At 71.4% G+C, this 115,343-nt stretch carries 95 protein-coding genes and 1 tRNA gene (1 of these 96 running past the window's edge); 42 read left to right on the top strand and 54 right to left on the bottom strand.

Translation table 11 applies throughout. The features are described 5' to 3' along the window. On the bottom strand, positions 1-952 hold the 5' portion of the coding sequence (locus AB0K08_RS10605; RefSeq protein WP_363354173.1) for a hypothetical protein. It extends 62 nt beyond the left edge of the window; the window shows 952 of its 1,014 coding nt (coding positions 1-952); it begins with the start codon at positions 950-952; the stop codon falls past the left edge of the window. Positions 953-1,092: 140 nt separating this feature from the next. Between AB0K08_RS10605 and folP the strand changes: the two genes are divergently transcribed. The 5 genes from folP (at position 1,093) to AB0K08_RS10580 (ending at position 6,185) form a co-directional block, all read left to right on the top strand. Next, entirely contained in the window at positions 1,093-2,088 is a 996-nt protein-coding gene (folP, locus tag AB0K08_RS10600; protein ID WP_363354171.1) for a dihydropteroate synthase, read from the top strand. Between the two features lie 8 nt (positions 2,089-2,096). Beyond that, entirely contained in the window at positions 2,097-2,903 is an 807-nt protein-coding gene (locus tag AB0K08_RS10595; RefSeq protein WP_363354169.1) for a pyrimidine reductase family protein, read from the top strand. Next, entirely contained in the window at positions 2,900-3,895 is a 996-nt protein-coding gene (locus tag AB0K08_RS10590; protein WP_363354167.1) for a DnaJ domain-containing protein, read from the top strand. The genes AB0K08_RS10595 and AB0K08_RS10590 overlap by 4 nt, the downstream gene beginning before the upstream one ends. Before the next feature lie 145 nt (positions 3,896-4,040). Further along, a complete protein-coding gene (locus AB0K08_RS10585) occupies positions 4,041-4,493 on the top strand; it encodes a tRNA (cytidine(34)-2'-O)-methyltransferase (RefSeq protein WP_363354303.1) in 453 nt (150 codons plus the stop codon). A gap of 105 nt (positions 4,494-4,598) precedes the next feature. Continuing rightward, a complete protein-coding gene (locus AB0K08_RS10580; RefSeq protein ID WP_363354165.1) occupies positions 4,599-6,185 on the top strand; it encodes an anti-sigma factor in 1,587 nt (528 codons plus the stop codon). Positions 6,186-6,195: 10 nt separating this feature from the next. Here the strand turns inward: AB0K08_RS10580 and AB0K08_RS10575 are convergent, their stop codons facing one another. Together AB0K08_RS10575 and AB0K08_RS10570 are read right to left on the bottom strand one after the other, a co-directional pair. Next, the gene (locus AB0K08_RS10575) at positions 6,196-7,011 is read right to left on the bottom strand and encodes a PIG-L deacetylase family protein (protein WP_363354163.1); all 816 of its coding nucleotides are present in this window, start codon (positions 7,009-7,011) and stop codon (positions 6,196-6,198) included. A gap of 23 nt (positions 7,012-7,034) precedes the next feature. Beyond that, entirely contained in the window at positions 7,035-8,564 is a 1,530-nt protein-coding gene (locus tag AB0K08_RS10570; protein WP_363354161.1) for a trypsin-like peptidase domain-containing protein, read from the bottom strand. Between the two features lie 237 nt (positions 8,565-8,801). Here AB0K08_RS10570 and AB0K08_RS10565 point away from each other — a divergent pair, with 237 nt between their 5' ends. Together AB0K08_RS10565 and AB0K08_RS10560 are read left to right on the top strand one after the other, a co-directional pair. Beyond that, positions 8,802-10,916 (top strand): TPM domain-containing protein, encoded by a 2,115-nt coding sequence (locus tag AB0K08_RS10565; RefSeq protein WP_363354159.1) that lies wholly within the window; start codon positions 8,802-8,804, stop codon positions 10,914-10,916. A 118-nt stretch (positions 10,917-11,034) separates the two neighbouring features. Next, positions 11,035-11,829 (top strand): PspA/IM30 family protein, encoded by a 795-nt coding sequence (locus AB0K08_RS10560; protein WP_363354157.1) that lies wholly within the window; start codon positions 11,035-11,037, stop codon positions 11,827-11,829. Between the two features lie 122 nt (positions 11,830-11,951). On the opposite strand, the gene AB0K08_RS10555 is transcribed toward AB0K08_RS10560, so the two are convergent. From AB0K08_RS10555 to AB0K08_RS10545, 3 genes are all read right to left on the bottom strand, one after another. After that, positions 11,952-12,025, bottom strand: a tRNA-Met gene (locus AB0K08_RS10555). Between the two features lie 133 nt (positions 12,026-12,158). After that, positions 12,159-15,332 carry a UPF0182 family protein gene (locus AB0K08_RS10550; RefSeq protein WP_363354155.1) on the bottom strand — a complete coding sequence of 1,058 codons (3,174 nt, stop codon included), beginning with the start codon at positions 15,330-15,332 and terminating at the stop codon, positions 12,159-12,161. A 181-nt stretch (positions 15,333-15,513) separates the two neighbouring features. After that, entirely contained in the window at positions 15,514-16,713 is a 1,200-nt protein-coding gene (locus AB0K08_RS10545) for a PDZ domain-containing protein (protein ID WP_363354153.1), read from the bottom strand. A 206-nt stretch (positions 16,714-16,919) separates the two neighbouring features. Between AB0K08_RS10545 and AB0K08_RS10540 the strand changes: the two genes are divergently transcribed. Beyond that, positions 16,920-18,341 (top strand): zinc-dependent metalloprotease, encoded by a 1,422-nt coding sequence (locus tag AB0K08_RS10540; RefSeq protein ID WP_363354151.1) that lies wholly within the window; start codon positions 16,920-16,922, stop codon positions 18,339-18,341. A gap of 30 nt (positions 18,342-18,371) precedes the next feature. Here the strand turns inward: AB0K08_RS10540 and AB0K08_RS10535 are convergent, their stop codons facing one another. Next, complete coding sequence (locus tag AB0K08_RS10535; RefSeq protein WP_363354149.1) at positions 18,372-19,064, bottom strand: M48 family metallopeptidase; 693 nt, start codon at positions 19,062-19,064, stop codon at positions 18,372-18,374. A 207-nt stretch (positions 19,065-19,271) separates the two neighbouring features. Here AB0K08_RS10535 and AB0K08_RS10530 point away from each other — a divergent pair, with 207 nt between their 5' ends. After that, entirely contained in the window at positions 19,272-20,345 is a 1,074-nt protein-coding gene (locus AB0K08_RS10530) for a ThiF family adenylyltransferase (RefSeq protein ID WP_363354147.1), read from the top strand. Between the two features lie 12 nt (positions 20,346-20,357). Here the strand turns inward: AB0K08_RS10530 and AB0K08_RS10525 are convergent, their stop codons facing one another. Both AB0K08_RS10525 and nudC read right to left on the bottom strand, forming a co-directional pair. Further along, a complete protein-coding gene (locus tag AB0K08_RS10525) occupies positions 20,358-22,550 on the bottom strand; it encodes an ATP-dependent DNA helicase UvrD2 (protein ID WP_363354145.1) in 2,193 nt (730 codons plus the stop codon). A 19-nt stretch (positions 22,551-22,569) separates the two neighbouring features. Continuing rightward, positions 22,570-23,559 carry an NAD(+) diphosphatase gene (gene nudC, locus AB0K08_RS10520; RefSeq protein ID WP_363354143.1) on the bottom strand — a complete coding sequence of 330 codons (990 nt, stop codon included), beginning with the start codon at positions 23,557-23,559 and terminating at the stop codon, positions 22,570-22,572. A 245-nt stretch (positions 23,560-23,804) separates the two neighbouring features. Here nudC and AB0K08_RS10515 point away from each other — a divergent pair, with 245 nt between their 5' ends. Next, positions 23,805-25,325: a phosphotransferase gene (locus tag AB0K08_RS10515; RefSeq protein ID WP_363354141.1), complete on the top strand. Its 1,521-nt coding sequence runs from the start codon at positions 23,805-23,807 to the stop codon at positions 25,323-25,325. Positions 25,326-25,365: 40 nt separating this feature from the next. Here the strand turns inward: AB0K08_RS10515 and AB0K08_RS10510 are convergent, their stop codons facing one another. The 3 genes from AB0K08_RS10510 to AB0K08_RS10500 form a co-directional block, all read right to left on the bottom strand. Beyond that, complete coding sequence (locus AB0K08_RS10510) at positions 25,366-28,881, bottom strand: ATP-dependent DNA helicase (RefSeq protein WP_363354139.1); 3,516 nt, start codon at positions 28,879-28,881, stop codon at positions 25,366-25,368. Beyond that, a complete protein-coding gene (locus AB0K08_RS10505; protein WP_363354137.1) occupies positions 28,869-32,312 on the bottom strand; it encodes an ATP-dependent DNA helicase in 3,444 nt (1,147 codons plus the stop codon). The genes AB0K08_RS10510 and AB0K08_RS10505 overlap by 13 nt, the downstream gene beginning before the upstream one ends. Positions 32,313-32,446: 134 nt before the next feature. After that, positions 32,447-32,851 (bottom strand): MGMT family protein, encoded by a 405-nt coding sequence (locus AB0K08_RS10500; RefSeq protein ID WP_363354135.1) that lies wholly within the window; start codon positions 32,849-32,851, stop codon positions 32,447-32,449. Positions 32,852-33,001: 150 nt separating this feature from the next. Here AB0K08_RS10500 and AB0K08_RS10495 point away from each other — a divergent pair, with 150 nt between their 5' ends. Then, the gene (locus tag AB0K08_RS10495; RefSeq protein ID WP_363354301.1) at positions 33,002-33,685 is read left to right on the top strand and encodes a 3'-5' exonuclease; all 684 of its coding nucleotides are present in this window, start codon (positions 33,002-33,004) and stop codon (positions 33,683-33,685) included. A gap of 55 nt (positions 33,686-33,740) precedes the next feature. Here AB0K08_RS10495 and hemL read toward each other — a convergent pair whose 3' ends face one another. The 5 genes from hemL to AB0K08_RS10470 all read right to left on the bottom strand — a co-directional run bounded on the left by hemL (position 33,741) and on the right by AB0K08_RS10470 (position 39,943). Continuing rightward, on the bottom strand, positions 33,741-35,084 hold the full coding sequence (hemL, locus tag AB0K08_RS10490; RefSeq protein ID WP_363354133.1) for a glutamate-1-semialdehyde 2,1-aminomutase: 1,344 nt from the start codon (positions 35,082-35,084) through the stop codon (positions 33,741-33,743). Next, entirely contained in the window at positions 35,084-36,070 is a 987-nt protein-coding gene (gene hemB, locus AB0K08_RS10485; RefSeq protein WP_363354131.1) for a porphobilinogen synthase, read from the bottom strand. The genes hemL and hemB overlap by 1 nt, the downstream gene beginning before the upstream one ends. A gap of 117 nt (positions 36,071-36,187) precedes the next feature. Further along, positions 36,188-38,575, bottom strand: a complete 2,388-nt coding sequence (locus AB0K08_RS10480) for a DUF1989 domain-containing protein (RefSeq protein WP_363354129.1) — start codon at positions 38,573-38,575, stop codon at positions 36,188-36,190. 272 nt (positions 38,576-38,847) lie between these two features. Further along, a complete protein-coding gene (locus AB0K08_RS10475; protein WP_363354127.1) occupies positions 38,848-39,231 on the bottom strand; it encodes a DoxX family protein in 384 nt (127 codons plus the stop codon). Between the two features lie 106 nt (positions 39,232-39,337). After that, positions 39,338-39,943: a VTT domain-containing protein gene (locus tag AB0K08_RS10470; protein ID WP_363354125.1), complete on the bottom strand. Its 606-nt coding sequence runs from the start codon at positions 39,941-39,943 to the stop codon at positions 39,338-39,340. 62 nt (positions 39,944-40,005) lie between these two features. Between AB0K08_RS10470 and AB0K08_RS10465 the strand changes: the two genes are divergently transcribed. The 4 genes from AB0K08_RS10465 (at position 40,006) to AB0K08_RS10450 (ending at position 44,578) form a co-directional block, all read left to right on the top strand. Further along, on the top strand, positions 40,006-40,932 hold the full coding sequence (locus tag AB0K08_RS10465) for an NYN domain-containing protein (RefSeq protein ID WP_363354123.1): 927 nt from the start codon (positions 40,006-40,008) through the stop codon (positions 40,930-40,932). Positions 40,933-41,005: 73 nt separating this feature from the next. After that, on the top strand, positions 41,006-42,406 hold the full coding sequence (locus tag AB0K08_RS10460) for a M20/M25/M40 family metallo-hydrolase (protein ID WP_363354121.1): 1,401 nt from the start codon (positions 41,006-41,008) through the stop codon (positions 42,404-42,406). Further along, the gene (locus AB0K08_RS10455) at positions 42,403-43,968 is read left to right on the top strand and encodes an MFS transporter (RefSeq protein WP_363354119.1); all 1,566 of its coding nucleotides are present in this window, start codon (positions 42,403-42,405) and stop codon (positions 43,966-43,968) included. The genes AB0K08_RS10460 and AB0K08_RS10455 overlap by 4 nt, the downstream gene beginning before the upstream one ends. Next, the gene (locus AB0K08_RS10450; protein WP_363354117.1) at positions 43,961-44,578 is read left to right on the top strand and encodes an AAA family ATPase; all 618 of its coding nucleotides are present in this window, start codon (positions 43,961-43,963) and stop codon (positions 44,576-44,578) included. Before AB0K08_RS10455 ends, AB0K08_RS10450 begins: the two co-directional genes overlap by 8 nt. A gap of 10 nt (positions 44,579-44,588) precedes the next feature. Here AB0K08_RS10450 and AB0K08_RS10445 read toward each other — a convergent pair whose 3' ends face one another. The 6 genes from AB0K08_RS10445 to hemE form a co-directional block, all read right to left on the bottom strand. After that, positions 44,589-45,521, bottom strand: coding sequence for a uroporphyrinogen-III synthase (locus AB0K08_RS10445; RefSeq protein WP_363354115.1), 933 nt, complete (start codon positions 45,519-45,521; stop codon positions 44,589-44,591). Between the two features lie 124 nt (positions 45,522-45,645). Further along, positions 45,646-46,701, bottom strand: a complete 1,056-nt coding sequence (gene hemC, locus AB0K08_RS10440; RefSeq protein WP_363354113.1) for a hydroxymethylbilane synthase — start codon at positions 46,699-46,701, stop codon at positions 45,646-45,648. Then, positions 46,698-47,924 carry a ferrochelatase gene (locus tag AB0K08_RS10435; RefSeq protein ID WP_363354299.1) on the bottom strand — a complete coding sequence of 409 codons (1,227 nt, stop codon included), beginning with the start codon at positions 47,922-47,924 and terminating at the stop codon, positions 46,698-46,700. The genes hemC and AB0K08_RS10435 overlap by 4 nt, the downstream gene beginning before the upstream one ends. Before the next feature lie 77 nt (positions 47,925-48,001). Next, positions 48,002-48,742 carry a hydrogen peroxide-dependent heme synthase gene (gene hemQ, locus AB0K08_RS10430; protein WP_363354111.1) on the bottom strand — a complete coding sequence of 247 codons (741 nt, stop codon included), beginning with the start codon at positions 48,740-48,742 and terminating at the stop codon, positions 48,002-48,004. An 87-nt stretch (positions 48,743-48,829) separates the two neighbouring features. Further along, positions 48,830-50,401, bottom strand: a complete 1,572-nt coding sequence (locus AB0K08_RS10425; protein WP_363354109.1) for an FAD-dependent oxidoreductase — start codon at positions 50,399-50,401, stop codon at positions 48,830-48,832. After that, positions 50,398-51,570 carry a uroporphyrinogen decarboxylase gene (hemE, locus tag AB0K08_RS10420; protein ID WP_363354107.1) on the bottom strand — a complete coding sequence of 391 codons (1,173 nt, stop codon included), beginning with the start codon at positions 51,568-51,570 and terminating at the stop codon, positions 50,398-50,400. The genes AB0K08_RS10425 and hemE overlap by 4 nt, the downstream gene beginning before the upstream one ends. A 107-nt stretch (positions 51,571-51,677) precedes the next feature. Here hemE and AB0K08_RS10415 point away from each other — a divergent pair, with 107 nt between their 5' ends. The 6 genes from AB0K08_RS10415 (at position 51,678) to AB0K08_RS10390 (ending at position 58,691) form a co-directional block, all read left to right on the top strand. Continuing rightward, complete coding sequence (locus AB0K08_RS10415; protein WP_363354105.1) at positions 51,678-53,033, top strand: glutamyl-tRNA reductase; 1,356 nt, start codon at positions 51,678-51,680, stop codon at positions 53,031-53,033. Positions 53,034-53,100: 67 nt separating this feature from the next. Then, positions 53,101-53,721: a TetR/AcrR family transcriptional regulator gene (locus tag AB0K08_RS10410; RefSeq protein WP_363354103.1), complete on the top strand. Its 621-nt coding sequence runs from the start codon at positions 53,101-53,103 to the stop codon at positions 53,719-53,721. A gap of 162 nt (positions 53,722-53,883) precedes the next feature. Further along, positions 53,884-54,117 (top strand): DUF3107 domain-containing protein, encoded by a 234-nt coding sequence (locus tag AB0K08_RS10405; protein WP_363354101.1) that lies wholly within the window; start codon positions 53,884-53,886, stop codon positions 54,115-54,117. 136 nt (positions 54,118-54,253) lie between these two features. Further along, positions 54,254-55,786, top strand: a complete 1,533-nt coding sequence (locus AB0K08_RS10400) for an RNB domain-containing ribonuclease (RefSeq protein WP_363354099.1) — start codon at positions 54,254-54,256, stop codon at positions 55,784-55,786. A 284-nt stretch (positions 55,787-56,070) separates the two neighbouring features. Next, positions 56,071-57,825 carry a DEAD/DEAH box helicase gene (locus AB0K08_RS10395; RefSeq protein WP_363354097.1) on the top strand — a complete coding sequence of 585 codons (1,755 nt, stop codon included), beginning with the start codon at positions 56,071-56,073 and terminating at the stop codon, positions 57,823-57,825. 23 nt (positions 57,826-57,848) lie between these two features. Further along, entirely contained in the window at positions 57,849-58,691 is an 843-nt protein-coding gene (locus tag AB0K08_RS10390) for a site-specific DNA-methyltransferase (RefSeq protein WP_363354095.1), read from the top strand. Positions 58,692-58,716: 25 nt separating this feature from the next. Here the strand turns inward: AB0K08_RS10390 and AB0K08_RS10385 are convergent, their stop codons facing one another. Beyond that, positions 58,717-59,565 carry a PHP domain-containing protein gene (locus AB0K08_RS10385; protein ID WP_363354093.1) on the bottom strand — a complete coding sequence of 283 codons (849 nt, stop codon included), beginning with the start codon at positions 59,563-59,565 and terminating at the stop codon, positions 58,717-58,719. A gap of 58 nt (positions 59,566-59,623) precedes the next feature. Between AB0K08_RS10385 and AB0K08_RS10380 the strand changes: the two genes are divergently transcribed. After that, entirely contained in the window at positions 59,624-61,183 is a 1,560-nt protein-coding gene (locus AB0K08_RS10380; protein ID WP_363354091.1) for an aminopeptidase P family protein, read from the top strand. 3 nt (positions 61,184-61,186) lie between these two features. Here AB0K08_RS10380 and AB0K08_RS10375 read toward each other — a convergent pair whose 3' ends face one another. Beyond that, a complete protein-coding gene (locus AB0K08_RS10375; RefSeq protein WP_363354089.1) occupies positions 61,187-62,266 on the bottom strand; it encodes a general stress protein in 1,080 nt (359 codons plus the stop codon). A 115-nt stretch (positions 62,267-62,381) separates the two neighbouring features. Here AB0K08_RS10375 and AB0K08_RS10370 point away from each other — a divergent pair, with 115 nt between their 5' ends. Genes AB0K08_RS10370 through AB0K08_RS10360 form a run of 3 tightly spaced genes read left to right on the top strand, consistent with a single transcriptional unit; the run spans position 62,382 to position 65,673 of the window. Continuing rightward, positions 62,382-63,722 (top strand): CBS domain-containing protein, encoded by a 1,341-nt coding sequence (locus tag AB0K08_RS10370; protein ID WP_363354087.1) that lies wholly within the window; start codon positions 62,382-62,384, stop codon positions 63,720-63,722. Then, positions 63,722-64,507 (top strand): DUF1003 domain-containing protein, encoded by a 786-nt coding sequence (locus AB0K08_RS10365; protein WP_363354085.1) that lies wholly within the window; start codon positions 63,722-63,724, stop codon positions 64,505-64,507. The genes AB0K08_RS10370 and AB0K08_RS10365 overlap by 1 nt, the downstream gene beginning before the upstream one ends. Further along, the gene (locus AB0K08_RS10360) at positions 64,504-65,673 is read left to right on the top strand and encodes an Mrp/NBP35 family ATP-binding protein (RefSeq protein ID WP_363354083.1); all 1,170 of its coding nucleotides are present in this window, start codon (positions 64,504-64,506) and stop codon (positions 65,671-65,673) included. The genes AB0K08_RS10365 and AB0K08_RS10360 overlap by 4 nt, the downstream gene beginning before the upstream one ends. 40 nt (positions 65,674-65,713) lie before the next feature. Here AB0K08_RS10360 and AB0K08_RS10355 read toward each other — a convergent pair whose 3' ends face one another. Continuing rightward, positions 65,714-66,388, bottom strand: coding sequence for a twin-arginine translocase TatA/TatE family subunit (locus AB0K08_RS10355; RefSeq protein ID WP_363354081.1), 675 nt, complete (start codon positions 66,386-66,388; stop codon positions 65,714-65,716). A 29-nt stretch (positions 66,389-66,417) separates the two neighbouring features. Further along, positions 66,418-67,668, bottom strand: a complete 1,251-nt coding sequence (locus AB0K08_RS10350; protein ID WP_363354079.1) for a zf-HC2 domain-containing protein — start codon at positions 67,666-67,668, stop codon at positions 66,418-66,420. A gap of 215 nt (positions 67,669-67,883) precedes the next feature. Here AB0K08_RS10350 and AB0K08_RS10345 point away from each other — a divergent pair, with 215 nt between their 5' ends. Further along, entirely contained in the window at positions 67,884-68,534 is a 651-nt protein-coding gene (locus tag AB0K08_RS10345; protein WP_363354077.1) for a class I SAM-dependent methyltransferase, read from the top strand. Between the two features lie 158 nt (positions 68,535-68,692). Here AB0K08_RS10345 and AB0K08_RS10340 read toward each other — a convergent pair whose 3' ends face one another. The 3 genes from AB0K08_RS10340 to AB0K08_RS10330 all read right to left on the bottom strand — a co-directional run bounded on the left by AB0K08_RS10340 (position 68,693) and on the right by AB0K08_RS10330 (position 70,208). Continuing rightward, complete coding sequence (locus AB0K08_RS10340) at positions 68,693-68,863, bottom strand: DUF3117 domain-containing protein (RefSeq protein ID WP_363354075.1); 171 nt, start codon at positions 68,861-68,863, stop codon at positions 68,693-68,695. A 116-nt stretch (positions 68,864-68,979) separates the two neighbouring features. Beyond that, a complete protein-coding gene (locus AB0K08_RS10335; RefSeq protein ID WP_363354073.1) occupies positions 68,980-69,357 on the bottom strand; it encodes a DivIVA domain-containing protein in 378 nt (125 codons plus the stop codon). Beyond that, positions 69,354-70,208, bottom strand: coding sequence for a TIGR00730 family Rossman fold protein (locus AB0K08_RS10330; RefSeq protein WP_363354071.1), 855 nt, complete (start codon positions 70,206-70,208; stop codon positions 69,354-69,356). Before AB0K08_RS10330 ends, AB0K08_RS10335 begins: the two co-directional genes overlap by 4 nt. Positions 70,209-70,333: 125 nt before the next feature. Here AB0K08_RS10330 and AB0K08_RS10325 point away from each other — a divergent pair, with 125 nt between their 5' ends. The 4 genes from AB0K08_RS10325 (at position 70,334) to AB0K08_RS10310 (ending at position 73,771) form a co-directional block, all read left to right on the top strand. Further along, entirely contained in the window at positions 70,334-71,128 is a 795-nt protein-coding gene (locus AB0K08_RS10325) for an amino acid ABC transporter ATP-binding protein (RefSeq protein ID WP_363354069.1), read from the top strand. Between the two features lie 87 nt (positions 71,129-71,215). Further along, positions 71,216-72,091, top strand: a complete 876-nt coding sequence (locus AB0K08_RS10320) for a glutamate ABC transporter substrate-binding protein (RefSeq protein ID WP_363354067.1) — start codon at positions 71,216-71,218, stop codon at positions 72,089-72,091. A gap of 115 nt (positions 72,092-72,206) precedes the next feature. Beyond that, on the top strand, positions 72,207-72,881 hold the full coding sequence (locus tag AB0K08_RS10315) for an ABC transporter permease subunit (protein ID WP_363354065.1): 675 nt from the start codon (positions 72,207-72,209) through the stop codon (positions 72,879-72,881). Beyond that, on the top strand, positions 72,878-73,771 hold the full coding sequence (locus AB0K08_RS10310) for an amino acid ABC transporter permease (protein WP_363354063.1): 894 nt from the start codon (positions 72,878-72,880) through the stop codon (positions 73,769-73,771). The genes AB0K08_RS10315 and AB0K08_RS10310 overlap by 4 nt, the downstream gene beginning before the upstream one ends. Before the next feature lie 6 nt (positions 73,772-73,777). Here AB0K08_RS10310 and dapE read toward each other — a convergent pair whose 3' ends face one another. Next, entirely contained in the window at positions 73,778-74,971 is a 1,194-nt protein-coding gene (gene dapE / locus AB0K08_RS10305) for a succinyl-diaminopimelate desuccinylase (protein ID WP_363354061.1), read from the bottom strand. Positions 74,972-75,072: 101 nt separating this feature from the next. Between dapE and dapD the strand changes: the two genes are divergently transcribed. After that, complete coding sequence (gene dapD, locus AB0K08_RS10300; protein ID WP_363354297.1) at positions 75,073-76,047, top strand: 2,3,4,5-tetrahydropyridine-2,6-dicarboxylate N-succinyltransferase; 975 nt, start codon at positions 75,073-75,075, stop codon at positions 76,045-76,047. A 25-nt stretch (positions 76,048-76,072) separates the two neighbouring features. Next, a complete protein-coding gene (locus AB0K08_RS10295) occupies positions 76,073-76,927 on the top strand; it encodes a hypothetical protein (protein WP_363354059.1) in 855 nt (284 codons plus the stop codon). A 102-nt stretch (positions 76,928-77,029) separates the two neighbouring features. Here AB0K08_RS10295 and AB0K08_RS10290 read toward each other — a convergent pair whose 3' ends face one another. The 13 genes from AB0K08_RS10290 to AB0K08_RS10230 form a co-directional block, all read right to left on the bottom strand. Continuing rightward, positions 77,030-78,313, bottom strand: a complete 1,284-nt coding sequence (locus tag AB0K08_RS10290) for a citrate synthase (RefSeq protein WP_363354057.1) — start codon at positions 78,311-78,313, stop codon at positions 77,030-77,032. 143 nt (positions 78,314-78,456) lie between these two features. After that, entirely contained in the window at positions 78,457-79,647 is a 1,191-nt protein-coding gene (gene dapC, locus AB0K08_RS10285; protein WP_363354055.1) for a succinyldiaminopimelate transaminase, read from the bottom strand. Between the two features lie 15 nt (positions 79,648-79,662). Then, positions 79,663-79,995 carry a ferredoxin gene (gene fdxA / locus AB0K08_RS10280; protein ID WP_363354053.1) on the bottom strand — a complete coding sequence of 111 codons (333 nt, stop codon included), beginning with the start codon at positions 79,993-79,995 and terminating at the stop codon, positions 79,663-79,665. Positions 79,996-80,097: 102 nt separating this feature from the next. Next, positions 80,098-80,490, bottom strand: coding sequence for a hypothetical protein (locus AB0K08_RS10275; RefSeq protein WP_363354051.1), 393 nt, complete (start codon positions 80,488-80,490; stop codon positions 80,098-80,100). Between the two features lie 73 nt (positions 80,491-80,563). After that, positions 80,564-82,480: a translational GTPase TypA gene (gene typA / locus AB0K08_RS10270; protein ID WP_363354049.1), complete on the bottom strand. Its 1,917-nt coding sequence runs from the start codon at positions 82,478-82,480 to the stop codon at positions 80,564-80,566. Between the two features lie 202 nt (positions 82,481-82,682). Beyond that, a complete protein-coding gene (locus AB0K08_RS10265) occupies positions 82,683-84,539 on the bottom strand; it encodes an ABC transporter ATP-binding protein (RefSeq protein WP_363354047.1) in 1,857 nt (618 codons plus the stop codon). Beyond that, complete coding sequence (locus AB0K08_RS10260; RefSeq protein WP_363354295.1) at positions 84,536-85,711, bottom strand: ABC transporter permease; 1,176 nt, start codon at positions 85,709-85,711, stop codon at positions 84,536-84,538. Before AB0K08_RS10260 ends, AB0K08_RS10265 begins: the two co-directional genes overlap by 4 nt. Before the next feature lie 53 nt (positions 85,712-85,764). Continuing rightward, entirely contained in the window at positions 85,765-87,288 is a 1,524-nt protein-coding gene (locus AB0K08_RS10255) for an ABC transporter permease (RefSeq protein ID WP_363354045.1), read from the bottom strand. A 188-nt stretch (positions 87,289-87,476) separates the two neighbouring features. Then, positions 87,477-89,318, bottom strand: a complete 1,842-nt coding sequence (locus tag AB0K08_RS10250) for an ABC transporter family substrate-binding protein (RefSeq protein WP_363354043.1) — start codon at positions 89,316-89,318, stop codon at positions 87,477-87,479. Positions 89,319-89,775: 457 nt separating this feature from the next. After that, positions 89,776-90,723, bottom strand: coding sequence for a hypothetical protein (locus AB0K08_RS10245; protein ID WP_363354041.1), 948 nt, complete (start codon positions 90,721-90,723; stop codon positions 89,776-89,778). After that, complete coding sequence (locus tag AB0K08_RS10240; RefSeq protein ID WP_363354040.1) at positions 90,720-91,475, bottom strand: hypothetical protein; 756 nt, start codon at positions 91,473-91,475, stop codon at positions 90,720-90,722. Before AB0K08_RS10240 ends, AB0K08_RS10245 begins: the two co-directional genes overlap by 4 nt. Continuing rightward, a complete protein-coding gene (locus AB0K08_RS10235; RefSeq protein ID WP_363354038.1) occupies positions 91,472-92,962 on the bottom strand; it encodes an NAD(P)/FAD-dependent oxidoreductase in 1,491 nt (496 codons plus the stop codon). The genes AB0K08_RS10240 and AB0K08_RS10235 overlap by 4 nt, the downstream gene beginning before the upstream one ends. A 94-nt stretch (positions 92,963-93,056) precedes the next feature. Further along, positions 93,057-94,178 (bottom strand): serine hydrolase domain-containing protein, encoded by a 1,122-nt coding sequence (locus AB0K08_RS10230; protein WP_363354036.1) that lies wholly within the window; start codon positions 94,176-94,178, stop codon positions 93,057-93,059. Between the two features lie 66 nt (positions 94,179-94,244). Between AB0K08_RS10230 and zupT the strand changes: the two genes are divergently transcribed. Next, positions 94,245-95,048 (top strand): zinc transporter ZupT, encoded by an 804-nt coding sequence (gene zupT, locus AB0K08_RS10225; protein ID WP_363354034.1) that lies wholly within the window; start codon positions 94,245-94,247, stop codon positions 95,046-95,048. A 59-nt stretch (positions 95,049-95,107) separates the two neighbouring features. After that, positions 95,108-96,427, top strand: coding sequence for an MFS transporter (locus AB0K08_RS10220; RefSeq protein WP_363354032.1), 1,320 nt, complete (start codon positions 95,108-95,110; stop codon positions 96,425-96,427). A 7-nt stretch (positions 96,428-96,434) separates the two neighbouring features. On the opposite strand, the gene AB0K08_RS10215 is transcribed toward AB0K08_RS10220, so the two are convergent. Then, positions 96,435-97,772 carry a S1C family serine protease gene (locus AB0K08_RS10215; RefSeq protein WP_363354030.1) on the bottom strand — a complete coding sequence of 446 codons (1,338 nt, stop codon included), beginning with the start codon at positions 97,770-97,772 and terminating at the stop codon, positions 96,435-96,437. Positions 97,773-97,806: 34 nt separating this feature from the next. Continuing rightward, the gene (gene tpx, locus AB0K08_RS10210) at positions 97,807-98,307 is read right to left on the bottom strand and encodes a thiol peroxidase (RefSeq protein ID WP_363354028.1); all 501 of its coding nucleotides are present in this window, start codon (positions 98,305-98,307) and stop codon (positions 97,807-97,809) included. A 31-nt stretch (positions 98,308-98,338) separates the two neighbouring features. Here tpx and AB0K08_RS10205 point away from each other — a divergent pair, with 31 nt between their 5' ends. Next, entirely contained in the window at positions 98,339-99,232 is an 894-nt protein-coding gene (locus AB0K08_RS10205; protein WP_363354026.1) for a patatin family protein, read from the top strand. Between the two features lie 26 nt (positions 99,233-99,258). On the opposite strand, the gene AB0K08_RS10200 is transcribed toward AB0K08_RS10205, so the two are convergent. Next, complete coding sequence (locus AB0K08_RS10200; protein ID WP_363354024.1) at positions 99,259-99,852, bottom strand: PACE efflux transporter; 594 nt, start codon at positions 99,850-99,852, stop codon at positions 99,259-99,261. A 283-nt stretch (positions 99,853-100,135) separates the two neighbouring features. Here AB0K08_RS10200 and AB0K08_RS10195 point away from each other — a divergent pair, with 283 nt between their 5' ends. Next, positions 100,136-101,122, top strand: coding sequence for a diaminopimelate dehydrogenase (locus tag AB0K08_RS10195; protein ID WP_363354022.1), 987 nt, complete (start codon positions 100,136-100,138; stop codon positions 101,120-101,122). A gap of 154 nt (positions 101,123-101,276) precedes the next feature. Beyond that, positions 101,277-102,299 carry a DUF808 domain-containing protein gene (locus AB0K08_RS10190; RefSeq protein WP_363354020.1) on the top strand — a complete coding sequence of 341 codons (1,023 nt, stop codon included), beginning with the start codon at positions 101,277-101,279 and terminating at the stop codon, positions 102,297-102,299. 22 nt (positions 102,300-102,321) lie between these two features. On the opposite strand, the gene AB0K08_RS10185 is transcribed toward AB0K08_RS10190, so the two are convergent. Then, positions 102,322-102,753 (bottom strand): VOC family protein, encoded by a 432-nt coding sequence (locus AB0K08_RS10185; RefSeq protein WP_363354018.1) that lies wholly within the window; start codon positions 102,751-102,753, stop codon positions 102,322-102,324. 158 nt (positions 102,754-102,911) lie between these two features. Between AB0K08_RS10185 and AB0K08_RS10180 the strand changes: the two genes are divergently transcribed. Together AB0K08_RS10180 and AB0K08_RS10175 are read left to right on the top strand one after the other, a co-directional pair. Continuing rightward, positions 102,912-103,766, top strand: a complete 855-nt coding sequence (locus AB0K08_RS10180; RefSeq protein ID WP_363354016.1) for a patatin-like phospholipase family protein — start codon at positions 102,912-102,914, stop codon at positions 103,764-103,766. 49 nt (positions 103,767-103,815) lie between these two features. Further along, positions 103,816-104,778 (top strand): macrolide 2'-phosphotransferase, encoded by a 963-nt coding sequence (locus AB0K08_RS10175; protein WP_363354014.1) that lies wholly within the window; start codon positions 103,816-103,818, stop codon positions 104,776-104,778. 23 nt (positions 104,779-104,801) lie between these two features. Here AB0K08_RS10175 and AB0K08_RS10170 read toward each other — a convergent pair whose 3' ends face one another. Next, positions 104,802-105,599: an alpha/beta fold hydrolase gene (locus AB0K08_RS10170; RefSeq protein WP_363354293.1), complete on the bottom strand. Its 798-nt coding sequence runs from the start codon at positions 105,597-105,599 to the stop codon at positions 104,802-104,804. 126 nt (positions 105,600-105,725) lie between these two features. Between AB0K08_RS10170 and AB0K08_RS10165 the strand changes: the two genes are divergently transcribed. Continuing rightward, positions 105,726-107,525 carry a BCCT family transporter gene (locus AB0K08_RS10165; protein ID WP_363354012.1) on the top strand — a complete coding sequence of 600 codons (1,800 nt, stop codon included), beginning with the start codon at positions 105,726-105,728 and terminating at the stop codon, positions 107,523-107,525. Here the strand turns inward: AB0K08_RS10165 and AB0K08_RS10160 are convergent. Further along, the gene (locus tag AB0K08_RS10160; protein ID WP_363354010.1) at positions 107,489-108,469 is read right to left on the bottom strand and encodes an SRPBCC family protein; all 981 of its coding nucleotides are present in this window, start codon (positions 108,467-108,469) and stop codon (positions 107,489-107,491) included. The genes AB0K08_RS10165 and AB0K08_RS10160 overlap by 37 nt on opposite strands. Before the next feature lie 17 nt (positions 108,470-108,486). Continuing rightward, on the bottom strand, positions 108,487-108,885 hold the full coding sequence (locus tag AB0K08_RS10155) for a metalloregulator ArsR/SmtB family transcription factor (RefSeq protein WP_363354009.1): 399 nt from the start codon (positions 108,883-108,885) through the stop codon (positions 108,487-108,489). A gap of 173 nt (positions 108,886-109,058) precedes the next feature. On the opposite strand from AB0K08_RS10155, the gene AB0K08_RS10150 reads away from it, so the two are divergent. Then, the gene (locus tag AB0K08_RS10150) at positions 109,059-109,949 is read left to right on the top strand and encodes a SurA N-terminal domain-containing protein (RefSeq protein WP_363354007.1); all 891 of its coding nucleotides are present in this window, start codon (positions 109,059-109,061) and stop codon (positions 109,947-109,949) included. A gap of 53 nt (positions 109,950-110,002) precedes the next feature. On the opposite strand, the gene AB0K08_RS10145 is transcribed toward AB0K08_RS10150, so the two are convergent. Continuing rightward, positions 110,003-110,758 (bottom strand): SCO1664 family protein, encoded by a 756-nt coding sequence (locus AB0K08_RS10145; protein ID WP_363354005.1) that lies wholly within the window; start codon positions 110,756-110,758, stop codon positions 110,003-110,005. A gap of 27 nt (positions 110,759-110,785) precedes the next feature. Then, complete coding sequence (locus AB0K08_RS10140) at positions 110,786-111,439, bottom strand: histidine phosphatase family protein (RefSeq protein WP_363354003.1); 654 nt, start codon at positions 111,437-111,439, stop codon at positions 110,786-110,788. Between the two features lie 169 nt (positions 111,440-111,608). Between AB0K08_RS10140 and AB0K08_RS10135 the strand changes: the two genes are divergently transcribed. Continuing rightward, positions 111,609-113,048 (top strand): sigma 54-interacting transcriptional regulator, encoded by a 1,440-nt coding sequence (locus tag AB0K08_RS10135; protein ID WP_363354001.1) that lies wholly within the window; start codon positions 111,609-111,611, stop codon positions 113,046-113,048. Positions 113,049-113,180: 132 nt separating this feature from the next. Here the strand turns inward: AB0K08_RS10135 and AB0K08_RS10130 are convergent, their stop codons facing one another. Beyond that, entirely contained in the window at positions 113,181-115,142 is a 1,962-nt protein-coding gene (locus AB0K08_RS10130; protein WP_363353999.1) for a DUF222 domain-containing protein, read from the bottom strand. Positions 115,143-115,343: the final 201 nt, after the last annotated feature.

Here is a 115,343-nt window from a genome sequence, read left to right as displayed (position 1 = left end):
GGACCGCGACGGCCTCGAGCCCCGGGTGGGTGCAGATCGCCCGGATGAGGTCCGCGGATCCGGCCACCAGGGTGGAGTCGACGTCGATCTCGCTGGCGAGCGCCCAGGCACGGTCCCGCGGCCAGGCGAGGTTCGGGGACTGGTACTCGGTGCGGTCCCCCGCGTCGAAGGCCGGGTGCACCGCGCGAGGCCACTCGGGCCGCCGGAGCCGCGTGCCGTCGTCGGCCACCAGCAGGTACTCCCGGAGGCCGCCGCCCTCGTCCAGCAGGCCGGTGCCGCGGCGCAACGTCCGGGTGGTCGCCGGGCCGAAGGCCGGCGGCATGGGCAGTGAGGAGTGCCTGCCGCCGGTGGCCTCCCTCACGCCCGGGCCGAACAGGGCGCTGCCGCCGTCCATCCAGCCGAGTCCCGGCCACAGCCCCAGGACCACCTCCCGCGGCGTCCGGGTGTGGTGCAGGAGCACCTCGGCGAGGTCGGACATCGCCGGCAGGACCAACGCACCGATCGCCGGCGGGCCGTACTCCAGGGCCGGGTCCCGGGGGGAGAGCGATCTCTCCTCCACGCCCACCCGGGCCAGGTCCGCCCACTGCGCGGCCGCGTGGAGCTCGGTCCCGTGGTCCGCGGCCACGTGCCGCCAGGTCGTGGTGCCGTAGGCGTGGAGCGTCCCGGTCGCGGCGGACGGCTCGTTCCGGAAGTCCGCGTGGTCCTCCGGCACGAGGGCCTCGTCGCGCCGCCCCTTGGCGTCGGCCCCCTCCCAGTCGCGGTGGTGCCAGGGCACGGGGTGGAAGATCCGGGCGATGGCCTCGTAGGGCGCCGGGTCTCCCACGGGCACGGTCGAGGCCACGTGCCCGATCCGGGCCCCGGCCTCCAGCATCCCGGCCACCCACGCGCCCTCGGACGGGTCGATGAGCTGGAGTTCCGGGGCGTCCGGCTGGGGTCGGGGTCTGCGTCGCATGTCACTCATGGTGCCATCACGGACCCCGCACTCCGCGGGAGCGTGGACGGCCGTTCCACCCCGCCCGGCGGTTCCTGCCAGAATGTCTGGAGGCGGACACGTGGTCCGCCGGCCGCATCCACCCGAGGAGTCCGCCACCGATGCCCCTGGTCGAGCCGGAGTTCAAGCACCCGGTCCAGCGCTTCGCGCACCGCACGGTGGACTTCCGCTCGCGCATCCTGGTGATGGCCGTGGTCAACCGCACGCCGGATTCCTTCTACGACGACGGCGCCACGTTCGCCCTGCACGCCGCCGTGGGTGCCGCCCGGCAGGCCGCCGAGGACGGCGCGGACTGGGTCGACGTCGGCGGGGTCCCCTTCTCCCCCGGCCCCGAGCTGCCGGCCCCCGAGGAGGCCGAGCGGGTGGTCCCGGTCATCGCCGCGCTGCGCGCCGGCGGCGGCCCGGCCGCCACCGCCATCCTCTCGGCGGACACGTTCCAGCCGCTGGTGGCCGAACGAGCCATCGCCGCCGGCGCCGACGTCATCAACGACACCTCCGGACTGCACCACCCGGATCTGGGCCGCGTGGTGGCCGCCGGCGGGGCCCACCTGGTCATCACCCACTCCCTGGCCACCCCACGCACCCCGGTGCCGTCCCCCCACTACGCGGATGTGGTCACCGAGGTCCGCGAGCACCTGATGCGGCGGATCGAGCTCGCGCTGTCCCTCGGGGTCCCGGAGGAGCGGATCATCGTGGATCCCGGCCACGACCTGAACAAGAACACCCTGCACTCCCTGGAGATCACCCGCCGCTTCGAGGCCTTCGCCACCCTCGGCTTCCCGGCGCTGGCGGCGGTGTCCAACAAGGACTTCATCGGCGAGACCCTGGACCAGCACAAGTCCGCCCGCCTGGCCGGTTCCCTGGCGGCGGCGCAGGTCTGCGTGCTGAACGGGGCCCGGATCCTGCGCATGCACCAGGTGGGTCCGGCCGTCTCGGCCGTCCGGATGACGGAGGCCGTCTTCGGCTGGCGCCAGCCCGCGAGGCTGGAGCACAACATGCAGGCCGGCAACCGCCCGGCCGACCGCACCGCCGGTCCCGGCGACGGCGCCCGCTGGGGCGCCGGGCCCACCCCGACCACCGAAAGGGCCGCCCGATGAGAGCACTGATGCATCCCTACCCCTCCGGGCTTCCGAGCCCGGGCTCGGCGGCGGAGCTCACGGATGATGAGCTGGTCGCGTTCTACGCCCCGCCGGTGGACGCCGCTGAGCGGCCCTGGGTGCGGTTCAACTTCGTCAGCTCCGCCGACGGGGCCGCCACCCTGGACGGGCTCTCCGGGGGGCTCGGCACCGCGGCGGACCGGCGCCTGTTCGCCCTGCTCCGCCGGCCGGCCGACGTCCTCCTCGTCGGCGCCGGGACCATCCGCACCGAGGGGTACGCGGGCGAGCTCGTCTCCGCCGAGGACCGTGCCTGGCGCGAGGCCCGCGGCCTGCCGGGGCACCCGGCACTGGCCGTCGTCAGCGGCTCGCTCGACCTGGACCCGGACGGCGGGTTCCTCAGGACCGCCCCGGTCCGTCCCCTGATCCTCACCACCACCGGGGCCGACGCCGGCCGGCGGCGCGCGCTCGAGGAGGTCGCCGACGTGGTGGACTGCGGCGGGCACCGGGCCGAACCGGCCCGGATGCGCGCCGAGCTGGCCGCGCGGGGCCACCGGCTGGTGCACTCCGAGGGAGGCCCGTCCCTGTTCGGCTCGTTCGCGGCGGCGGGGCAGGCCGACGAGCTGTGCCTGTCCCTGTCCCCGCTGGCGGCCGGCCCCACGGGACGCCGCATCATCGGGGGGCCGGAGCCGGCGGAGGCCTCCCGGCTGGAGCTCGTGGGCCTGCTCGAGGAGGCCGGCGCGCTCTTCCTGCGGTACCGGTTCCCGCATGTCAGCCCCCGGGGCGTCTCCGCCGCGGACGGAGGCCCCACCCCGTGAGCCCCGCAGATTTCGGCGGACGCTCCGCCTACGAGGTCCTCGGCGTGTCCTTCGACGCGGACACCACCCAGCTCAAGGCCGCCTGGCGCCGGGCCGCCCGCCGCACCCACCCGGACTACGGTGGGGATGTCGCCGAGTTCCGGCTGGTCAGCTACGCGTGGGAGCTCGTGGGCGATCCCGGCTCGCGCCGCGAGTATGACCGCGGTTTCAGCGCCGCCGGTGCCCGGCGTTCCGGGACGGGCCGGCCGACGGGCGGGCCGGCGTCGGGCCCTTCCGCCCCGCGCCCCTCCGCGCGCACCCGCCGCACCGGCAGCCGCACCACCGGTGGTGCCGGCGGCCGGACGCCGAGCGGCCCCGGGACCATCACCTACGTGCCGTCGTTGGATGACGAGATGGTCTTGGACCTGGCCCGCAGCTCGCAGCAGATCCACGGCGCACCGCGCAAGCGCGGCATCCTGCCGGCCGGACACCGCCTGGTCCGGGAGGCCCGCACCATCCGGACGATCCAGACGCAGGTGCTGGCCTCCCTGCCGGCCACCCGCCTCGTCAACGGCCTGCACCTGACCTTCGGACGGCTGAACTCCGGGGCCATCGACCACGTGCTGCTGTGCGGTGACCGGCTGGCGATCATCGGGTCCATCCAGGTCCCGGACGGGGTCTACCGCTGGGACGGAGCTGACCTGTGGAAGGGTGACCGCCGGGTCTCCCCTCCCTCCCTGGCCCCCGCCATGGTGGCCCTGCAACGCGCCTTCCCCGATTGCACGATCGGCGGGTTCGTCCTGGTCCTGGGCCCGGACGACAACCCGCACGCCCCCGTGATCCAGCTCGACCGCACCCGCTCGGTGCTGGACTCCGAGGCAGGATTCCTGACCGACCCGCCCGCCCATCCCCTGCAGTTCGGCCGCGACGTCAAGATGTTCCTCGGCACCGGATCCCGCTCGGCCACGGTGGACCGGCGCCTGCTGGCCCGGCTGCTCGGCGCCATGTACTGAGCCGCGGAACTACCATGGTCGGGTGTCTTCCGCCCTCCCTGCCCCCGGTGCCCCCCGCCACGACGCCGGCTCGCCCGCCTTCCCGGACAACCCGCACCGCGGTGCCCCGCGGTCTCCCGCGCCCGGGTCCCCCGGCTTCCGCCTCCTGCTGCACTCCCCGGAGATCCCCGGCAACACGGGCAACATCATCCGGCTGGCCGCCATCACCGGCGCCGAGCTGCACCTCGTGGAACCGATCGGGTTCGACTTCTCGGACGCCAAGCTGCGCCGTGCGGGCCTGGACTACCACGACCTCGCCGTCATGACGGTGCACGCCGACCTGGAGGCGGCCTTGGCGGCCCTGCTACCGGCCCGGGTGTTCGCCTTCACCTCGGGCGGCGAGACCGTGTTCACGGAGGTGGACTACGCCCCCGGCGACGTGCTGATGTTCGGCCGCGAATCCACCGGCCTGCCCCAGGAGGTCCTGACCGACCCCCGCATCACCGGGCGCGTCCGGCTGCCCATGCAGCCCTCGCGCCGGTCCCTGAACCTGGCGAACTCCGCCTCGATCGCCCTCTATGAGGCCTGGCGCCAGCACGGATTCGCCGGCGGGGGCTGAGGACCCCGCCACACGTCCACGCCTCACCGCCCGCGGGTTGCAGTGCGGTCACGCTCCGCGTGGCGGCAGGGTGCCGGGGTGTGGCGTTCCTATGCTGGGACCACCATGGAAAAGAATGTCCCCGGTCTCTCCGATCGCACTCCGGCCCCGGACGACGGGTCTGAACCGTCCACGGGCGCGCCCGCTGCGTCGGCCCCGACGGCATCACCGTCGGCAACCTCCCCGTCGGCTGCGGCCCTCGGACTGCCCGGCCTCGACGACCTGCTGCGGCTGGCCGGGGAGGGCGACCAGGCCTCCTTCTCCGCGTTCTATGACGCCACGGCGCCGTGGGTCTACGGCATGGCCTCCGCACTCTTCGCCTCCGAGGCGGACGCCGCGGAGGCCACCGTCCTGACCTTCGTCCGGGCCTGGGACGAGGCCCCGTTCGAGCGGTTCGACGAGGACTCCGCCACGGTACGGCACCGTTCCGTGCTGTGCTGGCTCGAGATCCTGGCCCACGACACGATGACGCGACTGGTGCGGGAGGATGCGCTGCCGGGGTTCGGCCAGGGGCTGCTGCCGGAGAACGCCGGAGCCTCCGAGGGCGGCCACCGCGAGCCCACCACCGTGCTCGCGATCCTGACGCCGGCCCAGTTCGAGGCCCTGGACCTGGCCTGGGCCGGCGGACGCACCTACCGCCAGGTGGCCGAGGAGCTCGGCGTGGCCGTCCCCACCGTGAAGTCGCGCCTGCGGGACGCGGTCCAGCGGATCTCCGCGCGCTACCAGGAGAAGTTCCTCGGGCGCTCCGGCAGTGCGGACCCGGTCATGCAGCGCGCCGTCACCCCGGAGATCGCCGCCCGGACGGGCACCACCCGGAACTTCACCCTGAACCTGAGCCAGGACCTGGAGAACGGACTGGGCAAGGAGTGGGCGGACCTCGTGGCCCTGGACGCCGTCACCGGCACCGAGCGCGAGGAGCTCGACCGGTTCCTGGCCCGTCAGGGGCCCGAGTTCACCACCCTGTGGCGCGCCCGGATCGAGGCCGCCCGCCGCACCGTGACGTGGGCCTTCCGCGGCCTGGCGACGGAGCCGCCGTCGGAGCTGCTGGACGAGGTGCTGCACCGCCTGCCGGCCCAGGACGTGGGCATGGGACTCGTGGACGGGCTGGGACCCTCCGTCGAAGACGAGGACGAGGCACCGCGGCGACCCGTGAAGAAGTGGATGCTCGTGGTGGCCGGCCTGGCGGTGCTCGCCCTGGGTTTGTGGACCGTGGTGCGGCTGATCATGGGACCGAACATCGTGGCCGAGGTCAACAAGGCCGAGGACTCCTTCACCACCCAACAGGTCTCGCTCACCGAGGGCGGTTCGATGCAGGGCCACGTGTCCAAGGAGTCCGGCATGGCCTACGTGACCTTTGCCGGCCTGCCGGACCCCGGCGAGGGCAACGTCTTCCAGGTCTGGTTGTTCCCCACCGACGGCTCGGCGCCTCACAGCCTGGGCACCTACACCCTGGAGGACCTCCAGGACCCGGTCACCTTCCGCGGCGTCGACCGTTTCCGGGACCTCATCCTCACCATCGAGCCCGAGGGCGGCTCCGAGACCCCGACGACGGCCCCGCTCGGCAGCGTGGACCTGGTCCACCAGGTGACGCAGGGTCCGATCTACGGCGGCCACCCCAACAACACCCCGACGCCGTCCCCGGACGAGGACTAGAAGCCAGAAGCTAAAAGCCGCTGATGGTGGTGGCGTCGTTGACGCCGACCAGGTGGAAGGTCTCCACGAACCTCCGCGGTGCGTCCGGCCCGCCCGCTGCGACCACGGACTCCTCGGGTCCGTGTGCGGTGGCCCAGTCCCGGTGGAGCTGCTCCATGCCGTCCAGGACGAACGTCTCCATCCGCTGCACATCGGGATGCTGCGAGGCGTGGAACCGCAGGGCCGCCAGCTTGTCCTGCTCATACCCGGTCACGTCCACGGCCAGGTTGGACCGCTCCGCGGGGTGGCAGTACACCACGAGCCACTTCAGGTGGAACGCCTCCAGCCCGCGGGCTGCGAGCTCCGGATAGGCGAAGGGGTTCTCGACCGCCGGGTAGCTGGCCCGGACGACGGCCTCCCCGGCGGCCAGGTGATCGGGATGGGAGCGCTGCAGACGGCTCCAGTCCCGCTCCGGGGACATGGTGAAGACCGCGTCCGGACGGTGCCGGCGCATCGCCTCCACCACCTTGGCCTGCACCGCGTGGGACGGCTCGAGGTAGCCGTCCCGCTCCCCCAGGTATTCCACGTCCCGCACCCCCAGGTGCGCAGCGGCCTCGCGCTGCTCGCGGTGCCGGCGCTCGGTCATGGTGTGCTGGTTCTCGGCCTCGAAGCCGCCGGCGTCACCATCCGTCATGACCACGTAGGTGACCTCGACGCCGGCCCGGGTCAGCCCCGCCACCGTGGCGGCCGCGCCGAAGTCCAGGTCGTCCGGGTGGGCGCCGAAGGCCAGGACCTTCGTCCATCCGTAGTCGGTGGCCAGCTCCGCGGGGGTCTTCAAGGGCATCATGTCCTCCATGGTGCCCTGTGCCGCTACCCCCGGTCGGCATCCGAGACGAAGGTGACGTCCGCGGACTGCTCCTGGCCGTCCCGGGTGAAGTGCACGGTGGCCGTGTCGCCCTCCGGGTACTCGCGCACCACGGCGGTCAGGGACTGGCTGTCGGCGACCGGGCGGTCACCGACCCCGGTGATGATGTCCCCCTCCTGCAGGCCCGCCTCGGCCGCCGGGGTGTCGGGGACCACCTCGACCACCCGGGCCCCGGCGCTGAATCCGCCGGAGGACATCGCCGCCGGATCGCCGGTGCCGCTGGCCTCGGCCCGGGGCTCGGCGCCGGCCGGCGTGGCGGGCTGCGGGGTGACGGAGACCCCGAGGAAGCCGTGGGTGGCCTCACCGTCCTCGATGAGGTCCTGGGCCACCCGCTGGGCGTGGTCGATCGGGATGGAGAAGCCCACGCCGATGTTGCCGGACGTGTCCGAGGAGGAGCCGGCCGCGGAGGCGATGGCCACGTTGATGCCGATCAACCGGCCCTGGGAGTCCACCAGGGCGCCACCGGAGTTGCCCGGGTTGATGGCCGCATCGGTCTGGATGACGTTGATGTAGATCGACCCCTGGGACTGCGTCTGCTGCTCCGGTGCCGGGAAGCCGGGGATCTCGAACTCGGGCGCGCCGCCGCCACCGCCCTCGCCGCTGTCCTCCGGCACGGCCGAGGAAGCCACGGAGATGGTGCGGTTCAGCTTGGAGACGATCCCGTCCGTCACGGTGCCGGACAGGCCCAGGGGGGCGCCGATCGCGATGGCCGAGTCGCCGACGTTGAGCTCGGAGGAGTCCCCGGTCTCGATCGGGGTGAGCCCCTCGGCCTCGACCTTGATGACGGCGAGGTCCGATTCCGGGTCCGTGCCCACCACGGTGGCGGTGTGCACCGTGCCGTCGGCCGTCTGGACCGTGACGTCCGCCGAGCCGCTCTGCCCACCCAGGGTCACCACGTGGGTGTTCGTCAGGATGTGGCCCTCGTCGTCCAGGATCACCCCGGAGCCCGAGCCGGCGGCCTGACCGTCCGTGACGGAGATCGTCACCACGGAGGGGGCCGCCTTGGCCGCCGCGGCCGTGACGGCGGTGGCGTCCTCGGAACGGTTGATCTCCAGTCCGTGCCCCTGCTCCTGGACGGACCCGGTGCCGGTCTGGCCGGTGTCGTCTTCGGTGACTGCGTTGACCCCGGCCGCCACCCCGCCGCCGGCGAGGCCGGCGAGGAGCATGCCGGCGATGAGGGTGCCGACGCCCACGGTGCGACGTTTCGTGCCGGTGGTCCCGGTTCCGGCCGGACCGGGCCGGGCCGCCGTCGCGTGGCCGGCGGGGGCCGGGTCTGTGGCGGGGTCGGTGCGCGGCAGGGACTGGGTCTGGTCCCACTGCGGGTAGGGCTCCCGGCTGGCGGAGACCTGCGCGGACGACGGCGGTGCCTCTGGACGTGGCGGCACGGGCCTCGCCCCGCCGTCCGGGCCACCGGTTCCCCCGGCGCCTTCGCTGCTGTCGGTTCCCCTGCTGCCGGGGTAGTCCGCGTCATTCATGATGGTCGTCCTTTCCTGCCATTCACCGCAGTGGTGGTGGCCCGTGCTGCGCAGACCATCCTCCCGCGCCTAGCTGGCCGATTGGAGCGCATTGGCTGACAGAAACCTGACAGTACGCTGAAGTGGTTCACTCATGGCGCACCCCGGTCCGCGTCCGTTCATGGCGAACGTCTCCGAACGCCCCATAGACTTCTCACCAGAGCCACCGTCCCACGTGTACCCCCAGAAGGGTGATCCATGAAGTCCCAGGCCCTCGCGGTCCCATCCCGCCGTCTCTCCCCCGCCGTCCTGGCCACGAGTGCCCTGACGGTCTCCGGGCTGGTCACGGTCTGCGGCGTGGTGCTCGCGGACACGGCCCGGGCCGAGGCGCCCGTGGACATCCCGCCGGGCACCTTCGTGGTGGACGAGGCCCAGGTGCTGACCTCAGCCGAGGAGCAGGAGATCACCCAGGCCATCAACGAGCTGCGCGCCGAGGAGGGGCAGAACCTCTTCGTGGTGTACGTGGACGAGTTCACGGACGAGTCCGGCCAGTCGATGGACCGGAACGCCTGGCTCACGGAGGTCGCGGCCGCCAAGGACCTGGGCTCCACCGACTCCATCCTCGCCGTCGCGGTGGAAACCCGCAGCTACGCGTACTCCGCCACCCAGGCCAACGCCATCGAGCCGTTGACCGGGGACATCACCAACGAGTACATCGTCCCCGAGCTGCCCGCGGCCGGCGAGGATGACTGGGAACGCGCGGCCCTGGCCACGGTGGCCGGCGTGGCGGACGCCGCAGACGGCCGGGTCGACGGCCCGGACTCCGGCGGTGGCGCCGGCGGGTGGATCGCCGGCGGCGTCGCGGTGGCCGCCCTGGCCGGTGGCGGCTACGCCCTGATGCGGCGCAACAAGACCAAGGCCGCGCAGCAGGGTGACTCCGCCCGCGGGGCACAGGGGCCGAAGGACCCCTTGGACGGGATGTCGGTCGAGGACCTGCGCACCAAGGCCGGCTCGATGCTGGTGGGCGCGGATGACGCCATCCGGTCCTCGGAGCAGGAGGTCGGCTTCGCCCTGGCCTCCTATGGCGAGCAGTCCGTGGGGACCTTCACCCAGGACATCGAGACCGCCAAGGAGCACCTGCGGGAGTCCTTCAAGCTGCAGAACCAGCTGGATGACCACATCCCGGACACCGAGGAGCAGCAGCGCACCTGGCTCAAGGACATCATCGCCCGGTGCACGGCGGTCAACGAGACGCTCTCCGCGCATGCGGCGGAGTTCGACAAGCTCCGCGACCTGGAGAAGGACGCCGGCCCGGCCCTGCAGTCGTTGAACGACCGCGCCGAGGAGGTGGCGCTCACGGTGGCGCAGGCCGAGCAGACCCTGGTGGACCTGCACTCCCGGTACGCGGACGTCGCGCTGGCGGAGGTCAAGGACAACGCCACACAGGCGCGGGAACGCCTCGAGTTCGTCCGGTCTGCCGTGCAGAAGGCCGAGGAGTCCCTCGCTGCCTCGGACCCGTCCACCGCGGTGCTCGCGATCCGGGCCGGCGAGGAGGGCGTGGCCCAGACGTCCACCCTGGTGGAGGCCGTGGCCAAGGCCCATCGGCACCTGGAGAGCGCCATGGAGAACCTGCAGACCGGCGTGAACCAGTCCCAGCAGGATCTGGCCCAGGCCCAGGCCCTCGTGGCCGCCGGCCAGCACCCCGAGCTCGCGGGGCCCGCGGCCGGCATGGACCAGACCCTCACCCGGGTGAGGTCTGAGATCGCCTCGGGCCGGCCGGCGCCCTTCCGGCTGCTGCAGTCGCTGGAGCAGGCGCACCGCCAGCTCGACGCACCGCTCTCGGGTATCCGAGACCGGCAGGAGCAGGAGCGCCGCGCCGCCGCCGCCCTGCAGTCCGCCATCCTGCAGGCGCAGGCCCAGATCGACGGCACCCAGGACTTCATCGCCGCCCGCCGCGGCGCCGTCGGCAGCCAGGCCCGCACCAAGCTGGCCGAGGCCGAGCGCACCCTCCAGGAAGCGGCCCGGCTCTCCGGCCAGGACCCCGTGACCGCCCTGAACATGGCCCATCAGTCCAGTTCACTGGCGGACCGGGCCAGCCAGCTGGCGCAACAGGACCTCCAGCAGTGGGGTGGCGGCTATGCCGGGGCCGGATACGGGGGCCGCGGCGGCTACGGCGGCCGGGGTGGCGGCTTCGGCGCCGGCCTCGGCGGGGCCATCCTCGGCGGCATCCTGATGGGGGGCATCCTCGGAGACGGTGACCACGGCGACTGGGGCGGTGGCGGCTTCGGCGGCTTCGGCGGCGGCGGGGGTCTCGGCGGCGGAGACTTCGGCGGCGGCGGTGGCCTCGGAGACATCGGCGGCGGTAGTTTCTAGGGGACAAGAGAAGTTTCCGGCGCCGCGAGGCGCCGGGGCCCAACGCCCGTCAGACGGGGCAGGGAGACGGAGCTCCGGAAAACCCGGGGCCTTCACGGAATGAGCGGAAGGCGACAACGTGGTAAAGCAGTCCATTTTCGGCCGAATTGCAACCCTGGCCAAGGCCAACATCAACTCGATGCTGGACAAGGCAGAAGACCCGCAGAAGATGCTGGACCAGATGGTCCGCGACTACACCAACAGCATCTCCGAGGCGGAGGCCGCGGTGGCCCAGACCATCGGCAACCTGCGGATGATCCAGGACGACTACAACGAGGACCTGGATGCCTCCAAGAGCTGGGGCCAGAAGGCCCTGGCCGCCTCCACCAAGGCGGACCAGTTCCGCACCTCCGGTGACACCGCCTCCGCGGACAAGTTCGACAACCTCGCCAAGGTCGCCATCGAGCGCCAGATGGATGCCGAGAAGTCCGCCAAGGCCGCCGAGCCGACCATCGCCTCGCAGACCGAGATCGTGGACAAGCTCAAGGACGGCTTGGACAAGATGAACGACAAGCGCCGCCAGCTGGTCTCCAAGCGTGATGAGCTGACCGCCCGCGCCAAGTCCGCCCAGGCCCAGTCCGCGGTCCATGACGCCGTGAAGTCCATCGACATCATGGACCCCTCCTCCGAGGTCAACCGCTTCGAGGAGAAGGTCCGCCGCGAGGAGGCCCGGGTGCGCGGCCAGAACGAGCTGGCTGCGTCCTCCCTGGACGCCCAGTTCGAGTCCCTCGAGGACCTGGGCGAGCAGACCGAGGTCGAGGCCCGGCTGGCAGCCCTCAAGGCCGGCGGCACCCCCTCCCTCACGGCGGGCTCCGCAGCCGCCGCCGGCGAGACCGAGCTGGACTACAGCGAGGGTGCCACCACCAACAGCTGATCCGGCGCCCTCCAGGGCCTGCGCCCCGGCCCACGACGGCGGCCCCTCACCACGTTCGGTGAGGGGCCGCCCAAGACAGCAGAAAACCCCCGAACCAATGGTTCGGGGGTTTTCCCTTCTCGTTGCGGGGGCAAGATTTGAACTTGCGACCTCCGGGTTATGAGCCCGGCGAGCTACCGAACTGCTCCACCCCGCGGCGACTCATATGACTATACGCAGGTCTCGGCGGAACACCAAATCGAAGACCGTGTGGCGTTCCCCACGTGGCCATCCGGGGGCTACCGGACGGCCACGTGGGGTTCACCGGGGTCCCATGGGACCCCTCGGCCTCAGCCCTCGGTGCCCTCGGACGGCTGTTCGCCGTCACCCTCACCCTCGGCCGGGGCCTCGGCCCCTGCGTCCGCGCCGGCCTCGCCACGGATGGCGTCGTCCGCCGCGGTGGCGCGGGACAGGGCCTCGTTGAGCTGGCCCTGCGCCTCACCGTAGGCGGCCCAGTCGCCGGCGGCCATGGCCTCCTCCGAGGCCTGGATGGCCGCGCTGGCGTCCTCCAGGGCCTGGCCCAGCTTCTCCTGCTCGCTCTGGACCTCGGGGACGTTCGGCTGCGAGCCGGGCTCATCCCCGCCGTCGCCCTCCGTCGGGTCCTGACCGTCTGCCGTGGAGGCACCCGAGTCACCCTCGAACACCTGGTCCAGCGCTTCCTGGAGGGTGTTGGCGAAGCCGATCTGGTCACCGAAGGAGACCAGCACCTTCCGCAGCGTCGGGTAGGACGTGGTGCCGGTCGACTGGATGTACACCGGCTGCACGTAGAGGATGCCCTCGGCCACCGGCAGGGTGATCAGGTTGCCGTTGATGACCTCCGAGGCACCCTGGCGCAGCAGGTTCAGCTCCTGCGAGACCTGCGCGTTGGAGTCGAACTGCGCCTGGGCCTGGCCCGGGCCCGGTGTGGAGGTCTGGCGCGGCAGCTCAAGCAGCTGCAGGTCCCCGTAGTTCTCGGACTTGACCCCGTCCTCCCCCGTGCCGGCGTCGCCGCTGGCCGAGAGGAACCCGTAGAGCACGTTGCGCTGCTCGGCGCCCTGCGTCAGCTGCGGGATGAAGTTGCTGGTCAGCGAGAACTCGGGTTCGTCCTTGCCCGGCATGCGCAGGGACATGTAGTAGGGCGGCTGCTTGATCGTCTCGTCGTCCTGCGTCGGATCGGCCGGCACGGACCAGGCGTCGTTGTTCTGGTAGAAGTTGACCGAGTCGGTCACGTGGTACCGGGTCAGCAGCTCGCGCTGCACCTTGAACATGTCCTCCGGGTAGCGGACGTGGTCCATCAGCTCCGCACTCATCTCCGAGTACGGCTCCAGCGAGCTCGGGTAGACCTTCTGCCAGGCCTTCAGCAGCGGATCCTCCTCGTCCCAGGCATAGAGGCTCACGGAGCCGTCGTAGGCGTCCACGGTGGCCTTGACCGAGTTGCGCATGTAGTTCACCTGGCCGGAGAGGTTGGCGCCGGCGTCCTGGTTGAGCGCGTCCCGGGTGGCCGAGTCCAGCTGCTGGGACGTGGAGTACGGGAAGTCGTTCGAGGTCGTGTAGCCCTCGATGATCCACTGCACGCGCCCATCCACAATGGCCGGGTAGGCATTGGAGTCGATGGTCAGGTACGGGGCCACCTTCTGCACCCGCTCGACCGGGTTGCGGTCGTAGAGGACCTGCGACTCCTCGTTGACGTCCGAGGAGAGCAGGATCTCCGTGGAGCCGAACTTGATGGCGTAGACCAGCTGGTTGAAGAAGCTGCCCACGGCCGGCCCACCGTCACCGGTGAAGGTGTAGGTGGTGTCCTGGTCACTCGAGGCGTCCTGGGGACGGTCGCGCTCGCGCGGCGGGGTGCCCTCGGGGGCCCCCACGATCGAGTACTCCGGCGAGTTCATGCCGAAGTAGATGCGCGGCTCATAGGTCTCGTCACTGCCCAGCGCGCCGGAGGTGGGGATACCGGACAGCAGGAACGAGGGACGGCCGCCGGCCCCCACCTCGGAGGCGTCTGCGGCCACCACGCCGTAGCCGTGGGTGTAGGTGACATGCTGGTTGACCCAGGAGGACGTGGGATCCACGTTGATGTCACGCACGGAGATGATGGTGTCCTGCTTCTCGCCGTCCACCTCGTAGCGGTCCACGTGCAGGGTCTCCGGGAAGGAGTAGTACGGCCGGAACTGCTGCAGCTGGCCGAAGGTCCGGGAGAGCAGGTTCGGGTCCATCAGGCGGATGTTCTCGGTGTTCGCCGACTCCGCGGCGAGGCTGCCTGCCTCTGCCGTCGTCTCGCCCGCGTAGGAGGTGGACTCCACGTCGGACAAGCCGTAGGCCTCACGGGTGTTCTCGATGTTCCGTGCGATGTACTCCTGCTCCAGGGTCTCCTCGGACGGTTTGACCTGGTACTCCTGGATCAGGAACGGGTAGGCGGCACCGGCCGCGATCGCGGCGATCACCAGGCCGGCCACGCCGACCAGGGAGATCCGCCACTTGCCGGTGATGGCCGTGACGACGAAGAGGAGGGCCACCAGGGCGGCCGCCACGGCGAGGATGGTGGACGTCGGGATCACGGCGTTGATGTCCGTGTACATGGCACCGGCCCAGTTGCCGTCCTGGGACTGCAGGGTCCGGTAGCGGTTCAGCCAGTAGTTGCCGGCCTGCAGCACCAGGAACAGCGCCACGAACACGCCGATGTGCACGCGGGCGGAGTTCTCGATGACCAGCCCGCCCTGCTCCTTCACGCGGACGCTGCCGTACAGGTAGTGGACCAGCAGTCCGGCGATGCCGGCGATCAACACCACGGAGATGAGGAAGCCGACGACCAGGCCGAAGAACGGGAGGCTGGCCATGTAGAACATGTAGTCGAGCCCGAACTCGGGGTCGGTCTGGCCGTAGGGTTCCTGGTTGAAGAACAGCAGCACGTCCTGCCACGCGTTCATGGCCGCCGAACCGGCGAAGAAGCCGATGACCGCCGGGATGCCGATGAACACCAGCCGGCGCATCGGCTCGAGCTGCTTCTGGTACTGCGCCAGGGAGTCCCGGGTCTGGCTCTGCAGGTTCTTCGGACGGGCCCGCCAGGCGAGCCACATGGACAGCCAGACGGCCACACCCATCAGGACGCCGGCGGTGCCGAACAGCGCGGCACGGGTCCAGATCTCCGTCCAGAAGACCTCGGAGTACTCGATCTGGTTGTACCAGAGCACGTCCGCGTACACCCCGGCGAAGAACATGAACACCACCACGAGCACCGCCAGCGCCACGATGGTGAGCACGAGTGCCGACGGCCGGCGGGAGCCGGTGCCTCCGCCCGAGGACCCGCCACCGGGCCGGGCCGGCTGGCCCGGCTGCCCCGGCCCGCCGGGACGGCCGGGTCCACCCGTACCGCCCTGGCCACCGGGCCCACCGCCGAACAGGCCGCCGGAGCCCCCCGCCCCGCGGTCATTGCCGCGGCCCTCGTCTGATCCCCCGAAGAGACCACCAAATCCTTGTCCGAAACTCACGTGTCCTTGCCCCTCTGCGCCCTTGCGCCGATCGTGTCCTGCACTGTGTTGGCGGCACTGCCTGCCCGCCGAAGTCTGTTGGGATGTCTGTTGGGATGTCTGTTGAGCTGCCCCGGGAACCGTTCCCACAGGGCCGTGCCCCGGCCGGCCCGGTGCGGGGTGATCCTCCGGGAGGTCCGGATCAGCCACATGCCGGCACCTGCGGCATCCCGCCGCTGCCCACGGCCTCGACCACTGACCGCGCCTGGTCGAGGGTGGCCACGGAGTACACCGCGATTCCGTCCGGGATGCGGCCGGCCAGCTCGGCGCAGTTGCCCTCCGGGGCCAAGAACACCTCGGCCCCGCTGTCCGCCGCCCCGGAGACCTTCTGCACGATGCCGCCGATCTCGCCGACCGTCCCGTCAGGGTCGATGGTGCCCGTCCCGGCGATGTGACGTCCCCCGGCCATGGGGCCCGGGGTCAGTTCGTCGATGATCCCGAGGGCGAACATCATGCCGGCGCTCGGCCCGCCCACGTTCTCCAGGGTGACGGTGACGTCCAGGGGGAACTCGAAGTCCGAATCCAGGTAGACGCCCATGAGCCACTCCCCCTCGGCGCCCGGGTAGACGGGGACCTCGACCTCGAGCTCCTCCCCGTCCCGGACGATGCCGAGCTCCACGGTCTCGCCGCCGGAGGCGTTGAGCCGGCCCTTCAGCCCCTCCAGGCCGGTCACCTCCACGCCGTCCGCGCTCACCAGCTGGTCCTTCGGCTCCAGCAGCCCGGTGGCCTGCGACTCCCCGGTGAATCCCGCCACGAACAGGGTCTGCCGGTAGTCGATCCCCAGGTTCTCCAGGGCGGCTGCCACGGCCCAGCTCTGCGAGGTGGCCATGGCCTCCGTGTTCTGGGCGGTGACCTCGTCGGAGGTGGTGCCGGAGGGGTAGACGAGCTCCTGCGGGATCACGGCCTCGGCAGGCTGGGCCCAGCTGCGGACCACGTCCAGGAACGTGGTCCAGCCGGTCGGCGCCCCGGACACGTACACGGTGGTCAGATCCAGGTTTCCGTCGGTCGGGTAGGTCTCGGCACCGTTGATGGAGATGACGGGTTCACCGTCCATCTCACCGATGGTGTTGAACGTGGGTCCCGGGGATTCGATGATGTAGGGACTGGGCAGCGCCACCGCGGTCAGTGTCAGCAGGCCGGCCACGGCACCGGTCACGGCGGTGATACGCCGCCGGCGGCGGCTCCCGCGCACCCGGCGGGTCCAGGAGGCCAGGTCGGTGGGTGCTTGGGTGCCGGGCGTCCCACTCGGGGCATTCGGGGCGGTCAGGGCATTCGGGGCGTCCGGGGTCGCGGAACCGGGCTCGGCCGACGCCGTCGTCGGCTGGTGTCCGCTCTCTGACACGTCAGGGCACCCGTCTTCACAAGAACTGCCCCGGCTCGGTCCACCGTCCAGCGGGCAGAAGCGTACGACCCGACTGACCGGGCCGTTCTGGTCTCGGTCCATTCTACGGTCTCCCGGGCACGCGCCGGGACCGCCGCCTGTGCGCCCAGAGTGAACCGGTAGACCCGCTGCGGACACAGCCACGGTGCGCCGATACGCTGGAGTACATGACGAATCCCCCGAACGGCCCCGGTTCCACCGACGGCGACGACGCGCTGTCCGAGATGCTCCGCCGCATGTTCGGCGCGAACGCCCCCGACCCCGAGGAGCTGCGCCGCGCCCTCGGGGGGATGGGCGGCGCGGCCGGCGGCACCGGCGGCCTGCCGTTCGACCCCTCCCAGCTGGACCCGGCCATGATGTCCCAGATGATGCAGCAGTTCCAGGCCATGATGCAGTCCTCCCCCGAGGACGGCCCCGTGAACTGGAAACTGGCCCGGCAGTCGGCCCGGCAGGCGGCGGCCGGCCAGGATCCCACCGTCGGCACCTTCGCCCGGCGGGAGATCGACGAGGCCCTCCGGCTGGCGGAACTCTGGCTGGACGGAGCCACCGAGATCGAGGCCACCGGCCTGCTCGGCAAGGCCTGGTCCCGCGCCGAATGGGTGGAGTCCTCCATGGACACCTGGCAGCGCTTCACCGAGCCCGTGGCCGTGTCGATGTCCGAGGCCATGTCCCGGGCGATGAAGGACCAGCTGCCGGGCCAGCTCCCGGAGGAGATGCAGGGCATGCAGGGCATGTTGGAGGGGCTGCAGCCGATGCTGCAGAACATGGGGGGCACCATGTTCGGCCTCCAACTGGGACAGGCCGTGGGGGCCCTCGCCCAGGAGGTGCTCTCCGGTACGGACTCCGGCTTCCCGGTGGCCGGCCACCAGTTGGCGATGGTGCCGGTGAACATCGAGGAGTTCGGCGACGGCCTCGAGGTTCCGGACGAACAGATCCGCATCTACCTGGCCCTGCGCGAGGTGGCCCGCATGCGGCTGTTCGTGCACTCGCCCTGGCTGGAGCGGGACCTGTACGCCGCGATCGAGCAGTACGCCGCCGGAGTGCACATCGACATGTCCAAGATCGAGGAAGCGGCCCGGGAGATCGACCCCTCCGATCCCGAGTCCATGCAGGCGGCCTTCGCCGGGGCCTCCTTCATCCCCGAGCCCACGGGCACACAGCGCGCGGCCCTGGACCGGCTGGAACTGACTCTGGCCCTGATCGAGGGCTGGGTCGATGTGGTGGTCACCCAGGCAGCCCAGCCCCTGGACGCCGCGAACGCCCTGAGGGAGACCATCAACCGGCGCCGTGCCACCGGCGGGCCGGCCGAACACGCCTTCGGCGCCCTGGTGGGCCTGGAGCTCCGGCCACGCCGGTTGCGTGAGGCGGCCACCCTGTGGGAGAAGATCGGTGAGTCGCAGGGCCACGAGTACCGGGACGCCATCTGGCGGCATCCGGACCTGCAGCCGACCGCCGAGGACCTCGACGACCCGGACGGCTACGTGAGCCGCCGCCAGGCCCGCGAGCAGGAATCCGCCGGGCTGGACGACGAGCTGCGCAAGCTGCTGGACGGCGGTTTCGACGGCGGCGGCACCCCGGACGACCGGTGAGCCACGAGGCGTAGGCCCCCTTGAGGTGGCCTACGCCTGAGGGCCGGGCCCCGGTCCGCCCTCCAGATCACCCTCGTCGGCGCCGGACATCCCGCGGCCCGTCGCGTGGCTCACCCCGTTGAGGAAGGCCATCGCCTCCTGCTGCCGCGGATACCGGTTGGCCATGGCGTAGAACTCCGCAGAGTGGTCCCCGTGCTTGAGGTGCACCAGTTCGTGCACCAGCACGCCGTCCAGCACCCAGCCGGGCATGGCCGCCACCTCGGAGGAGATCCTGATGCGCCCCGTGCTCGGGGTGCAGGAGCCCCAGCGGCGCTGCTGTCGGGTGGACCACACGACCTCTCGCGGGTCCACCTCACCGCCCAGCCAGGTCCTGGCCAGCATGCGGGCCCGGGCCAACAGCTCGGTGTCCGCACCCGGCCCGCTCGGCTGGCGTGAGGAGACCTTGGTCAGCATCTTGCGCGCCCAGTCCCGTTCGGCGTCCGGACCCAGTCCCATCGGCACGGACACCTGGATCATCCCGTCCCGCCAGGCGGCCGAGACCGTCCGGGTGCGCCGTGAGGATCGCATGATCAGCACCGTGGTGCCGTCGACCCGGAGCTCCTCGGTCTCCCGCACGGTCCGGGCCGGGGCGCGACGCCGGCCGGTCCCGGTGGTGCGGTGGCCGGCGGCCTGGGGGGCCGGCCGGCCGATGCTCGGCGGACCGTCCGTCCATGAAGAGGTCATGCTCCCATTCTGCCGCCGACGCAGCCGGGGTCGGCAACCGCCTCCGTGACCCCTGTGGATATCCTCGCCGGCGCGGGCCTTTGCCGACCGATGCTGACCGATACTGACCGATGCTGTGGATAACCCCCGCGCCCCGTGGCCTCGCGGTGCCACGATGGGCACGGCGGCCCGCACCGGCCGCGGTCATCCTGCCCAGAGAGGATCCCGATGCGTCTCGACCCCGGGCTCACCGTGCTCCAGATCGCCGAGGACACCGTCCAGATCGGCTCCGGCACCCGTTCGATCCAGCTCTCCGGTTGCACGCCGGAGGCCCTGGGCTACCTCGACCACCTGGTGCGCGGCATCCCGGACGGTCAGGAGGCGGAGGCGGCCCGGCGCTGCGGGATGGACCCCGCCCAGGCGCGCGGACTGGAGGCGTCGCTGGCCGATGTCCTGCGCCGGCATGAGCCGCCCGGGTCCGCCGGGGCGGGGCACGCCTCCGACGTGCTGGCGGATGACCTGGCGCTGGCCCTGGCCCTCGATACCGGGCCGGCAACCGCGGCAGGGGCTGTCGAGGCCCGGGCCACCGACGCCGGTGAGCGGACGGCCCACGTCATCGCGTCCCGGCAGGGCCTCCACGTGCAGGTGCTCGGGCTCGGCCGCACCGGCGCGGCCCTCGCGCGGGTGCTGGCCGCGTCCGGCGTCGGCCGGCTGGCCCTGTGGGACCACCGAGAGGTGACGGTCGCGGATCTGGGGACCGGGTACCTGGCCGCGGACCTGGGCCGACACCGCGCCATCGCCCTGTCCCACCGGCTGGACGACGCCGGGCTGGACACGGTGATCCTGCCACTCACCTCCCCCGACCGTCCGCGCCCCGGTGGCACCCTGACGGTGTCGGTGACGCGCGGCGCCGCCGATGACGACTACATCGCCCTGGCCCGTGCCGCAGACCATCCCGTCCTGCCGGTCGTGATGCGGGATGACGACGCGGTCATCGGGCCGTGGTTGATGCCCGGCCTGGGCGGGTGCCCGCTGTGCTGGGATCTCGCGGCGCGCCAGTCCGACCCCCTGCGGGCCCGCCGTGCCGCGGCGCTGGGCGGGCAACGGGCAGGCCGCGAGGACGTGGGCCTGGCGACGGCGGCCGGGGCCTTGGCGGCCCGGCAGGCCGTGCGCTGGGCCGAGACGGGGACCGTGGGCGCAGGGACCGCCCTGCATGTGCACGGAGACGGCAGCCGGGTGGACACGCTCGTGGTGGCCGCGCATCCGGACTGCGGCTGCGGGCCGGCCGGAGCGGCAGCCTGACGGGGCGGGCCGTCAGGCGGTCGGCGTCCCGTTGATGAGCTCCAGCACGTCCGGACCGTATTTCTCCAGCTTGGACGTCCCCACCCCGGGGATGCGCAACAGCTCCGCCGGGGTCTTCGGCTCGGCCTCCGCGATGGCCACGAGCGTCGCGTCCGTGAAGATCACGAACGCCGGCATGGACGCCGCCTGCGAGGTGCTCAGCCGCCAGGCCCTGAGGTTCTCGAACAGTGCCTCGTCATAGGTCGGCGGGCAGTCCAGGCAACGGCCGGTCTTGCGTTCCGCACCGGTCTCCAGGGTCTTCCCACACGTCCGGCACAGCACCGGGTGGGAGCGTTTCCTCCCGGCGCCGCGCCCACCGGAACCCCCCGCGCCGGAGGTGCCGGGCCGGCGTCGGGCCGTGCCGTTTCGCGCGGCGGTCTGGGCCCCGTGCCGGGAGTCCGCCTCCGGGTCCAAGGAGTCCAGGAAGCGGGAGGGCTTGCGGGTGGACCGGCCGCCGGTGCCGCGGGCCAGCGTCCAGGAGAGGAACAGTCGCACCCGGGCGCGGGTGATGCCCACGTAGAGCAGCCGGCGCTCCTCGTCGATGTCCTCCTGGGTGTCCGCGAAGCCGATCGGCATGAGCCCCTCAGACAGCCCCACGAGGAACACGGCGTCCCATTCCAGGCCTTTCGCCGAGTGCAGCGAGGCCAGGGTGATGCCCTGCACCGTGGGGGCGTGCTGACTGGCGGCCCGCTCGTCCAGCTCGGCCACGAGTTCCGTCAGCGTGAACTGGTCCCCGCGGGTGGCCGCGAGCTCCTCGGAGAGCGCGACCAGCGCGTTCAGGGACTCCCACTTCTCCCGGGTGGCTCCGGAGACCTTCGGCGCCTCCTCGGTGTAGCCGAGGGAGGCGAGCACGTCCTTCACCCGGCCCGGGACCTGGTCTCCCGCCACATCCTGGGCGGATCGTGCGGCGGCGCGGAGCTGGAGGATCCCGTCACGGACCTCGCGCCGGGAGAAGAACCGCTCGCCCCCGCGCAGCTGGTAGCTGATGCCGGCGGCCGTGCACGCCGATTCCAGCGCCTGCGACTGCCCGTTGGTGCGGAACAGCACCGCGATCTCGGCGGCCTGGATGCCGTCGGCCAGCAGCTGCTGCACCTGGGCGGCCACCCAGCCGGCCTCCGCCTCGTCATCCGTGCATTCGGCGAAGACCGGGGCCGGGCCGTGGTCCCGCTGGGAGAGCAGTTCCAGCGGCTCGGCCCAGCGAGGCATCGGCCCCCGGGTCCCGTCCGGGCCCGGGATCGGGACCCGCTGCCGGGTGCGCTCGGCGAGCAGCCGGTTGGCCAGGTCCACGATCTCCGGCGTGGAGCGGTAGTCCCGGACCAGTTTGACCAGCGTGGCCTCGGGGTGCTGTTGGCGGAAATCGAGCAGGAAGCGGGAGGTCGCGCCGGTGAAGGAGTAGATGGTCTGGGAGGCATCCCCCACCACGCACAGCTCGTTGCGGCCGCCGAGCCAGAGGTCGAGCAGCCGGTGCTGCAGCGGGGAGACGTCCTGGTACTCGTCCACGATGAAGACGCGGTACTGGTCCCGGATCTGCGCCGCGATCTTCGGTTCGGTCTCCAGGATGCCGACCATGATCAGCAGGACGTCCTCGAAGTCGATGAGGTTCCGGTCCGTCTTGACGTCCTCGTACCCCTGGAACAGCCGGGCCACGCCGTTGACGTCCCACCCGACGGGCATCTGCCGGCCGGCCGCCGCCGCGGCATACGAATCCGGGGTGCGCATGGAGACCTTGGCCCATTCGACCTCCCCGGCGAGGTCCCGCAGGGCGGCCCGGTCCGTGGTGGTGCGCAGCCGGCGGGCGGCCTCGGCCAGGAGGTTCACCTTGTGGTCCACCAGCTCGGGCACGGCCCCGCCGACGGCCTGCGGCCAGAAGAACTGCAGCTGCCGCAGGGCGGCGGAGTGGAACGTGCGGGCCTGCACACCGTGGGCGCCCAGGTCCCGCAGCCGGGTGCGCATCTCGGCGGCCGCCCGGGCGGTGAAGGTCAGCGCCAGCGTCCGGTGCGGGTCATACACCCCGGTCTGCACCCCGTAGGCGATGCGGTGGGTGATGGCCCGGGTCTTGCCCGTGCCGGCACCGGCGAGGATGCACACCGGTCCGTTCAGGGCGGTGGCGGCCTGGCGTTGTTCCGCGTCCAGGCCGGCCAGGATGTCAGTAGTCGTCTCGGTCACAGTGCTCCGGTGGATGGTGTCAGTTCTGCAGGGTGCGTGGCTCGGGCAGTGACCCGCCGAACCAGTGTTCGATCAGGGCCCTGGAGATCGAGGCGGACCCTGGGAGGGTGATCTCCCCGCCGTCCACGGCGTCCGCGAGCTCCTGGCGGGTGAACCAGCGCACGTGGGCGACCTCCTCCCGGTCCGCCGCAGCGTCCTCGGGGTGATCCGTGACGGCGGTGTAACCCAGCATGAGGGACTGCGGGAACGGCCACGGCTGGGATCCGAGGTAGACGGGCGAGTGGACCGTGAGGTTGGACTCCTCATGGATCTCGCGGACCACGGCGGCCTCCAGCGACTCTCCGGGTTCCACGAAGCCGGCGAGCGTGGAGTACATCCGCGGCCCCCAGGCGACGTTGTTGCCCAGCAGCACCCGGTCCTGGTGGTCCGTGACCGTGACGATGATGGCGGGGTCCGTGCGGGGGAAGTGTTCGGAGCGGTCCCGGGGGCAGACCCGGACCCACCCGGACTGGGTGATGTCCGTCGGCGTGCCGCACTGAGGGCAGTGCGTGTGCACGGCGTGCCAGTTGGCGATCGCCACGGCCTCGACGAAGACGCCGGCGTCCCGGTCCGTCAGGCCCGCTGCCACGTCCCGCAGCCCCACCCAGGCGACGTCCTCCGGGGCGGGCACGGGCTCCCCGCCGGCCTCGCCCCCCTCGAGCGAGGGGTGGTCCGGGGAGACCAGCAGGATCAGTTCGGCCCGGGGCCCGGCGCCGGAGGCGACCTCAGCCGTGGACCGTCCCAGATAGACCGCGCCGTCCGGCAGCTCGCCCTTCGGCCGGGTCAGGACGAGACGCCCGCCCAGGACCGGTGCGCGTCCGCCGCTGACCCACAGCACCCGGGCCTCGTCCCGGGACCAGACCTGCTCCAGCCAGCCCTCGCGGGCCCGGACCTCACAGCCGCGGTCCACCGCCTCGCGGGCCAGAGGCAGTCGCCCGAGGGCGGGAAGGATCTCTTCAGGGGTGCGCATGCCTCCACGGTACCGCCCGTCCCGGACACCGTTCCCTCCGCCCGGCTCGTCCTGTGGACGGCAGGTCGCACCACCGGCGCCCGCCGCCGCACCCACTGCCGCACCAACTGCCGCACCCGCCGCTGCACCCGCCGCCGCACCTGCCCCCGGGCCGTCCTGGTCCGGATCATTCGGCGACTCGCCGCGCCCGAGCCCGTCCGCTGCCGGGCCGGGAACGTACCGTGGTGGGTGTGAACCGTACGCCCATGGAACTTGCTGCCTTGGCCAGCGCCGCCATCCCGGACCTGTCCCCGACCGGGGTGGTCGGATCCCCGGACGATCCCCGGGACTTCTCGGCCGCCGTCGTGTTCGACGGCCAGGGAAGCCAGTGGCGCGTGCGCTCGCCCCTCCACGAGGAGGCCGCCATGCGGCTGGAGACGGAATTGCAGGTGCTCTCCGGGTTCACCGCCGGGATCCGCGCCGGCCTGCCCTTCCGGGTGCCCTCGGTGGCCGGAGCCGTCCGCCTCGACGGCATGCGCACCTTCGTCTACCACGACATGCCCGGGGTGGAGATGGAGCTCGAGGACCTCGCGGAGCTCGGCAGCAAGACCTCGGAGGACATCGGTCGGGTCATCGCCGCGGTGCACGCCCTGCCCTCGGACGTGGTGGAGAACGCCGACCTGCCGGTGTACACGGCCGATCAGTACCGCCAGCGCCGACTGAACGAACTGGACCAGGCCGCGACCACCGGCCGCATCCCCTCCGTGCTGTTGCGCCGCTGGGAGAACGCCCTCGAGGAGATGGAGCTATGGGACTTCACCCCGGTGGTGACCCACGGTGACCTGCACGAGGACAACCTGCTCGTGGACCACGATCGGCTCGTGTCCGTGACCGGGTGGACGGACCTGCACATCGGTGATCCCGCGGAGGACTTCGCCTGGCTGGCCTCCTCCGGGAACCAGGGGTTCACCGAGGAGGTCGTGACCGCCTACTGGCAGCACCGCTCCGGCGGCACCGTACAGGATGAGCACCTGCTGCGGCGGGCCGTGCTGGCCGCCGAGTTCGCGCTGGCGCAGTGGCTCGTCCGAGGCCTCTCCGCCGGGGACGAGGAGATGTCCTCCGAGGCCGAGGCCATGCTGGGTGAGCTCCGGGCCGACGTGGAGGAACACGGGGGCCAGGAGATCAGCGCCGCCACCGCCGGCCCGCGCGCCGTGCCAGCACCGGGGACGCCCCCCCGGCAGGATCCGGCCGAGAGGACCCCGCCGAAGCCCGCCGTCGAGCCGGCTCGAGACTCGACACCGCCGCTGGTCGATGCGGCGCCCGTTGAACCAACCGTCGAGCGGGCTGCCGACTCCACCGAGTCAGCGGCCTCCGCGGACGCTGAGGACCTCGAAGTCGGCCGAACCGCGGGAGAGGACCTGGACGACGCCGTCATCGTCGATCATGACCCGGATGACGAGCCGGGGGCAGCGAACCACGACGGGTCGGAAGACTCCGTCGAGCGGGACAAGACGGACGAACCGGACGCCGCGGACGAACCGGACGAGGCGGACGCCGCGGACGAACCGAACATGGCGAACGAGCCGGACGAGGCGAACGAGCCGGACGAGGCGAACGAGACAATCGAGCCGGACACGACAGGCGAACCGGACGAGTCCCAGGACGCCGAGGACGGTGCGGAGCGCGCGGGCCGACCGGAACCCGTCGATCCTCCGACGACGGCCCTGGACCTGGACTTGGACGAGGTCCGTCGCCTCGACATCCGCCGCACCACGGATCCCTCCTGACACCACCCCGCCGCGGCGGCGCCCCCGAGGGTGCGGTGGCTCAGCCGTCCTGCGGGGCGACCGCCGCCGCCAGGATGGTCTCCAGCTCGTCCTCCCCGGCCAGGTCGTGCACCGACTTCTCCACCCCGTGCGCCACGTAGACGAAGCTGGCGCTGATGTTCTCCAGGGGGATGCGGTGCAACCGTGACCAGGCCAAGCGGTAGACGGCCAGCTGCAGCGACTTGATCTTCAGGTCACGCCCCGTGGGTACGGCGCCCGTCTTCCAGTCCACGAGCTCCCAGCGGGCCTCCGGGTCGTTCGGCACCTCGGGTGCGCCGCCCTCGCGGAACACTGCGTCGATGCGGCCGCGCAGCGCCACTCCCCCGACGGTGGTCTCGACCGGCGGCTCGATGTAGGCGGGGAGCCGGTCCGCCCAACGGCTCGCCAGGAAGCTCCGCTTCATGGGTTCCAGATCCAGTGCGTCCTCCACCCAGTGGTCCGCCGAGTCCTCGGGGTCGTCGAAGTCGAGCATCCCGGTGGCGCCGAAGTGGTCCTCCACCCAGGCGTGGAAGGCGGTTCCCCGGCGGGCCGCGTGGGCCGGCGGCCGGGGCATGGGCCGGCGGAGCTGACGGGCCACGGCCTCGGGGTCGTCCGCCAGCGCCACGAAGGTGGAGGCGCTGACGTGACCGGGCAGCTCCACGAGGCGTCCGCGGTGGTTGACGGGGGCCGAGCGTTCGAGCACCCACTCGACCTGCCGGGCCAGATCGTGGGTGGCCCCACCATCCGCCGGCCCATCAGCCTTCGGCTCCTCCGCATCCAGGCCGGTCCTCAGCGGGGCGGAGGAACGCACCCACCGCGCCGCCTCCTGCACGGCCTCACGGCGTGGCCTGGACCGAGGCGGCAGGGCCGTCGCCTGCTCCAGGTCATCCGGGGCCTCCGGGTCCATCACCAGCACCTCCGGACCGTCGAGGGGGTCGAAGGGCCACCACGCCACGAGCTTGCGCTGGGCGAAGGGGTTCTCTTCCCCCATGTCCTCCGGCGGGGCCCACGGACCGGTCACCACGTCGACCCCATCCGTGGACTCCATCAACTCATCGAGGAACGGCGACGGCGTGGACGGCGTCTTGGTCACGCCGCGCCAATGGCTGCCGCTGAGCAGCAGCAGCGACCTCGCCCGGGTGAACGCCACGTAGGCCAGGCGCCGCTCCTCCTCCAGGTGGTGTGCGGCGGCGCGGTCCTTGTACGAGTCGGGATACTCGTCCTTCTGCCGCTTCAGGCTCCACCCCACCGCGTGGCCGGCCCAGTCGCGCTGGTTGGACCAGTCCGTGTTCCAGTGCGGCAGGCTGTTGGCGTCCCCGCGCAGTGTCCAGGGCAGGTGCCCGGCCTTCTCCGAGGTCCAGGTGTCCACGGTCTTGCCCGGGAACTGGCCGTCCACCAGGCCGGGGACGGCCACGATGTCCCATTCCAGGCCTTTGGACGCGTGCGCCGTCAGCAGCTGGACCGCCTCGTGGCTCGGTTCGGAGCCGGCCATCCCCAGGCCCTTCTCCCGTTCCTCCGCCGCCTGGAGCCAGGCCAGGAACGCCGTGAGATCGGCACCCGAGCCCTCGACGGCCCCCTGGGTGAAGTCCCGCGCGGCGTCGAGGAAGCCGTCCAGGTGCCTTCGGGCCGTGATCCCGGACTGGCCGGGCCGCGCGGCGACCTCGATGTCCAGGCCCAGGGTCGTCTCGACGAGCCGGATCAGGGCGGTCAGTTCGAGCCCGGTCTGCCCGGACAGGTACCTCAGCTCTCGGGACAGCCGCTCGAGCCGTTCCCGGCCCGCCGCGCTGAAGCCGCGCCCGGCCGCATCGGTCCACCCGGGGTCGGGCAGCCAGTCCAGCGCCTCGATGAGGGACGCGGACTCGGCGTCCTCCTCCGGGGAGGTGTCCTGGTCCAGGTCGGGGCCACCGTCCGATGCCTGCGGGTCCTGGGCGGCTCCGGTGTGCCGCCGGTTCCGTTCCAGGGTGGCGGCACGGCCCTGCAGCACCACCAGGTCCGCCGTGCCGATGCGCCAGCGGGCCCCGGTCATCAGGCGCATCAGGTGGTCCGACCGGCTCGGGTCGGAGATGACCTGGAGCACGGCGATGACGTCGGCCACCTCCGGCACGGACAGCAGCCCGGACAGCCCCAGCACCTCGTACGGCACCCCCGCGAGGTCCATGGCCTCCATGAGCGGTTCGAACTGGCTGCGCGTGCGGCACAGGATGGCCCGCGTCGGCCGCTGTGCCGGTGTCCGGCCCTCGCCGCCGGCACCTCCGGCTTCCTTCAAGGCAGCGACGACGGCGGCCGCCTCCTGCTCGGAGTCCGGCAGCCACGCGGCGCGCACCTCCCCGTCCACGGCGATCGGCGAGGCCGTGAGCGGCTTGACCTGGATCCCGCCCACCGGCTCGCTGCGCAGGGGTCCGGCCACGGTGTTCGCCGCCGCCAGGATGGTGTGGGAGTTGCGCCAGGCCGTGGTCAGGTAGCTGACGGGGGCCGGGTCCGCGCCGCCGCCGGCCCGGGGGACGCTGAACAGCCCGGGGAAGGCGAACAGCTGGCCGGCGGAGGCTCCGCGGAACCCGTAGATGGACTGGTGGGGGTCTCCCACGGCGGTCACCGGGTGGCCCGCCGTCCCGTACAGGCCACGGAACAGCTCGAGCTGGGCGTGGGAGGTGTCCTGGAACTCGTCCAGCAACACCACCCGGTAGCGGGACCGTTCGATCTCTCCCACGGCCGGGACCTCCTGCGCGATCCGGGCCGCGAAGCGCACGAGGTCGCCGAAGTCCATGACCCCGGCGTCCAGGGTGGCCCGCCGGTAGGAGACCACCAGCTCGGCCATGACCCGGCGGAGCCGGAGCATGGAGAAGATCTTGGCGACGTCGGCATGGCTGCCCTCGGCCTGGGCGACGTCATAGGGCAGGGACTCACCGAACCGGGACTGCTCGGCGAGGTACGCCTGAACCTGGTCCGGCTCCACGAGGTGTTCGGCGCAGTCACCCGCCAGCTTGATGGCGCCGCTGACCAGGCTGGACGCCGCGATGTTCGCGAAGCTGAGATCTCCTGCGTAGGCCCGGACGATCCGGGACATGATCTGGTAGGACTGGGCCTCGCCGATCATCCCGGTGTCCGGCTCCAGTCCGATCCGCATCCCGTGGTCCCGCACCAGGGTGTTGGCATAGGAGTGGTAGGTGGAGACGCTGGCCCGGGCCGCCCCCTCCGTCAGCATCCCCTCCTCGGCGTCGGCCCCCTCCGCACCGGCCGGCAGATCGAGTCCGGCCTCCGTGAGGAGGTCGAGCTTCCGGTTGATGCGCTGGGCCAGTTCGCCGGCCGCCTTCCGGGTGAACGTCACGCCGAGGACCTGGTCCGGGGCCACGAAGCCGTTGGCCACGAGCCACACCACGCGGTCGGACATGGTGGCCGTCTTCCCGGAACCGGCCCCGGCCACCACGAGCCGCGGCTGCAGCGGCGCGCTGATCACGGCTGACTGCTCCTCGGTGGGAGCGTGCTGGTCCAGCAGTCCGGCCAGGTCCTCCGGGCTGTACCGCGCGTTCATCGGTGCCATTCGGTGGACTGCCTTCCCTCGCTGTGTATGGGACAGAGTGCCGGCAGGGCGCACTGCGGATTGCCGGCGCCCCCGTGGACGGCCAGGAACCGGGGGCCGATCATGGCGGCCGCGGCGGTGAAGATCTGCTCGAGCGCCCAGGGCTGGTCCGCCCCCAGCGCCGGCTGGTCCTGGATCTTGACGTTCTTGTTGGCGGTGCGCAACTGGACGAGCGCGGCGCCCCCCGGTTCGGTGGGCCGGCCGAAGTCCTCGGCGTCCAGCGCCCCGGCGGCGATGGCGGCCTGGTACACGCCGAGCTGAGGCAGCTCCTGAAGGTCCTTGGCGGTCGGAGTCCGCTTGCCGGTCTTGAGGTCGATCACGTAGGGCCGGCCCTCTCCGTCCCGCTCGAGTCGGTCGATGCTGCCCCGGATCTGGACCCGCAGACCGCCGCGTTCCAGTTCTTGGTGGAACCGGTGTTCCACCTCCACCACGGATCGGCCCGCCTTCTCCATCTGCCGCAGGTAACTCACGAAGAACTCGATCATGCGCCGTGCCTCGTGGGCCACGCGCTCGGATTCCCACCCCGGTTCCAACCCGAGGTCCGGCAGCCGCCGTTCGAGCTCGGCAAGCAGGTCTTCGGCCGGTCCCTCGGGGTAGGCCTCCGCGATGGCGTGGATGAACGTGCCGATCGATTGGGCCTGGGTACTCCCGGCCTGCCCCCCGGCCTGGTAGACGAACCAGTTCAGCGGTGACTGCAGCGCCGTCTCCACGCGAGACGGGGACACCGGGACCGGGGTGGTCTCCGTGTCCACGAGTGGCTCCTGAGTGGACAGCGGCAGCAGGCCCCACCAGTGCTCCGGATCCGCACCGCGGATCCCCTCGGCCGCCAGCCGGGCCAGGGCGGAGGCGGCCGGCCGCACCCGGGGCGGGGGGCCGGCGTCGGGCTCGGGTTCCCCGACCTCCGCCGGGGCCGGACCGTCCCGCAGGACTGTCCGCGCGGTCTCCTCCAGCTCACGCCGCAGGCCGGCCACAAGCGCGCCGGCGGTGATGGGCCGCGGCACGTCGGTCAGCGGACGCGGCCTCGCCACCTGGCGCCACGGCTCGATCAGGTCCAGGAAGTCGGAGGGCTGGTGGTCCTCGGAGGCGACCGCGATGCCGATCACCCGCTGCCGGGCCCGGGACACCGCGGTGGCGAAGCTGCGCAGCTCGTCCTGACGCACCTCGGCCAGCCGGGACCGGTGGTCGGCGCGAGTGGTCCGGCCCTGGGCCACATCGGCCAGGTCGGTGGCGCCCAACAGCTGGCCGCGCAGCCGCGTGTTGGGCCAGGTCCCGTCCTGCAGGCCCGCGATGATCACCACGTCCCATTCCCGGCCCGCGGCGGTCGCCGGGGTCACCACGGACACGGATCCCTCCTGCGAGGAGGTCGAGGCGAGGGAGTCCATGGGCAGGTCCTGGGCCTCCATGTACTCGGCGAAGGCCAGGGGCGAGGACCCCGGGAACTGGTCCACGTACCGCTCGGCGGCCTGGAAGAGCCCGACGACGGCGTCCAGATCCCGGTCGGCCCGCCGGGCCGCGGCTCCGGTTCCCGTCACGGCCTCCCGCTCCCAGCGCGCGGGCCGCTCGGAGGCCTCCCAGAGGGCCCACAACACGGACTCGGCGGTGGCCGCGGGGTCCTGGGCGGCGGAACGTCCGGCCCGTACCATCCGGGCGATGCGCTGCACGCCCGCGCCGGGGACCGGATGACCGGCGAGGGCCTCGGGGTCCTCGAAGGCGGCCAGGAGCAGCTCGGTGCTGGGACGGCTGCCGCCGGCCGCCCGTTCGTCCTGCAGGAGCCGCTGGCGCAGCTGGCGCAGGTGCAGGGCCGTGGCCCCGCCGTAGCGTCCGCCGGCCAGCCAGAGGGCGGTGTCCGGGTCCAGCTGCGCGTCCGGCCCCTCCGCGGGCGTGGCGACCGTGCGCAACAGCGCCAGCAGCGGTGTCACGGCCGGTTCGGTCTTCAGGACCGTGTCCGCCACGGAGCGGTTGACCGGGACGCCCTCGGCCTCCAGGTACCGCGCGAGTTCGGCCACGAGAGGGCCGGAGCGGGCGATGACCGCCATCTCCCCGAGGGGGATCCCGCCCCGGTGATGCAGGTGCAGCAGCTGCTGGAGCACCAGCAGCTGCTCGTGCGGGGGTGAGGCCACCAGGTGGGCGGTGGCCCCCTGGACCCGGCCCGTGGCGGGACCCTCGGTGGTCGGTTCCTCGCCAGCCGGCTCCTCAACAGCCGGTTCCTCACCAGCCGGGGTCTCAACAGCCGAGGCCTCGTCCGCCGCGGCGGACACCGGGTCGGCGGACGTCATCCCCTGCCGCAGTTCCAGGGTCCCCGGCAGCGCGGGGATCCGGCGGGCGACCCGCTGCCAGGACTGCAGCACGTCCCGGTGCATCCGGTACCCGGTGGTCAGCACGTGGGTCCTGCCACCGGCCGGCGCCGGGTCCACCGGTGCCCCGCCGCGCGGCGGGGGTGCCGGGGACAGGAGGCACCTGGGGTAGTCCCGCACCAGGTCCGGGCGGGCACCGCGGAACCCCTGGACCACGGTGTCCGGGCTGGCCAGGGCGACAACGTCCTGGTCCGTGCCGAGGATCCGGAGGAGGCGGTGCACGGCCGGGGTGGCCTCCTGAAGGTCGTCGACGACGAGCACGGGCAGGTTCCTCCGCTCGCCGTCCAGCAGCTCCGGGTTCTCCTGCAGCAGGAGGCAGGCCGTGGTGATCAGCCCGGCGGGGTCGAACGCCTCGCTCATCCCCAGGTCCAGCCGGTCCCGGTAGTCCTGGAGCAGCACGGCGGCGGCCACCCACTCGGCCCGGCCGTAGCGTTCCCCCAGGTCCTCGAGCTGGCCGGGTTCGATCCCGTACTCGCTGGTGCGGTCGATCAGCTCGCGGACCTCCTGGCGGAAGCCCCGGGTCGGCACGGCCTCGGCCAGGTCGACGGGCCAGTCCGGTCCTCCGCGCTCCCCCGAGGCGTAGGACTCCAGCAGTTCCGCGATCACCGTGTCCTGCTCCGCCCCGGACAGCAGGCGCGGGGTCCGCTGCACCGCCGGGAGGAAACCGGCCGTCCGCGCCCGCCGGATCAGGTCGAACGCGTAGGCCGCCCAGGTCCGCACGGGGGTGGAGGTGCGGGTGCCCCGGCCGCCGTGGTCCAACCGGATGGAGAGGTCGTCCCGCAGCCGGGCCGAGGCCTGCCGCGTGGGTGCGAGCACCAGCAGCCGTTGGGGGTCCAGGCCGCCCTCGATGCGCCGGGCGGCATACTCCACCGCGAGCGCGCTGCGTCCCGTCCCGGGCCCGCCCACCACGAGCACCGGCCCGTGGCCCGGGGCCAGGTCGAGGACCCGTTGCTGCCCGGCGTCCGGGGTCAGCGGCTCCGCACGGACGGCTCGGGGCGCGGTCAGTCGCAGGGCTTCCGGGTGGTGTTCGGCGGGCATGTCCTCATTCAACCAGCCGCTCTGGACAGGTTAAGCCTCCGTGCCGACTGGTCCCCCGACCGTGGGTGGTCGGTTCCGGTGGAGAATCCCCGGATGAACGCGCCGTCATCTGACCACTCATGGGATCGGACCACTCACGGGCCGAGCTGTTCCCTCAGCCGGCTCAACCGCAGCCGGGCGGCGTCGTCGGGCTCCCACCGGGCCCGGGTGAGGTCCACGCGCCGGTGCGGGCCGGCGTCGGGCCCTGCCGTGGTGCCCTCCGGTCCCTTCAGCGGGGTGCGTTCCCGGCGGTAGTGGGGCGCGGCGCGGGCGGCCAACGACGGCGGCAGGGAACCATCCGCTCTCACGACCCGCCACCAGGGGGTCCCGTCCGGCGCCCCGGACATGGCGCTCCCAGCCTGACGCGGACCCCCGGCGCCGAGCAGCCCGGCCAGTCCCCCGTAACTGACGGCCCGGCCCTGCGGGACGAGCCGGGCGGCGAGCACCAGCGCCTCGGACAGCTCGTAGGGTCCGGGCGGCAGCTGGGTGAGGTCCTCCACAGCAGACCATTCTGCCGGAGCCGTGCACAGGAGGCGCGGCTGCCGCTGTCCCGTGTCCGGGCCTCGCGGTACCGTGAGAGCGTGAGCGACGTATCAGCCTTCCCACCTGCAGCCACCACCGCCGACGCCGCCTCAGCGGCAGCAGCGGTCCTGCCCTGGCACCAACAGATCCGCGTCGGGTTCGACCTGGAGACCACGGGCCGTGACCCGGAGCAGGCACTCGTGGTGACGGCCTCGCTGGTGGTGGTGGACCCGCACGGGCAGCTCGCCGCCGCCTACGAGTGGCTGGTGGATCCGGGCGTGCCGATCCCGGCCGAATCGTCGGCCGTCCACGGGGTGACCACGGAGAAGGCCCAGGCCGAGGGCATGCCCCCGGACCAGGCCATCGTGGAGATCGCCGACACCCTCCGCGACTTCTTCGACGCCGGCATTCCGGTCATCGCGTTCAACGCCAGCTATGACTTCACCGTCATGGACCGCGAGCTGGCCCGCCGTGGCCTGGAGCCGTTGGCGAACCCCTGCGTCATCGACCCGTTCGTGATCGACAAGCAGGTGGACCGTTACCGCAAGGGCAAACGGACCCTCACGGACGTGTGTTCCTTCTACGGCGTCGAACTCCTGGACGCCCACACCTCCGCGGCGGACTCCCTGGCCGCCGTGGGCGTCGCCGACTGCCTGGCCGTGAAGTACGCGCAACTGCAGGTGGCGGCGGCCGAGCTGCACGCCCACCAGGTGCGGTGGAAGGCCGAACAGTCGGCCAGCTTCCAGGAGTACCTGCGCCGCAAGGACCCCGCCGCCGTGGTCAACGGCGATTGGCCGGTGCAGGGACGCTAGAGCCTCCCAGCCGGCGGTGCCCCCAGCCGGCGGTGCCCCCAGCCGCCTGCGCCCCTCAGGCCGTGGCGGCGGCCGCCGCCCGGGCCGCGTGCGGCAGGGCCTTGGCGATCCGGTCCATGGCGGCGTCGTCATGGGCGGAGGAGACGAACCACGCCTCGAAGACGCTCGGGGGCAGGTACACCCCGTGCTTCAGCATGGCGTGGAAGAACGGGGCGTACCGGAAGGCCTCCTGGCCCTGCGCGTCCGCGTAGTTCCGCACGCCGCCGTCCGAGGTGCCGAACGCCACCGAGAACAGGGTGCCGGCGCGCTGGATGGAGTGGTCCACGCCGGCCTCCGTCAGGGCCCCGACCAACAGCTCCTCGAGCTGCTGCGAGCGCCGGGTGATGGTGCCGTAGACCTCGGCCGTGGCGTTCTGCAGGGTCGCCAGGCCCGCGGCCATGGCCACCGGGTTCCCGGAGAGGGTCCCCGCCTGGTAGACGGGCCCGAGCGGGGCCAGCAGGTCCATGACCTCGGCCCGGCCGGCCACCGCGGCGGTCGGCATGCCACCGCCGATCACCTTGCCGAAGGTCCACAGGTCAGGAGCCCACCCCTCGGGCTGGCCGGACAGCCCCCAGTAGCCGGTGTCCGAGGCCCGGAACCCGGTGAGGACCTCGTCCCAGATCAGCAGGGCGCCGTGACGGGCGGTGAGCTGGCGCAGGAAGGCGTTGAAGCCCTCGGCCGGGGTGACCACGCCCATGTTGCAGGGGGCGGCCTCGGTGATGACGGCGGCGATCTCGGACCCGCGGGCGGCGAAGACCTCCTCGAGGGCCGCCCGGTCGTTGTAGTCCACCACGAGGGTCTCGGCGGCCTGGGCCTCGGTGACCCCGGCGGAGCCCGGCAGGGACTGGGTGGCCACCCCGGAGCCGGCTGCGGCCAGCAGTCCGTCCGAGTGGCCGTGGTAGCAGCCGGCGAACTTCACGATGAGGTTGCGCCCGGTGGCGCCGCGGGCCAGGCGGATGGCGGTCATGGTGGCCTCGGTGCCGGTGGAGACCATGCGCACCCGCTCCACGGGGACCGTGCCGGCGATCAGCTCGGCCAGTCGGTACTCATCCGGGGTGGAGGCGCCGAAGGACAGCCCGGCGTCCACGGCCCGGTGCACGGCGTCCACGACGGCGGGGTGGTTGTGTCCCAGCAGCATGGGGCCCCAGGAGCAGACCAGGTCCACGTACTCGCGGCCCTCGGCGTCGGTCAGGTAGGGCCCGGAGGCCCGGACCATGGAGACGGGGTCCCCGCCGACGGACCCGAAGGCGCGGACCGGGGAGTTCACCCCGCCCGGGATGACCGAGCGGGCGGCCTCATACAGGGCCGCGTTCGTGGTGGGGGCCGGGTTCGCGGCCTGCGGAGTGGATGCAGCGGTCATCAGAGCCGTCCTTCCTTGATCCAGCGGGCCAGCTCGGTGGCCCAGTACGTCAGCACGGTGTCCGCCCCGGCCCGGCGGATGGAGAGCACGGACTCGGCCACGGCCGCGTCCCGGTCGATCCAGCCGTTCGCGGCGGCGGCCTCGATCATCGCGTACTCCCCGGAGATCTGGTAGGCGGAGACGGGCACGTCCGCCACCTCGGCCACGTCCCGCAGGATGTCCAGGTAGCTCATGGCGGGCTTGACCATCACCAGGTCCGCACCCTCGTCCAGGTCCAGGGAGACCTCGAGCAGGGCCTCGCGGCGGTTGGCCGGATCCATCTGGTAGGTCTTGCGATCGCCCGTGAGCTGGGAGTCCACCGCCTCGCGGAAGGGGCCGTAGAACGCGGAGGAGTACTTGGCCGCATAGGCGAGGATCGCTGTGTCCTGCCGGCCGGCGTCGTCCAGGGCCTGCCGGATCACGGCCACCTGGCCGTCCATCATGCCGGAGGGGCCCACCATGTCCGCTCCGGCCTCGGCCTGGGCCACGCCCATCTGACCGTAGATCTCCAGGGTGGCGTCGTTGTCCACCGTGCCGTCCGCGGTGAGCACCCCGCAGTGGCCGTGGTCGGTGAACTCATCCAGGCAGAGGTCGGACATGACCACGAGGGCGTCCCCCACCTCGGACTTGACGGCGCGGAGTCCGTCATTGAGCACGCCGTCCGGGTCCAGGGACGCCGATCCCGTGGCGTCCCTGGTCTGCGGGATGCCGAAGAGCATGATCCCGCCCACGCCCAGCTCCGCCGCCTCGGCGGCCGCACGCCGCAGGGTGTCGCGCGTGTGCTGCACGACGCCCGGCATCGAGGTGATGGGCGCCGGCTCGCTGATGCCCTCCCGCACGAAGACGGGCAGGATCAGGTCGGCCGGGTGGAGCCTGGTCTCGGCCACCAGCCGGCGCATGGCGGCGGACTGGCGGAGGCGGCGCGGACGGTGGGAGGGGAAGGCCATGGAATCCTCTGCGGGCTCGGGGGCAGACTCGGACGTCGGCCGCGGGCAGCGGCGGACAACGCCACCCAGTCTAGGCCCGCGCCCTGTCCGCTCCCCGCCCCTGGCCCGGACGGCAGCTCAGGAGCGTGGCTTCAGCTTCTCCGGATCGTAGAACGGGGTCTTCACCACCGTGGCCGGGATCCGTTTCTGCTGTCCGTCCAGCTTGCCGACCTGGACCTCTGCCCCGATCTCGGCGTGCTCCACCATCATCCGGCACAGGGCGATGTTCTTGCGCAGGACCGGCGAGCGCGTGGCGGACGTGACCACGCCGACCTGGAAGCGGCCCACGTGCACCGGGTCGCCGTGACCGGCCGTCTCGTTGCCCTGAAGCTCCAGTCCCACCATCCTGCGCTGCGGGTTCTCCTTCCGCTTGAGCAGGGCCTCACGTCCGGAGAAGTCGTCCTCCTTGGTCTTCAGCGGCACGGTGAAGCCGATCCCGGCCTCGAAGGGGTCGATCTGGTCGTCGAAGTCGTAGCCGGCGAAGACCAGGCCGGACTCGATGCGGACCATGTCCAGGGCGTCCAGGCCCAGCGGTGCCAGGCCGTACGGCTTCCCCGCCTCCCAGACCGCGTCCCACACGGCCGGGGCGTGGCTCGGATGGCAGAACAGCTCGTAGCCGAGCTCGCCGGAGTAGCCGGTCCGGGAGAGGATCACCGGGGTGCCCTGATGGTCCCCGATCCGGCCGATGGTGAAGCGGAACCACGTGACGGAGTCGAAGTCGGCCTGCTGCGGCGGCGTCCAGATGAGGTCCCTCAGGATGTCCCGGCTGGCCGGCCCCTGCACGGCGATGTTGTGCAGCTGGTCCGTGGAGTCCTTGACCCAGACCCGGTCCAGGCCCTGCTCGGTGGCCATCTGCCGCATCCACTGACCCGTGTAGTCGTCCCCGGGGATGACGCGGAAGTTGGTGTCGGACAGGCGGAAGACGGTGGCGTCGTCGATCATCCCGCCGGTGTCGTTGCAGATGGCCGTGTAGACCACCTGGCCCTCGGAGAGCTTGCGGATGTTGCGGGTCATGCAGTACTGCAACAGGGCCTCGGCGTCCGGCCCGAGGACCTCGAACTTGCGCAACGGCGACAGGTCCATCACCACGGCCTTCTCGCGGCAGGCCCAGTACTCGGCCTTCGGCCCGTAGCCGTCATAGTGCGTGGGCAGCCAGAAGTTGCGGTACTCGGTGAACTGCTTGGTCAGGGCGCTCGTGCGTTCGTGGAAGCCGGTCTCGCGGGTGAGCTTCGGCGCGGCGTCGGGGGTGGTGCGGTGGGAGATGGCCATCGAGAATTTCCGCTCCGATGAGTAGACGCGCAGGTGGATGTCGGTGGGGACCCAGCCGTTGGAGGGGTCGATGTCGTCCGGGCAGGCCGAGGACGCGCAGACCAGGTCCCGCTGGGCCTGCATCATCACGTAGTCCCCCGGCCGGGACCAGGGCTCGTCGAACACCAGCATGTTGTGCTCGTCGAACATGGTGTTGTAGAAGAGGTTCAGCGCCGGCCAGGACCGTCGGGAGGCCACCTCGTAGGAGTCCAGCTGCCCGTTGAAGTTGTCCGTGCAGTTCACGTGCCCCGGATAGCCGAAGTCCTCGTAGTACTTGGCGTTGCAGGCCGGGGTGAAGGTGTCGTGGCGGCCCACCGTGTCCCGGACGACCTCCACCAGGGGATCCATGTCCTGGTTGTAGAACTTCCCGTACAGCCCGGGCTGGGAGAAGGCCTGTCCCACGATGTGGCGGGTGGTGCTGGCGTCCAGGCCCAGCTCGCGGCCCTCCTGCAGGGCCCGGGCGTCGAAGGCCAGGAAGTCCGAGCACTGCCGCCCCGCCACGTCCAGGATCTGGATGTAGTCGCCCTTCTTCACCTCGTAGGCGATGGCGGTGCTGTTGTCGATCCGGACGTCGAGGATCGGGTCCGCCAGGGGCGGGGGCAGCTCGATCTCGCGGCGGGTGTGCGGGTTCGCGCGCTGCACCTCGATCATCAGCTCGGAGGGCGGGTTCAGCTCCTCGAAGGTCATCTGCCAGGTCGGATTCCCGACGACGGCCGTCACCGGCCGCTGGGCCGTGAACGTCTCGCGGGACCCGGCGGGCGACCACCCGCCGAACAGGCGCACGGCGCGGGCGGCATCGGGCCGCAACCCGCGCAGCGCCAGGGCGGTGACCACCCGGGCCACCTGTTCGTTGTCGAAGGAGGAGGCCTCGGTCAGGGCCCCCAGCACGGTGGCCGGGGCGTCCGCCCGCAGCCCCACGGCGGCGAAGTCCTCGCCCCCGTTGCCCAGGACGGTGAACTCGGCGGCCTGGGCTCCGAAGCGGTCCACGATGGTGATCTCGTCGCCGCCCTCCAGCTCCAGGGCGGTCACGCCCCCGGGGCGGACCCAGTACCGTTCGTGGCCGGGCACCACGGGCAGCAGCCCCGGTTGCACGAGCCTCGGCCTGGCCAGATCGAGGGGAAGGGAGGTCAGATCAGAGAGGTCGAGCGGTGCAGTCACCGGTATCCCTCCTCAGGGATGGAAGTCATTGGGTCCGTGGCGTCCGGTTCCGGCGTTCCCCGTAACGTAGCCCACATTCCCTGCCCATGTAAGGGGCCTTTTGGACCGGTGCTGGGCGTTCATCCTGACCACGGCGGTGGTCGCCTTCGCAACAGCACCCACGATCGCAGGGCTCCTGTGTGGGGGCCACAGAACTGGGCCCGGCCCGAGCCCGACGCCGCAGTCCGGCAGACCCTGCGGTAGCCGGTCTTGCCGCCTCGGCGGGACATCGATCAGCTGGTGGCGCGTCGGTGTTCAAGCCAGGCGGTCAGTGCGCAGCTGGAGATCATCATCCCGGTCGCGTTGACGAACAGATTCCGTCCGAAGTCGCGAGCCCGCAGATGGGATCCCATCGCCAACCCGAAGTACACGACCAATGACCATGCCGTGGCCCGTGCCAGGGGCTCGTACTCTGTTCCGGCCACCAGGCCTGCTGCCGCCGCCGTCTTGACCACCGGCAACACGGGCCATACCGCCCTGGGCAGTCCGACGTCCAGCAGGCAATCGCGGACGAAGCCGGCGGGCTTCACGCACAGCAAGGCGTCGCCAACGCTGATGCCGGCCAGGGTCAGCAGCGGCCATCGAGGGCGGACACGTCTACGGAGCGTTCGCATCATCTGATGGTCCTCGCCTCCTCGGTGGGTCCGCAAGTGCTGAACGCATTGTCGACCTGATGCACGGCGCCGGAAGGGGAGGTGGCACGGCGCCGGACGGGGAGATGGCTCATGGGGCCCTCTCAGACACCAGGTACCAGGTCGAGACCGCGGAGATGCCGCGGCCCAGGGCCAGCGAGAAGGCGATCGCCAGGACCACGGCGAGTTCCGTGGACAGTCCCGGCAGCAGCCCGGACAGGGCCCCCACGCCCACCGAGTAGAGGGACCACAGGATCCCCGCGGCCAGGGAGAACAGCGTGAAGGTGCGCAGGGGGACCGGGGCGATGGCGCAGGCCACGTTCATCGTCAGGCGGCCCAGCGGGACGAACCTCGAGGTCAGGACCCAGGAGACGGCCGAGTGGCCGGCCATGCGTGCACTCGAGGCGTTCAGCGCCCTCTGCGCTCGCGGGCCCTGCAGTACACGCCACTGGGCCACGTCGCGACGCCGGACCAACAGATAGGTGACCAGGTCACCGGACACGGCGCCGGCCAGCATCGCGACCACCAGGAGAAAGCCGTTCGGCAGGCCGTCCTGGCTCCAGAGGGCCCCCAGGGCCACGAAGAGCGAGGTACTGGGAACCGGGGGGATGAGCGCGGACAGCGCCACGAGGCCAGCGGCCGCTGGATAGACCCAGGCCGAACTCAGTGCGGCCAGCCCCGCTGTCATCCACTCCATCGGACTCCACCTCTCCGACCCCACGCCCCTCCGAGCCCAGCGTATCCCGGTACGGTGACTCCATGACCGAAATCTCCAGCGCCACCACCCGGATCGCCGTACTGATCGACTGTGACAACGTCTCCCCCACCCATGCCGGGGCGGTGCTGGAGGAGCTGGCCACCTACGGCACCCCGACCATCAAGCGCGCCTACGGGGACTGGACCACCAACCAGCTCAGCGGCTGGAAGAACGAGCTGAACCGGCTGGCCATCCAGCCCACCCAGCAGTTCTCCTACACGGTCGGGAAGAACTCCACGGACTCGGCCCTGATCATCGACGCCATGGACCTGCTGTGGATGGGCAACGTGGAGTCCTTCGCGATCGTGTCCTCGGACTCGGACTTCACCCGGCTCGCCACCCGGTTGCGCGAGTCCGGCAAACGCGTCATCGGCCTCGGCGAGCGCAAGACCCCGGAGTCCTTGCGCAACGCCGTGGACCAGTTCATCTACCTCGAACTGCTCGGGGGCGCCCCGGAGGAGGACCGCGCCCCGTCCCGGCGGGCCACCCGACGCAGCCGCCGGGGCGGCGCGGCGAACGACAACGACACCGATACGACCGACGCCACAGATGCCACCGATTCCATCGACGAGGCGGCCTACGCGCCGGGCGCCCCTGAGGCGGCGGATGCGGTCGATGCCGCAGATCCGCTGGACGACACCGTGCGGATCAACCTCGAGAGCGCCCTGGCCAAGGCCGTCAACGCCACCAGCGGGGATGACGGCTGGGCCTCCCTGAGCCGGGTCGGGCAGCACCTGAGCCGCGCCCACGTGGACTTCGATCCCCGTGACTTCGGCCACCAGAAGTTGAGCACCCTGGTCTCCGAACAGCCCTACCTGGAACACCGCACCGCCGATTCCCGCATGCAGGTGCGCCTCAAGCAGGGCGAGCGGCAGGGCACCAAGCAGACCGTCGCCTCCCGTGGGTCGAGCCGCCGCGCCACCGGCTGAGGCGCTGGCCCCCACACGGACTGTCAGGTTACTCCCCGGTACTTTCCGGGACTTTCCGGCTACCCTCGGGTGCATGCCTGCATCCCCCGACACACCCCGCCCTGGCGCCGCCGCGCGCCTGGCCGAGCTGATCCGGCTCCGCACCGTCTCCGCCTGGTACCCCGCACCGGACCGGGCCGACGTGGCCGAGGCCTTCGCGGCGCTCCCTGCGGTGCTCGAGCGGCTCTATCCGCTGCTCCACCGCCACCTGGAACGCGAGGTCGTCGACGGCACCGGGCTGCTGTTCCGCTGGCGGGGCGCCAGCCCGCTCGAACCGCTGGTCCTGATGGCCCACTGGGACGTGGTCCCCGCCCCCGAGAGCGAGGACGGGTGGGTGGCCGCGGGCTGGGACTCCGACCCCTTCGCGGGCACCGAGGGGACGGTCAACGAAGAACCGGCCGTGCTCGGACGCGGCGCCCTGGATGACAAGGGCGCCATGGTCACCGTGTTGGAGGCGGTGGAGGACCTCCTGGCGGAGGGCTTCATCCCGTCCGAGGACGTCTGGCTCGTCTTCGGCGGGGACGAGGAGGTGGGTGGGCGCAATGCCGCGGCCATCTCGGAGCTGCTCCGGGAACGCCTGCAGTCCCAGGGCACGGAGCCCTGGCTCGTGCTGGACGAGGGCGGCGCCGTGGTGCCCTCCCCGTTGTCCTTCGTGGACGCCACCTGCGCCATGATCGGGCTGGCGGAGAAGGGCCAGGCCCAACTGCGGCTCTCCGCCTCGGGCGCGGGCGGGCACGCGTCCTCTCCCCCGGCAGGCTCCCCCATCCCGCGGCTGGCACGTGCCCTGCGCCGCGTGGAGCGGCGGCCCTTCCCGGCCCGGATGAACCGCACGACGGCGGCCATGCTCGCCGCCCTGATCCCCCTCGCCTCGGGCGCGGCGGGACGTGCACTGCCGTGGGTCACCCGGTCCAGGTCCGTGGCGGCCCGCGCGCTGGGGGCCATGGGCGGCGAGCCCGCGGCCATGGTACGCACCACCGTGGCCCAGACCCGGTTGGCGGCGGGCACCGCAGACAACGTGCTGCCGTCCTCGGCCAGCGCCGTCCTGGACTGCCGGATAGCGCCCGGTCAGGGCGTTCAGGACGTCCTGGCGGACATCACGCGCCGCGTGGCCGACCCGCGGGTGCACGTCGAGCTGATCCACGGGCAGGACCCCTCCCCCGAATCCCCCGCGGCCGGCGACCGGTTCGAGGCCCTGGGCGCCGCCGTCGGGACCTCCTGGCCGGGCACCGTCCCGGTGCCGTACCTGCTGATGGCCGCCACGGATTCCCGGCACTTCCACGCCTGGTGCCGGCACGTCTACCGGTTCGCCCCGCTGCGGATGGACCACGCCCAGCGGGCCTCGATCCACGGGGAGAACGAGTGGGTCTCGGTTCAGTCCCTGTCCCGCGGTGCGAGCTTCCACCGGGCGCTGATCACGGGCCGGGGCCGGTCATGACGACCGCCTCCAGCCGGCTGCGCCGACGCGGCGCGCTGCTCTTCGGCGGCCTCGGCTCGATCGTCGGCTTCCTCGCCTTCGTCGAGTTCACCTCCGGCGTGCTGCAGGGCTACTACACGCCGCTGCTCACGGACCTCGCCCGACACCTCGGCGTGAACGACGCGGACGTGAACTGGTTGGAGGGCTCGCAGCTGATGCTCTCAGCCCTCGTGGTCCCCGCCCTGTCCAAGCTCGGCGACCAGGTGGGCCACCGGATGGTGCTGATCTGGTCCACCATGGTGACCCTGGCCGCCTCGATCGCACTGGTGATCGCCCCCGAGTTCTGGATCTTCCTGGTGGCCTGGGCCCTGCAGGGGTTCTACGTGGTGTGGCTGCCGCTGGAGATCGCGCTGATCTACGTCCGGGCCTCAGCCCGCACGGAGGACCAGCAGGACCAGGAAGACCCAGATGACCGAGAGGACCGGGATCCTGCCCATGGGGCACCGGGGCCGGCGGCGGTGACCCGGAGGGCCGCCGCCCTGCTGGTCGGCGCCCTGGAGGTCGGGGCCATCGCCGGCGCGCTGGCCGCCGGGGCCCTGGTGGACACCATGGATGTGCAGGCGGTCCTGGCCGTCCCCGCCATCGTGGTGGGGCTGTGCCTGGTGGCCATCATCCTCGGCGTCGAGGAGACCCCCGGCGCCTCGCCGGCGAACTTCCGGATGCGGGACTTCGACCTCTCCGGACTGGGGTGGGTGACCCTGGCCCTGCTGCTCATCATGGGGGCGCTCTTCGTGGTGCGCGGGACCGGGCTCGCCCCGGACCGGCCGGGGCTCTGGCTCTCGGTGCTGATGCTCGGGGCCGGGGCCGCGGCCCTGTGGCGGTTCGTGGCGGTGGAACGGGCCCACCCGGACCCGCTGATCGATGTGCGCATGTTCACCGACCCCGCCCTGTGGCCGGTCTTCGCCACGGCGGGCCTGTTCGGGGTGTCCGTGCTCGGCGCGCAGGCGCCGCTGTCCACCTTCGCCCGGACCGATCCGGCGGTCTACGGCTACGGGCTGGGCACCACGGGATTCCAGACGTCGCTGATCATCGGGATCTACCTCATCGCGATGGTCGCCGGTGCCCTGCTGCTGCCCACGGTCTCCCGGTGGGCGAGCCCGCGGCTGGCCCTGCTGTTCGCCACCCTCGCCGTGGCCGCCGGGTTCGCGCTGTTCCTGCCGTTCCACGAGACGATCGGTCAGGTCATCACCAACATGGTGGTGGTCGGCCTCGGGTCCGGGGCCCTGGTGGCCTCGCTGCCGGCCGCCGCCGCGGCCGCCGCCCCGCGGGAGCAGACGGGGGTGGCCACCGGTCTGACGAACTCCGTCAAGACCCTGGGCGGCGCGGTGGCCTCCTGCGTCTTCGGGCTCGCCCTGGCCACCACGGCCTTCGCCGGTGCCCCGGAGGCCGCGTCCGCCGAGCTGATCGAGGGCGGCACGGCCGGCTCGTTCTCCGGCTACCTCACGGTGTGGATCGTGTGCTCGCTGACCGCCCTGGCCTCCGCCGTGCTGCTGCTGTTCGTCCCCAAGCGGGCCTTTGCCTAGGCGGGGTGGCACCAAGTCCACACCCCCCACCCTGGGACCCGACGATCAGCTGCCCGGTCACCCGGCGCGGGTGCTGGTGGCCGGGGTGTCCGGCTCCGGCAAGACCACGCTGGCCGGCCGGATCTCCGCGCTGGCTCAGCTGCCCCACACCGAGATCGATTCCCTGCACCACGGTCCGGGCTGGATGCCCCGGGCGGACTTCGAGGCCGATGTCCGGGCCCTGGCCTCCAGCGACCGCTGGGTCGCCGAATGGCAATACAGGCAGGTCCGTCAGCTGCTGGCCGGGCGCGCCGACCTGCTGGTCTGGCTCGATCTGCCCTTCGTGCGGATCACCCTGCCCCGGTTGCTGTGGCGAACCGTCCGCCGCCGCTGGCGGCGGGAGGTGCTGTGGAACGGGAATGTCGAGCCGCCCCTGTGGACCGTGCTGCGGGACCGCGAGCACGTGGTCCGCTACGCGATCACGGGCCGGCGCACGCACCACCTGAAGATCCCCGCCCTCGCCGTGGAGCGCCCGGACCTGCCCATCGTCCGCCTCCGCTCCCCGGCGGAGGTCGAACGCTGGCTGGCTGGCCCGCTGCTGCGGGCCCTGCAGGCGCCCCGGGGCCAGTGACGGGTCCTGGCTAGGAGCCGGTGAGCACGGCTAGCAGTCCCGCCGTGTCCGGGCTGGTGGCGGTCCCGGCCAGGTCCAGGCCGAGCCCCTCGGCCGCGGCCTGGGTGGGCCGCCCGATCGCGATGAACCGGGTGCCCGCCGGGACTCCGCTGCCGCGGCGGCGGACCAGTTCGGCGACCGCGCTGGGGCTGGTCAGCACGACGTCGGCCCCCACCAGATCCTGCAGGGTCACCAGGGCGGGGGCCGGCCCCGAGGCCATCGCTGCTGCGGACTGAGGCACCCTGTCAGGGGAGAGCAGACGTCGCCCGGACGCCGCCGGGTAGGGCACCGTGCGGTACGCCTCGACCCGCTCGACGTCCCAGCCGCGCCGTACGATCCCGTCCGCCACCTCGGAGGTGGCCAGGGACGACTGTGGGAGCAGGACGCGTCGGCCGGCAGTTCCGCGGCCTGCGGCTCCGGGGCCGGGGGCCGGGGTGGGAACCGGGGCGGGGAACTGGGCCACGATCCCCGCGGCGGAGGCGTCGTCCACGGGCATCCACGGAACCTCGGGGCAGCCGGCCTCCTCGGCCAGCACCCGGGCGGTCCCCGGGCCCGTCACCGCGATGCGGGTCCCGGGGGCCACCCGGCCGTCCCACCCACACAGGGCGAGGGCGCGCACCGTGTTGGGGCTGGTCAGCACCAGCCACACCGGGGCATCGGCTCCGGCCGGCCCACCGACCAGGGGGGACGAGGCACCCGCCGGGGGGCCGGCGTCGTGCGTGGGATTCGGGGCGGGGTCCGGAGCCAGGCACGCCACCGCCGCCCGCAGCGGGCCGAGGTCCGCCGGCAGTTCGAAGTCCGTCAGGGGCAGGAACGCCACGCGGTAGCCGGCCGCGGCCAGGCCGTTCTCCACGGCGCCCGACTGCTCGGGCTGCCGGGTCATCACCACGGTGCGCGGCGTCATGGAGTCCACCGGCGGCCTGCCCTCTGTGTGACGGCGCGTGTGACACCACATCGAGGTCGCACGAATTGGCCCCGTCCCGGTCCGGGCGGGGCCAATTCGTGCGACTCAGTTGCCATGATCTGGCTCAGGTGGCGGGGAACAGGTCCGCGCCGCCGGCGAGCAGCGCCTCGGCCACGCGGATCCCCAGCTGCCGGGCCAGGTCCAGGGCCTGGGCGTCGGCGGTCCCGTCCTCGAGCCGCACCCGCACGGTCGGCAGGTCCACGCCGGCGTGCTCACGCAGCAGCCGGCTGCCGTCCAGAGCGGCCACCACGGCATCCATCACCAGTCGGCCACCGCCGGACCCGGGCTGGGATCCGGACTCGGGCTCACGCTCGACCCGCGCCAGCGCGCCGATCGGGGCCGAGCAACCGGCCTCGAGGCGCTCGAGCAGGGCCCGCTCCGCGGTGACCTGCAGCCGGGTGACCGCATCGTCGTAGCCGGCCAGGGCGAGCGCCAGGTCGTCTCCGGCGGCAGCGGTCTCGGGGCGGCATTCCACCGCGAGTGCCCCCTGCCCCGGGGCGGGCATCATCACGGTGGGAGCCAGACGTTCGGTGATGGCCCACTCGTAGCCGATCCGGTCCAGGCCGGCACACGCCAGGACCACGGCGTCCAGGTCGCCGCGCGGGGAGCCGGCGGCGGCTGGGGCGTGGTCGTCATGCTGCTCCAGCCCCGGGACGCGGGCCAGCCGGGTCTGCACGTTGCCGCGGATGTCCACGATGTCCAGGTCCGGCCGGACGGCCTTGAGCTGGGCCACGCGGCGCGGTGAGCCGGTGCCGACCCGCGACCCGGTCGGCAGCTCGGACAGGCGCAGCCCGTCGCGGGCGCACAGGGCGTCCCGCACGTCCACGCGTTTCGGCACGGCGGCGATCTCCAGGCCCTCGGGCTGCACGGAGGGCAGGTCCTTGAGCGAGTGCACGGCCAGGTCCACCCGGGACTCCAGCACGGCCGCGCGCAGGGCGGAGGCGAAGACCCCGGTGCCGCCGAGTGAGGCCAGCGACCCGGTGGTCACGTCCCCCTCGGTCTTGATGATCTCCAGGTGCGGCACCAGGCCGGAGGCCGCGGCGAGGGCCTCCGCCGCGCCGGTGGTCTGGGTGCGGGCCAGATGGGAGCCGCGGGTGCCCACGGTGAAGGTGCTTCTCATCGGGTGGGGGCACCCACTTCCGCGTCGAAGGCCGCCACCGTCGGACGGACGGAGCCGTCCCGCATCACCTTGACGCAGCAGTTCGGGGCGCAGACATCGTTCCAGGCGCCGAAGCAGCCCACGGCGGCCCGCCCCGGACGGCGGCCCAGGCGCTCCTCGATGATGTCCACCAGTCCGGAGACGAAGGCCGGGTGGGTCCCCGGCGTCGGGGTGCGGCGGAAGGCCAGGCCCAGCTGCTCCGCCGTCTCCCTCGCCTCGGTGTCCAGGTCCCACACCACCTCCATGTGGTCCGAGACGAAGCCCAGGGGGACCACGATCACGCCGGCGAGCGGGCCGGTGCCCTGCTCGGCCGGGCCCTGCGACCCCGCCGGCCCCTCCCCGGGCGCGGCCGCAAGCTGCTCGATGGCGTCGTTGATGTCCGGCTCGAGCCAGGGCACGTGCGGGGCCCCGGAGCGTGACTGGTACACCAGGGACCAGTCGATGTCGGCGGCCTCGGGGACGGCCAGGAGGATCTGCTCCGCCACGTCCAGATGCTGGGCGGAATAGACGTCCGCCCCGTTGCCCTCGCCCGGTGCCAGCCCGGTCTGCTCCTGCAGCTCGGCGGCCAGTGGCCGGGGCCCGGCCGCCTCGGCATCCGAGGTGGGGATGGAGTGCGTGGCGAAGAGGATCTGCAGCCGTCCCTCGGGGTTGCCGGCCGCGGCCAGCTCGGCGCGGATCTCGGCCAGGCCGGTGCGCAATCCCTCGGCGAAGGGCTGCACGAAGCCCGGGTGGTTGAAGTACTGCCGGATCTTGTCCGTCTCGAGACGGCCCTCCAGCCCGGTGGAGCGCAGGGCCATGCCCAGGTCCTCCCGGTACTGGCGGCACGAGGAGTAGCAGGAGTAGGCCGAGGTCGCCACGGTCAGCAGCTTCCGGTGGCCGTCGGCATGGATCTGCTGCAGCGTCTCGGGGATGTACGGACCCCAGTTGCGGTTGCCCCAGTAGACCGGGATCTCGAGGCTGCGGGCCGCCAGTTCGGCCTCCAGCGCGGCGAGGAGGTCGCGGTTCTGGGCGTTGATGGGGCTGATGCCGCCGTTGGCGCGGTAGTGGGTGGCCACCTCTTCGAGGCGCTCATCCGGGATGCCGCGGCCGGCGGTGACGTTGCGCAGGAACGGGAGCACGTCGTCCTGGCCCTCGGGGCCGCCGAAGGAGGCCAGCAGGATGGCGTCGTAGTCCTTCGGGGCCATGGTCCCGTGCTCGTCGACGCCGGCCAGCGGGTCGAAGGACTGCTCCGGGCCGGAGGCGGCCGGGGTGGACTCGTTCATCAGGCCAGCACCTCGGCGATCTCAGCCGTGGTGATGAACCGGCCGGTGTAGAAGGGGACCTCTTCCCGCACGTAGTGGCGGGTCTCGTTGTTGCGCAGGTGACGCATCATGTCCACCAGGTTGTTCAGTTCCGGGGCCTCGAGCCCGAGCAGCCACTCCCAGTCGTTCAGGGCGAAGGCGCTCGTGGTGTTGGCCCAGACCATGGGGAAGTCGCGTCCGAGCATGCCGTGCTCCTTGAGCATGCGGCCGCGCTCGGCGGGCTCCAGCACATACCAGTCGTAGGAGCGGACGAAGGGGTAGAAGCACAGCCACTTCAGCGGCTGGCGGCCCATGGCGAAGGCGGGGACGTGGTCCTTGGCGAACTCGGCCATCCGATCCGAGCCCATGGCCGACAGGACGATCGTGGTGCCGGCCAGCAGCTCGGTGCGGCGCAGGCGGCGGATGGCTGCCTGCAGGTCCTCGGCCACGTGACCGTACATCCACACCATGATGTCCGCGTCCGCGCGCATGCCGGAGACGTCATAGGTGCCGCGGACCGTCACACCCTGTTCCGCCAGGGAGGCCACGACGGCATCGAACTGCTCCACCGCGCGCTGACGTTCGGTCTCCGTGTGCGCCCCGGACCCCTGGCCGCCGTTCCGCGCGAAGACGGTATAGGTGGTGAACCACTCGAGCGCTCGGGTCTCCTCCGTGCTGTCGGTTCCGGTGGTGGCGGCGTCTGCGGCCTGGTTCTCGGTCATCGTCACAACTCCTGTGGTGTCACGTCTATCGGTGCCCACCGCCGGTTTCTACAAGCGGTAGAACGAGCGGTCCCAGCCTACCCCTCCTCAGGGTCCGGTGTCCCCGCCGATCCGGCGCCTCACGTCCGCCACGATGGCGGCCAGGCCGGTCCCGGCCACCCAGGCCCCGACGGCCTCCAGGCCGGGCTCGGACGCCAGCCAGGTCCGCGCCGCCCCCACCCTGGCCCGGTGTTCCGGGGTGGCAGCGGGCAGGGCCGACCTCCAGCGGACCACGAACGATTCGAGCAGCCCGGCTGCCACGTCCACGCCCGTCAGTGCGGTGGAGTCCGCCACGGCCAGGCGCTTCAGCTCGGCGTCCGGCGTCCGGTAGCCCGGAGCCGCGGAGTCCGGGGCATCACTCACGCGCCCGTAGGAGAGCCGGACCGCGTGGCGATGGCCGCCCGGCGCTGAGCGACCCCCCTGCGCCGGGTTGAGCGCGCGGTGCGCCCACTCCCACTTGGCGCTGATGTGGGTCATGGCCTTGGCCCCGACCACCTCGCCCGAGACGGCCGGAGAGACCAGCAGCCCGGTGCCCCGCGGGTGGTCGTCCAGCCCCGGGGCCTCGGTCACGAGCGTCACGAGGGCGACGCCGGCCCCCTCCGGCGGACGGTCCGCGGCGGCCAGTTCCCCGCCGGAGACGGGGGCCAGCAGATCCCAGGCCCGCGGCCCGTCGGTCGCCACCACCACGCGGTCCGAGGTCACGGCCCCGGCCCGGCCGGCGGTGACGCCACCCCCGGGCGCCCCGGAGGCCTCCAGCGACACGGTCCACCGGCGCCCCTCGGCCCCCCGGTCCAGGGCCATCGCCCGGGTACCGGTGAGCACGCGCACGCCCAGGCCCTCCAGTTCCTCGGCCAGTGCGGCCGTCAGGGTGTTCATCCCACCCCGCAGGGAGGCGACGACGGCCCCCGGCGGCGCGGCCGCCCGGCGGTCGGCGACGGCGCGGGAGAGGGATCCCGACTCGACCAGGGCCTCGAGCAGCCCCGGGGCGACGGTCCGCAGGTCGACCGAGTCCGGATCGGCCGAATGCACGCCGGCGACCACCGGGGCCACGAGCGTTTCGAGCACCCCGTCTCCCATCCGGTCCCGCACGAGACCGCCCACGGTGGCCGGGCCGCCGTCGTCCAGGATCTGCCGCCACCGCTCCACGCCGCGCGTCGGGTCCAGGTCCTGCAGGGCCCGGGCCAGGGCCTCGGGGCCGAGCGCCTCGGCGACCTCGGGTGCCTGCAGGTCCCCGGGGATCCCCACGATCCCCAGCCGGGGCGCGGGCACGGCGCGGTGCTGACCGGAGGGGTCCACCGGCGGGAGGTACAGCCAGGATCCGGCGGGGTCCGGCTCCACGACGGCGCTGCCCAGCCCCAGCTCCTCCACGAGTTCGCGGACCGCCGGGGTGCGCACGGCGAAGGACTCGGCGCCGGCGTCCAGGGTGAGTGGCTCCCCCGCCGGCAGCCCCACGCGCCGGGAGGACACGCACCCGCCGAGGCCGCCGCCGGCCTCGACGAGGGTGGTGCGGTGACCGGCCCGGGCCAGTTCCCGGGCGGCCAGCAGACCGGCGATCCCCCCGCCGACGACCACCGCGGAGGGGCCGCCCGGCGTCGCAGCCGGGGTCGCAGCCGAGGTCACGGGCGGATGGAGTGGATCAGTTCGACCACGCGGGTGAGGACCTCGGGGTCGGTGCTCGGCGGCACGCCGTGGCCGAGGTTGACCACATGCCCCGGGGCCACGCGGCCGGCCTCGACCACCTCGCGGACATGGGCCTCGAGGACCTCCCACGGGGCGCTGAGCAAGGCCGGGTCGATGTTGCCCTGAAGCGGCACCGCGCCGCGCCCGTCGGGGCCGGGCGCGGCACCCAGCCGGCGGTGCGCCTCACCGAGCGGCAGGCGGTAGTCCACCCCCATGACGGTGGCGCCGGCGTCGCGCATCTCCGGGAGGATCTCCGAGGTGCCGGTGCCGAAGTGGACCAGGGGCACGGACTGACCGTCCCGGCCCACGAGGTCGCTGACGTAGGACAGGGCCCGGGCCGAGTGCGGCTTCACGAACCGCTGGTAGTCGGCCAGGGAGAGCGAGCCGGCCCAGGAGTCGAAGAGCTGTCCGGCCGAGGCGCCGGCCTCCAGCTGGGCGCGCAGGAACTTCCCGGCGGCGTCCGCGGCCCAGGTGGCCAGCGCATCCCACGTCTCGGGATCCGCATGCATCATGGTGCGCGGGCCCAGGTGGTCCCGGGACGGCCCGCCCTCCACCATGTAGGCGGCGACCGTGAAGGGTGCCCCCGCGAAACCGATGAGCGGGGTGCTGCCCAGCTCGGCCACCGTCAGCCGCACGGCCTGGCGGATCGGCTCGAGGGACTCATCGGTCAGTTCGGGCAGGGCCGCCACATCGGCCGCCGTCCGCACGGCAGATCCCAGCACCGGCCCGGTGCCCGGCACGATGTCCACGTCCACGCCGGCCAGGCGCAACGGGACCACGATGTCCGAGAAGAAGATGGCCGCGTCGACATCATGGCGCCGCACCGGCTGCAGGGTGATCTCCGAGGCCAGCTCAGGCTTCAGGCAGGACTCCAGCATACCGATGCCCTGGCGGAGCTCGCGGTACTCCGGCAGCGAGCGGCCGGCCTGGCGCATGAACCACACCGGGGTGCGGGACGGGGTGCCGCCGCGGTAGGCCGTGACGAGCGGGGATCCGGACGTCGAGCGGCTCGGATCGGCGGTGGCCAGGGGATGGTCGGCGGGCAGCGTGGTGCCGGACGGGGTGCCGGCCTGGGCGCCGTTCCGGGCGCCGGTCTGAGGTGTGGACATGAGGCCCATTCTCCCATCGACCGCAGGGTGTGGGGCCCGGTGTGTCCGATCACTCAGGGTCACCTTCTTAGACGGACGCGTCCGCGAGGTCTAGAATCGAGCGCATTGTGGCTCTATTTTCCCTGGTTGCCTCGCACACCGACCTTGACCTCGACACGGTGGCGCAGCTGAGCAACGGAACCGGTGAGGTCGCCTCCACCATCCCCGAATCGACGGTGAACGGGGCCGTGGTGCTGGCCACCTGCAACCGCGTGGAGATCTACGCGGAGGCCCCGGATGATCGGTCGGTGGAGCAGGCCCGCGCCGAGCTGCTGCAAGCCGTGTCCCGGGGTTCCGGCCTGGCCGCATCCACCGTGGAGTCCTCCTTCCACCTGCTCTCCGCCGAATCCACCGTCCGGCACCTCTTCGAGGTCGGCTCCGGCCTGAAGTCGGCGGTCGTGGGCGAACGGGAGATCGCGGGCCAGGTGCGCCGCGCCCTGGGCTCCGCCCAGGAGACCGGCACCGCCACCGGCTCGCTCGTCAAGCTCTTCGAATCAGCCACCCGCACCGCCAAGGACGTCGGCGCGCACACCGCCCTCGGCACCGCCGGCCGGTCCATCGTCTCCGTGGCCCTGGACCTGGCGACCGACCTGCACGCGGGCACCTCCACCCGGGAATCCCGGGAGTTCTGGGAACAGGCCAACGTCCTGATCATCGGCACCGGCTCCTATGCCGGCACCACCCTGGCCCAGTTGGCGGACCGCGGCGCCGCCCACGTCGGCGTGCACTCCGCCTCCGGCCGGGCCGAGGCCTTCGTGGCGGACCGCGGCGGCTGGGCCCTGGCCCTGGGCGGGGAGAAGATCCACGGCGCCATCGCGGAGGCCGACGTCCTCATCGGCTGCTCCGGAGGGGACCGCCGCCTGGAGGCGGAGACCCTGCGGCGGCTGCGTGCGGGTGCGACGGGCCGGTTGACCGTGCTGGACCTGGCCCTGAGCCATGACTTCGATCCAGCGATCGCCGACCTGGACGGCGTGGACCTCATCACCCTGGAATCCGTCAAGATGGCCGCCCCCGAGGGCCAGCAGGACGCCCTGGTGGAGGCCTCCCGCCTCGTGGACGGTGCCGTGACCGGCTACCTCTCCGAGCGCAGGTCCCGCAGTGCCAACGAGGCCATCGTGGCCCTGCGCAAACACACCCAGCAGGTCCTCGAATCCGAGATGGAACGCGTCCGGGGCAAGCACGGCTGCACTGCGGCCGCGGAGGAGGTGGAGTTCGCCCTGCGCCGCATGGTCCGCCAGATGCTGCACGAGCCCACCGTCCGCGCCAAGGAGATGGCCGCCCAGGGCCGGCTCGCGGACTACGAGGACGCCCTGAACATCATCTTCGGTCTCGAGCTCTCCGCCCCTGCCCCGGCGGCCTCCCCTGAGACCTGCCCGGCCGACGTGGAAACGGGCGCCGCGGGCAGCACCGCGCGCATCGCCTGAACTACTACTGGTCGGTAGAGTGGCTGGACCGTCCGCACCTGACGGGTCACTCGAGAAAGGCATCACCGTGAGCACCTCCCCCGTGCGTCAGTCCCGGCTGCCCCGCGACGAGCGCCGCAAGCAATTGCTGGATGCCGCCCGTCGAGTCTTCGTGGACCATGGGTTCCACGCCACCTCCATGGATGACATCGCCGTCGCCGCCGCCGTGTCCAAGCCGGTGCTCTACCAGCACTTCCCCGGCAAGCACGAGCTCTTCCTGGACCTGATGGACACGCAGGTCGACCTGCTGGAGTCCGCCGTCAGCGGGGCCCTGGGGTCCACCTCGGACAACAAGGAACGCGTCCTGGCCACCATCCGCGCCTACTTCCAGTTCGTGGACAGCCCCGACCGCGCCTACCGCCTCATCTTCGATTCGGGGTTGAACAACGACCCGGACGTCTCGGCGCGGCTGGAAGGCCTGGACCACCGGTTCGCCGCGGGCATCGCCGAGATCATCACGGCCGACACCACGCTCTCCGCCGAGGAGGCGCTGCTGCTGGGCCACGGGCTGGCGGGTCTGATGAAGTCCTCGGCCCGGCACTGGGCGGGCCAGTCGGGTGAGCCCTCCCGGCCCGACCTGTCGACCGCGGCCGACCTGACCTTCCGCCTGGCCTGGCGCGGCATCAGCCGCTTCCCGAAGGAACGCTGAGCCGCCCCGGTCCGTTACGCCCATGGCCGAAGTGCCGATGCGATTCCGCCAGGGGCCCCTTCGATCCCATAGTCTGCTGGAGGACGAAGATCCGGTTCCGGCGCCGTGGGCCCACCCGCGCCACCGGATCCCCGATCAGCCCGTGAACCTGAAGGAGTCAGCATGGAAATCCGCATTGGTGTGCAGAACGTAGCCCGCGAAGTCGTCATCGAATCGGATGCCAGCAACGAGGACGTGGCCCGACTGGTCTCCGACGCCCTGGCCGACGGCAGCCCGCTGCGCCTGAAGGACTCCAAGGGCCGTCTGGTCCTGGTCCCCTCCACGATCATCGGCTACGTGGAGATCGGCACCGAGACCCCGCGTCCGGTCGGCTTCGTCCCGACCCCGGGTTCCTGAGCCCCACCCTCCACCCACGCCCCCGGCACGGCAGCCCGGGGACAGCCCAGCACTGTGCGGGCAGAACGAACCGGTTCGTTCTGCCCGCAGAGGTGTTTAAGGGCCGTTCACGACGACCGCCCGGTAAGGTGTGGCCGTGGCCCACCTGCACCTGGATCTTGCCCACTCCGCCCACCAGACCGGACTGACCCGGCAGTTGGCAGCACTCCGCCGGGAACTCTCCCTGCCCTCCGGCTTCCCACCCGAGGTGCTGGCGGAGGCAGAACGGGCCGCGGCCGCCACGGTGGACCGCCTGCCACCGAACGACCGCACGGACCTCCCGCTGCTCACCATCGACCCACCGGGGTCCACCGACCTGGACCAGGCGGTCCACATCCGGCGCGGCGGCGAGGACGGCGGAGACGGCGGAGACGGCACGGCCGCGGGCTACACCGTCCACTACGCCATCGCGGATGTCCCCGCATTCATCACGCCGGGCGGCGCCCTGGACGCCGAGACCCTGCGCCGCGGTCAGACCATCTACCTGCCGGACGGCCGGGTCCCGTTGCACCCGGAGGTGATCAGCGAGGACACCGGCTCCCTGGTGCCCGGAGCGGTCCGTGGCGCCTACCTGTGGACCTTCCACCTGGATGCGGACGGTGCCGTGGTCTCGACCGGCCTGGAGCGGGCCCGGGTGCGCAGCCGCGAGCAGCTCACCTATGAGCAGGCGCAGCAACGGATCGACCGCGGCCGCCACGCCCAGCACGACGCCGAGGGGTCCTCCACCCTGACACTGCTCCGGGAGGTCGGCCTCCTGCGGGCCGCCCAGGAGATCCACCGCGGCGGCGCGAGCCTGCGACTGCCCGAGCAGGAGGTCACGGCCACCGAGCACGGCTACGAGGTCCTCTCCACTCCCCCGCTGGACGTGGAGGACTGGAACGCACAGATCTCGCTGATGACGGGGATCGCCGCGGCCCAGATCATGCTCACGGGGCAGATCGGGATCCTGCGCACCATGCCGCCCGCAGACGCGGACTCCGAGGCCACGTTCCGGGCGCGCACCCGGGCGTTGGGGCACCCGTGGCCCGAGGACCAGCCCTACGGCGAGTACCTGCGTCAGCTGGACACCACCGATCCCCGCCAACTGGCCATCATGCACGCCGCCACGTCCCTGTTCCGCGGGGCCGGCTACACCGCCTTCGACGGCGACACGCCCGAGGTGACGGTCCAGGCCGCGATCGCCGCCCCCTATGCGCACACCACGGCGCCCTTGCGCCGCCTGGTGGACCGCTTCGTGCTGGTGACGTGTCTGGCCCTGGTCCAGGGACAGGAGGTCCCCCGGCCCATCCGAGACCTGCTGCCGGGGCTGCCCGCGGCCATGCAGGAGTCCGGCCTGATGGCCTCCCGTGCGACCAACGCCGCCCTGGACCTGGTCGAGGCGGCCTCCCTGTCCGGACTGGAGGGCCGCGTGTTCCCGGCCGTCGTCATCTCCGCGCCCAGCCCCGCACAGGCCGAGAGGGCCCGCGCCGAGGGGCGCCTGCCCTGGGGTGAGGTCCAGGTGGCACAACCGCCCGTGTTGGCCCGGTACGAGGGCTTCGCCGAGGCGGGCAGCGCGGTCCGGGTGGAGCTCGTCACGGCGGACCTGTCCACCCGCACCGTGCTGTTCCGGATCGCCGGGCAGGTAGAGTAGGGGCATCAAGGATGACCGATCGCACTGTTCAACTGCGTTCACCCTCGTGATGTGACTCCCCGGATCCGGCACAGCCCCACGGGCCAGACCGAATCCACAGGCCCATCGCCTTCGCGATGACGGCCTTGCACCTCCCGCGATCGGCTCCACCATGGACGCACGGCGTCCGGCCGATCCGCGCCGCCCCGCCCGCTGGCACCGCCAACGGGGGCGAGACGCAGGAGCGCACTGGGAACAGTGCCATCGTGCCGGAGCCCTGCCTGAATGACGGGACCGAAAACCCCATGACCCCAGAACAGAAGATCGCCGCGGACAACGACGTCGACACCGAGGACCTGGCCACCTCCCAGATCGAGACGATCGACGTGGAGGACTCCATCGACATCGTGGAGGCCAACGAGCCGGTCGCCGAGAAGACCTTCGCGGATTTCAACGTCCGCGCGGACATGGTCGAGGCCCTGGCCGAGAAGGGCATCACGCACCCCTTCCCCATCCAGGCCATGACCCTGCCGGTGGCCCTGGGCGGCCATGACATCATCGGCCAGGCCAAGACCGGCACGGGCAAGACCTTGGGCTTCGGCCTGCCGGCGCTGCAGCGCGTCATCGGCCCCGGCGAGCCGGGCTTCGACGCGCTGGAGACCCCCGGCGCCCCGCAGGCCCTGATCGTGGCCCCGACCCGCGAGCTGGCGAACCAGGTGGCCCAGGACATCGTGACGGCCGCCTCCAAGCGCCCCGTGCGCATCGCCACCATCTACGGCGGCCGCGCCTACGAGCCCCAGATCGAGGAGCTGCAGCGCGGCGTCGAGGTCGTGGTCGGTACCCCCGGCCGCCTGATCGACCTGATGCGCCAGCGCCACCTCAACCTCAAGGCCGTCAGGATCGTGGTGCTGGACGAGGCCGACGAGATGCTGGACCTCGGCTTCCTGCCGGACGTCGAGACGCTCCTGGCCGCCGTGCCCGAGATCCGCCAGACCATGCTGTTCTCCGCCACCATGCCCGGCCCCGTGGTCGCCATGGCCCGGCGCTACATGACCCAGCCCACCCACATCCGCGCCGCGGACCCGGAGGACGAGGGCATCACCAAGAAGGACATCCGCCAGCTCGTCTACCGCGCCCACCACATGGACAAGGACGAGCTCGTGGCCCGCATCCTGCGCGCCGAGGGCCGCGGCCGGTCCATCATCTTCACCCGCACCAAGCGCACCGCGGCCCGCGTGTCCGACGAGCTCGTCAAGCGTGGCTTCGCCGCCGGCGCCATCCACGGCGACCTCGGCCAGGGCGCACGCGAGCAGGCCCTGCGGGCGTTCCGCGGGGACAAGATCGACGTCCTGGTCGCCACGGACGTGGCCGCCCGCGGCATCGACGTGGATGACGTGACCCACGTGATCAACTTCCAGTGCCCCGAGGACGAGAAGACCTACCTGCACCGCGTGGGCCGCACCGGCCGCGCCGGCAACAAGGGAACCGCCGTGACCCTGGTGGACTGGGAGGACATGCCGCGCTGGGGCCTCATCAACAAGGCCCTCGGCCTGGACATCCCGGAGCCGCCGGAGACCTACTCCTCATCGAAGCACTTCTTCGCGGACCTGAACATCCCGAAGGGCACCAAGGGCCGCCTGCCCCGTGAGCAGCGGACCCGGGAGGGCCTGTCCGGCGAGACGCTCGAGGACCTCGGCGGCCCCGGTGCCAAGCCGGAGCGCGGCGGTTCCGGCGGACGCGGCCGGTCGGGCCGGGAGTCCGGGCGCGACGGCGGCCGGTCGGGTCGTTCGGGACGCGGCGGTCGCGAGGGCGGCCGCGGCGGTGGTCGCGAGGGCGGCCGTGACGAGCGGCGCAGCGGTGAGGCCGGCGCCCAGGGCGGGGGCCGGCGTCGTGATGCCGCCTCCGAGCCGGCCGGCACCTCCGAGGACCGCGCGACGCGCAGCCGGTCCCGGACCCGTTCCCGCACCCGCCGCCGCAACGGCGCCGTGGTGCAGGGCGGCGAGGGCCGCAGCGCCGAGGGGCAGGGCTCCGGTGACCGCCGGGGACCGGCCGGCGAGTGAGCTGAGCCGCACTGACCAGCCCCGTGCCTGAGTTCACCCCTGACGGAACCAATCTGGTGGTGGGGGCGGAGAACCTCGAGTTCCTGCCCTCACTGCCGGCGGGCGCCTTCACCGTGGTCTACCTGGACCCGCCGTTCAACACCGGCCGCACCCAGCGCCGCCAGCAGCTGTCCATGGTCCGGGCCGCCGGCGAGGAGGCGGACCGGGTGGGCTTCGGCGGGCAGAGCTACAAGACGATCAAGGGCGCCCTGTCCTCCTATGACGACGCCTTCGCCGACTACTGGGAGTTCCTGGAGCCCCGCCTGCGCGAGGCCTGGCGGCTGCTGGCGGACGACGGCACGCTGTACCTGCACCTGGACTACCGGGAGGTGCACTACGCCAAGGTCATGCTGGATTCGATCTTCGGCCGGGAGTGCTTCCTCAACGAGATCATCTGGGCCTACGACTTCGGCGGGCGGTCGAAACGCCGCTGGCCGGCGAAGCACGACACGATCCTGGTCTACGTCAAGGACCCGGCCGGCTACTGGTTCGACTCGGCCGAGGTGGACCGGGAACCCTACATGGCCCCCGGGCTCGTGACCCCGGAGAAGGTCGCCCGCGGCAAGCTGCCCACGGATGTCTGGTGGCACACGATCGTCTCCCCCACCGGCAAGGAGAAGACCGGCTATCCCACGCAGAAGCCGCTGGGGCTGCTGCGGCGCATGGTGGCCGCCTCGTCCCGCCCCGGGGACTGGGTGCTGGACTTCTTCGCCGGCTCCGGGACCACGGGTGCCGCCGCGGCCGAGCTGGGTCGGCGCTTCGTGCTGGTGGACCAGAATCCGGCCGCGCTCGAGGTCATGCGGACCCGGCTGGCCGAGCACCTCTGATTCCCAGCCTCTACCCGCCCGGCCCTCAGGGGCGGATGACGGCCGTGCCCGAGGCCTGCTCCTCGATCCGGGCCACCACCTCGGCGCCGGTGGTGTACTCGCCGATCCGGTTGGGCTTGCCGGCCCCGTGGTAGTCGGAGGAGCCCGTGATGAACAGTCCGTGCTCCGCGGCGATCAGGCGCAGGGTGCGCCGGGCCTCGTCGGGGTTGTCACGGTGGAAGACCTCGATCCCGGCCAGCCCGGCGTCGATCATCTCCCGGAACAGCTCCATGCCGATGATCCGGCCGCGCATGGAGGCCATCGGGTGGGCGAACACCGGGACGCCGCCGGCCTCGAGCACCAGCCGGACGGCTTCCACCGGGTCCGGGGCGTAGTGGCCCACGTAGTAGGGCGAGCGCGGGGTCAGGATCGAGGTGAAGGCGGCCGAGCGGTCGCGGATGACGCCCGCGGCCACGAGGGCGTCGGCGATGTGGGGCCGCCCGAGGGTGGCGTCCGGGGTCGAGTGGGCCAGGACCATCTCCCACGTGATGGGGTAGTCCTCCGCGAGCCGCTCCACCATGCGCTGGGCACGGGTGAGCCGTGAGGTCCTGGACCGGGCGATCTCCCCGGTGAGCCCCGGGGCCAGGGGATCATGCAGATAGGACAGCAGGTGCACGCTGATGCCGGTGTCCGAGACGCAGGAGACCTCCATCCCGGGCACGAGGACGAGCCCGGTCTCCCCGGCCGCCACGGCGGCCTCGGCCCACCCCGCGGTGGTGTCATGGTCCGTCAGGGCCAGGCCCGTCAGTCCGGCTCGGGCGGCGGCCCGCACCACCTCCGCGGGCGGCTCGGTGCCGTCCGAGATGTTGGAGTGCGTGTGCAGGTCGAACGGCATGGGCCCCAGCCTAGCCAACGCCGCGGACAATACGATGATGGATGCGATGATGGACGCCATGAGTGATGCACAGCCCCAGACCCCGGAAACCCCTGACCACGACGCCCAGCCCGTGGAGGACCGGGTGAACAACCGGTCCCAGAAGCCGACCTCGGACGCGTTCAAGCAGTTCATGGGGTCGAACTGGGCCCCGGCCGAGGCACCGCTGGTCATGCCGGATGCCTCCTCTCCGTTCGCCGCCCGGCGCCGCAAGGCCCTGTCCGCCGAGTTCGAGGGAGAGCGCCTCGTCATCCCGGCCGGCTCGCTCAAGGTGCGGTCCAATGACACCGACTACCGGTTCCGCGCCCACTCGGCCTTCGCCCACCTCACGGGCCTGGGCGTGGACCATGAGCCGGAGGCCGTCCTGGTGCTGGAACCGGTGGATCAGGGTGCCGGTGACCACGGCGGCCATCACGAGGCCACCCTGTACTTCCATCCCCTGGCCGGCCGCGACTCCGAGGAGTTCTACTCCAACGCCCGCACGGGCGAGTTCTGGATCGGGTCCCGCCCCACCCTGGGCGAGATGCAGGCCCGCACCGGACTGCGCACCGCCGACCTGTCCGAACTGGAGGTCGCCGTCACCAAGAACGCCGGCGCCGTGGAGATCGGGGGCGTCCGCATCCGGCTGCTGCGCGGTTCCGACCTGGACGTGGAGGCCCTCGTGGACACCTCCCGCATCAACACCGGCGTGGACCTGGAGGCCTCGGACGCCCTGGACGGGGTGCTGACCGAGTTCCTCTCCGAGCTGCGCCTGGTCAAGGACGGCTGGGAGATCGAGGAGCTGCGTGGCTCCGTGGCCGCCACCATCGCCGGCTTCGAGGACATCGTGAAGGTGCTGCCCGCCGCACGCGGCCACGCCCGCGGCGAGCGGATCGTGGAGGGGGCCTTCTTCTCCCGCGCCCGCCTCGAGGGCAACGACCTGGGCTATGACACCATCGCGGCCTCCGGCAACAACGCCACGGTGCTGCACTGGATCCGCAACAACGGCCGCGTGCAGGACGGGGACCTCATCCTCGTGGACGCCGGCGTGGAGGCGGACTCGCTGTACACCGCGGACATCACCCGGACGCTGCCGGTCAACGGCACCTTCACGGAGGTCCAGCGCCGGATCTACCAGGCCGTCCTCGACGCGGCCGATGCCGCCTTCGCCGCCGTGAAGCCCGGCCTGCGGTTCCGGGACGTCCACGCCACGGCCATGCAGGTGCTGGCCGAGCGCCTGCACACCTGGGGCCTGCTGCCGGTGTCCGTGGACGAGGCGCTCTCGCCCGAGGGCCAGCAGCACCGCCGCTGGATGCCGCACGGCACCAGCCACCACCTGGGCCTCGACGTGCACGACTGCGCCCAGGCCCGGCGCGAGCTCTACCTGGATGCCGAGATCGTCCCGGGCATGGTCTTCACGATCGAGCCGGGACTGTACTTCAAGGCCGAGGACCTGGCCGTGCCCGAGGAGTACCGCGGGATCGGCGTGCGCATCGAGGATGACATCTACGTCACCGACGAGGGCGCCGAGAACCTCTCCGCCGCCCTGCCGCGCACCCCCGAGGCCGTGGAGGCCTGGATGGCGCGGCTGCTCGGCTGATCCTCAGGGGCGGTCCCCGGTATCGGAACCGTCCGTGACGTCCCCGGTCGCTGGAGATCGGGGCGCTGGTGATGCGGGATCCGCAGGACCCCCGGTGTCCGACGCCGGCCGGTCGCCTTCCGCGTCCGGGGCGGCGCCGCCGTCCACGGGCCGGTTCCGATCGGCGCGGCGCCCCGACCCCGTGGAGCCGCCGGAGCCGCCCTTGCCGTAGGACGGGGTCTCGAAGGACCCCGGGCCCTTCCCGCCCTCACCGGCCGAACCGGTCCGGGCGGCGTTCTCCGACAGGATGCGCTCCCGCACCTGGACGGCCTCGTCCTCGGGCAGCCGCACGCCGTACTGGGGTCGGCCGTCCGGCAGGTCCGGGAAGACCCCGGTGCGCGCAGGCGCCGGGGAGCCCGGTGCCGATGCCGGGTCGGGGGCCGCCGCCGGTGCCGTCGCCGGCGCGGCGGGTGAGCCGTCCGCGGGGCCGGGGGACGGCGTCGGGCCCTGCTGGCCTTGCGGGCGGCCCTCTGAACGGTCCTCGGGGCGGTCTTCCGGCGCGGGCGAGGGCGTGCCCGGTGGCGCGGGGGCCACGGGTGCGGTGGGTGCCGGGGACGGCGCCGCCCCGGGGCGGCCCAGGGCCTGCTTGGCCTGGGCGGCCGTCTCAAACTCACAGACCACGTCGAAGTTGGACGGGACGAGCTGCTGGACCGAGTTCACGCCCCGGCCCTTGCGCATCGCGTGGCCGATCACCCCGAAGATCACCCAGACGGCCACGCCGAGGCCCACCGTGTAGAGGATCTGGACCCCGCTCCCGGCGGGGTCGATCAGGGTCATCAGGATGCCGAGCATCATCCCGAAGAAGGCGCCCTGGATGGCGGAGCGCAAGGCCACGGAGGGATAGGTCAGCCGGTTGCGGATCCGCTCGACCGTTCGCAGGTCCGTGCCGACGATCGAGACCGTGCGGACGTCGAACTCCTGGGCGGCGAGCTCGTCCACGACCTTCCGGGCCTCGAGGTAGGTCGGGAAGGACCCCAACACCTCGCCGCGCGGCAGGCCGCTGACCGAGGGATCGGAGGACGTGGGGCCGAAGAGCATGGACATGGCTCCATTGTGCCGCCCGGGCCCCGGCAGGACACCACCGCACGGCGGGTTCTCCGCCACCGGCGTAAGGGACGGGCTCCCGGCGGGGCCCGTCCATGCCGACTAGGCTGGCTGGGTGAACGCCCCCAAGATCTTCGTCGCCCGCCTGCTGGGCCTGGACGTGTTCGACCCCCTCGGAGATCGTCTGGGCCGCCTGCGGGACGCCGTGGTCACCGACCGCGGCCCGGGCCTGCCGCCGGTCGCGGTCGGCCTCGTCATCGAGGTCCCGGGCAAGAAACGCGTCTTCGTGCCCATGACCCGGGTGACGTCCATGGGCGCCGGGCAGGTCATCACCACCGGGCTGATCAACCTGCGCCGCTTCGAGCGCCGGGGGGCCGAGCTGATGGTGGCCGCCGACCTCTTCGACCGCCGGGTCACCCTCGTGGACGGCTCGGGCCGGGCGGTGCTGGAGGACCTGGGACTGGAGCAGCAGCGCAACGGCGACTGGCTGGTCAGCGACCTGTATGTCCGCCGGGACGCCGGGCGCAACGCCTTCGGGCGGGTCCGGGGCGAGCACCTGCTGGTGGGCTGGCACGAGGCCCGCTGGGCGGCCCGGGAGGAACCACAGGGTGCCTCCAGCTTCGTGGCCGCCCACGAGGACCTCAAGGCCGCCGACCTCGCCGACGTGTTGCACGAGATGACGGCGAAGCGACGCGTGGAGGTGGCCGCCGAGTTGCAGGACGGGCGGCTGGCGGACGTCCTGCAGGAGCTGCCGGACGACGACCAGGTGGAGATCATCTCCAACCTGGACATCGAGCGCGCCGCGGACGTGCTCGAGGAGATGGACCCGGACGATGCCGCCGACCTCCTGCACGAGCTCTCCGACTCCCAGCAGGAACTGCTGCTGGAGCTGATGGAGCCGGAGGATGCGGATGATGTCCGCCGGCTCATGGAGTATGAGGAGAACACCGCCGGTTCCGTGATGACGCCGGTGCCGGTCATCATGCCGCCCGAGGCCACGGTGGCCGAGGCCCTGGCGAACATCCGCCAGCAGGAGTTCACCCCCGCGATGGCGTCCCTGGTGATCGTGGCCCGGCCGCCGCTGGAGACCCCCACCGGCCGCTACCTCGGCGTGGTGCACTTCCAGCGCCTGCTGCGCTATCCCCCGCCGGAGCCCCTGGGCAACATCCTGGACAAGGATCTCGAGCCCGTCTCCGACCTGATGCCCCTGCCCGCGGTGACGCGTGAGCTGGCCACGTACAACCTGACCTGCATCCCCGTGGTGAACCTGCACCACCGCGTGGTCGGCGCCGTCACGGTGGACGACGTCCTGGACCACCTGCTGCCCGATGACTGGCGCAGCATGGAGCATCCGGACGAGGCGGAGCACCCGGCCACCGATCCCTCGAAGGCCCCCTCGACGAATCCCCCGAAGGCTCCCCCGACGACCCCCTCGACGACCCAGGAGGCGACCTGATGGCGGAGAAGAACACCGAGACCGCAGGGCTCCCGTCCCCGCGCCGCTCCGGCCTGGACACCCCGCTGGGGGCCCGGGGCCGCCGCTGGCCCCGGCTCAGCCCCAACCCGGACGCCTTCGGCGAGGCCACCGAGGGCTTCGCACGGTTCATGGGCACGCCGCAGTTCATCCTGTGGATGACGGTCTTCTGTGCCCTGTGGCTGTCCTGGAACTCCTTCGCCCCGGCGCAGCTCCGGTTCGACTCGGCCGCCATCGGCTTCACCGCCCTGACCCTGGTGCTGTCCCTGCAGGCCTCCTACGCCGCTCCCCTGCTGCTGCTCGCGCAGAACCGGCAGGACGACCGGGACAAGGTGTCCCTGCGGGAGGACCGGAACCGCGCCGAGCGCAACCTGGCGGACACCGAGTACCTCACCCGGGAGCTCGCCGGCCTGCGCATCGCCCTGCAGGACGTGGCCACCCGTGACTTCGTCCGCTCCGAGATGAGGGATGCCGTCGCCGAGATCACCGAGGACCTCAAGGACGAGTGGCGTGAGCAGGTGCGGGCCGAGCTGCTCGAGGAGATGGCCCGGAATCCCGACGCCGGCCCCGCACCCGCCCCGCACGGGTCCGGGTCTGCGTCCGGGCATCGCAAGGGCAAGAAGAAGAAGAACCGGCCGAGCCGGGAGGCCCGCGAACGCATCGAGGGCGACGAGGACGGCAGCCACACGACCACGCTGGCCATCATCGCCGCCGAGGAGGCCGGCGACGCCCAGGCGAACCGAGAGACTGGAGAGAACACCGAATGACCGACACCGCCGGGCCCGCCGACGCCCCGGAGCTCACCACCGATCTGGAGCGGGCCGCCTGGACCCGCCTCGGCTCCGTCCTGGATCCGGAGATCCGGCGTCCGGTGACCGAGCTGGGCATGATCGCCTCCATCACCGAGGGGCCGGCCGTGACCGGCCCCCACCATCTGACCGTCGGGGTCCGGTTGACCATCGCCGGGTGCCCGCTGCGGGACACCATCACCGGCGATGTGGAACAGGCCCTGGCCGATCTGCACGGCGGCACCTCGGTCACGGTCCAGATGACGGTCATGACCGCCGAGCAGCGCGCGGGGCTCAAGGAGTTCCTGACGGGCGGGCGACCCCCGAACCCCTTCGGACCGGGCACCCTGACCCGGGTGTACGCCGTGGCCTCCGGCAAGGGCGGCGTGGGCAAGTCGACCGTGACGGCCAACCTCGCCACGGCGCTGGCGGACCGCGGACTGTCCGTGGGCCTGGTGGACGCCGACATCCACGGTTTCTCCATCCCCGGGTTGCTCGGCACCACGGCGCGGCCCACGCGGGTGGACGAGATGATCCTGCCCCCGGTGGCCCACGGGGTGAAGGTCATCTCGATCGGCATGTTCCTGGACAGCGACCGCCCGGTCGCCTGGCGTGGGCCGATGCTCCACCGGGCACTCGAGCAGTTCGTGACGGACGTGTACTGGGGCGACCTGGACATCCTGCTGGTCGACCTCCCGCCGGGCACCGGGGACATCGCCATCTCCGCCGCGCAGCTGCTGAGCACCTCCGAGCTGCTCATCGTCACGACCCCGCAGCAGGCCGCGGCCCAGGTGGCCGCCCGGGCCGGGGAACTCTCCGAGCAGACGGGCCAGCAGGTGGCCGGGGTGGTGGAGAACATGGCCGCCATGACCCTGCCGGACGGGTCCGTGCTGGACCTCTTCGGCTCCGGCGGCGGGCAGACCGTCTCGGACCGGCTCACCGCCACGCTGGGCCGGGAGGTGCCGCTGCTGGGTTCCGTGCCGCTGGACCCCCAGCTGCGTCAGGACGGCGACGGCGGCACCCCCGTGGTGCTGGAGCATCCGCAGTCTCCGGCCGGGGCCGAGCTGCGGCGCGTGGCGCGGTCCCTGGCCGTGCGGCCCCGCGGGCTCTCCGGGCTCAAGCTGCCCGTGACCCCGCGCGACTGAGGCCGGCCCGCCCGGGTCCACCCGGGGACGTCAGGTGCGGTCAGGTGGCGTCGGCGTCGAAGGGCGCCGGGGTGCCGTCCGTGGACGGGGCGGCGGCGAGGTCGGCCTCGGTGGTCTCCGCCGTCTCGGGCGCCGTGGTCTCGGCGGCTGCAACCTCGGGCGCCGTGGTGGTCTCCGCGCCGTGCGCCGCCGTGGCAGCGGCCCCGGCGGCCGCGACGCCGGTCCCGGCCGCCGCAGCGCCCGCACCCGGGGCCGGGCACCGGGAGGAGGGACCGAACAACAGGGCCCGGGGATCCAGGTCCTTCAGGTCCTCCCGCAGGGCGTCGCGCTGGCCGCGGGCCGCCCGGAGGTCACCCCGCAGGCCATCCCGGCCCGAGGTCGGCGTGGGTGAGGATCCCGCGGGTGCGGCGGAGGAACCGGAGACGCTGGCGGCGGCAGCCCCCTGGGTGTCGCCGTCGACCGGCTCGGACAGGGCGTCCCGGATGATCCGCCGCGGATCGTACTGCCGGGGGTCGTACCGCTTCCAGTCGATCTCGTCGAAGTCCGTGCCCGTCTCTTCCTTGAACTGGGTCTTGGCTCCTTCAGCCATCCGGCGCAGATTGCGGATCCACTCCGTGAGCTGGCGCGCGTAGTGGGGAAGCTTCTCCGGCCCGAGCACGAGGACGGCCAGCAGGATCAGGATGATCAGCTCTGCGCCGTTGATACCGAAGGTCACGGAACCTTAGCCTACCGGAGTGCCCTGCGTCATCGGCGTTCCTGGTCCGGCTCCGCCATCCACGGCAGGAGTCGTTCGAAGCCCCGCGCCAGGCGGTCCGCGGGGCGTTCGGGTGCCAGGCCCGACTGCACGCGCGACCGTTCCGAGATCACCACGAGGGACATCAGCCGGTCGGCACGCTCCACCGCCAGGTCGGACTCCACCGTGTAGGCGGCCTGGGCGGTGCGGGCGGTGGCCGTCCACGAGCCGTCCCCATGCTCCAGCACGGACATATCCACCCCCACGGGCAGTTCGCGGGTCTCCGCCGCGGTCGCCACGCCCCCCACGAGCTCCGCCGGTGTACCGGCACCGGCGAGGGCCGCGTCGACCGGGCAGCCGGGGACCTCGGCGTCCTCGGCCAACGAACGGCACTCGTGCAGCACCATGGACGCCCCGTGCCCCTGCAGGGACATGATCACCTCGGCGGTGTCCCCCACCAGGGCCCACCCCGTGGAGTCGTGCTGCAGGCCGAAGCCGTTCAGGCTCGGGACGTTCCAGCCATGCTGCCGGAGGTCGGTGACCATGTCCGGGGTCAGGGCCACGGCCCCGGCCAGCGCCACGCCGGGATGACCCGTGGCCCCCGCCCCGGCGTCGGCCTCCACCGTCGCTGAGGAGTCGGCGCCGTCCACGCCCGCCGGGGACAGCACGGCCGCATCGGCTCCCCCGCCGTCGGGCCCTCCCGCTGCGTCCTCGGTCCCGCCCCCGTCGGCCGGGGACGCTCCCGCTGTGGTCTCCGCGCCCGGCGCGGCCGGTGAGCCGCCCCGCTCGGCCGCGGGGCCGGCGTCGTGCCCGGTCCCCGGGGAGAGAGGGCTGGCGGCCGACGCGCTGGCGGCGGCCGGCAACAGCGGCCGACTCTCTCCGGCCCCGGCCGGGGACTCCGGGTCGCCGGCGATCCAGGCGGCGGACAGCACCACCACGGCGGTCAGCCCGAGCGCCCCCATGCCTGCCACCACCTTCCACCCTGCCACGCCGTCCCGCGCCTCGAGCACCGGCTGCGTGGTGGAGTCCTGGCCAGGCGCCGCACGGTCCGGCCGGGCTGCGTCAGGGGCCGGGGAGTCCGTGCGGGTGGGGTGTGCGTTCTCCACGGAGGAGGCGACCTGCAGGATGCGTTCGCGCTGGGAGACCTCCCGGCTGCACTCGGCGCACTGCGCCAGATGGGCAGCGATCCGCGCCCGGGAGATCGGAGGAAGGGCGTGCTCCACGTAGGAGTCGAAGCGGGCCCGGGGGTGGAACACCGCCATCAGCGTGGACCTTTCCCTCCGCAGGCTCGTGCGGGGGCCGGTACGAGGGGTGGGGTGCAGTCGGGGATCATCACCGCAGTCGACTCCTTTCCGTCTGCTTCCAGTCTGGCCCCAGAATCTGTGAGGAGCCTGAGCATGAAGGCGTGTCGCCGGACTCGCCGTAGTATGGACTGCCGATCGGCATCACCCCCGGACCAGAGAATCGAGCACGCCGCATGAAGGCCCTGAGCCCCCATCAGACGGACAAGCACGCCAGCTGGGCGTTTGCCGAGTCCCGTCCGGCAGAGGACGAGGTCCTGCTGCGCGCCCGCGAGCGCTCCGCCGACCTGGGGATCGTGCCCGTCACCGAGGGCGCCGCCGCCCTGCTGACCGTGCTGGCGGCCACCCGCTCCCCCGCCAATGTGGTGGAGATCGGCACCGGGGCCGGGGTCTCCGGCATCGCCCTGATGCGGGGCCTGGCCCGGGACGCGATGCTGACGACCATCGATCCGGACGCCGAGGCGCTGCGTGCCGCCCGGGAGGGCTTCGCCGAGGGCGGTTTCCCCGCCAACCGCACCCGGATGATCACCGGCCGGGCCCGCACCGTGGTCCCCCGCCTGAACAGCACGGCCTATGACCTGGTGTTCCTCGACGCGGACAAGGCCTCCCTGGTCTTCCATGTGGAGCAGGCCGCGCGGCTGCTGCGTGCCGGGGGGCTGCTGATCGTCAACGACGCCCTCGACGAGGACCGGGTGCCCAAGCCCGCCGTCCGGGAGGCCTCCACGGTGGCCTGCCGCGAGGCCGGCAAGATGCTGCGGGACGAGGAGATGTGGCAGTCGGCGCTGGTCCCCACCGGGTCCGGCGTCCTCCTGGCCGTGCGGCGCTGACCGGCCCCTTCTCCCAGGCCGGACCCGGGGCAGACCGGACCCGGAACAGGCCAGACCCCCGGCCGCGCAGCCTTCAGGCTGCGGGACCGGGGGTCTGGTCATTCCGGACGGTGCCGTCTGCACCGTGTGACGCCGTCGGAGCCGGCGCCCGGGGGCGGTCAGCCGTCGGTGACGCCGACCAGGCACTCCTTGAGCGAGGCGGCCTCGTCCTTGTTGAGTTCAAGAACCAGGCGGCCTCCGCCGTCGATCGGCACGCGCATGATGAGGCTCCGGCCCTCCTTGGTCACTTCCATGGGACCGTCCCCGGTGCGAGGCTTCATGGCTGCCATCTGTGTTCCCTTCTCGAAGCGGTCCCCCCTCGTCACAGCGGGACCGCAAGACTTTTCGTGTGGCCGGCGCGGGTTGAGGCAATCCGGCACGGCCGCGGAGCGCTTGACAACCCCTATTATTCCGGATTCCGCGCGGTGCCGCTAATCACACCGTCTTGACGCGTCGCGGCGTCGGCCTCGGACCACCCCGCCGACCGGGATTCCACGGACCGTTCCCGCAGCCGGGCGATCTCCTCGTCCCGATCCGCGAGGGCCGCCGAGAGCATCTCCAGCGTCTCATCCACCTGGTCCATGCGGTATCCACGCAGCCCCGGGGAGAACCTCAGTCGGTCCACGTCCTCCGGCGACGGTTCCGGCGGCAACAGCACGGGCGGCAGCAGGCGCACCGGATCCGCCAGGGGCGCCGCGAAGCCGCCCCGCCCGGTGACGGTGAGGGCCAACAACCCCACCACCACGACGGCGGCCACCAGGACCAGCACCACGAAGACGCTCACTGGGGGTCGCCTGCCGCCATGCCGTGGTCCGCGGCGAGGCGGTGGTGCTCGGGATCCCACGCCTCCCGGTCCGGCCAGCGGCCGCCGGCCACGGTGTTCACCACCAGGGCCACGGCCTCCTCCGGCGTGTCCGCCAGCTGCAGCAGATGGACATCCGCCGCGTTGATCATGCCGCGGGTCACCAGGGTGTCCCGGATCCAGTCCACGAGCGGGCCCCAGAAGTCCCGGCCGAGCAGCACCACGGGGAAGGCGGTGACCTTGCCGGTCTGGACCAGGGTGAGCGCCTCGAAGAGCTCGTCGAGGGTCCCCAGGCCGCCGGGGGCCACCACGAAGCCCTGGGAGTACTTCAGGAACATCACCTTGCGGACGAAGAAGTAGCGGAAGTCCACCCCGACATCGATCCAGGCGTTCAACCCCTGCTCGTGGGGCAGCTCGATCCCCAGGCCCACGGAGATCCCGCCGGCCTCCTTGGCACCCCGGTTGGCGGCCTCCATGGCCCCGGGCCCGCCCCCGGTGACCACGGTGAACCCCGCCTCGGACAGCCTCCGGCCGGTCTCCCGGGCCTGCTCGTACTCCGGGGCGCCCGGGTGCGTCCGTGCCGAGCCGAACACCGAGATGGCCGGGCCGAGGTCCGCCAGCGCGCCGAAGCCCTCGATGAACTCACCCTGGATGCGCATCACCCGCCAGGCGTCCGTGGTGGTGGAGCCCCGGGGCTGCTCCCGGTCGTTGCGCAGCAGCAACTGGTCGAAGGTGGGGCCTGCGGCCGCGGCGCCGCGGAGGGTCTGGGGACCGCGGCGGACACCGGGGCCCGGTGTGGCCCCGGTGCCGCTGGAGGACGCATCGGAGGACATGCCCCCAGCCTAGGCCTTCCCGGACGCTCAAGAGATGTTTCAGAAAGGCAACGATTGGATTAAAACCGGGGGGTGACGACCGCTGATACCTCATCAGAACCGGCCATGTCCTATAGTCTCCCTCTATGACGCAGAGCACACCGGCCCCAGCGGATCCCCCCGCGGCCGAACCCACCCGCAAGCGGGCCCTCGTCGAGCTGGAGAACGTGAACAAGCACTTCGGCTCGTTCCAGGCCCTCACGGACATCAACCTGACCATCCCCGAGGGGCAGGTGGCGATCGTCCTGGGGCCCTCCGGGTCCGGCAAGTCGACGCTCTGCCGCACCATCAACCGTCTGGAGACCATCGATGAGGGCGGCACGATCCGCATCGACGGCAAGCCCCTTCCCGCGGAGGGCAAGGGACTGGCCAAGCTCCGCGCCGACGTCGGCATGGTGTTCCAGTCCTTCAACCTCTTCGCCCACAAGTCGATCCTCGAGAACGTGACCCTGGGGCCGATCAAGGTCAAGGGCCTGAAGAAGTCCCAGGCCAACGAGGAGGCCATGGCACTGCTGGAACGCGTCGGCGTGGCCCAGCAGGCCAAGAAGATGCCGGCCCAGCTCTCCGGCGGCCAGCAGCAGCGCGTGGCCATCGCCCGGGCCCTGGCCATGAAGCCCAAGGTCATGCTCTTCGACGAACCCACCTCGGCGCTCGACCCGGAGATGGTCCAGGAGGTCCTGGACGCCATGGTCCAGCTCGCGCAGGAGGGCATGACCATGGTCGTGGTCACCCACGAGATGGGCTTCGCCCACAAGGCCGGCGACCGCGTGATCTTCATGGACCAGGGGGCCGTCCTCGAGGACGCGGACCCCGAGTCGTTCTTCTCGACCCCGCAGCATCCCCGGGCCAAGGACTTCCTCGGGAAGATCCTCACCCACTGACGCACCGCGTCCACCCGCGCCACCGAACCTGTCACCACCGCACCCAACCGCTCTCATCACGAGCACCGTCACCGGAGGAACCCCACCATGCGCAAGAAACTCCTGTCCGCAGCCGCCATCGCAGCCTCGGCCGCCCTCGTCCTGTCCGCCTGCTCCCCGTCCGCCGATGACGGCGGCGGCGAGGGCGGCGGCGGCGAGGGCGGCGGCGGGGGTGGCGATTCCGTCCGCATCGGCATCAAGTTCGACCAGCCGGGCCTCGGCTTCCGCGAGGGCAGCGGCGACCCGACCGGGTTCGATGTCGATGTGGCCACGTACGTGGCCGGCGAGCTCGGCTATTCCGAGGACCAGATCGAATGGGTCCAGACCCCCTCGGCCAATCGCGAGAACGCCCTGGAGGGCGGCGAGGTCGACATGATCTTCGCCACCTACTCGATCACCGATGAGCGGGCCCAGCGCGTCGGCTTCGCCGGCCCGTACTTCGTGGCCGGCCAGGACCTGCTGGTGCGTGCCGACGACTCCGAGATCACCGGCCCGGAGGACCTGGAGGGCAAGAACCTGTGCTCCGTCACCGGTTCCACCTCCGCCCAGAAGATCAAGGACGAGTTCGCCTCCGGCGTGAACCTGGTGGAGCAGGGCGGCTACGCCGAGTGCGTGACGTACCTGGAGTCCGGTCAGGTCGACGCCGTCACCACCGACGACATCATCCTCGCCGGCCTCGCCGCGACCCCGGAGAACTCCGGCAAGTTCAAGGTCGTCGGGAACGCCTTCACCGTGGAACGCTACGGCGTCGGCCTGCCCAAGGGCTCGGAAGACTGCCAGGCCGTCAACGACGCCATCACGAAGATGAAGGACGAGAGCGCCTGGGAGGAGGCTCTGACCTCCAACACCGAGGGCACCGGCTACACCCCGGACGAGGAGCTCAACAACGGCCCCGAGGCCGAGATGGAGTCCTGCGACGCCTGATCGGACAGCATCGTGAGACGGCGGCGGGCCGGGCGCCCGCCCGGCCCGCCGCCGTCGTCCTCCGGCCACCCACCGCGGCACACCCCCGGCCGTCGGTCACCGAAACAGGAAGCTCATGAACGGATTCCTTGAACTCTTCGCCGAGTACGACATCCTCGGCGCCTTCTGGATGAACATCCGGCTGACCCTCTTGGCGGCCATCGGTTCCTTCATCCTGGGCACGGTCTTGGCGCTCTTCCGGATCTCCCCGGTCGGATCGCTCCGGAGCATCGGCACCTCGTACGTGAACATCGTCCGGAACACCCCGCTCACGATCATCATGGTGCTCGGCGTCCTGGCCGTCTGGGGCCAGTTGAAGATCGAGTTCTCCAGCGACTTCAACGTCAACTTCTTCACCTACGCCGTGATCGCCCTGACCCTCTACCATGCGGCCTTCGTGTGCGAGGCGATCCGCTCCGGCGTCAACACCGTGCCGCTCGGCCAGGCCGAGGCCGCCCGGGCGATCGGGCTCAGCTTCCTGCCGGCCGCCCGCATGGTGGTGCTACCGCAGGCGATGCGCGGTGCGGTGACACCGCTGGGCAACACCCTGATCGCGCTGACCAAGAACACGACGGTGGCCGCGGCGGCCTCCGTGGCCGAGGCCTCGGGGCTGATGAAGACCATGATCGAGTTCAACCCGGACCTGATGATCTACATCTTCCTCACCATCGCGATCGGATTCTGCATCATCGTCATTCCCATGGGCATCCTGACCACCTGGCTCTCCGACAAGCTGGCGGTGGCACGATGACCGCCACGACGTCCGTCCTCTTCGACGCCCCGGGCCCCAAGGCCCGGCGCAACATCCTGATCTCCAACCTGGTGGCGCTGGCCGCCGTGCTGGTGGTCGTGGTCCTGGTGCTGATGCAGCTGGACCGGCAGGGACAGTTGGCGCCACAGCAGTGGGTCAACGCCCTGAACGCCAACGCCTGGACCAACTACTACCTGCCGGGCCTGCAGTTCACCCTGCAGGCCTCCGGGATCGCCGTGGTCACGGCCCTGGTCTTCGGTCTCGTCTTCGGCTTCCTGCGGCTGGCCCCGTTCGCCATCGTCCGGGCGGTCTCCGGCGTCATCGTCGAGTTCTTCCGCGCCGTCCCGGTGCTGGTGATGATGTTCTTCCTGTACTTCTTCTTCGCCCGGGTGGCGGCCCCCGCCGGCCTCATGGCCGGCACGGACGCCGCGTACTACGGCGTGATCGTGGGCCTGACGCTCTACAACGGGGCGGTGATCGCCGAGCTGGTCCGCTCCGGCGTGAAGTCCCTGCCCAAGGGTCAGCGCGAGGCCGCGGCGGCGGTCGGCATGACGAACAACCAGTCGCTGCGCCTCGTGGAGGTCCCGCAGGCCCTGACGGCCATGCTGCCGTCCCTGCTCAGCCAGTTCGTGGTGATCCTCAAGGACTCCGCGCTCGGCTACCTGATCGGCTTCTACGAGCTGCTGCAGTACTCCCGCCAGCTCGGCTCGGGCTACTCGAACATCCTCCAGACCCTCGTGGTCGCCGCGCTGATCTTCATCGTCATCAACTTCATCCTGACGTGGCTGGCCACCAAGCTGGCCGGCAACCTGTCCTCGCGGACCAGTGGTGAGGCGGCCCCGACCACCTCCACCACCGTGGCTCCGACCGTGGGCGTCGAACCGAAGTAGCCGGGTCTACGCACCCGGCAGCAGCCACCGGGTGAGGGCCGCCAGACAGTCCCGGATGGCCCCGGCACTGACGTGTTCCTCATCGGTGTGGGCCAGCAGGGCGTCGCCGGGGCCGAAGTTCACGGCGGGCACCCCCAGGGCGGAGAAGCGGGCCACGTCCGTCCAGCCGTACTTGGGCTGCGGGGTCCCCCCGACGGCCGCCACGAAGGCCGCGGCGGCCGGATGGTCCAGCCCCGGGCGGGCCGCGGCGGACTCATCGGTGATCGCCACCTGGTCCCGGCCCACTCCGGCGGTGGCCAGGACGGAGAACACGTGCTCGTGCGCCTGCTCCAGGTCCTTGTCCGGGGCGAAGCGGAAGTTGACCTCCACCGTGCAGGCGTCCGGGATGACGTTGCCTGCCGTGCCACCGTGGATCCGCACGGCGTTCAGGCCCTCTCGGTAGTCCAGGCCCTCCACGCGCACGGTGGCGGGTTCGTAGGCGGCCAGCGCCGCCAGCAGGGGCGCCGCGGCGTGGACGGCGTTCACCCCGCGCCAGGCCCGGCCCGAATGCGCCGCCACCCCGGGCACGGTCACCACGTACCGGCAGGTCCCGTTGCAGCCGCCCTCGACCACGCCGTCGGTGGGTTCCAGCAGCACCGCGAAGTCGGCCTCCAGCAGCTCCGGGGCCTCGCGGACCACCCGTCCCAGCCCCGAGAGCTCGGAGCCGACCTCCTCGTGGTCGTAGAAGACCCAGGTGACGTCGCGCGCGGGGACCGGGCCGGCGTCGTGCCCCATCAGCCCGGCCAGCGCCAGCTGGACGGCCACCCCGGACTTCATGTCCGTGGCCCCGCGGCCGTAGAGCAGGTCGGTGTCTGCCGGAAGGTCGGAGTCGGAGGGCCCGACGGCGGCCGGCGGCTCCCAGCGCGAGGGCACCGTCCCCCGCGCGCCGGGGGCGGTGGGCAGCGGCACGGTGTCCAGGTGGCCGGCCAGCACCACGCGGGAGGCCAGGCCGAAGTCCGTGCGGGCCACCAGCGTGTCCCCGAGCCGCTCCACCCGCAGCCGGGGCAGGGCGCGCAGGGTGGCCTCCACCACATCCGCGAGCGGGCCCTCGTGGTCGGAGACGGAGTGGATGTCCAGCAGGGACGCCGTCAGCAGGGCCACGTCCGAATCCAGGGGTGGCAGCACGGGGGCGGGGCTTCCGGCGGGGTGGGGTGATTCCATGAGCGTCAGTCTAGGTCCGGGCCAGTAGGATACTTCCCATGACCTCCCACCCCATCCAGCCCGGTCCCACTGTGCCTCCCCACCACTCGGACCAGGCCGGGATGCGGCGCGCCGGGCCGGCCCGGCTGGCCTCCGGCACCGGGCTGGCCACGGTGGCCGCGGACGGGACGGTGCTCGATGCCTGGTACCCGGCCCCGGCCCTGGGTGGGCCCTCCGGCGAGGACCTCACGGACGCGCTGACCGCCCTGGCCGTCACGGACGCGGACCGCGGGACGAGCCAGCAGGTCCATGCGGTGCAGATCGACCTCGATGCCGCCCCCGCCGATGCCTGGGACGCCTGGCTGCGTCTGCATCTGCTGTCCCACCGGCTGGTCCGGCCGAGCACCCTGAACCTGGACGGGATCTTCGGCGTGCTGGCCAACGTGGTGTGGACCAGTGCCGGGCCGTGCCTGCCGGCCGGGTTCGAGGCCACCCGGATGCGGCTGCGGGCCCGGGGGCCGGTGCAGGTGTACGGCGTGGACAAGTTCCCCCGGATGACCGACTACGTGGTGCCGCCCGGCGTGCGGATCGGCGACGCCGACCGCGTCCGTCTCGGTGCGCACCTGGCCGAGGGCACCACCGTGATGCATGAGGGTTTCGTGAACTTCAACGCCGGCACCCTGGGCGCGTCCATGGTGGAGGGCCGGATCTCGGCCGGCGTGGTGGTCGGGGACGGCTCGGACGTGGGCGGCGGCGCCTCCATCATGGGCACCCTGTCCGGCGGCGGCTCCCAGCGCATCACCATCGGCAGCCGGGTCCTGTTGGGCGCGAACTCCGGCGTCGGCATCTCCGTGGGGGATGATTCGGTGGTCGAGGCGGGGCTCTACATCACCGCGGGCACCCGGGTCACGGTCCGCACGGGCTCGGGCGGCGCCGTAGGAGATGGCGGAGGGGCGCCGGAGACCACCGTGAAGGCCCTGGACCTCTCCGGCGTGAAGAACCTGCTGTTCCGCCGTGACTCGTCCACCGGCCAGGTCCAGGCCCTGCCGCGGGCAGGCCGCACCGTGGACCTCAACGACGCGCTGCACGCCAACTGATGCCGAACCGCGCCGTGGTGCAGCAGTGAACCGCAGGTCCCGCCGACGTCGGCGCGCCCTGGGGGTCCTCGTGCTGTGCCTGGCCGTGGTGGCCGGCGGCGCCTGGGCCGCCACCCGGTTCATCGACTCCTCGGAGATCATGGTGCGGGAACACTGCACCGCGATCGTGGGCTCGGACTCCTTCCGGCTGGCCCCGGACCAGGCCGCCCACGCCGCCCTGATCTCGGCGGTGTCCATGGACCGTGGCCTGCCGGCCCGTGCGGCCTCGATCGGGATCGCCACGGCCGTGCAGGAGTCCAAGCTGCGCAACATCGACTACGGCGACCGCGCCGGCCCCGACTCCCGCGGGTTGTTCCAACAGCGCCCCTCGCAGGGCTGGGGCTCCGAGGCGCAGATCATGGATCCGGTCTATGCGGCGAACCGCTTCTACCAGGAGCTCGAGCTGCTGGTCCCGGACTTCGAGGACCTCGACATCACCGTGGCCGCCCAGACGGTCCAGCGCTCCGCGTTCCCGGACGCCTACGCCGACCACGAGCCGGAGGGCCGGGCCTACGCCTCCGCCCTCACCGGCCACTCCCCCGCAGCCCTGAACTGCGTGCTGAAGTCACCCGACGGCCCCGGGGACGCCCAGGCGATGACGGCGGCCCTGCAGCGGCAGTTGTCCTCGGCCGAGGCGCAGGTCTCCGACGACGGCCGGACCGTGCTGATCCCGGCCTCCGGCTCGCGGGGCTGGGCCCTGGTGCAATGGGCGGTGGCGAACGCCCAGCAGTTCGGCGTCACCTCCGCCTCCTTCGGCGGACAGGGCTGGGTACGGGCCGACCACGGCTGGGCCCCGGCCACCGGCACCGAGGGAGCCGTCACGGTGACCCTCGCCGGCTGAAGACTCTGAGGGCGATCCCACTTTCAGGGCGATCCTCAGCCGTGGGATCGCCCTGAAAGCGGGGTCGCCCTGAAAGTGGGATCGCCCTGAAAGCGTTGGGGGTCAGCGGGTCGGGTAGTCCCGCAGGTCGTGGCCCGTGTAGACCTGCCGCGGGCGGCCGATCTTGGTGGCCGGGTCCTCGATGAGTTCGCGCCACTGGGCGATCCAGCCCGGCAGCCGGCCGAGGGCGAACAGCGGGGTGAACATCTTCTCCGGGAAGCCCATGGCCTTGTAGATCAGGCCGGTGTAGAAGTCGACGTTCGGGTAGAGCTTGCGCTCGATGAAGTAGTCGTCCGCCAGGGCCTTCTCCTCGAGGCGCATGGCGATGTCCAGCAGCTCGTCGTTGCCGCCGATCTTGCCCAGGATGTCATGGGCGGTCTGCTTGACGATCTTCGCGCGCGGGTCGTAGTTCTTGTAGACGCGGTGGCCGAAGCCCATGAGCTTCACCCCGTCCTCCTTGTTCTTGACCTTGTCCATGAAGTCCTCGGGCTTGACCCCGTCCGACCTGATGGAGCGCAGCATGTTCAGCACGGCCTCGTTGGCCCCGCCGTGCAGCGGGCCGTAGAGGGCGTTGATGCCGGCCGAGATGGAGGCGAACATGTTCGCGTGGGAGGACCCCACGAGCCGCACCGTGGAGGTGGAGCAGTTCTGCTCGTGGTCCGCGTGCAGGATGAGCAGCAGGTCCAGGGCCTTGACCATGTCCGGGTCGAGCTCGTACGGCTCGGCGGGGACCCCGAAGCACTGGCGCAGGAAGTTCTCCACCAGGTTCAGGGAGTTGTCCGGGTAGAGCATCGGCTGGCCGATGGACTTCTTGAACGCGTAGGAGGCGATCACCGGCAGCTTGGCCATCAGCCGGATGGTGGAGATGTGGACCTGTTCCTCGTCGAACGGGTCCAGCGAGTCCGGGTAGAACGTGGAGAGGGCGGACACCGCCGAGGACAGCACCGGCATGGGGTGCGCGTCCCGCGGGAAGCCCGAGAAGAAGCCCTTGAGGTCCTCGTGCAGCATGGTGTGGCGGCGGATCTCCTGGTCCCAGGAACCCAGCTGGTCGCCGGTCGGCAGCTCGCCGTAGATCAGCAGGTAGGCGACCTCGAGGAACGATGAGTTCTCGGCCAGCTGCTCGATCGGGTAGCCGCGGTAGCGCAGCACCCCCTCATCGCCGTCGATGTAGGTGATCGCGGACTTGGCGTTGGCCGTGTTCATGAAGCCCGGGTCATAGGTGACCTGACCGGTGGACTTCAGCAACGGCCCGATGTTCAGACCGTCGTTGCCGATGGTGGCCTTCTCGCGGCCCAGCTCGACGGTCGTGCCGTCCACGGACAGCTGAGCTGAAGTGTCTTCGGTCATGGGTACTCCCTCATGAATAGTGCAGTGTGCGAACCGCCGCCGGGATCCCGGCGGCGCGTCACGGGGACCGTGGGTGGTCGATCCGGTGGTTCGATCCACGTCAACGCTACCAAGCCGGGGGCCCGGACATGGAATCGGTGACGCTAGCGCCAGGTGCGAAGCCGCTCCGCAGCCTGGGCCACGGCCTCGTCCGAGGCGGTGAGGGCGACCCGCACGTACCCGTTGCCGGCCGCCCCGTAGAAGGTCCCTGGGCCCACGAGGATGCCCAGCCGGGCGAAGGCGCCGACCAGATCCCAGCTGTCCTGCTCGCTGGGAGCCGCCCGGCCGGCGTCGTGCCCGGTGGCGTCTCCGGCCGAACCGCCCGCCCGGCCGTCCCGCGTCCACAGATACAGCCCGGCCTCGGAGTGGTCCACCACGAGCCCGGCGGCCTCGAGGGCGTCCCGGAGCAGGGCGCGGCGGGCGCGGTAGCGGTCCTTCTGCTCCCGCACGTGCGCGTCATCCGCCAGGGCCGCGGTCATGGCGGCCTGGACGGGCATCGGGACGATCATGCCGGCGTGCTTACGGCTGTTGACCAGGGTGGCCACCAGGGCGCGGTCCCCCGCGGCGAAGGCGGCCCGGTAGCCGGCCAGGTTCGACTGCTTGGACAGCGAGTACACGCTGAGCAGGTCCGTGTGGTCCCCGCCGCTGACCTCCTCGGCCAGCAGGCACGGGGTCCCGGGCCCCACCCCCGAGGGGTCGTCCCACTCGTCCCAGCCGAGCTCGGCATAGCATTCGTCCGCGGCCACCACGGCTCCCACCTGACGCCCCTGGGCGACGACGGCGCGCAGCTGCTCGGCCGAGGCCACCTTCCCCGTGGGGTTGGCCGGGGAGTTGGTCCAGATGAGCTTCACCCGGGCCCGGGTGTCAGCGTCCAGTTCCTCGAGGGAGTCGGCGGCGACGGCGGTGGCGCCCACGAGCAGCGCACCGATGTCATAGGTCGGGTAGGCCACGGTGGGGCGCACGACCACATCGCCGGGGCCCAGCCCCAGCAGCAGCGGCAGCCAGGCGATGAACTCCTTGGAGCCCACGGTCGGGATGACCGCGTCCGGGTCCAGCCCGGGGACGCCGCGGCGCCGGGCGAACCACGCGGCGACGGCCTGGCGCAGCTCGGCGGTCCCCTGGGTGGTCGGGTAACCGTGGGCGTTCGCCGCGGCCGCCAGGGCGTCCTGGATCAGGGCCGGGGTGTCGTCCACCGGGGTGCCGATGGACAGGTCGGCGAGGCCTCCGGGGTGGGCCTGGGCCGTGGCACGGTAGGGGGCCAGGGACTCCCAGGGGTATTCGGGCAGCGTCAGCATGAGATGGGCCCGGCTCTACAGGCCTTCGGGGATCGGCTGCGGCGGCAACGCCGTGATCACCTCGTGGTCCTTCGGGATGAGGCCCAGCTTGGCGGCACCGCCGGGGGACCCGAGGTCGTCGAAGAACTCGACGTTCGCCTTGTAGTAGTCGGCCCATTCCTCGGGGGTGTCGTCCTCGTAGAAGATGGCCTCGACGGGGCAGACGGGCTCGCAGGCGCCGCAGTCGACGCACTCGTCCGGGTGGATGTAGAGCATCCGCTCGCCCTCGTAGATGCAGTCAACGGGGCATTCATCGATGCAGGCCTTGTCCTTGAGGTCCACACACGGCAGGGCAATGACGTACGTCACGTGAGACCGTCCACCTTTCAGCGGGTCTGATGGGCCCGGACTCGTGCCGGGCTGGGCGGGGATTCGGTTCCAGTCTAGTCCTGTGCGTCCAGTCCTGTACGTCTAGTCCTCTGAGGCGGGGACGCGCAGGAGGGGCTGTGCCACGAGCATGGCCACCACGGCCACGACCGGGATGCCCCAGATCCACACGGTCCCGGCGATCGCCGGCCCGGGGACCACCGTGAGCGTGTACTCGTTGGCCGCGACGGCAAGGGTGTCCAGCCCCGGCCAGTTCCCCAGGACCATCGCCGTGGTGAACGCCGAGATCGCCAGGACTCCCCCGGCCCACGGGACCGAGGACCTCAGGGTCCACCACAGTTGCGCGGAACCGGTGAGCAGCAGCGCCAGCACCGCGCCCCACGGCAGGATCCACGCGCCCTCGGCGGTGCTGGTCCCGCCGATCCAGGCGAAGTTCAGGTGCAGGACCGTGCCGAGGAGCCCGACGCCGGCCCCCAACAGGACCGCGACGACCGCCGGGACCCAGCCCGGCCGCCGTCGGGCCCTGTGGGGTACTCCAGGACCGGGTGTGTCAGGACTTGGCACGTGCGCGGGCGGCCTTGTTGCGCTCGTTGGAGTCCAGGATGAGTTTGCGGATGCGGATGTCCTCGGGGGTGATCTCCACGCACTCGTCCTCGCGGGCGAACTCGAGCGACTCCTCCAGGGTCAGCCGCTTCGGCGGGGTCAGCCCCTCGAAGGAGTCGGAGGAGGCCGCACGCATGTTGGTGAGCTTCTTCTCCTTGGTGATGTTCACGTCCATGTCATCGGCGCGGGAGTTCTCGCCGACGATCATGCCCTCGTAGACCTCGGCCCCGGGCTGGACGAAGAACGTGCCGCGCTCCTGCAGGTTGATCATGGCGAACGGGGTGGCGGTGCCGGCGCGGTCGGCCATCAGCGAGCCCTTGTCCCGGTACTCGATGGGGCCGGCCCAGGGCTCGAAGCCGTTGGCGTAGGAGGAGGCGATGCCGGAGCCGCGGGTGTCCGTCATGAACTGGGTGCGGAAGCCGATCAGGCCACGGGCCGGCACGTTGAACTCCATGCGGATCCAGCCGGTGCCGTGGTTCTTCATCTCCGTCATGCGGCCCTTGCGGGCGGCCATCAGCTGCGTGATGGGGCCCATGAACTCCTCGGGGGTGTCGATGGTCATGAGCTCCATCGGCTCGTGGATCTTGCCGTCGATGGTCCGGGTGACCACCTGCGGCTTGCCCACGGTCAGTTCGAAGCCCTCGCGGCGCATCTGCTCCACCAGGATGGCCAGGGCGAGCTCGCCACGGCCCTGGACCTCCCAGGCGTCCGGGCGCTCGGTCGGCAGGACCTTGAGGGAGACGTTGCCGATGAGCTCGGCGTCCAGGCGGTCCTTGACCTGGCGTGCGGTGACCTTCGCGTTCTTCACGCGGCCGGCCAGGGGGGAGGTGTTGATGCCGATGGTCATGGAGATCGCCGGATCGTCCACCGTGATCAGCGGCAGCGGCTTCGGGTTCTCCGCATCGGTGAGGGTCTCACCGATCATGATGTCCTCGATGCCGGCCACGGCCACGATCTCGCCCGGGCCGGCCGACTCGATGGCCTCACGGGACAGGCCCTTGGTGCCGAGCAGCTCGGTGATCTTCACGGTCTTCAGCTGGCCGTCCTGGCGGGCCCAGGCCACCTGCTGGCCCTTCCTCAGGGTGCCGTTGAAGATGCGCAGCAGGGCCAGGCGCCCCAGGAACGGGGAGGCGTCCAGGTTGGTGACGTGCGCCTGCAGCACCTCGCCCTCGGTGTACGTGGGGGCCGGGATGTGGTCCATGATGGTCGCGAACAGCGGCTCGAGGTCCTCGCTGTCCGGCAGCTCGCCGTCGGCCGGCTGCGTCAGGGAGGCCTGGCCCGCCTTGCCGGAGGCGTAGACGATGGGCAGGTTCAGCACGGAGTCCAGGTCGAGGTCCTCGACCTCCTCGGCCAGGTCCGAGGCCAGGCCGAGCAGCAGGTCCATGGAGTCGGAGACCACGCCGTCGATCCGGGCGTCCGGGCGGTCGGTCTTGTTGACCACGAGGATCACGGGCAGGTTGGCGGCCAGGGCCTTGCGGAGCACGAAGCGGGTCTGCGGCAGCGGGCCCTCGGAGGAGTCCACCAGCAGCACGACGCCGTCCACCATGGACAGGCCGCGCTCGACCTCACCGCCGAAGTCGGCGTGGCCGGGGGTGTCGATGACGTTGAAGGTGACGCTCTCCACCCCGTGGGCGGTGGCGGAGGGGCCGGAGTAGAACACGGTGGTGTTCTTGGCCAGGATGGTGATGCCCTTCTCGCGCTCCAGCTCGCCGGAGTCCATCACCCGGTCCGCCACCTCACCATGGCTGGAGAAGGCTCCGCCCTGGCGCAGCATCGCATCCACCATGGTGGTCTTGCCGTGGTCCACGTGGGCCACGATGGCGACGTTGCGGAGGTCGGTGCGCTGGGTAAGGGCTTCAGTCATAGGGGTGCCTGTTCATTGAGGGCGGCGTGTTGGCGGGGGCACGGCGGCGCGATCGGCCACCGTCAAGGGCCCCGTCCGATTGTACGGGACACCGGCATTCCCCGATTCCACCCGGCTCCACCCTGCTCCGGGCACCGGGTCTCCGGGCGCGGGGTGACCCCGCCCCGTCACAACGGTGGGGGCGAGGTCACTCTGCGCCTGGTCAGTAGGCGCGCTCGCCCAGGGACTCCAGGAACCGGCGGCGCTCGGTGCGCTTGGCGAGCTGCTCGTCCGGGTCCGGCACCGGGGCGGCGGAGAGCAGGCGCTTGGTGTACTCCTGCGTGGGGTGGTGCAGCACCTCCTGGGTGGGCCCCTGCTCCACCTGGCGGCCGTCCTTGAGCACCAGCACCCGGTGGGCCAGCATGTCCACCACGGCCAGGTCGTGTGAGACGAACAGGCAGGCGAACTCGTAGCGGGACTGCAGCTCGGCGAACATGTCCAGGACCGCCGCCTGGACGGAGACGTCCAGGGCGGAGGTCGGTTCGTCCGCGATCAGCACCTCCGGGTCCAGGGTCAGCGCCCGGGCGATGGAGATGCGCTGGCGCTGGCCGCCCGAGAGCTCGTGCGGGAACCGGTTGACCACGGAGCGCGGCAGCTTCACCGCGTCCAGCAGCTCGTAGGCGCGGTCCAGCTGCGACTTCCGGTTGCCGACCTTGTGGATGACCATCGGCTCCGTGATGATGTCACCGATCGGGAAGCGCGGGTCCAGCGAGGCCGCCGGGTCCTGGAAGACCACGCCGATGCGCCGCCGCAGGGCACGGGACTCCTTCCCGGCCAGGCTCGGCAGGTCCTGGCCGTGGATCTTCAGGGACCCCTGGGCCACCGGCAGCAGGCCGAGGACGGCCTTGGCGATGGTGGACTTGCCGGAGCCGGACTCCCCCACGAGCCCGAGGATCTCCCCCGGCGCCACCTGGAAGTCGATGTCATGGACCACGCGGTTCTTCTTGCCGCGGTGGTCGTACTCGATGCACAGGCCCTCGGCCTCGATCGCGGCGATGGCCTCCTCCTGGGGGGAGTCCTCCTCCGCGGGTTCCGCGACCGGTTCCGAGACCGGTTCCGCCGCGTCCAGCTCGGCGCCCAGTCGCGGCACCGAGCCCAGCAGGCGCTCCGTGTAGGGGTGCTGCGGGTTCTGCATCACCTGGTGGACCTCGCCGGACTCCACCAGCTCGCCGCGCAGCATCACGCACACGCGGTCCGCCATGTCCGCCACCACGCCCATGTTGTGGGTGATCAGCAGGATGCCGGTGTTCAGCTGGTCCTTGAGCGAACGCAACAGCTCCAGGATCTCCGCCTGCACCGTCACGTCCAGGGCGGTGGTCGGCTCGTCGGCGATGATCACCTCCGGCGAGCAGCTGATCGCCATGGCGATGACGATGCGCTGGCGCTGGCCCCCGGAGAACTGGTGCGGATACTGCTTGAGCCGGTTCCTGGCGTCCGGGATGCCCACCATCTCCAGCAGCTCCGCCGCCCGGCGGTCCGCCTCGGTGCCGTAGGCGATGTCGTGCACGTTGAGGGATTCGGTGAGCTGGTCCCCCACGGTCAGCACGGGGTTCAACGCGGTCATGGGCTCCTGGAAGACCATGGCGGCGTGGCGGCCCCGGATCTTGCGCAGCCCGCTGCTGTCCAGCTTCGTGACCTCCCGCTCGCCCAACATCACGGTCCCGGAGACGTGGGCGTTGGCCGGCAGCAGCCCCATGGCCGTGGCCGAGGTCACCGACTTGCCGGAGCCGGACTCCCCCACGAGGGCCACCACCTCGCCGGGCTTGACGTCGAAGCTCACGCCCTTGACCGCCTCGACGTCACCGAACTCGGTGCCGAAGGTGACCGAGACGTCCTGGAAGGACAGGATCGGCCTGCCGTCCAGGTCCGGGTGCCGCTGGACCAGGCTCAGTGAGCCGGTGACCGGCGAGGGGTCCGACGCCGGCCGTCCGGCTCCTGCGGTGCCCTGGCCCGGAGTGCCGGGCCGTCCGGCGTCGTCGCTCTCACGGGACTGGTCCTTCTTGCGTCCGAAGATGCTCATCGCTCGTCCTCTTCCTCGTTCCGGTCCCGGCGGCGCCGCTTCAGGGGCCCCTCCGGTGTGTCGTCGCTGCCCAGCCGGCCCGATCCGCCGCTCTGGACGTCGAGCCCACCGGGGCCGGCCGGCGACTCCGTGGCCGCCCGGTCCAAGGCCTTCTCGCGTCCCCGCAGGCCGAGGACCGCGGCGACGGACGACTTCTTCTTGCCGCGGGACCCCTGGCGGGGGTCGAAGGCATCCCGTAGGCCGTCGCCGATGAAGTTCACGGACAGGGCGATGCCGAGGATGATCATGCCCGGCCACCAGAACAGCCACGGCCTCGTGGTGAAGGCGTTCTGGTACTGGCTGATGAGCAGGCCGAGGGAGGAGTCCGGCGGCTTCACGCCGAAGCCGAGGAAGGACAGGGAGGTCTCCAGCAGGATGGCGGCGGCGATCGCGAAGGTCGCGTTGACCACGATCACGCCGACCGTGTTGGGCAGCAGGTGCCGCAGGATCACCCGTCCGGGTTTGGCGCCCATGGCCACGGACGCGGCCACGAACTCCTTCTCCCGCAGGGAGAGGACCTCACCGCGGACCAGGCGGGCCAGCGAGGTCCACGTGACGAGTCCGAGCACCAGCGCCAGCGGGAGGATGCCGGCCCCGAGTCCTGAGGACATCTGCCCGAGGACGGCGGCCAGCACCAGCAGCGGGATGACGATGACCAGGTCGGTCAGGCGCATCAGCAGCGAATCGATCCAGCCGCGGAAGTACCCGGCGATGGAGCCGACCACGGAACCGATCACGGTGGAGACGACGCCCACCACGAGGGCGATGATCAGGGACTGCTGGGTGCCTCGCATGACCAGGGCGAAGTAGTCCTTGCCGGTGGTGTCCTGACCGAAGGGGTGTTCGCCCCAGCGGAGGCCCTCGCCCCCCAGCCACTGGGGGACCACCGAGAGGGTCGGATTGCCGCCGTCCAGCACGGCACCGGCCGCCGTGTAGGACTTGTCCCACCAGCCGGGGATGCCGGCGAAGCCGATGGAGCTGAAGGCGACCAGGAAGATCAGCAGCAGGAAGACGGCGGAGGCCATCGCGGCCTTGTGGTTGCGGAACCGGCGCAGGACCAGCTGTCCCTGGCTGTAGGACGTGCCGGTCTGCTGGCGCAGCTTGGCGTCCTCGACCTCGGCCAGGTTGGCCATGTCCACGGCCTGCTGGGAGGGTCCGCTCTCGTTGCTCGGGGTAGTCATCGGGCTCACACTCGAATCCGGGGGTCGAGGACGGCGTACAGGATGTCCGCCAGGAGGTTGAAGAGGACTGCTGCGGTCCCGGTGACCAGGAAGAAGGCCATGACGGGTGCCGGGTCCACCTGCTCCAGTCCGACCCGGAACAGGTTGCCCATCCCCTGCCAGCCGAAGACCTGCTCGGTGATGACGGCCCCGCCGATCAGGCTGGCGAAGTCGAACGCCATGATCGTGGTGATCGGGATCAGGGAGTTGCGGAAGGCGTGCTTGAGGATGACCTGCCGTTCGTTCAGGCCCTTGGCCCGCGCCGTGCGGATGTAGTCCTGCTGGCTGACCTCGAGCATGGACGCGCGGGTGTAGCGCGAGTAGCTGGCCAGGGAGATCAACGCCAGCAGGATGGTGGGCAGCAGCAGCTGGGTGCCCTTGTCCAGGAAGTCCTCCCAGAAGGTGCCGGTGAAGTTCGGGGTCTGCGAGCCGATGGTGGCGATGGGCCGGCCCACGGCATCCAGGTAGGAGGGCCAGGCCCGGAACAGGTGCTCCACGATGATCAACCCACCCATGATGACGGCGGTGAAGAGGGTGACCACGGTGGCCGCGCCCTTGGAGTAGCCGCCCATCAGGCGTCCGACGAGGACGGCGACGCCGATCGCCACCACGGCGAGGATGAGGATGATCAGCCAGTTCGGATCCCACAGCAGGTTGTAGGTGGCGTAGTAGGCCACCAGTCCCAACCCGGCCGTGACGAGACCGGCGTAGAGGACCCGGCGGTTCTTCAGGCCGGCCCCCAGGACGGTGGCGCCGACGGCCGCGGAGACACCGACCAGGGTGATCACCACCGGTCCGAGCTGGGGATAGCGGGCGAAGTTCAGCCAGTCCATGTAGGGAAGGACGGCACAGGTGAAGGCGAAGGCGCCGAGGAAGGTGAAGAGCCGGCGTCGGGCGTTGCCGGCCAGGACGGCCTGCAGGGCCAGGCCCAGCACCAGGCCGACCACGACGATCGTGGGCCAGGAGAAACCGGGGTCAGGATTGACGAGCCAGTCGTTGAAGCCGATGGCCAGGTACTCCTTGAGGAGCACGGCGGCCCAGAAGACCGGCAGGGAGAAGAACAGGAAGGTCAGGAACGTGACGGCGTAGTCCAGTCCGGAGTACTGGCGGATGGCCGTCAGGATGCCGATGAGGATGCCGAAGACCATGGCGATCACGGTGGCCAGGACGACCAGTCGGAGGGTCGAGGATGCAGCTAGCCCCAGCAGGTCGATGACCTGCTGGCCGGACCGGTTGGTGCCGAGGTCGCATTGGCCGATGACGCACTGGCCGACGCCGGTCAGCCACTCCCAGTACCGCACGTACCAGGGCTCGTCGAGGCCCATGAACGCGACGCGCTGGTCCATCAGGTACTCGCGGTTGTCCGCATTGGACTCGCGCAGGTCCTTGAGGGGGTCGCCGGAGTTGATGGTGAGCACATAGAGCAACAGGGACGCCCCGAGGAGGACGAGGAATGAGCTGCCGAAGCGGCGGAGGATGAATTTCAGCACAACAGAACGTTGCCTTCCGTGCCAGGGGATCGAGGACGTCGGCCTGGACCGACGGCGGCCTCAGGAGGCCACCGAGGTCTCAGGTGAGATCTGCCGGGGACCGAGTGGGGGCCTGGCCGGTTAGGCCAGGCCCCCACTGGTTCCGCGGTTCAGCACCGGATGACCGGTGGACTGATCAGCTCACGCGATCACTCGACACGGACCCACTGTTCCGCGTTCCACACGGCGCCCGACTGGGTGGCGGTGTTGCGCACATTGGCGACGTCGGCCGAGTGGGCGACGAGCCCCGGGTGGGCGTACAGCGGGATGCCGTGCAGGTTCTCCCACAGCCCCCGCTCGATGAGCTTCACTTGCTCGGCGTGGACGGCCGGGTCAACGGATCCGGCGAGGGCGTCCCACGCGGCGTCGACCTCCTCGTTCGAGAACTCGCTGTAGTTCTGCGCGCCGGAGGAGTGGTAGATGTTCCGGCCCGAGGCGATCTGCCCGGAGCCGGCCCAGGCGAACAGTGCCACTTCCCAGTCACCGGCCGGCTGGACCACACCGAAGAAGTCCGCGTGACCGGCGTCGATCACGTTGAAGCCCGCCTCGTCACAGGAGGACTTGATCATGGCCACGGTCTCGGTGCGGCGCTGGTTCGGCTGGCTGTAACCGATCCGGACGTCCAGTTCGGTCTCCCCGGACTCCTCGACCAGCTGCGTGGCCTGCTCGATGTCCACTTCGTCGTACTGGCCGTCATAGGCCGCGTCCACGACCTCCTGGTAGCTCTCCTGGAACGGGAAGACCTCGCGGGCGTTCATCACGGTCGCGTCCGGGTTCAGCGGCTTGATCAGGTTGTCCACGATGTTCTGGCGCGGCACGCACAGGGCGAAGGCCTCACGCAGTTCGGGGCTGTCGGAGAAGACCGACTCCTCCATGAAGTTGAAGTCCAGGTGCTCCCAGGTCAGCGAGGAGGCCTGCTGGATGACGATCTGGTCGCCGAGTCCCTCCAGCTGCTCGAGGGTGTCCACGGTGGCCTGCGGTTCGATGACGTTGAGGTCACCGTTCTGCAAGGCCTGGACGTGCGTCTCGGGGGCGGCGAAGCGGATGACCAGTTCCTGGGTGGCTGCCGGGGTACCCCAGTACTCCTCGTTGGCCTCCAGGGTGATGGACTGGCCGGGCTCCCAGCTCTTGAACTTGTACTGACCGTTGGAGGGTGCGAGCTCCTCGGCGGGCAGCTCGCCCGGCGAGGTGTTCCAGCCGGTGTTCCAGAACTCTGCGGCCGGCGCCAGCGCCTCGGCGTCCTCGTTCTGCACGGCCTCGATCATGGCCTCCATGCCCATGCCGGACTGTTCGGCGACCACGTGGGCCGGCTGGGCCGTGTCCACCATGATCGGCCAGTCGGCGTAGGGCTCATCGAAGGTGATGGTGAATTCCTTGCCGTCCGCTGCTCCCTCCGGAGCCTCCGGGACGTACTCGCCGAAGGTGTGCGACACCGCGTTGAACAGCGGCGTGGCCTCCTCGCCCTCCCCGGTGGAGATGCGGGGGTTCTCGACGCCCCACTTGAGGATGTAGTCGGCCGCGGTGACCGGGGTGCCATCGGACCAGACGGCGTCCTCGTTGATGGTGTACTTCACCTGGAGCGGGTCGTCCGCGACCTTCTCGTAGGTCCCGTACTCCTCGTTCTGGTAGATCTCGCCGTCCGTGCCGAAGTAGGCGAACGTGGAGATCATCCGCTCGGTGATGGCGCTGTTGTAGCTGGAGTAGGTCTCCGGGGTCATCGAGTTGTAGGAGATGAACTCGTCCTCGCCCACGGAGTAGGCGATGGAGCCGTCCTGGGTCTCGATCTCGCCGAGGTCGGCCTTGCCCGAGTCGGCCGGTTCGACGGTGAGCTGCTGCCCGTTGTCGCCGGTGAAGACCTCACCGTTGCTGCCCCCGGCAGCGGATTCTTCGGATTCGTTGTTCTCGGCCGGGCCGCCCGGTGCACAGGCGGTCATGACAAGTGCCGAGCTGGCCAACAGGGCAGCAGCGGCAGAAAGCTTTGTGTACTTCATCAAAGCGTCTCCATTCAAACAGGTGCGAGACGTGGAGTGCTCCCGATCCGACCCGGATATGGGGTGGGAGGGCCGGTCCGATGCCGGTGCCGATCCGATTTCCCGGAGTGGCACCAGAGGGTGAGCAACACCACAAGGTGTGCACGAGAATAGCCTCGCAACATACGAAAGCAACATTGAATAGTGTGGTTCGGAGCCAATCGTTACTATCCCGTAACCTCTCGGGGTCTCCCCGAAAACCCCGTGTTTCCGGGCTGTTACAGGAGATCGCCTCAACGTCGACGGAAGTCACGAAATGGACGTTTCACATCACGACCTGCGGTTTTCTTTTCATTCAGTGGTTCCTTCACGACTCGAGAGAACGTTGAGGGACGACTCGAGAGAACGTTGAGGGCGATCCCACCGGTGGGATCGCCCTCAAAGTGTGGACTGCTTCTGGGAGGCTGAGCGAGTGGGGTCAGCGGGGCAGCTGGGGGCCCATCGGGAAGTAGGGCAGGTAGGACACCCCGGAGACGTTGTACTTGAACTTGATGCCCATCACGATGCGGATGCCCACGTGCATCCCCCACGCCCCGAGGGCGAACAGCTGACCCAGCCGGCGGTTGACCAGGGACAGGGGCGCCCCCAGTTCGACGGCCAGGGACAGGGCCGCCATGACGGTGAACAGCTCCTTCTGCTGGTAGAGCGCCGTCCCGGCTGCGGGCTTGGCGGTGCCGAAGAGGTCCTTGCGCATCCCGTCGACCGCGATCTGGCCGCGGAGGACGTCTCCCGCGGCCCATTTCAGGCCCAGCGGGCCACGGACCTTGGCCATCCCGGAGATGAAGTACACGACCACCGTGGCCACGTTCATGGCGGTGGGGACGGCCCCGTAGGACCGCTCGTACCGCTGGGGGAAGAGGGTCCCCTCCCGCAGCAGCGCATCCACACTGAGGGCGTCCGCGGACCGGGTGGTCCCCAGGACCATCTGGTGCAGGGTCATCATGTTGTCGCTGTGCAGCAGCATGGTCCACGAGTTGCGGTAGCTGATGGTCCAGAGCTGCAGCGCAGCGTTGAGCGGGCCCGTGATCCGGTGCCCCACGCCCAGCGTCGCGGCGAGGTTGACGATCTGCGCCGCATCGAAGATCCCGTCCGCGAGTCTCGGCGGCAGGGGCTTGGAGAGGACCTTGACCACGCCCACCGGGGTGAACTGGGAGGCGTCCTGGGCGTGGAGCTTCCGGAACATCGGGCGGCGCCTGATGTTGTGGACGGCGGAGAACAGGCCCGTCGCCACGCGCAGCACGGCCGGTCGGATCGGTTGGGCGGCCGGCCTCAGGTGGTCCACCAGCGCCTGGAACACCGGCGCCTGGAAGGACGGGAAGCTCGGGACCGTCGGAACGGTCGGGACGGGGGAATCGGTGCCGGTCATCGGGCGGCCTCCTGCTCGAATGCGGACTCGGGTGCGGACTCGGGTGCGGACTGGACGGTGTTCTCGGTGAGGTAGTCGCCGGGGGTGTTCCCCTGGCCCACGGGCCGTGGCGGGATGTTGCCGAGCTCGGAGCGGGCCATGGGGCCGGTGGGCGGGCCCTGCGGGTCCTGGTCCGCGTCGCGGCGCGTCTGCGAGACGGCCACGGCGGTGCCACCCACCTCGGCCCGGGCGTGGACGGTCTCGGTCTGCGGGGTGGTGTTGCCGGCGTAGTACGTGTCGAAGAAGTACCGCGAGCGCACCACCTCCACCCGGACGATGTCCGCCTCCTTCCGCCGCCGGAGCGCTCCGGGACCCTGTCCCGCGGGCGCGGGGCGCCGCTGTTGTTCGGCGAGGGCGTCAGCGTATCGCTGGGCGATCTCCACGCCGCGGCCCTGGCGGACCATGCGGGTGATCTGCTTGCGGACCTGATTCAGCCCGCCGGCCCCGAAGTGGCTGTAGTGCGGGGTGACCCGCCGGCCGTCGGCGGTGAATCCGGCCACGTGCGGGATGCGGGTGCGGTCCCTCCGGTCGTCCGAGAACATCGGGAAGGTGGACAGCGGGAATGAGTCCTGCTCGTTCTTGTCCTTGCCGTTGAAGTAGTGCCGCACCGGGGAGAGCAGTACGGCGGCGAAGGCGACGCCGGCCGTCAGGGCCCAGAGGTCGCGTTCGGTGGCGGCGGGTGAGAGGCGATGGTGCGGGAGGTCGGTGTTCACGGTGATGTCCTTCGGTGCGAGGCGGCGTCGGCCAGGGCGGCGCGGGCGGCGTGGAGGCCGGCCATGCCGTGGACTCCCCCGCCCGGCGGGGTGGAGGAGGAGGCGAGGTACAGCCCGGGGGTGGAGGTGCGGTGCGGGCTGAGCACGGGTGCGGGGCGCAGGATCTGCTGCAGCCCGCCCATGGATCCCCCGGCCACGTCCCCGCCGATGAGGTTGGGGTTCCAGGATTCAAGGGCCGAGGGCGGGCTGGCCACCCGGTGCACGATCCGGTCCCGGAATCCGGGGGCGAACCGTTCGATCTGGGAGATGATGGCCTCGTCCACGGGGGCGTCGTGGCCGCCGGGGACATGGGCGTAGGTCCACAGCACGGTCTTCCCCGCAGCCTCCCCGGTGGCGCGGGAGGGGTCCGCGGCCTGCTGTTGGCAGACCATCACGAAGGGCCGCCGGGGCATCCGGCCGGCCATGGCCTCGCGCTCGGCGTGCTCCATCTCGGCCAGGGAGCCGCCCACGTGCACGGTGCCGGCGCCGTTGACCCGGGGATCGGTCCACGGGACCGGCCCGTCCAGCAGGAAGTCGACCTTGGAGACGCCGGTGCCGTACTTCCAGCGCCTCAGGTGACCCGCATAGCGGTCGGTCAGGTCCGTCCCCTTCAGCCCGAGCAGCTGGCGCGGGGTCAGGTCGAGCAGGATCGCGTCCGCCCCGGCGAACTCGCCGAGGTCCGTGACCTCGTGGTCCAGGTGGATGCGGCCGCCATGGGAGCGCAGCACGGACACCAGGGCGTCGGCGATCGCCTGCGACCCGCCGCGGGCCACCGGCCAGCCCCGGGTCATGCCGAGGGCGCCGAAGATCAGCCCGAAGGCGGAGGTCAGCAGGTGCGAGGGCGGCAGGATGGCATGGATCGAGGACCCGGCGAACAGGGCCCGCGCCGGCTCCTGGCGGAACAGGGCCCGGCCGAGCGCCCCGGAGGGCCAGAGCGCCCGTACCCCGAATCGGGCCATGCTCAGCAGGTGCGGGGGCCAGCGCACGAGCGAGGGGCCGAGGATGTTGGCCAGGTGGGCGTCGATGTCCCCCACCAGCGGCGCGTGCAGGGCCTTCCAGGCCGCACCGTCGGCGCCGAGCCCGGCCACCGTGCCCTCCATCGAGTCATGCAGCACCGCGGCGGGCCTGCCGTCCAGGGGGTGGGCCATCGGATACTCCGGATGCACCCATTCCAGCCCGTGGGAGGTCAGGTCCAGGTCCCTGAACACGGGGCTGGCGACGCCGAAGGAGTGCCCGGCGGCACCGAGGTCCACGATGGTGCCCGGGCCCAGGACGTCCGCGGACGCGCTCGCCCCGCCGTAGGCGTGGTGCCGTTCGTAGACGTCCACCTCCCAGCCGGCGCGGGCCAGCACGGCGGCGGCGGTGAGACCGTTGGGGCCGGAGCCCACGACGACGGCCCGTCGCCCGCCGCTGGGGCGTGCGCTGTGGTGCGGGGTCTGGTTCAGCATGACAACTGCATCCGTCCTTTGAAGTTCCTGTGAATATCCTGCAGGGTCGGGATGAGACGACCATGAGCGGTGGATGAGACGGTGATGAGTCCTCTCATCCGCCGCCGTGCGACAGCGCCGTGGCCCGGACCAGGTCCGAGACCTGGACCATGAGCCTGCGGTCTGCCGGATGCCCGCTGGCGCGGTCCGTGACCATCCCGACGGCCAGGTCCAGGTCGGGATCGGCCCACCCGAGGCAGACGTCCGAACCGTTGTGCCCGAAGGTCCGCTCCGTGCTCGTGGTGCCGAAGGGGCACGCCTCCCCCGTGCCGCCCAGTTGCACCCCGGTCCCCCACCGGGTCGGCAGCCGGGTCCACGCATCCCGGCCGCCCTCCGAGCTCGGCGCGCACAGTGCGGCCCGTTCCGGGGCGTGCAGCAGCTCCGCGTAGAACCGGGCGAGCTGCCGGGCGGTCGTGGAGATCCCGGCCGCGGGGATCCGGGCCTGGCGCACGGCACGGCGGTTCAGCACGGCGGCGACCACCGGCCCACCCGGCCCGGCCCGCCAGGACCCGTCCAGCGGCAGGCAGCGGTGCAATTGGGCGTCCGGCACCCCGGGGTGCACATCATCCAGCCCCGCCGGGTCCAGCACCTCCCGCCGCAGCAGCTCCGCCCAACCCTCCTCCCGGCCCTCCCCCAGACCTTCCCCCAGACCCTCCGCATCCCGAACCGTGGCCCGGCGCGCCACCTCGCCCAGGATGAACCCGGAGTCCAGCGGCTGATACGCGGAGACCCCGGCATACCGCCGTCCACGACGCCGGCCACGCGCCACCCGCTGCGCCGAGGGCCCGGCGCGGTGCATGGTCAACACCGCGGCCGGGTAGGGGCCCGCCGTGGGCACGGCGGTGCGGTGGGTCAGCACGTCACGCAGCGTGGTGCCGGACTTGGAGCCGCGTCCGCCGGTCCCGTAGGCGGGCCAGTACGCGGACACGGCGCAGTCCAGGTCGAGCACCCCCCGGCCGGCCAGGCGGTGGACCAGCAGGGAGGTGAAGGGCTTGGACGCCGAGAACAGCCACCCCAGCGCATCCGGCGTGCAGCCGGAGGCACCGTCGAACACCACCTGGCCGCGGTGCACCACCGTGAGCTGCACCGAGGCCCCGCGCGAGGCCGCCCACTCGAGGACCGGCTGCCAGGCGGGGAAGGAGGTGGCCGGCGTCGTGCTCTGGGGACCGGTGCTCATGGAACCCCAGCGTAGTGAACCGCGAGCCGGGCCCCCTCCCTGCGCGCCCGCCCCTACACTCGGGACGTGGAGAACTTCTGGCTGGCATTCGGTCTGACGGTGCTGGCCGGACTCAGTACCGGGGTCGGCGGACTGATCTCGGTGCTGCCGCGCCGCACCTCCGGGCCGTTCCTGTCCGTCTCCCTGGGGTTCTCGGCCGGCGTCATGCTCTACGTCTCCTTCATGGAGATCATGCCCAAGGCCCTGGACTCCCTGGCGGACGCCGCCGGGCCCACGACCGGCCCGTGGGCCGCCGTCGCCGCCTTCTTCGCCGGGGTCCTGATCATCGGCGTGATCGACCGGCTGGTCCCCGAGCAGATCAACCCGCACGAGCCGGGGCTGGTGCACCATCCGGCGGCGGCCGTGAAGCGCCGCCGCATGATGCGCACCGGCACCGTCACGGCCCTGGCCATCGGCATCCACAACTTCCCCGAGGGCTTCGCCACGTTCATCGCCGGGCTGACAGACCTGCAGGTGGCCCTGCCCGTGGCCCTGGCCATCGCCCTGCACAACATCCCCGAGGGGGTGGCCGTGGCCGTGCCGATCCGCGAGGCCACCGGCTCGCGCCGCAAGGCCGTGCGCTGGTCGTTCCTGTCCGGGCTGGCCGAGCCGGCCGGCGCGTTGATCGGCTTCGCCCTGCTGCTGCCGTTCATGAACGACTTCACGCTCGGCATCACCTTCGCGCTGGTGGCCGGGATCATGGTGTTCATCTCCCTCGACGAGCTGCTGCCCACCGCCCGCGAGTACGGAAAGCATCATCTGGCGATGTACGGGCTGGTGGCCGGGATGGCCGTCATGGCGATCTCGCTGCTGCTGTTCTCCACCCTCTGATGACGTGCTGAGGACGTGCCGGGGACGTCATACCTATGGCGAGAGGGTAGAACTGGTGCATGACCACTGACCCGGGCACCGCCCCCGATCCTGCCGCCGACGCCCCGTACGGCGGCCCCTCCGGCGGTTCCGCCCACCCCCGGGCCCGCGCCGGGACCGTCGGATTCGGGCTGGCCGTGGCCGCGGTCGTCTTCATCGCCTTCTCCCTGCGCCCCGGGGCCACCGCGCTGGGCCCGGTGCTGGCGGAGATCTCCGCCTCCCTGGACATCGACGGCTCGGTCGCCGGGATCATCACCGCCCTGCCGGGGCTGATGTTCGGGCTGGTCGGCTTCGTGGCGGTCAGCATCGGCCGCCGGGCCGGCCTGTCCCTGAGCGTCGCACTCAGCCTGATCGTCGTGGTCCTCGGGCTGCTGCTGCGCCCCGTGGCCTCCTCCTTCTGGGTCTTCGTGCCGCTGACGGCCCTGGCCCTGGCCGGCATGGCCGTGGGCAACGTGCTCGTCCCGGCCTGGGTCAAGCGGCACGGCGGCGTCCGCACGGTCGCCCTGATGACGCTGTACAGCATGTTCCTGACGGTCGGCGGCTCCGCCGGATCCGGCCTGGCCGCACCGCTGGCCGAGGTGGCCGGTTCCACGGTGTCCGTCCCGGCCGACGGCTGGCGCTGGTCGCTCGGGTTCTGGGGCCTGGCCGCCGTGATCCCCCTGCTCCTGTGGCTCGTGGTGGCCCGCCGCACCGGGCATGACTTCCCGGGGGCCCCGCCGCAGGCCCAGCCGGACCGGCCGCTGCGATCCTCCCCGACGGCCGTGTTCCTGATGCTGCTGTTCGGGCTGCAGTCCATGAACGCCTACGTGCAGTTCGGGTGGCTTCCCCAGATGTACCGGGACGCCGGGCTGGAGCCCAGCCTCGCCGGCGGCCTGCTCTCGGTGGTCGCCGCCCTCGGCGTGATCGGCGGGCTGGTCATGCCGACCGTGATCGACCGGTCCCGGACCCTGGCGCCGTGGATGATCGGCTTCGGCGCGATGACCGCCTGCGGCTGGGTGGGGATGCTGCTGGCTCCGGCCGAGGCCGGGCTGCTGTGGGCGATCCTGCTGGGGCTGGGGGGCTTCGCCTTCCCGACGGCTATCGCCCTGATCCCCGCCCGCAGCAGGTCACCCCACGTCACGGCGCGGTTGTCCGGCTTCGTCCAGCCCTATGGCTATCTCGTGGCCGCGCTCGGACCCTTCGCCGTGGGCCTGATCCATTCGGCGACCGGCTCCTGGACCCTCGTGCTGGTCCTGCTGGCCTGCTCCGGGGTGCTGATGGGCCTGGCCGGGCTCCGCGTCTCGGGACGGGTCTTCGTGGACGATGAGATCGCGGCACGGGAGGAGACCGCGGGCCAGTGAGCCACGGTCAGTAGACCACTGCCTCCTGCAGGGTGGCCTCGCCGGCTCTCTCCGCACCGGAGGTCGTGGTCCATTCGACCTCGATGACGTCGCCGACATTGTGGTCGTTGACGATCCGGGCGAGTTCGTTGGCGCTCGTGACGGACTGTCCGTCCACGGCCCGCACCACGTCTCCCTCCCGCAGTCCCAGCTGTTCGGCCGAGGAGCCGGGCGTGACCTCGATGATCACGGCCTGTCCGTCCTCGCTGCGGACCACGACGCCCAGGGCCCCGTCCGCCCCGATGCTCACGGTGTCCGTCTCCTCGCCGGAGACCACCTGCTCCACGACGTCCAGCGCGGTGGTCACGGGGATCGCATAGCCGTTGACCTCCTCGGCGGTCTCCCCCTGGGAGGCCGCCGTGGTGATGCCGACGATCTGGCCATTGCCGTCCACCAGGGGCCCGCCCGAGTAGCCGGGGACCACGTCGGCGCTGGTCTCGATCAGCCCGGCCAGGCGGGACGCGTCATCCGGGACCCCGGAGGAGGCCACGATGGACTCGTCCAGCCCCGTCACCTCTCCGGTGACGGCCGTGAGATAGCCCTGGCCGCCGCCGTTGCCGACGGCGGCCGAGCGCTCCCCGCGGTCCGGAGGGTCGGTGTTGATGGACGCCGTCGCCAGGGAGGGGGCGTCCTCGATCTGGAGCACGGCCACGTCATGCAGCGAGTCCCGGCCCAGGACGGTGGCCGTGTAGACCTCGCCGGTGTCCGCCACCGTCACGGTGACATCCGAGGCGTTCTCGACCACGTGGTAGTTGGTGATGGCCAGTCCCGCCCCCGTCAGCACGACACCGGTGCCGGTGCCCCGGCCGTTCATCAGCCTGGTGTCCACCAGGATGACCCCCGGGGCGTCCTGGACCCGGGTGCCCTGGTCGAGTCCTGCCTCGTCCGGCACCGGCCCGGCGCCCCAGTCCACCTGGATACCGTCATGACTGTGCTGCAGCGCCTCGCCGAGCGGCACCCCGCCCGTGGCCGGAAGGGCGGGGCCCTGCTCCTGGCTCGCCACGATGTCCTGGATCTTGTCGAACACCAGCAGGCCGACCCCGCCGGCGAGGACGGCCCCGGCCAGGAACCCCACCGCGATGATCATGCGGTAGGTGACGCTGCGGCGCGGCCGGTTTCGATGCGGGCGGTTTCCGTGCGGGCGTGGCGCCACCGGCCACTCCAGCTCCGGAGCCCGGTACGGCTGCTGGCGCCAGGCGTCTCCCGAGGTTCCGTAGATCGGACCGACGGCGGGTGGACGCTCCGGCAGAGGTGGGACCCCGTCCGCGGTGCGGTCGGGGTCCCGTGGGGTGCCGGGGTCGGTCACGGTGTTCCGGTTCTCGGATGGGCGGGAGGGTGGATCAGCCGCGGACGGCGGCCAAGGCGGACTCGTAGTCCGGCTCGGTGGTGATCTCCGGGACCAGCTCCGTGTAGGTCACGGTGCCCTGCGGATCGATCACGACGACGGCGCGCGCGAGCAGACCGACCATGGGGCCGTCGGCCTGGCTCACGCCGTAGTCCTCGCCGAAGGTCGAGCGGAAGACCGATCCGGTGGTGACGTGGTCGATCCCCTCGGCGCTGCAGAAGCGGCCGGCCGCGAACGGCAGGTCGGCCGAGACCGCCACCACGGTGGTGTTCGGCAGCTCGGCGGCGGCCTGGTTGAACGTGCGCACCGACTGCGCACACACACCGGTGTCCAACGAGGGGAAGATGTTCAGCACCACGGTGCGGCCGCTGAGGGATTCGAGGGTGACCGGGGACAGATCGGCCCCGGTCAGTTCGAACGCCGGGGCGGGCGTGCCCACCGAGGGCAGCTGTCCGACGGTGTTGACGGGAGTGGACTTGAATGCGGTAGTTGCCATGCGCTCCAACCTAGCCGTTTAGGCTGGCACAGTGGAACTGCACAGCAATGTCACGGATACCGCCCTGCTCTTCGAGGGCGGCGGGATGCGGGCCTCCTACACGTCCGCGATGGTGGTGGCCCTGCTGGAGGCCGGAATCCACCTGGACTTCGTGGCCGGCATCTCCGCCGGATCCTCCAACTCCGCCAATTACCTGGCGCGGGACCCCTGGCGCGCCCGGCACTCCTTCGTGGACTTCGCCGCAGATCCGAAGTTCGGCAATTGGAAGACGTTCCTGCGCGGAGACGGGCTCTTCAACGCCCGCTACATCTATGAGGAGACCGGGCTTCCGGACCAGGCCCTGCCCTACCCCTGGGAACGGTTCCAGGCCAATCCCGCCCACCTGCGGCTGGGTGCCTTCGACGCCGAGTCCGGCGAGGCCGTGTGGTGGGGGCGCGACGATTTCCGGCAGATGGCCGACCTGATGGTGCGGGTCCGGGCCTCCAGCACCATGCCCGTGCTGATGCCCCCGGTCCAGCTGGACGGCCGGACCTACGTGGACGGGGCCTTGGGGCCGGACGGCGGCATCCCGGTCTCCGCCGCCGAGGACGCCGGTTTCGAGAAGTTCCTGGTGGTCCTGACCCGTGAACGCGGTTACGTCAAAGGCCCCGAACGGTTCCCCCGGTTCTACCTGCGCTACTTCCGCCGGCACCCGGCCATCGCCCAGGCGCTGATCACCCGCTGGCAGCGCTACAACGCCACCCGGGAGCGCCTGTTCGACCTCGAGCGCCGGGGCAGGGCCTACCTGTTCGTCCCCGAGACCATGCCGGTCGCCAACGGGGAGAAGGACGTGGCCAAGCTCGCCGCCTCCCACGAACTGGGGCTGTCCCAGGCACGCCGCGAGCTGCCGGCCATCCGGGAATTCCTCGGGCTGCCGGCTACCTGATCCCTGCCCTCGAAGTGCTCCGGGTGCTACTGGGCGGAGTCCGGCAGGCCGAAGACCCGGTCGAAGCACCAGGCGTACACGGCGTTGTAGATCAGGAAGAACACGAGCAGTGCCGCCTCGTAGAGGAAGGCCTCCCACAGGCCGACCTGCAGCAGCAGGGCCACGGCCGGGATCAGGAACACCAACAGGCCGGCCTCGAACAACACGGTGTGCATCAGACGCACCCAGAGCGGACGGCCGGTGTGCCCCGAACGGCGCTCCCACCGTTCGAAGAGGGTGTTGAACACCATGTTCCAGATCAGGGCGACCACGGAGGACACCACGCCGACGGCGGCGCTGGCCCCGGGCGGATTGCCCATCAGCGTCAGGATGAGCGTGGCGAACAGGATGGCGAACGCCTCGAAGACGACCGCGTAGACCACCCGCCGGACGAGCGGGGTGCGGAAGACGCGGCGGCCGACGAGGGCCCGGCGACCGCCGGGTGCCTTCGGGACCTCCCGGGTGGCCGGCGTGGTCGAGGCCGGGGTCGCCTCGGTGACCTCCGGCTCCGGAGCGTGCCCCAGGGCCGAGTTCTGGGCCGAATCCTGGGCGTCGGGCGGGCAGGGCGCGTTGGTGGACATGAGAAAAGACCTCCCGGAAATCTCCATGGGAAGTCCTCGACCGGTTTCGCGTCCATGGAAGCGGATGCTCGGCGCCGGGGACCGACTGGCCGTGAGGGCCTGGTCGGTGGGGACCGGTGGTCCCGTGGCGCCGTGTCCTGATTCTACCAAGTCCCACCACGCTGCAACGTCACGCAAGACGACGTCATTCCGGTCGGTTCCCCGGGACCACGCCGCCGACGATGCCGACGATGCCGCCTACGATGAGGGGGAACCGCCAGCCAGCAGAAAGAGGACCCACCCCATGACCACCTCGTCCGCCGCATCCACCACGCCCATCCGGGCCGCCATCGTCGGCTACGGCAACCTCGGCCGCAGCGTGGAGAAGCTGGTCCGCGCCCAGCCGGACATGGAACTGGTGGGGATCTTCTCCCGGCGCGCCGAGCTGGACACGGACACCCCGGTCTTCCCGGCAGCCTCGGCCGCGGACCATGCCGCCGACGTGGACGTCCTGTTCCTGTGCCTCGGCAGCGCCACGGACATCCCGGAGCAGGCGACGGGCTACGCGCGGCACTTCACCACCGTGGACACCTACGACAACCACAAGCTCGTCCCCGACCACTACGCCGCCATGGGTGAGGCGGCCCGCGCCGGCGGCCACGTGGCGATGGTCTCCACGGGCTGGGACCCGGGACTGTTCTCGCTCAACCGCACCCTGGCCGATGCCCTGTTCCCCGACGCCCAGCAGAACACCTTCTGGGGCAAGGGCCTGTCCCAGGGACACTCGGACGCGGTGCGCCGCGTGGCCGGGGTCAAGAAGGGCGTGCAGTACACCATCCCGAGCGAGGACGCGATCGCCGAGGCCAAGGCCGGCCGCGGGGCCGAGATCACCGGCGCCTCCGCACATGTGCGCGAGTGCTACGTGGTGGCGGATGAGGCCGACCACGCCGCCATCACCGAGGCCATCACCACCATGCCGGACTACTTCGCCCCGTACTCCACCACGGTGCACTTCATCACCGAGGAGGAGTTCGAGCGGGACCACCGGGGCATGCCCCACGGCGGCCACGTGGTCACCTCCGGCGACCTCGGCGGCTCCCGCAGCTCGATCGAGTTCGCCCTCGAGCTGGGGAGCAACCCGGACTTCACCGCCGCCTCCCAGGTGGCCTATGGCCGGGCGGCCGCCCGGCTGAAGGCCTCCGGCCAGACCGGCGCGTTCACCGTCCTGGAGGTCGCCCCCTACCTGCTCTCCCCCGTGCCGCTTCAGGAGCTCATCCGCCGGGACGTGTGATCCCCGCTGGATCGGAGGCACCCGCGGCACGGGAGAACCGTACGGCAGGTGCGCGGCCGCCGTCGTACACTCTGAGCATGCCGAGCACGCGCCCGCACCGCGAGATCCAGCCCAGCCCCGCGCCGACCCGGCGTGCCGCTCTGAGGGGCACCCGGTGAGCGGCGGGCTGGTCGCCCTGCTGGACGACGTCGCCGCCCTGGCCCGCATCGCCGCGGCCTCCGTGGACGACATCGCGGCGGGCGCGGCCAAGGCGGGGACCAAGGCCGTGGGCGTAGTCATCGACGACGCGGCCGTCACCCCGCAGTACATCTCCGGTGCCGACCCGTCCCGCGAGCTGCCGATGATCAAGAGGATCTTCTGGGGATCGCTGCGGAACAAGCTGCTGATCATCCTGCCGGCCCTGTTGCTGATCAGCTCGTTCATCTCGTGGCTCATCCCGTGGATCCTGATCCTCGGCGGCACCTACCTGGCCTACGAGGGCGCCGAGAAGGTCTGGCACAAGCTCCGCGGCCACCACGCCGAGAAACAGGCGCCGGCGGCCGAGAGGGGCCCGGAGGCCGAGGACAAGGTGATCAAGGGCGCCATCACCACCGACTTCATCCTGTCCTGCGAGATCATGGTGATCTCCCTGAACGAGGTGGCCGCCGAACCCCTCTGGCTCCGCGCCGTCATCCTCGTGGTCGTGGCCGTCGCCATCACCGTCCTCGTGTACGGTGCCGTCGCGCTGATCGTCAAGATGGACGACGTCGGCCTGCACCTCGCGCAGAGAGAGGGCGCCGGGGACGGGACCCGGCGGTTCGGCGAGGCGCTCGTGAAGGCCATGCCGAAGGTCCTGGCCGCCATCACCCTGATCGGCACGGTCGCCATGCTGTGGGTGGGCGGCCACATCCTGCTCCAGCAGGCGGCCGAACTCGGGCTGCACGGCCCCTACGACCTGGTCCACGCCCTCGAGGCCCCCGTGGCGGCCCTTCCGGCGGTGGGGGGATTCCTGGGCTGGCTCGTGAACACCCTGTGCTCGGCCGTCGTCGGGCTGGTGTGGGGCCTGCTGGTGCTGGCGGTGCTCCACCCCCTGCTGAAGCTGCTGCCGACCGGGCGCGACCGCGAAGCGGGTTCACTCCGGGCCGCCGCGGCGGGCCACCGGCCGGGCAGCACGCGGGCCACGGACCGACGTTCCTGACTCCTGTTCTAGGCCGGCGTCCCTACCCGGCCTCTCCGACGGCCGCGGTGGAGAACGCCCACATCACGCCGAAGCGATCGAAGACCTGCCCGTACCAGTCGCCCCAGGGGGCCTGTTCGAACGGCATGTTCTCGGAGCCGCCGCCGGCCACGAGCTGGCCGATCAGTCGACGGGCCTCATCCGGGCTGTCCACCGTGTACAGCAACGAGTAGGCGGTGTCCCGGACCGGGTAGTCACGGTCATCCACGGAGTCGCCGCCGGCCAGCTCCCCGCCGGGCAGGGACAGCGTCACGTGGGCCACGGCCTGGGGATCCGGCTCGAACGGCATGCCCTCCATGGGGGTGTCGCCGTAGCGCAGCAGGTTCAGCTCACCCCCGAAGACCTCGTGCCAGTGTTCGAAGGCCTCGGCGGTGGAACCGGGCAGGGAGATGTAGGTGGCTAGGGAGGTGCTCATGGGGTGCTCCTGGTTCGTCTCGGCCCGCTCGGGACGGTCTCACTCTGGCCGGGGCCGTGCAGCCAAGACCAGCATGCCCCGCGCCCCCGCAGGCCGCACCTCCGATCCTGCGCTGCAGACCCCTTGGTGGAGATCGCCGTCAGGAATACAGTCGAACCGTGAGAGCGAGCTCAACCGGCACGGCCTTCGTCTTCGCCGGCGGCGGGAACCGTGGCGCCGTCCATGTGGGTCAGCTCCGGGCGTTGCTCGAGCGGGGCATCACCCCGGACCTGGTCGTCGGCACGTCGGTGGGCGCCCTCAACGGCGCCGTGGTGGCCCGGGACCCGCATCCGGGGGTGGCCCACGAGATGCTCGAGATGTGGCAGACGGATGAGGCGCGGGCCGTGTTCGGGCAGTCCTGGGCGCACCAGGCCGGACGGGTGGTCCGCGGCCGCACCCACACGCTGTCCGCCCAGCCGCTGGTGGACCTGATCTCCCTGCACTTCCCGCCCCGGGCGCGGATCGAGGACCTGGAGTTGCCCTTCGTCACGGTCGCCACCTCGATCGAGCGCGCCGTGGAGCAGTCCTTCGATACCGGCCCGCTGGTACCGGCCGTCGTCGCCTCGGCCTCGGTGCCGGGGCTGCTCCCGCCCACGGTCATCGACCACGAGCACTACCTCGACGGCGGCCTGGTCGCCTCGGTCCCGCTCGGCCAGGCGGTGCGGCGGGGGGCCACCACGATCTACGTCCTCCAGGCCGGCCAGCTGGACAAGCAGATGAAGGTCCCGAACTCAATGGTGGAGACGCTCAACGTGTACCTGGACATCACCCGCCGGCACAGCTTCACCCACGCCATGGACCACGTCCCGGAGGGGGTCACCGTCCATGTGCTGCCGACCGGTGGCCGGCCGAGGGTCCGTGGCCTCAAGGCCCTGATGTCCCTGGAACACATGGCGGAACGGGCGGAACTGGCCTACCGGGCGAGCATCGTGGAGCTCGACCGTATCGCCGGGCTGGGCCCGGCCCAGCCGTGATGAGCCGCACGGTCGTGACAGTGCGGCGACGAGCTGGGACGGTGGAGTCATGAGCACCACCGACCCACAGATCCTCCAGGTGGCTGCCGCGCACGGCCTGGACCTCGATCCCGACTCCGTGGAGGTCAACGAGATGGGCCTGGACTTCCGCGTGGCCCTGGCCATCACGGCCTCTTCCAGTACCGCCACCGGTACCGCCAGCAGTACCACCACCAGCACCGCCAGCAGTACCAACGTGGCGGAGGCCGGCCAGCGGTGGGTCCTGCGGTTGCCCCGCCGGCCGGACGCCATGGAGCGGGCGGAGGTGGAGGGCCGGCTCCTGGCCGCGGTCCGTCCCCACCTGGAGGTCGCCATCCCGGACTGGCGGATCCACTCCCGCGACCTGATCGCCTACCCCGCCCTGCCCGGCGAGCCGGGGCTGACCCTGGACGGTTCCGGGGCCCCCGTCTGGCACCTGGACATCGCCTCGGCGCGCTATGCGCGCTCACTCGGTGCGTTCCTGGCCCGGCTGCACGCCGTCGATCCCGCCGAGGCGGCTGGGGCCGGCGTCGAGGTCCTCTCCCCGGACGCCGTCCGGCAACGGTGGCGGCAGGACATCGAGCGGGTGCGGGCCGCCTTCACGGTGGCCCCGTCACTGGCGCAACGGTGGCAGGCATGGGTCCAGGAGGACAGTTACTGGCCGGACGAATCGGTGCTGACGCACGGCGAGGTGTACCCGGCGCACACCCTGGTCCAGGACGAAGAGGTCACCGCCGTCCTGGACTGGACCACCGCCCGCGTCGGCGATCCGGCGATGGACTTCGCGATCCACCACGCGGCGGCGCCGCCGGAGGCGTTCGAGGCCACCGTGGAGGAGTATGTCCGGCGCGGTGGCCGCGTGTGGCCCCGGTTCGCCGAGCACTGCGCGGAGATCATGGCGGCCGGCCCGATCGGCTACGGGGTCTTCGCGCTCCAGACCGGCGCGGCGGAACACCGGCAGGCGGCGCAGGAGCTGTTGGACCCGCCGGCCTAGGTGTACTGGCTCGGGACGTCAGGTCAGGTGTGCTCGAGGAAGCCGCGCAGGACCTCGGCGAACTTCTCCGGCGCCTGTGAGTGCACCCAGTGGCCGGCCTCCCGGATGGTCACCTTGTGGGTCCGGGGGAACAGGGCCCGCATCCGCGGGGCGTACTCGTCCCGGACGTAGTCCGAGCGCCCGCCGGCCACCCACAGCACCGGCCCCTCGAAGGTGGCATCGCCCGCATCGGGGAAACCGCCGATGGCGTCCAGACTGCTCCGCAGCAGTTCCAGGTTCGGCTCCCAGGAGTATCCCTCGGAGCCGCCGCGCAGGTTCTGCAGCAGGAACAGCCGGGTGGTGTCCCACGGGATGGGTTCGCGCAGCGCCTCGTCCGCTTCCGAGCGCCGTGAGATCGTCGTCAGGTCCACGGCCGCCAGGCTGTCCAGCAGGTGCGCGAACTCGCCCTCCCCTCCCCCGGCCTGGGTGGGCGCGATGTCCACCACGATCAGCCGGGAGACCACGTCCGGGTGCCGCAGGGCCAGCACCATGGCCACCTTGCCGCCCAGGGAATGCCCGACGACGGCCACGGGGCCTTCCGCGGCCACGCCGGCGCGGAGCGTGGCGGCCACCGAATCGGCCATCTGGCGGTAGTCCACCGCGTCCGTCCACTCGGACTCCCCGTGGTTGGGCAGGTCCACCAGGAGACTGCGGTAGTCCGGGGCCAGGTCCTTGGCGATCCGGTTGAAATTCTTGCCGCGGCCGAACAGGCCGTGCAGGAACACGACCCGATGGCCGGGATCAGAGGGGGTGTCCGGACCGCCGGCGTCCGTGGTGTGCAGGGTGCTGAGAGGAAGATCGTCCACGACTCGAGCCTAGAGGATGCGCGCGGGCGAGGGCCCGGTCCAGCACACTGGCACGTCGGACGCGTTCGGTGCAGTCGAACCGGCCGGTTTAGGGTGGGGACCATGTCATCCCAGGAATCACCGGACGCGAATCCGCCGAGCACGAACGAGTACAGCACCCGGCTCATCCCGTGGGTCCTCTGGCCCACCCTGATCATCATCGTGCTGTTCGTGGGCGTGACGATCGCCTTCCCCGCGGCCATGGAGTCCGGGATCGCCGCCGTCCAGCAGACGGTCATCAGCAACTTCAGTTGGTGGTACCTGATCCTGGCCTTCGGCTTCGTGATCTTCTGCCTCTACCTGGGATTCTCCCGCAAGGGCAACATCAAGCTGGGCCGACCGGACCATGAGCCGGAGTTCTCCACGATGTCCTGGCTGGCCCTGCTCTTCGCAGCCGGCATGGGCATCGGCCTGGTCTTCTACGGGATGACTGAGCCGCTCATCCACTTCGCCACCCCCCGCCCCGGTCTCGAGACCACCGATCCGAGCGTGGGGGCGCAGGCCGAAGACGCCCTGGCACTGACCTACCTGCACTGGGGTCTGCAGCCGTGGGCCATCTACGCTGTGGTGGGCCTCGCGATCGCCCATGCCATCCACCGGCGCGGCCGCCCCCTGTCCATGCGCTGGGCCATCGAGCCGTTGATCGGTGAGAAGGCCACCCGCGGCGGTTGGGGCCACGCGATCGACAGCTTCGCATTGATCGGCACCGTCTTCGGCGTGGCGACCTCACTGGGCTTGGGTGTCACCCAGATGGCCGCCGGCCTGCGCTCCATGGGTGTCGTCGGCGAGGAGGACCTGTGGGTCGAGTACGCCATGATCGCCGTGGTGACCGGTTTCGTCATCTGGTCCGTGGTGTCCGGCGTCAACCGCGGCATGAAATGGCTCTCGAACACCAACATGGTGATCGCCGCTGGGCTCGTGCTGTTCCTGCTGATCGTGGGCCCCACCCAGTACCTGGCCAAGGAGATGGTCCAGACCTTCGGCCACTACCTGCAGAACTTCATCGGCAACTCGCTGAACTCCTCCGCGTTCTTCGGGGCGGAGGGTGACGCCTGGCAGGCCAGCTGGTCGACGTTCTACTGGGCCTGGTGGATGTCCTGGACGCCGTTCGTGGGCGTCTTCATCGCGCGCATCTCGCGGGGCCGGACCGTCCGCGAGTACCTCCTGGGCGTGATCCTGGTGCCCACCCTGATCTCCGTGGTCTGGTTCGGAGTCCTCGGCGGCACGGCCATCTACTACGAGGCCACCCGGCCCGGGTGGTACACCTCCGTGGTGGACTCCGACGGCGCGGTGGACGTCAACTCCGCGCTGTTCCAGGTCCTCGAGCAACTGCCCGGCGGCGCCATCCTGGTGGTCGGGGCCATCCTGCTCTCCGCGATCTTCTTCGTCACGTCCTCGGATTCCGGATCCCTCGTGATGGCCATGATCGCCACCGGGGGCAATCCCGAGCCGCCGAACCGCATCCGTGTGATGTTCGCCGTGGCCACCGCGATCATGGCCGCCGCCCTGCTCCTCGCGGGTGGGCTGACGGCCATCCAGACCCTGGCGATCACCATCGGCCTGCCGTTCACCGTATTGATGGTGTTGATGTGCATCGCGGTGTTCAAGGCGCTGCACGTCAACGTCCAGCGGTCCGAGGCCATCCGGAGGATGACCCTCCTGGCGGACATCTCGGAGCGCTTCGGGCTGGACACCGACGACGACGCCGTGGATTCGGGGCCGGTCTCGGCCAACACGTGGTGGTCCTCCCTGAGCCGTGAACGGCAACGGGAGATCCACCAACGCGTCGGGCCGCATACCGGCCGCCGGGTCCGTCAGGGGATGTCTCAGCCGGAGAGTACCCCGGATTCCAGCCGGGAGTAGCTGGCCTCCATGCCGTCCGCCATGCCGGTGGCCAGGATGGTCTGGCGCAGGGATTCGTCCGGGTAGGTCACGAGCAGGGACAGCAGGGTTCCGCCCTCCACCGAGGTGAGCGTCAGCTCATTGGTGGTGGAGGCCTCCTCCTGCCCGATCATCGCCTCCGTCGTCACCGAGCGGTACGGCGCCTCGATCTCCAGGACGGTGCCCGTGAAGCCGAAGCGGTCACCACCGCCCTCCCGCTCCCATTCGTAGCGATAGGTCTCGCCTTCCGAGGTGCCCACTTGGCAGACGGGCATGGTCCACCCATCCGGCCCGAGTTGCCACCGGCGCAACAGCTCGGGATCGTGGTGGGCCCGCCAGACCTGGTCCACCCTGCCGCGGATCACGCGGCTGAGCCGGGCCTGACGGTCCCCGATCAACTGGGTCTGCACGGACTGTCCGGCCGCGAAGGACTGCAGGTCCGCCACGACGGCGTCGATCTGGCTCATGGCCGAGAGCGTGCCCTCCTCCATGCCCATGCTGAGGATCTGCTCCAGTTCCTCGGCGGAGTTGAAATGGGTGGTGTGGACCAGCCGGGACCCGCCGTCCGTGGACTCGAAGGCGAACACCATCCGCATGACGGGAGCGGTCTGGTCCCGCTCGCCGTCATCCGCGGTGAAACCGTCCAGGACCTCGAAGGACTCGCCCTCCGTGACGGTGAGGAACTCGAACCAGGCGGCGGACCGCTCCCCCTCCGGCCCGGTCATGTAGTACTGGGATTCCCCGCCCGGGTACATGTCGTGGCGGGTGAAAGTGGCCGGCCAGCCGACGGGTCCCCAGAAGGACTCGAGTTGCCGGGGATCTGCGTAGGCGTCCCAGAGTCGGCGGACGGGAACGGGGAAGTCCGCGACGATGGTCATCGTCAGGGCCTGGGGATCTTTGGAAACGTGGGTGACGGGCATGGTCATGCCTTTCCGAGGGTTCTTCAGGTGCTGTCGGGCTGTGGACCCGGATCGTCCGCCAGCAGGACGTCGAGACGTCCGATGCGCTGGCGCCACAGCTGTTCGTAGCGGTCCAGCAATCGCTGGACCCGGCGGAGGGTGTCGGGATCGCCGCTGACAAGCCGCTGGCGGCCCTTGCTGTTCTTCTTCACCAGATCCGCCGATTCGAGGACGGAGACGTGCTTCTGGACGGCCGCGAACGACATCTCGTAGTCCTCGGCGAGCACGGAGACGGAGATCGGCTCCGTGAGGGTCCGGCGCACGATGTCCCGCCGGGTGGCGTCGGCGAGGGCCCGGAAGATCCGGTCCACCTCGTCGTCGCTGAGCCCGTCCTGCGGGGCTGGTGTGCCGGGCGCCGCATCGGCTGCTTGATGTACAACCATGTGGTTGTACATTAGTGCCGACCACAGGTCTCGTCAAGGGTTGCTGGGACCCGGATCCAGCCCGTCGGGCATCGGCCCGTCGACCTGAACGGCGGCTGGCAGCCGGCTGACCGCGGTGCCCAGACTCCGTTGGTACGTTGCCGGAAGCCATCATCGAAAGGACGGTCACCGCCGTGCGCTCAACCCCGCAGACCACCCCGCGATTCACCCGGCGTGCCAGCACGCCCAAGAAGCTTCTGACCAGCGTCGCGCTGGTCGGCTCCCTGTTCGGACTCGCCGCCTGTGGCGGCGGGGACGGCGGAGCCCCGGCCGAAGGCGACCAGGGAGCCAGCTCCGGCGCCTCGCAGCAGGCCTCCGGTGGCGCCTCCGAGGGAGCCCAGGCGGCGCCCGAGGACGCCCAGCCCTCCATGCCAGAGCCCGACGTGGAGAACGTCCCCGAGGTCGTGGCGACCGTCAACGGCGAGGAGATCTCCGGCGAGGAGTTCACCACCGCCTATGAGGGCCAGTTCCAGCAGATGGCCATGCAGTCGCAGATGTCCGGTCAGGAGATGAACCAGGACGAGATGAAGAAGCAGCTCGCCGAATCCATGGTCGGCACGGAACTGCTGGTCCAGGACGCCGAGAAGCAGGGCCATGAGGCCTCGGAGGAGGACGTCAACGCCTTCCTCGAGAAGACCGCGGAATCCAGCGGCGTGGCCTCCGTGGACGAGCTGTTGGCCACCTTCGAGGAGCAGGGCTTCAGCGAGGAACAGATCCGGTCCGACGCCCAGAAGCAGCTGCTGCTGGATCAGACCATCGAGCAGCTGGACATCCCGAAGCCGTCGGACGAGGAACTCAAGGAGCTCTACGACTCCTCCGTGGCGGCGCAGTCAGAGGCTCAGGGCGGCGCCCCGGCCGAGGGCGGCGCCGAAGGCGAGGGTGAGAGCGCTGCGCCCGAGACTCCCTCCTTCGAGGAGCTCAAGCCCCAGTTGGAGCAGCAGGTCTCCTCCCAGAAGGAGAACGAGGCCCTCACGAAGCGGATCGGGGAACTGCGCGAGGGCGCAGACGTCCAGATCAAGCTCTGAATCCACGCACGAGGCCTGGCCACGCGAGACGACGGTTCACATGAGAGGCCTGATCAGACGAGAGGCCAGGGGAAGCGCATCCCCGTGGGATCGTCCGGGAACACACCCAGGAGCGACAGGTCCCGGATCCGCTGGCGGAGCGCCTCGATCTCGAACCAGGTGAGGTGCTCGGCCAGTGCCCCGGCCAGTGCCCCGGCCCGTGTCCCAGACAGCGTGTCGGCGAGCCGGTCGGCGTCGGCCAGCAGGCCGGCGTCGACCCGTTCCCCGGCGAAATCCCAGATCACGGTGCGCAGCTTGGACGGAGCGGCGAAGCACAGGCCGTGGTCGATCCCCCAGAGGCGCCCGCCGTCCCCACACAGCACGTGCCCCGCCTTGCGGTCCGTGTTGTTCACCAAGAGGTCGAAGGCGGCCATCCGCCGCAACTGATCGTGGAATCCCGGACCCTCGTCGAACAGGGTGAAGTAGTGCCGCGCCGGATCATGGTCCACGAACCACTGCAGCGACCCGACGCCGAACGGTGCGTCTTGGCGCACGACGGTCGGCGGGACGATCCCCCACCCCAGGGCCTCACTCACCAGGTAGGCGGCACGTTCCCGGCGGTAGAGCCCGGGCGGGAAGTCCCGGAGCGGCTGCTCGCCGAGTTCCGGTTTGTAGATGGCCCAGTGCCGGGCTTGCCCCGCCGGCGCCCGGGTCGCTTCTTCCAGCCTCAGTTCAACGAGGAACGTCTCGTTGCTGCTGTTCGCCAGCTGGCCGAGCACCTCGATCTTCCCTGATGCAAGCAGGGTGAGCCGCTCTTCACACCCGTCCATCCCGACGTCCATCCCGCCTCACCGTCCTCAGGAGGCCGCGAGACGGTCCAGGGGGTCCTGCGTCGAGTTCACGGTCAGCACCACCGGGTCCCGTCCCTCCTGGTAGGACACGGCCGAGACAGAACAAGGCCCGACGCTCAGCCGCTGGAAGCGGTCCAGCGGGGTGCCCATCGCATCGGAGACGGCCACCCGGATGGGATCGGCGTGCGAGAAGCACGCCACGGTGCCGCCAGGGTGGGCGTCACGCAGCCGCGCCAGGGTGGTGGCCATCCGGTCACGGATCTCTGTGAAGCTCTCCCCTCCCGGGAAGCGGAAGGCCGAGGGCTGCTGCTGGACGGTCTTCCACTCGGGCTTGCCGTACAGGTCAGTGAGCCGGGCGCCCGTCCAGTCCCCGAAGTTCCCCTCCAGGAGTCCCGCATCCTGGACCACGGGCACCGAGGCGCGGGCCGACGTCGGGCCAGCGGTTTCCAGGGTCCGCTCCAGGGGTGAGGAATAGATGGCGGACAGGGGCAGGACGGCGAGCCGTTCCGCGACGCGTTCCGCCTGCTCCTGCCCAGCTTCCGAGAGGTGCAACCCCGGGGCACGGCCGGGTAGGACCGTGCCGGTGGTCGGTGTCTGCCCGTGCCGGATCAGCAGGATCAGGGTGGTCGGGCGGCTCGGTTCTGTCTCGGGGGGTGCCATCCCTGCCAGACTACGGCGGTGTCCGCGTTCCGGGACACCCTGTACGGCACCCCGCACCGCCGATAGCGTGAGGACCATGGCCAGTTCCCACGTCCCCTCCCCCTCCGACGCGTCGCCGCCACCCGTTCCGGGCCCGGGTTCAGACCCGGAATTAGGTCCGGTACCCACCGTGGCGCCCGATATCAGCACCCTCGAGCAGCTGCGCGACTCCGGCCACGAGCAGGTCTCGCTGCGGGAGGAGATCCGTGCCAACCTCCTGGCGGCGCTGGCCGCGGGCGAGAACCCCTGGCCTGGCCTGCACGGATTCGATCGCACGGTCATCCCCCAGCTCGAGCGTGCCCTCATCGCCGGACATGACGTGGTCCTGCTCGGTGAGCGTGGCCAGGGCAAGACCCGCCTGCTGCGCACCCTGAGTGGCCTGCTGGACGAGTGGTCGCCCGTCATCGCCGGTTCCGAGCTGAATGAGCACCCCTACGAGCCCCTGACCTCCGAGAGCCGGGCCCGGGCCGAGCGCGACGGCGGCCGGTTGCCCGTCGCGTGGAGGCACCGGTCCGAGCGGTACGTCGAGAAGCTCTCGACTCCGGACACCTCGGTGGCCGACCTCATCGGCGACGTGGATCCCATGCGGGTGGCCGAGGGACGCCGCTTGGGCGATCCCGAGACGATCCACTACGGCCTGGTCCCCCGGTCCAACCGCGGGATCGTGGCCCTGAATGAGTTGCCCGACCTGGCCGAACGCATCCAGGTGGCCCTGCTGAACGTCATGGAGGAGCGGGACATCCAGGTCCGCGGGTACGTGCTGCGCCTGCCCCTGGACGTGCTGGTGGTGGCCTCGGCCAACCCGGAGGACTACACCAACCGGGGCCGGATCATCACCCCGTTGAAGGACCGCTTCGGTGCCGAGATCCGGACCCACTACCCTCTCGAGCTGGAGGACGAGATCGCGGTGATCCGGCAGGAGGCGCACCTGACGGCCGAAGTCCCCGAGGTGCTCTTGGAGATCCTGGCCCGGTTCACCCGCGCGCTTCGTTCATCCAGTGCCATCAACCAGGCCTCCGGCGTCTCGGCCCGCTTCGCCATCGCGGGCGCGGAGACGATTGCGGCGGCGGCACGCCACCGGGCCACGGCCCGCCGCGATGACCCGGTCGCCCGACTGGTGGATCTGGAATCCGCAGTGGAGGTCCTGGGGGGCAAGATCGAGTTCGAATCCGGTGAGGAGGGGCGGGAGGATGAGCTCCTGCAGCACCTGCTCCGGACTGCGACGGCCCAGACGGTCCGCAGCCGGTTCGGAGGACTGGATCTCTCCCCGCTCGTGGACGCCTTCGACGGCCGTCAGACGGCCACCACGGGTGAGCGCGTGACGGCCTCGGAATTCCTGACCGGACTGCCTGAGCTGGAGGATCCGGGACTCTACGACGAGATCGTGGCCCGCATCGGCACAACGTCAGCGGTATCCGTCTCGCCCGCAGCCGACACGGACGCCGGCGCAGAGCGTGGGGAGAGTGCCGCGGGCCACCGCGCCGGCGCGGTCGAGCTGGCTCTGGAGGGCCTCTACCTGGCCCGCGAGCTCTCAAAGGAATCCGGCGACGGCGAGACCGTCTACGGCTGACCGCCCGGCCCGTGGTTCGCGGACCCACAACCGGTGCCTCGTCGCCCCTGTCTGTCACCCCGCGGCCTGCCTCCGTGATGTTCGTCTGCATGCGGTGAGCCTTCATGCGGCCCGTCTTACGGCAGGCAGCCATCACGCGGCCTCGTCCTGCGGTTCGGCGTCGCCCGGACGCCAGAAGCGATTACGCCGGGGCCGCTGTTCCGGATCCTGGTAACGGGCGGGAATGAACCATGGGACACCGCCCTCGACCCTGATCTCCCAGGCTCCGGAGTGAACTGCGTGGTGGTGATGGGCGCACAGGAGCGTTCCGTTGTCCACCGAGGAGGGTCCTCCATGTTGCCAGTACTGGATATGGTGGGCTTCACACCACGGCGCAGGAATGGAACAGTCCGGTGCCGCGCAGCCGCCGTCCCGGGCGGTGATGGCTTGCCGTAGGCGGCGGGAGAAGAGCCGTTGCGAGCGGCCCACATCGAGTACCTCACCGGCGCCACCCAGCACGACGGGAATCAGATCGGCCTCGCACGCCATCTGACGGATCGTCGTCGGATCGACCGGCCCCGAGTAGGCTGCCTCGGACAGGAACCGCCCTGTCCCACCAGGTGGTTCGCCATCCCGCTCATGAACGTTCCCAGGGGCCGCCGGCGGTGGTCCGATGCCGTCTGCATCCCAGCGTCCGGTGGATGGTCTTCGGCCTTCATACTGTTGGGCCAAGGTCTGGAAATCGATGGTGACCAGCATCTGCGGTCTGATCCTGCGGGTCACCGGCTGGGTCACCGGCTGGGTCACCGGCTGGGTCACCGGCTCAGGGGACCGTGAACCAGGGCGGGGCGGGTCCCCCGGTGAAGGACCGTCCTGCGGGATGTCCACGCCGGTCAGCGACAGGGCACCCGTCAGGGCGCTGACCAGCCCGTCCAATTCGCGTTGCGCGCGGGTGCGCGGATCCAATGACTCCGCTCGCTCACGCTGGCGACTCCAGGAATCCGTGCTCCCCTCACCCCACTCGCCCGGCTGACCCAGTTCGCCCCATGCACGTGACACCTCCGGCCCTGACTCACCCCGCGGCGCTCGGTCACTGCAGGGCCCCGTGGCATTCCGCGGCCCGGAGTCCGGCGACATGCTCCGCGGGTTGGAGGCGGCGGACACCACTGTCTTGAGGCGTTCGTGCTGGGCATCTGTCGCCAGCATGGTCCAACGGTGCAGATTGGCTGCGCCACGGCCGTGATAGAAGAGTCCTTGAGCGGCGTCAACCTGGGCCTCGGTCGGGGCGGCACCATCCGGGTTGACGAGTGCATCGAACCGCTGACGCCAATGGTCCACGGCCCGTCTGACCAAGGCAGGGTCGCTCTGCCGGGCGAAGTCAGCCAGGACCCGCTCTCCGTCAGCCAGGAGCGGATCGATCAGCTCCGCCGCCACCCCTCCGAGCACGGCATCTTGACGGGCGTCCATGAGCGCCCCGCCCACCAGGTCCACCGAGCCCGGATCCGCCTGGGCGCGCCGCACGACCTCTCCCAGAACCGGCAGCGGCGGCAGCACCACATGGTCTCGGCCCAGGGACGACGTCCCCATGACACGCGAGGCCCGGACCACGCGTCGTTTGGCCTCGGCACGGTGGATCCCCAGCACCTGCCAGAGGTAGTCAGCCCCGTGCCGGTACGAACATTTGCCCTCGGGGACCCCGAGGACCTCACGGCGGGCGGAGTGGGTCTCGAAGACCCGGTCAACGTGGCCGGCCAAGCCCGTCCGGGCCGCATCTACCCAGCGGCCGAGTTCCTCCACCCCGGCCAGGATCACCGGCAACGAGCCCGTCGACATCTGGGGTTCAACGACTTCACCGAGCTGGCCGGGCTCACCGGGCTCACCGGGCTCACCGGGCTCAGTGGGCGCACCGGGCTCACCGGGCGCACCGGGCTCCGAGGTCTCTGTGGCCGTCATTGCGTGCGCATACAGCCCCCACTGTGCCGTCTGGTCCACATCGGGGCCTTGGGGAATCCGCTCCACCGAATCCAACAGATCCGGGTCCAGGGCCCGCCGCGCCAGCTCAGCGGTCAGCCGGCAGGCCTGATCCAGCAGCTCCGCCATAGCCATGCCCGACATCTCATCCTCGTGACCCATGATGCTGTCTCACCTCCCCGTCCACCCCGTCCACCTCGTCCACCTCGTCCACCTCGTCCGGCGCCCTCGCGATCTTCTAGTACACACATATTGGGTATCTGCTTAGCTGAAGTTAGTCCGCAGATGCGGAAATGGAGAGTTCCCGGAGCGGTGTGGGATCGGTCTTCACGGCTTGCTGGAGCA

The organism is Citricoccus sp. NPDC055426, from assembly GCF_040677445.1.
Classification (GTDB): domain Bacteria; phylum Actinomycetota; class Actinomycetes; order Actinomycetales; family Micrococcaceae; genus Citricoccus.
Note: the sequence above shows the minus strand (reverse complement) of the source record. Positions and strands in the feature narration are given on the sequence as shown.

Bases quoted from the DNA above. Each gene is read 5' to 3' on its own strand.
- folP (WP_363354171.1), top strand. From the start codon at position 1,093: ATGCCCCTGGTCGAGCCGGAGTTCAAGCACCCGGTCCAGCGCTTCGCG.
- AB0K08_RS10595 (WP_363354169.1), top strand. From the start codon at position 2,097: ATGCATCCCTACCCCTCCGGGCTTCCGAGCCCGGGCTCGGCGGCGGAG.
- AB0K08_RS10580 (WP_363354165.1), top strand. From the start codon at position 4,599: ATGGAAAAGAATGTCCCCGGTCTCTCCGATCGCACTCCGGCCCCGGAC.
- AB0K08_RS10575 (WP_363354163.1), bottom strand. From the start codon at position 7,011: ATGATGCCCTTGAAGACCCCCGCGGAGCTGGCCACCGACTACGGATGG.
- AB0K08_RS10570 (WP_363354161.1), bottom strand. From the start codon at position 8,564: ATGAATGACGCGGACTACCCCGGCAGCAGGGGAACCGACAGCAGCGAA.
- AB0K08_RS10565 (WP_363354159.1), top strand. From the start codon at position 8,802: ATGAAGTCCCAGGCCCTCGCGGTCCCATCCCGCCGTCTCTCCCCCGCC.
- AB0K08_RS10540 (WP_363354151.1), top strand. From the start codon at position 16,920: ATGACGAATCCCCCGAACGGCCCCGGTTCCACCGACGGCGACGACGCG.
- AB0K08_RS10535 (WP_363354149.1), bottom strand. From the start codon at position 19,064: ATGACCTCTTCATGGACGGACGGTCCGCCGAGCATCGGCCGGCCGGCC.
- AB0K08_RS10530 (WP_363354147.1), top strand. From the start codon at position 19,272: ATGCGTCTCGACCCCGGGCTCACCGTGCTCCAGATCGCCGAGGACACC.
- nudC (WP_363354143.1), bottom strand. From the start codon at position 23,559: ATGCGCACCCCTGAAGAGATCCTTCCCGCCCTCGGGCGACTGCCTCTG.
- AB0K08_RS10515 (WP_363354141.1), top strand. From the start codon at position 23,805: ATGGAACTTGCTGCCTTGGCCAGCGCCGCCATCCCGGACCTGTCCCCG.
- AB0K08_RS10510 (WP_363354139.1), bottom strand. From the start codon at position 28,881: ATGGCACCGATGAACGCGCGGTACAGCCCGGAGGACCTGGCCGGACTG.
- AB0K08_RS10505 (WP_363354137.1), bottom strand. From the start codon at position 32,312: ATGCCCGCCGAACACCACCCGGAAGCCCTGCGACTGACCGCGCCCCGA.
- hemL (WP_363354133.1), bottom strand. From the start codon at position 35,084: ATGACCGCTGCATCCACTCCGCAGGCCGCGAACCCGGCCCCCACCACG.
- hemB (WP_363354131.1), bottom strand. From the start codon at position 36,070: ATGGCCTTCCCCTCCCACCGTCCGCGCCGCCTCCGCCAGTCCGCCGCC.
- AB0K08_RS10475 (WP_363354127.1), bottom strand. From the start codon at position 39,231: ATGATGCGAACGCTCCGTAGACGTGTCCGCCCTCGATGGCCGCTGCTG.
- AB0K08_RS10470 (WP_363354125.1), bottom strand. From the start codon at position 39,943: ATGGAGTGGATGACAGCGGGGCTGGCCGCACTGAGTTCGGCCTGGGTC.
- AB0K08_RS10465 (WP_363354123.1), top strand. From the start codon at position 40,006: ATGACCGAAATCTCCAGCGCCACCACCCGGATCGCCGTACTGATCGAC.
- AB0K08_RS10460 (WP_363354121.1), top strand. From the start codon at position 41,006: ATGCCTGCATCCCCCGACACACCCCGCCCTGGCGCCGCCGCGCGCCTG.
- AB0K08_RS10455 (WP_363354119.1), top strand. From the start codon at position 42,403: ATGACGACCGCCTCCAGCCGGCTGCGCCGACGCGGCGCGCTGCTCTTC.
- AB0K08_RS10445 (WP_363354115.1), bottom strand. From the start codon at position 45,521: ATGACGCCGCGCACCGTGGTGATGACCCGGCAGCCCGAGCAGTCGGGC.
- hemC (WP_363354113.1), bottom strand. From the start codon at position 46,701: ATGAGAAGCACCTTCACCGTGGGCACCCGCGGCTCCCATCTGGCCCGC.
- AB0K08_RS10435 (WP_363354299.1), bottom strand. From the start codon at position 47,924: ATGGCCCCGAAGGACTACGACGCCATCCTGCTGGCCTCCTTCGGCGGC.
- hemQ (WP_363354111.1), bottom strand. From the start codon at position 48,742: ATGACCGAGAACCAGGCCGCAGACGCCGCCACCACCGGAACCGACAGC.
- hemE (WP_363354107.1), bottom strand. From the start codon at position 51,570: ATGTCCACACCTCAGACCGGCGCCCGGAACGGCGCCCAGGCCGGCACC.
- AB0K08_RS10405 (WP_363354101.1), top strand. From the start codon at position 53,884: ATGGAAATCCGCATTGGTGTGCAGAACGTAGCCCGCGAAGTCGTCATC.
- AB0K08_RS10395 (WP_363354097.1), top strand. From the start codon at position 56,071: ATGACCCCAGAACAGAAGATCGCCGCGGACAACGACGTCGACACCGAG.
- AB0K08_RS10385 (WP_363354093.1), bottom strand. From the start codon at position 59,565: ATGCCGTTCGACCTGCACACGCACTCCAACATCTCGGACGGCACCGAG.
- AB0K08_RS10380 (WP_363354091.1), top strand. From the start codon at position 59,624: ATGAGTGATGCACAGCCCCAGACCCCGGAAACCCCTGACCACGACGCC.
- AB0K08_RS10375 (WP_363354089.1), bottom strand. From the start codon at position 62,266: ATGTCCATGCTCTTCGGCCCCACGTCCTCCGATCCCTCGGTCAGCGGC.
- AB0K08_RS10365 (WP_363354085.1), top strand. From the start codon at position 63,722: ATGGCGGAGAAGAACACCGAGACCGCAGGGCTCCCGTCCCCGCGCCGC.
- AB0K08_RS10360 (WP_363354083.1), top strand. From the start codon at position 64,504: ATGACCGACACCGCCGGGCCCGCCGACGCCCCGGAGCTCACCACCGAT.
- AB0K08_RS10350 (WP_363354079.1), bottom strand. From the start codon at position 67,668: ATGGCGGTGTTCCACCCCCGGGCCCGCTTCGACTCCTACGTGGAGCAC.
- AB0K08_RS10345 (WP_363354077.1), top strand. From the start codon at position 67,884: ATGAAGGCCCTGAGCCCCCATCAGACGGACAAGCACGCCAGCTGGGCG.
- AB0K08_RS10340 (WP_363354075.1), bottom strand. From the start codon at position 68,863: ATGGCAGCCATGAAGCCTCGCACCGGGGACGGTCCCATGGAAGTGACC.
- AB0K08_RS10330 (WP_363354071.1), bottom strand. From the start codon at position 70,208: ATGTCCTCCGATGCGTCCTCCAGCGGCACCGGGGCCACACCGGGCCCC.
- AB0K08_RS10325 (WP_363354069.1), top strand. From the start codon at position 70,334: ATGACGCAGAGCACACCGGCCCCAGCGGATCCCCCCGCGGCCGAACCC.
- AB0K08_RS10320 (WP_363354067.1), top strand. From the start codon at position 71,216: ATGCGCAAGAAACTCCTGTCCGCAGCCGCCATCGCAGCCTCGGCCGCC.
- AB0K08_RS10315 (WP_363354065.1), top strand. From the start codon at position 72,207: ATGAACGGATTCCTTGAACTCTTCGCCGAGTACGACATCCTCGGCGCC.
- AB0K08_RS10310 (WP_363354063.1), top strand. From the start codon at position 72,878: ATGACCGCCACGACGTCCGTCCTCTTCGACGCCCCGGGCCCCAAGGCC.
- dapE (WP_363354061.1), bottom strand. From the start codon at position 74,971: ATGGAATCACCCCACCCCGCCGGAAGCCCCGCCCCCGTGCTGCCACCC.
- dapD (WP_363354297.1), top strand. From the start codon at position 75,073: ATGCGGCGCGCCGGGCCGGCCCGGCTGGCCTCCGGCACCGGGCTGGCC.
- AB0K08_RS10290 (WP_363354057.1), bottom strand. From the start codon at position 78,313: ATGACCGAAGACACTTCAGCTCAGCTGTCCGTGGACGGCACGACCGTC.
- dapC (WP_363354055.1), bottom strand. From the start codon at position 79,647: ATGCTGACGCTGCCCGAATACCCCTGGGAGTCCCTGGCCCCCTACCGT.
- typA (WP_363354049.1), bottom strand. From the start codon at position 82,480: ATGACTGAAGCCCTTACCCAGCGCACCGACCTCCGCAACGTCGCCATC.
- AB0K08_RS10265 (WP_363354047.1), bottom strand. From the start codon at position 84,539: ATGAGCATCTTCGGACGCAAGAAGGACCAGTCCCGTGAGAGCGACGAC.
- AB0K08_RS10260 (WP_363354295.1), bottom strand. From the start codon at position 85,711: ATGGCCAACCTGGCCGAGGTCGAGGACGCCAAGCTGCGCCAGCAGACC.
- AB0K08_RS10250 (WP_363354043.1), bottom strand. From the start codon at position 89,318: ATGAAGTACACAAAGCTTTCTGCCGCTGCTGCCCTGTTGGCCAGCTCG.
- AB0K08_RS10245 (WP_363354041.1), bottom strand. From the start codon at position 90,723: ATGACCGGCACCGATTCCCCCGTCCCGACCGTTCCGACGGTCCCGAGC.
- AB0K08_RS10235 (WP_363354038.1), bottom strand. From the start codon at position 92,962: ATGCTGAACCAGACCCCGCACCACAGCGCACGCCCCAGCGGCGGGCGA.
- AB0K08_RS10230 (WP_363354036.1), bottom strand. From the start codon at position 94,178: ATGAGCACCGGTCCCCAGAGCACGACGCCGGCCACCTCCTTCCCCGCC.
- AB0K08_RS10220 (WP_363354032.1), top strand. From the start codon at position 95,108: ATGACCACTGACCCGGGCACCGCCCCCGATCCTGCCGCCGACGCCCCG.
- tpx (WP_363354028.1), bottom strand. From the start codon at position 98,307: ATGGCAACTACCGCATTCAAGTCCACTCCCGTCAACACCGTCGGACAG.
- AB0K08_RS10200 (WP_363354024.1), bottom strand. From the start codon at position 99,852: ATGTCCACCAACGCGCCCTGCCCGCCCGACGCCCAGGATTCGGCCCAG.
- AB0K08_RS10195 (WP_363354022.1), top strand. From the start codon at position 100,136: ATGACCACCTCGTCCGCCGCATCCACCACGCCCATCCGGGCCGCCATC.
- AB0K08_RS10185 (WP_363354018.1), bottom strand. From the start codon at position 102,753: ATGAGCACCTCCCTAGCCACCTACATCTCCCTGCCCGGTTCCACCGCC.
- AB0K08_RS10175 (WP_363354014.1), top strand. From the start codon at position 103,816: ATGAGCACCACCGACCCACAGATCCTCCAGGTGGCTGCCGCGCACGGC.
- AB0K08_RS10165 (WP_363354012.1), top strand. From the start codon at position 105,726: ATGTCATCCCAGGAATCACCGGACGCGAATCCGCCGAGCACGAACGAG.
- AB0K08_RS10160 (WP_363354010.1), bottom strand. From the start codon at position 108,469: ATGACCATGCCCGTCACCCACGTTTCCAAAGATCCCCAGGCCCTGACG.
- AB0K08_RS10155 (WP_363354009.1), bottom strand. From the start codon at position 108,885: ATGGTTGTACATCAAGCAGCCGATGCGGCGCCCGGCACACCAGCCCCG.
- AB0K08_RS10145 (WP_363354005.1), bottom strand. From the start codon at position 110,758: ATGGACGGGTGTGAAGAGCGGCTCACCCTGCTTGCATCAGGGAAGATC.
- AB0K08_RS10140 (WP_363354003.1), bottom strand. From the start codon at position 111,439: ATGGCACCCCCCGAGACAGAACCGAGCCGCCCGACCACCCTGATCCTG.
- AB0K08_RS10130 (WP_363353999.1), bottom strand. From the start codon at position 115,142: ATGTCGGGCATGGCTATGGCGGAGCTGCTGGATCAGGCCTGCCGGCTG.